Here is a 115343-nt window from a genome sequence, read left to right on the forward strand (position 1 = left end):
CCGTTCCTGTTCGATTTCAAAATAATAGTTGGTGCAGTCATAATACAGAATATGTGTGTTCCTCGGATGAAGAAAATTAGAATTCCGGTATAATTCAGCCTGAATATAATCACATTCCTGTGCCAGGACACTCAAAGCTCTGTATAAATCATGAAGTTGATAGTTCGGCTTTTCCAGGAGAGTCTGACAGTATTGAAAGGAGCTTAATTTACTTGAAGGATTTAAAAACCTTGAATAAATCAAATCTGACAGAATGGCATTCAAGTCAAATTGATAATCGTGCCGGTTTTTAATATTTCTGCAAATGTTTTGAATATGAAGAGAGTAATAAATACTCTGCAGAAACAGATACCCGCAGTTAAAGGTGCTTTCCCGGTTCTTTTGAACAGGGACATTGGGATTGAGAGCAATCGAAATAGATTCATGTTCTTTATTATATTTTTCGGTTTCGATTCTGGCCTGCTCTTTGGCCCAGGCCATGACACCATCACGATCGGTATTTAATTTTTTGGATAAATCGGAGAGCTTACCCAGTTTTTTATAGATTCTGGAAGTACTTTTTCCGGAATCATTGATATAAGCAAGATTGATATAGAAAGATTCATCATTTTTAGATTTCGTTGTCGTCACGCGCATAATACCATCACCATAGAAATTATATCACAAAATACAATAAAATACGATATATAAAATCAAATAATTTGACAAAAAAAGTAAAAGAAAAGCGCCTGTTTAAGCGCTGAAATGAAGTTCATTGATAAAAATAGCTGTCAAACTCCCGGCTCTTATCATAATCGTGTCCTCATTTCTTAGTTATTGTAACATAGGTAAATGAGTCACTTTCAAGAGCTGCCATAAAAAAATTCTTCTTACAAGATTTAATTAAGAAGGAAAACGCTAATAGAAGATGACGTAAAACTTTATGTAAAGAATTATCAGTCAATACCACTTGGCCTGTTAATCAGCGATTATCCTTGCACAATTCTTATCGATCTGATATATTATGTTCAAGGAGTGAGTTTAGCGTTTCGCTCTTTTTTATTTTGTAATCTCAATGATTATTTCAATCAGTCGCCTAATTACATGAATCAGGCGTTTAATTCTTCTTAAAAGAAATAGAATGTTTATAGGTATAAAGATTGATTCATACATATGACAATATCTTTTTGGTTATCCTTGCACAATTCTTATCAATCTGATATATTATGTTCAAGGAGTGAGTTTAGCGGTTCACTCTTTTTATTTTGTCATTTCTAAAATGATTTCGATTAAACGTCTAATCGCATGAATCAGAAGTCTAATCTCTTTCAAAAGGTTTATCGCTTTATCCATCATAAGCAACCCCTTTCTAATTCCATTCCGCACGAGGCCCAACGGCTTTATACTAAGGATTTCTTTTAGAATGTTTCACTCCCTGAATAAGGGACTTACGTGAATTTTCAATGCCCAAATTGACTGAATCTGTAATATAGGTCATTATATAGATATAAAGAAACGAACCATTTATGAAGAATAAATATTTACTCATAAATAGTTCGTAATAATAACGATGGTGCCATAATAGCTGATTCTAACGAACCAACCTTCGGACATTGAAATTACACTTATAAAATAAATTATTTATCTGCTACCTATATTCTACACCTGTTTTATAGGATAAGCAACTATTTTATTAGTTTTTATGTCATAGAATATTGTACATCCACTACAGATTTTAATTTCAAATCTACTACAATTTTTGAAATATTTTCTGAAATCAACACTGCTTTTGATTTTGCAGTTAATATATCACCCTTTCTCACATTTTCTGCTTCACTTTTATATTTCTCAATTTTACATTTTAAAATATTTGATTGTTTTTCAATCATTTTTAATTTCTCCATATAATTTTCAAAAGTGATTTGTTCAGCACTATATAAGAAAAATAACTTCTTCTTTTCTTCAGTTTGCTTATCCAATTTCTTTTTAGCAGCCAAAATATCTGGTGTGACTTTTTCTGTTAATAAAACACCATGTTTTGAAATATAATCAATTAAAATCTGCTCATTGATTCTATTTTTATTTTCATCTTCATAATACTTATAAACTCTGATATCACCATTTGATAAAGTTTTATTAGAAGCCGTATGCTTTAACAAAGTACCTGATAAATCATACACCTTACTTTTGAATATATACTGATTTACTCGTTCTGGCATATGCCAAGATGAATTTTTAATTGCCAATTCCTGTTGTTCTTTGGTCAACAATGTTTCACAATCCAATTCAAAGTATTCATTCCGAAAAAAGATTTCTCCATGATAAATAGGATTCTTTATAATTCGTTTTATGGCATCCTCGGAGATTGTTATTTTTGCTTCCACAAAGTCTTTATCTTTTCTAATAGTATTTCTAATCTTTAAAGCAGAATATCCTTGAATAGCCCAATCAAAAATTTTACGAACCAAAGGGAAAGTGATTTCATCTGGCTCAATTCCGCTTTTCTTTACTTCTCGTACATTTCCATGAATTTCTTTTTCTTCATATTTTGAAATTCTTTTATAACCGAATGGAGGAGTACCACCAAATATATAATTTCCTAATTTTGCACCACCAATCATTCCATTGATTGTACGTTCTGAAATTGTGTCTTCTTCCCATTCAGCGATTGAACCTATGATATGCACAAAAAATCTTCCAATAGCCGTGGACAAATCAATTTTATCTTTGATACTGATTAAATCCACGTCATTTTCTATAAACAGTCGTAATAAGTAATCTAAATCACCCAAGCGCCTTGTGAGCCTATCCAAAGAATAAATGATGATATATTCAACTTTTTTAGATTTCACTAAATCAATCAACTCATTCATTTTTGGACGATTCAAGGTCTTTGCACTTTGTCCATCCTCATTTAAAACTTTTATCGGATTCTTAAATTCTTCAAATTCAATATAAGCACGTGCCTTATTTTCCTGTTCAATCAGATTATAACCATCTTGTGCCTGTTGCTGTGTTGACTCTCTATTATATATCACCAATAATTTTTCACTACTCATACTTCTATTTTTAGAAGTTCCATACCTACAAAAAATGTTATGAAATGATGTTAATCAAATCATAACATTTTAATCCTTTATTTCCTAGTAACCATCAATCATGATTGAAATTTTATCATCCAGTGTACTGAATACTTTTATTTCAACATCCTCTGATTCATTTCTTTCGCATAGAGATATCGCAACTAATCGATTTCTAAATTTTTCAGATTCGATTTTGAATTTTTTAATGCTTGTTGCAAATCATTTGTTTCCGTTTTAATAACCTGTTGTTCTGATACCTCGAAATAGTACCCATGTGCTAATTCATATAATACTGTCTGTACATAATATTTATTTTTCATTTTCTTTTTCTCCTTCTACTCAAACCAATCAACTGGTTTACGTTTAAATTTGCTTTGCAATTCTACTGTTGGTTGCATATCCCACAGTTTATCTAAATGAGCATTGATATTATCATAATTGATATATTCATTGAACCAGAAGCGACCGATATATTCGTTCGCACCTTCAAAATTGCACCGACATTCTCCCAAATCATCAAATAGTAATATATCTTCTAATTGTTCATCTGATATAAAGATGATTTCTGGTCTTTTTAATCCTTTTGATGACATATAAAACTTTGTACCTTTCGTGATGTATTCTTCTTCCAAGGTCTTTTCCACATACTTTAGCAAGTAGTTTATCGTTTCATCATAGGTTTTTACTTTCTCTATATCTACTATGCCATTACCCCAAATGTCCTGTAATTCTCTTTTTGGGATATAGGGCATACCATAAGCGATTAAGTGTATATGCCAACGTTTTGTAAATTGTGTACCTCTTTCCAATACAGCGATATGTTCAAAAGATTTTCCTTTTTTTCGCTTATACTGTTTTTTGAATTGTTTAAATTTATAAATCACCTGTTCTCGTGTCGGTGGTTTCCTATCGATATCACGAAAGGTCAAAGTAATGAATTTATCTTCTGTGTCATATTGACAGATATTTGACCATATCAGTCTTTTCAATTCACGTTTACATCTTGAAATTGTTTGCGGCGCTCTTTGATAAGGTTCATTTGATTTAACTTTACTTTGCAGACGAGCTTCTCTTTTTTCCGCTTTTCTTTGTTTTTCTTCTTCTGTTAATTTATCATACAATTCACCCTCAACAATATATTCACAATCATCACTTCCTAACTCTCCAATCCGCACCTTGGAAAATCCATGGGGAACTGCATTTTCAAAAGTATAAATCTGAATCAAATTACCACATTTTACTATTTTTTTATTGTAATTTCCCAACTCAATTTCACCTCCAAAATACTTTAGTGTTCTTAAGTTTGGTTCTAATGTGTGCGTATATATAACAAGGGAAATATACGCACGACACCCGCAAGCGGGTGTCGGTGGGGCTGTGCTTCGATATACAAGCACATCACGCACAGCCCCATCCGAACTACTTTTTGTTTCTGGTTTAGAAACTTTTATATTCCTCATTTTCGTACAATCAATCACAAATCATTCTGTCGTTTCATCTCGTGAGAAATAACAACAAAGAATAGTCAATGTGTCATTTATTCATTTCTCTATGAAAAAACCATTCATAGAATCCCGTATGAACGTCAGAATGCATCTGTATTCAACAAAATAAGAAAAAATGAACTCATATACATATAATCATTAAAAGCGCTTAGAACGCTTTTAAAAGGCTTATAAACGTATTTAGCCAAAAAGAGATGGTGTATTTTCCATATCCCACCCACAAAGAAAGAAAAGGGAAGCATCATAAATCCGTAATTGTATTTATTTAAACGATCACCATTCATCAAAGCCCATTACATATCATAGTTTTTGCCATACCAGTCTTTTTGATCCACTGCAGCCTTTTTCATTTTTCCTGAATACACCATCCTATTCTTCTTTTTTTTTATGTCATATATCCTCTGCTTCTTTTGGCTATGTTCATAGCACAGCCACTCATAAATACAAAAGTTTTCTCGAAAATTTTTTAAAAAATTCCTTTCAATAATTTTGTTAAAATATTTTTCAATTTCCTTTTGCATTTCTTCATTCGCCTGTGCCATTCCGTAGCTGTCAAAAGAAAGTGAGGATATTTAAAATGACATTTGACGAAAAAGAAGAATTTTTGAAAGACATGGTGGAACAGGAAAAAATCGATGAAAAAGTTTGGCAGTTTGCTACAAGAACTTATGGATTTAACAATAAAACATTTGATGATATTTCTGTTTGGTACTTTGGAACGGACGTTGAAAACGCATTTGAAGATTACAACAATGGGTATCTATGATACCCCCTTTTCTTTTTTTATCCACCCTTGGGAAAATCCAAAGCAACCTGAAGGTTGCTATCCTAAAAAACGACATACAAAACGCTCTGCGTTTCTAGTCGTTTTTCAGGACTTGCAGGGTGGCATAATAGGGAATAGCGTTCACTTCAATTCTGTCACCTTGACCAATCCAAGCCTTGCCGACTTCCAGTGATTTCAATGGTTCATCAAACATCATTCTGCTGGATGTATCACTGAAAGAACCTAATAAAACTCTGCACATAAAGTTATCTCTCATAGCCCCCTTTATATAGGCGGTATCGCCACGTTGCATAGTTACCAAGAGGTCATACCCCATAGCACGACCTAATAATAGTATTGCTCTGATATCTTCTTCAAATACCTCACGTTGCTTTTTTGTCATGCAATCCAGAAGCACAATGTATTCTTCCAGTACAAGGATTTTGCTGTTCATAGATTCATCATCAACAAAATTTGTCAGCCCCATTGATTTTAACTCTCGCTGTCTTTCCAGCATTTCCAGACGAAACGCATGAACAAAATCTATCACCTGTTCGATATTTGATACTTCATTGGATATATACCTTGTGAACAAATCTCTGTAGCTGTAGTAATCTACCATTTTTCCATCTACGAGCCATACATCCGTATTGGAAGTAAACAGTCCATTTAAAACATATCGCACAAATACCGATTTTCCTTGTCCTGTTTCTGCAACAATCAGACAATGCGGATATTGCACCCAATCCCAGAACGTCAGACCATCAAAACCAGTACCTACAGATACAGTTGTTCTGGTAGCCTGTACTTCCTTTTTAGGGTGCAGAGATACCAGAACATCAAAATATAAATAGCCTTTATCTTTTTGTAAAACTGTGGTTACACTCGTATGTAATTCCACAGTTTCCTTGAAATGCTGGTATTCTGTTTCCGTTGCTTTTTTGTTAAATCGCACACGAACACGAACCGCATTTTCAAGCTGGGCAGTCCAGCATTTCAAAGTTTGTCTGTCCTGATTGTCTTTTTCAGAATAATCTCTACAGGTTTTTCTAACCTCATTGATAATTCTTTTTCTGGTCATATAATCTGAAAAGTTCTTTTTCATAATTTTTGAAAATATAAAGGCAGAAAAAATACTGAATCCATTTATAAACCAGTACACAATATCAGAAGAATTTATCATTACTGTTCTGTGATAATGAATACGTTTCTTCTTTTTCATCATTCATTCTCTTTCGATTCATCAGACTTCTTTTCTTCCTGTTTTTCATCTTTCTTTTCATCTGATGAATCATTATCCTTTTTCTTTGCTTTTTCTTTTAATTCCTCAGACTGTTGTTCAATCAGATAATTTTCACCTTTTTCAGATAAAGTATCATTTTTAAACAGTCGATAATCAAATTTCATTTCCTGTGTTTCTAAATCTTTTTGCGATACTTTTACAGTGACATAATAAACATTTTCAGGAAGTCCAATTTGTAGAATGGATTTTCTCTTTGTTGTGATTGTATCTTTTGTCATGAATATTTTTTCGCGTATCAGTTCAAAAGGGAGTTCATTTCCTTTATCATCCAATACCTCAAAAGAAGTTTCATATTTCTTTTGATAATTTAAAAAGGTTTCTTCCAATGACAATTCACCTAAATTCTTTTCTTTATCCATGATAAATTGTTCAGTAGTCAACGTATCGTTATTCAAAGACAATTCATATGTTTCACTGTTACTTGCCATTGGTCTATCATCTGGAAACCACATTTTACTTGTTGCCAATGCACCCACTATTAATATTAAACAAAATAAACCCAATAACAGTTTTTTGTTGTAGCCATCTTTTAGTATGATATATTTTTTTTCACTTTCTGATTTGAACATATATTCACCCCTCACATTAGACGAGAAGCAAAGCCTGTTTTAAACGCTTCGCTTCTTTAATCGCTATCAAATCTTTTTCATCAAATACTGCATATGTGCCATCTTTAAAATGACAGTACAATTTTTTACGTTTACTTTTTCGATATCTAAATGTTTTATCAAAAAATACTGTTACAGGGAAACCATTATCACCTCTGCAATAAATCAAATCTCCCTGAACTAAAATATCTGGCAATGTTTTTCCATGTAAAATCAAATCTTGTATTCTTACAATCTTTTCTTTTCTGGAAAAGTAATCTGTTATATAGACCATAGTATGTGTACCAGATGGACTATTGAGCAAACGTATTTCGGAAAATATAAAAACACTATCCATAGTTCTGACATAATCTCCCAGAACTACTTTTTTCATATCCAATAAATGGTATGGATGAAAGAAGCTGTATAAATCTTCGAACTTCTTTTTCTTTGATTCTTTGGACTTTTCCAGACCAAACAAAGGTACTTGTTCAAAATCTGTCATATTATCTTGATACAGGATTGGCAAAAGTTACTTCACCATAAAATTCTTTTAACTGTGACAAAGTTAATTCTCTTTGCCACCAGTCACCATTTGCTTTTTCTCCTGTTTCTCCGTTTGTACATTCCTTAATAGCGAAAGTCCAGTCATCTGTAGCATTGTTCAAATTCGCTTCCTGCACTATCAAAGTATCGCCCTTAATGTCAACGATAATACCAACATGATTATGACCATTTTTATTGTCACTTGAAAAAATAGAACCCTTTACAGGTTTATCTGCCTTTTTATATCGGTCTTTATTCAGTTTAGTTAGATTATCCACCCAATCATAGCCCATAGCCGACCACGAAGGCGCCCATCCATAAACTTCCTTTAATCTACCCCAGACAAACCAAGTACATTGACCTTCTAAACCTAAATATGGATTATCTGAAGATTTCCATATCTTTAAATCAAATTTAGGTTTTCCATTCAATTTTGAATCTCCACCAATCGAATAATTGGCACAGGCTACGTGTTTTGCTGTAGAGGTGCCACGAGAACGGACAATATCATATATCTTTTCATAGGTTGTCTTATCGTAATGCACACCATCATCACTGGCCATGCCATCTTTGATTTGTAAATAGGTGTTTAGATATTCAATACCACCAATCAGTTTACTAGATATCGTTTCATTGAACTTTTCAATCTGTTCATTCTTCACATTACTCGATTTTTCATCATTTACAGGATTTACCGATAAAACGATAACCTTATAGGGCTTCCATTCATTCTTTTTCAGTTCATTTAATTTATCGGCGTATTTATCTACATTATCCAAATCATTGACACCTAATCCAAAAACGATTGTATCGCCTTTTTTCACTTTGTCATTGACCTGTGCTATAGCAGTATCTGTAAACCAATCATAGCCTTGACTTTCTTTAGCAATATAAATGTCTTTATCTGTTTTCTTTGCATTTTCCATGCCTACAAAGCGAGAATCTCCCACCCAAATCACACGACCATCATTTAACTTTCTTGAAATAGTAACCTGTGAAACATTTACTGATTTCATATCCTTTAAAATCTGTTCAGAATGAGAAATTCTCCCCTGTACTGCCTGTGGGGATTGGTCTTTCGGTCTTTCGTATTCCAGCATGACAGCCTTTGTCACATTGGCAACACTGTTACTTCCTTTCAATTCATCCAGAGATGAAAAATAATTACCCCAGTTCCATTTCATAAATTCCTGATTATACAAAAAGTCTAACTGCATTCCCAAGTCTTCACGTTTTTTATTTTGTGATTTAGCATAATCAAATAAAGCCTGTTGTCTGCCAGCTGTTGTCCATTGTGCAATTCCAAAACCTGTCGAACCCAATTTAAACTCTTGACCCGCTTCTATGATAGCTGGATCAAAGTGACTTTCTACATAAAGATTTCCCATAATGCCAGCTGTAGCTTCTGGAGAAAACCCAACTGTACGAAAGAAAGACCAGATCGCTTTTTTATTACCTTCCTGTGTTCCGTCAGAATCCAAATTATACGTAAATTTGTTGAACGTATCACAATAGTTCTTTTGCCTTCGTTGATTTTCACCAGCCATTGCCCCCAATAGGCAAATAAACACAAGGGAAGGTAAGGACAAGATAATCAATGCTTTCTTTAGCATTAAGCACCACCCTTAAAGTATTCACGCTGGGCACGTGTGATTTCAGAAGTAAACTTGATTTTTCGTTTTTTATTATCAATAGCGAAAAACTGACGTTCTCCGTGCAATCCTTTTTCAAATCGTGAAATAACCGCTACATCTTGTGCAGTGATATCTGGTATATATTCATGTAATCGATTCAAAGTTTCCTCACCACACTTGCCAATATATTTATTAGTACAAAGGCTGAATACTTCACGAATCAATTTATTACCGCCTGAATCTGTATTTCTTCCAAATTCTTTTTCTAAATCTTGCACATCATGAAATACATAACCCAATCCAACATATGCCTTTCTTGCGAATTTCAGGAATCGAAGATTTGTTTCGAAGAAATAGATATCTCCATATTCCATAGTTTCATCCACCAATATACGCATAGTATAGATTGGTCGTTCCAAATCATAGGCATTTAATCCTCTGGCTTGCATAGCTTTTTCGTTTCTTTCTTTATTAAGGTACATACCATACGATATGTAATTCAAAAGCAGAGACATATAAGAAGATTTCACCCTTTTATCATCATTAGAACGGAGAAAGGAAACATCAAATCGAATGCTTTTTGTAAGGTCAAAATCAACATTTGTTTTTCTGTTGAACAGATATCCATAAATATCTATCATGCGTTCCAATCCTAAACGCAACTTATAGATATCCTGTAAGGCTTCTGATTCATACATATTTTGTTTATATTTTCTATTCGCTTCCTCAAGCACTTCTTCCAGAAGAAACCATTCTTCATTGTTGATTTGTTTAATGGAGCGTCCGATAAAAGGTCTGTAGAAATCCTTTAGTAACAATTCTAAATGTGTTATTACTTCTGGCTTGTCAATTCCTGTAGCACTTTGGAATCTTCCTGAAACTAAAGCAATCTGTGTACTGATATCATTTTCCGAAATCCTGTCTATATGTTCTTCGTTGGAAACATGAAAAATCTGCATTAGATTTACATTGTTCTTTTCGTCAATGGAAATAGTTTGAATACCCAGTTTCTTTGCATATTCTTCATATTCTCCGTGAATGTCAAATACATATAAAACGTGATTTCCGAAACTAAGCAGTTCTTCTTCAAAGAGTTTTCGCAGTGCGGATTTACCAGCACCCATACCAGCCATATCAAGGGTATTGTAGCTGTAATTATCAGCAAATTTAAAAATATCAGGAGCGTATAAGCCTGTGTCTGTGTAACCTATCAATCCCATATTTTTATCGATTCTGTTAATCTCTGAATGATTTAAGAATTGGGATATAGTTCTGCTGGCTACCATCTTTTTTATTGGATTGGAAAAGCTGGTCAACGCTTTATAATCCTCTACCAGATTGTTCGTCTGGATGAATCCATTCATTTTTTTAAAACTCAATTTATCAATCAGCTTATTAACTTTGTTTTGTAGTTTTTCCAAATCTTCCGCAAATACATAAACTCTCAAAGATATCTGAAATACACTGTCCTTCAGATTATCGACATAATCTGAAAATTCCTGTAATTCCTGTTTTGACTGTAAAGCACGTCTAAAGGCAGTAAATCGCTTGGCATCATATTGCTTGTCCTGATGTTTTTCAATCATTTTATCAATTTTATCATTTGATTCAGCTGGTGATAAACAATGGCAATCCATAGTAACCAGTACATCCTGATAGCCAATTACATCATTGAAAAATCCTGTATAAGTATATTTATCAAAATCGAAAATCTGTAAACATGTGCAGTATTTATTACCGTTGATATAGTATGTTTCATGAAAACTGATTCCTGATTTAGAACATACATTTCTTAGAAAATCCATGTTCTTTTTATTCACTTTAAAATCTTTATGCCTGATAATTTTCAAAATTCATCACCTGTTCACTTTCTTCTATATCTTTTAATTGAAGTATTTTTAAAAAGTCATTGTGTTTATCATCGTAAAAGTGAATATGTGTTCCATAATCATTCATTTCTGATACTGTAAGAGGAGATAAGAAATAAAAGCTATGTTTCATCTTAAAAGGTTTTAAATCTTCATCATATCTTGCGATTGCGACATATCCATCTTTACACCTGAAAATCAGAACCAGTGTAAAATCATGCACATTGAAATAAAATTCAATATTGTTTTCCACTTCTTTAATTCGTTTTTCATTTTTCAGTTCTTCTGGTTTTAATCGTTGAAACCATTCAATCATCTTTCCTGATTTTACAAGTCGTACCCTGTAATCACGTGGTTTTAATTCCAAACTTTCACCTCATTTCTTACATAATGTTATTGTTTAGTTCCATCATCAAATTTTGCAGTTGTCCACCCTTTATTCTTTTAATTCTTAAAAAGGAAGGTGCAAATTTTTCAAAGTTTGACATCAAATCTTCTGAAATATAGAAATACATTGTTGTATAGCGAATCCGATTATGAAATTTCATCACTTCGATTCTCTCCAGCATACGTTCTTTTAATCCTTCATTACTTTCTTCTTTTACACGTTTCTCAAAAAAATCAATGTTTTCATCCAGATTATTCTTTTTCTGTGACACAAACTGAATTTTGATATCACCCTGTAAAGTCTTAATCAATTCATTCATGCGATTTTCATTTCGTTCATCCATTGAATAATCCAGTCCGTTTGCTTCAATGTAACTACATTCAAATACTCCATATAGTTTATTTTCCTGTGTCTGTATCATGTCATTTTGAATGTCAATTACACCGCTGGAACGTACACTTTCTGCCAATAAGTAATCTTGCTTTTCTTTTGCCTTAGTCTTTTTAACTTTGACCTCTGGTTTGTGTTTTAAAGGGTTTCTCATTTCACATTCCACAGCCTTTCTTTATCGTGCTTTTCTTTTGTGTATTGCATGGCATATATAAGGCGCATATACCCAATCGAACCATGATTGATTCTGGATGGTAAGATGGCATAGGCTGTACACAATACATATAAAGCAGTCAATACAGGAGATAGCCAACTGTGTACATGACTTGAAATCACTTTATCTCCCAGTAATACAACAACCATAACCATCATGATTGCCTGAAAAGGAACTGCACTATCTTTAAAATTGTTTGTCTTTGCTGAACTTGGAACAGGTACTCTCATTTTCTTTTTTCTCACTTTCTATTTTTGTTTCCGAAATAACATGACCGACTAAAGCTACTAAAATTGCAAATAACATTATCAGGAAAACGTATAAAACAATGATGATCCATGCTGGTACATTCATTGTTCTTCACATCCCATTTCTTTCTTATGTTCTAAATAATATTGTTTCCATTTCTGCATATTGTTACCTACTCAAAAGAGAGTTCTTCATAATCCTCTGTAAATTTTTCACAAATCTTTTCATACTCTTTTTCGTCAATTTCTAATTCCGTTCCGCAGTATGGGCAAGTAATGAAGGGATTTGTATTTACGTTACTATAGTAATATTCTCGTAATTCCATTTTTAATCCACACTTTGGACATCCACCAAAAAATGGAGAATATTCTTCTTTTAATATCACTTTCATTCTTTCTTATCCTTTCTGTCTTTCTTCAAATATGGATATAATTCAATGTTTTCATCCGTTGTCTTTGGATGATTTTTTTCAGATGGATTGTGCTGGTTGTGATTTTCATATCCTTTGTTTTCCTCATGATTCTGTTTCTGTTCTTCCAGATAATCATTCATTTCATTTTGCTGGTCATTGTCTGATAAACTTTTCTTTTCATCCAAATTCTGTATGTTGTCAAAGGAATGATTTGATTCATCCTGATGGCTTTCATCATAAATTCTTTTTTCATTATCCTCTGATGAATTTTCAAATCTTGGTTTTTCCTGACTTTCATCTTTATCAAATTGACTGTTACCTGTATTCTGTGACTTTGATTCATCAAAGGTTTTTGGTTTATCATCCTTTACAGAGCGTTCTTCATTCTGTACCGACTCATAACTTTGTTTATCCATAGATGGGGCTGGTAAAGCAAGCCTATTTTTTGTTTCTTCATTTGCACGTTTGTCCGCACTGTTTTCTTTAAATTCTTTATAAGTCGACTTAGCGTCTTTATAAGCAGTTTTTCCTCTGTCTTTGATAAAATGACCGCCGGATTTTGCGCCTGAGCCTACCACTCTTCCAAGCTGACGAGCCATAAACATATTTTTCAAAGCGCTCATTGAACCATCATCAATACCCAAAAAGTCATTGATAAAGCCAGAACCTGTAATAATTGACATTCCGACTGAAAGAATTAAAATCCCTTGTACCAATACATTCTTTTCAAAACTATTCATTATACCCGTTGAAATCAGGGTGAATAATTGCATACTTGCATAAAGAACCACAAATCCTAATGCTGTGGAAACACCTTCTTTTAATGCTTTACCGATATGCGATACATCCATAAATCCTTTTCCCAGTGCAAATTGACCGAATACATAGAAACTCAACCAGTTATACAGCAGATAGCCGATTTTAAAGACTGCCAACAAATAGATAAAGAAAGTAATAAAACAAAGCATATTGATATAAACCCAGTTAGGTTTAAAGCGATAATAGCTGATTTCAAACATTCCCAGAAAGCCACCATCTAAATCTTTTTCAACTTTATTCCAGTTACTTTTACCCTCGGCTACATCCATTTCAATCGTGTAAAATTGATTCAATCCACCTTCACCATCTTTTTCCAAAAGAACATCCGTATTCAGATATTTCAGCTTTTCTTTCGGTACATCCTCCGCACTTAATGTAGTCAGCTTATCTTTTTTCAAAGATTGCTCAAAATCATACGTATTATCCAAAAATATCTTTTCGGATGTCAGAAAATCCTTCTTATTGAATACATCACCAGTTATTGACATCAGGTCATTCTTGGCAGTATTCATCAGAGAAAACAATGTTGAGAACATAGCCACAGCCATCAGTACCAGAAATCCGTTGTACAGTGTCTTTAAATTGTTTTCGAGTTTGAAAAGACGAATTACAACCACTATCACAAAGCAGATAAATAAAATTGAATACAATACAGTTTGAATGTTTGTCATGACACCAGATAATAGAGAAGATAAACCATTTGTTTTTCCTTCGCTGTCCACTGCCATGAAATCAAATTTTGCAACATCATTGAATCCTGTTTCTGCAATGTCCAAAAACCATTTCATCAGACCATACAGCCAATTTCCTATTCCTCGTAATGTACTAGTCAGAAAATTGTTTGTTTCCATCTGTTCATAAACTCCGTCTGGTACTTCGTTTATGTCCTTGGCATAGACAGAAATCGTTGAAAGAATCGGAATACAGAACACAGATAATGTGATTGCCCATGATTTCCATTTTGTTTTTCTCAATTTTTCACCTCATTTCTTCCGCAAAAAGAAGAAAAGCACACCAGTTTTTCCTGATGTGCTTATTCTGATTAGATACCGCTTTTGAATGCATTCCAAATCGGACTCGCATATTTCAAAATAAAATATCCAATCGCCACATATACAATGACTTGTTTTGCAAGGTCTTTTTTACCAATGGCGTACATCGCACCACAAATAACGACTGCCACCAATCCCAGAACATCAATCAATCCCAGTGCCTGTTGTTCTGCTGTGTTTGCCAAATTCTGTGCCTTTTCCCCTAAACTTTCTGCATGGGCAGTCAATGTTTCCTGAAGAAGCATTGTTCCCCCAGCAAACAGGGAAGTGAAACCATAAACGAATTTGTTTTTCCATGTTTTTAATTTATGCACGTTTATTTCCTCTCTTTTCTATCATGTGTCAATCTATAAATCATCATTCCAAACCCTACTAATGCAGAACTCATCAATAAAGCTTTCATGGAAGTTTCAGCCATATTTGTTGCCGTATCTACAGGTGGTGTAGTAGGTGGAAAATTGATAGTTACAGTCTGTCCTTCATCTTCCAAATCTTCATGACTTGTCAAAAGGTTTCCTTCCATGTCATAGACTTTTTCAAAAACCACTAAGTCTTTCCCAGCCAATTTGTCAGAATCCACTGTGAAGGTGATTTCTACAGAACCAGAGCGTTCCGTCAATTCAATTTCTTTTTCAACTGTCAAACCTTCGATTTCCTTACCTGTCATTTTGTCTATAATTGTTCCTACAAACTTATAGGTTGCTGGCGGGAAGTTCTCGTATTCGACAACATCCTTTAATTCAACTTCACCTTTCGGTACAATTTCTTTTTCGCCATCAATAGAAGCGGTTGTTCCAATTTTGTAATCATGCGGTTTCACTGTAACCGTTTGGTTTTCATCTTCTAAGTCCTCATGGCTTACATATAGGTTTCCATCTTTATCAAAAACCTTTTCAAAAACAACTAAATCCTTTCCAGCGATTTTGTCAGAATTTACTTTCATTTCTACTACAAATTCACCGTCTATTTTCTGAATGTCCACCTTTGTAGTTTGCTTCAACCCCTCAATCGCTTCACCAGTTTCTTTGTCCATGATAGTTGTTTCGACTTTATAAGTTCCTTTTTTAAAGTTCTTATATGAGATTTCATCTTTCAATGTTATTTCACCTTTCGGTGCAATTTCTTTTTCACCATCAATAGAAGCCGTTGTTCCAATGGATGGCATTTCATTTTCATCCACCATCTTTACAATCTGGATTTCTTGATTTCCTTTTACTGTGAAATGTACATCCCTTGCCAGTTCAACACCATTTGGAGCATGAATTTCCTGTAAGATATATTCATGTCCTACTTTTAATCCACGAACTTCTAATGGCTTTCCGTCTGTTACCCAGACTTTTTGATCATCAGAATCCGTTTCGTTATAGTTGAACTTCACCTTTTTATTTGTTTCACCATCCAATAATTGAAGCGTTGCTCCCTTAACAGGATTTCCTTTTGAATCCACTTTGTTTAATTGAATTTTTGAAACACTATCTTCACCAGTAACTGTTAAATGAACAATTCCATTTTCATCCGCATTATTTGAATCAAATCCAAAAGGTATATTTCCATCTAAAGTTCCTTCAGTAAAATTGCCTAAATGGTATCCTGTTGGTGCTTTTGTTTCTTTCAGTGTATAGGTAATAGGGGTTTTACCATCTGGAAGTCTTGTATAAAGTCCTGAAATTTCATTTGAACCTTTTCCAGCTTCCCATGTCAAAGTTCCCATATTTTCACCTGTATCATCTCGAATGACATCATAGCTTGCAGAATCTAAAGAACCTAAGCCTTGTGCCTGTTCTTTGGTTTCTTTATCCTGTTTTTCTACTTTGATAGAACCTGTGATAACTTTTGTACGAACTCTTATTGTTCGAGGGTCTTTACCTTTTAGCATTGCTACATTTTGAGAAGTAGGAGAAACATAAGCTAAACTAGTTCCTGAATTATCGAATCCGTAAAGTTTAAACATTAAGCCTCCATTAGCAGAATCACCATTTTCAGCCCATATTTTTAATGTATTACCATTCTGTTCACAGTGAATTCCCTGAACGTCATTTAATTTATAATTTTCAAAAACTCCATTTACATCAGTTAAAGTTTGTGCATATTCTTTTCCGTATCCATATAGAATAACATTTGATTTATGAAATGAAACAGCTGTATCATAAACTCTCAATCTTTCATTAATTTGATTGATTTTTTCTTGAATATCAGGATGAATATGTGTTACTAATCCTGGTCTTACTTCTTGCCAAATGCGAATTTGTGTTGCGTAGTCCATTTCATCCGAAATATCACCATTAAATCCATAACCTAAAGCAGAAATCCAAGCTAATCTTTTAGCTTGTTCTGGACTTCCTGTGTATGTTCCTAAATCCTGTGCGGAATAATCACCAGCACCATGGATAGCTGCTCTTAAAGGGTCAATACAATATACTTTTTGTCCGTTGATTGAAAATTTAGCATACACATCTGAATCGTAGCCATCATTTACAGGTTGAGTAAATCCAGTAGCCCATTTATAAGATTTATTTGTTGTCAATCCATAAGGCACTTGCACATTTAAAGTATATTTATCCTGTGCATGAACTGTAGCAGTAAATATAGAAAATATTGTTAGTACCGAAGCGAAAACCTTTAATCCTGTTTTGCACCTTTTCTTGATGTTCATAAATACTCCTTTCTCTTAAAAGAAAAAGCACATCAATTTATTTTTCTGATGTGCTTATCTATAGAAAGTGAGGTTTAATTTTATGAATATTATTGATATAAAGAAACAATATAATACCAAGTTCCAGCTTCTGTTGTTTGTCCTAAAACACTGTATCTATCATATTTAGAATCCCAACCACTAATCATTGATTCTCCATATGCTGTTGCTTCTGCTTCTGTTCTAAAAGCCCCAGCTGGGATTGTATCATCCAATGGCTTAGATGGTTGTATTGGTTGTGTAGTGCTTCCAGAATTACCATTACCTGTATTATTGTTTACAGGTGTAGATGGTTGTGTTGGTTGTGTAGTATTTCCAGAATTACCATTACCTGTATTATTCGTTGAAGCCTGTTGTTTCTGTACTTCCTGTTGTTTTACTTCTTTAGTTTCCTTAGTTTTCTTAGACATTGGAGTTTCACCCTTTTCAGGTTTTGTTAACTCTTCTATCTTTTCCTTCGCTTCTTCCGTAGAAACAACTGTAACTTTTGATTCTTTTTCCTCTTTGTTATCGTACTTGTCGGTTGCAATAACATTGATTTCATAAGAACCTACTTTGGAAACATCCAGCCCCTTATCTTCAACTTTAATTGTAGTTTCGCTCAAATCATCTGCTTTGAAATAATCTTCCAATTTTACATTTTCTGCATTTTGTTCAATCTTGATTTCTTCTTTGAAATCCTTGAATTTTGGTGGGGAAGTATCTTTGACTTCCAGATTCACAGTTTCTTTTTCTTTATCTAATGACAATTCCACTTCATACTTGCCAACATCCAAGAAATCCTTGTCCTTGGATGTAACTGTTTCTTTCTCCTTGTCATAAGTATATTTCTCTGAATCTGTCTTTAAATCGCTTTTTACAGATACTTCCTTTAATACTTTCTTTGGAGTATCCTTTTTCAAAAACTCTTTAGCGCTTAAAGATACAGTATCACCTAATTCAATTACTTTTTCTTTTGACTGAACGTGCAATTTTGCTTGATTGAATTGTGTTAATCCGAAAATACCAATCAATACTGCAATTCCTACACCAGAACCTATTACAATGTTTCTTGTTTTCTTATTCATAAAATTTCACTCACTTTCTCTTTTATTGTTTTACCTATTTATTCACTTGAGGTTGTTTGTTTCTAACCAGTTTTGTTGCGATAAAACGTCTGGAAATTGGATATCTTTCAAAATCTCCTGAACCTGATTTTCCAGCGGATTCAGTCATTAAACAATTCTCAAAATCCACTTCATCCATATCAGCCAATCCCAAAGGCAATTCATCTGCAACTGTTACCTCGATTGTATCTTTCAATGCTAATGACATAACTCGCACACGATACCCTGAAATATCATTTGTCCGTCTGCCATTCACATAAGCTGTAACTACTTCTGAATCCAAATACAAGAACTTTCCATTAAATAAATCAGATAATTTCTTAACTCCTTTTGTCAAATATCCGTTCTTATTCAGTTCTACAATATTGGAAACATCAATCGCACCATTTTTTAATTCTGTAACTTGAATACTAGCCATAATTCTTTTAATTTCTCCTTCTGTTTTTCTTTTTAGCTTTTTCTATATAGAGATTCTTACTAACCTAGTTTCAAGTATCTGTAACTAGGTATAGTTTAGCATTTTTTTTTTGCTGATTCCATATTGTTCATATTTTTATGATAGGAATTACAACAGTAACAGTTCTATTTCTTCCTTTTTTTCTAAGGGGGCAATATCATATAATGCTTTTTTTTCAATTTACATCATCCTTTCTGTAGAATGAGTTTCCCAAAGTCTTATATAAGATATTCAAATCTTTTATAGAAACATTCAGACAAGCCATAAGTGTTAAAATATCCTCAAATCCAACCATACTGTTATCAGTTTCTATAGACATGATTTTTGATTCAGAAAGTCCACTTTGTTCAGAACATTCTTTCAAAGTAAGATTTCTGCTTAAACGATAGCTTCTTAAAAGTTTGCCCAGTGAATCTGGAACAATTTCGTTGTAATACCATTCAATACCCATTTCATCTTTAAAATTTGAATATTCAATCTTTGCATTTTCGAATAATTCTGTATCCTGTATCTCATCCAAAGGAATCCGTAAGATACGTGCAAATATCAATGCATTCTTTTTTGTTATTTCATATCGCGGTTTTCCGTTCAAATAACAATACACTGTATTGTCACTTACATTTAAAACGCTCACCATCTTTTTTATGAAATCTGGTTTATGTGTGTATCGAATTGATACATAGTCATTTAATAATTCATGAATTGCTTTCATTTGTTTCTATCACACCTTTCTGTCTATACATCATCATCTCATCTCGTTTTTTTTTTTGTTGCAGTATGTACTTCTTTTCCTCACTTTCTTCTTTAATAGGGGTCTTACATGAAGAGAGATATTAAGTGAGTCAGAACTTCAAAGCCCCTGATTTTTTTCTTCTCACTTTCTTCTTTTTTTTTGAAAGGATAAAGGGTCTTACATGGAATCTAATATTTCTAGAGGTATGAAGCTTTTTTTTGTACAAATTTTTGATTCCAATGCCCTTGTGATTATCCTTGAATATTTCTTAACAATCTGATATATTGTGTTCAGGGAGTGAATTGGGTATCACTCTTTTTTTTATTTTATAATTTCAATAATTATTTCAATCAAACGTCTGATTGCATGAATCAAAAGTCTGACTTCTCTTAAAAAGATTGTCACCTTTTCCATCAGCAACCCCTTTCTAATTCCGTTCCGCACGAAGCCCTTAACGTCTTTATACTAAGGATTTTTAGAATGTTTCACTCCCTGAACAGGGGACTTACATGATTTCTCAATGCCCCAAATTTTTAACCATGTTTTCTTTCGCTTACTCTTTTATCAATTTCCTTTCTGTATCTCTGTTTTTCTGATTCATAACACTTTAAGTGTCCAGCGCAATAAATCCAGTCATTATCTGAATGTGAATAGTGTTCTTTGACACTATCAAGCATTTCACGAATTTCTTTATATGAATAACCTATTTGATGTAATAACCTTTCTGTTTCAGAAAGACCATTTTTATCAATCAGCTTTATTACTTCTTCTAATTTCATCTTCTTTTCTCACTTTTCTCTTTTTTTCTCAATATCAGCATTTCCTAAAAAGAAAAGGCACACCAGATATTTCTAATGTGCCTATACAAAATTCTATGTTTCAGATAAGCACCTATTCACTTGTCAAAGAACGAGTGAAACTATTATGATTCGCTTATCTTTAGATTTTTAATATTTATATAAAAGAAAAACGAACCACTTACTGACAAATAAATAATTCATCAATAAGCGGTTCGTATTAACTACGATGGTGCCTGCACGCGGAATTGAACCACGAGTTCATCCTTACCATGGATGTGTATTACCATTATACTATGCAGGCATTTGAGGCCTCTCTATTGTGCCATTGATTTCAAAAAAAATCAACTGAAATCATAAAAAGGCTACAAACTTTACCAAACGAAAAAACATGAACCGTAGTGAAGATCTCAAAAAAATAAAATTGTACTGTTAATAAAAGATAAGCGATTAAGAAAGTCTTAATTATTTATTTGTAAAAGATGTCATTTCTGAAACAAGCGTAGTTTCTTCTTGGCTTGCCTCATGAGTTGGGTTGCTAAGAGTAGTGTCTTCTAAAGAATTTTTAAGTTTTAAACAACATGGTTTAAAGGAAATGTAAGTTATTCCACCTCCAATTACACCTCCAACTACCGGAATGGCCTTTTTAAAAAAGCCAGAGAATACTTGTTTAGTCATATTTACGCCAAACCATTTTGAAATACTTTTAACTATCGGATATATGGTGCCTTTTGTAAGAGCGGCTTTCATCATCTTTTTTTGAACACCATCAGCAAAAGCTTTTGCTAATGCTTTTATAGCGGTATTGGCACCTTGGACACCATACATTGTTCCTAAACATAAGATTAATATATTCAATGTTTCGGAATCAAACTTTTGATTATTTTCATTAGTGTCAATTTCAGGGAAACCGTAAAGATACATCAGTTTTTGAGCAGCACGTAACATATATCCATAATATTGCACGATATCAGCAGGAATAGTTGCGACCATAGAAATACCTCCTGGCATACCTAATGCAGCTGAAATACCAGAAACACAATTCCGTTCGTATTGAATGACTTGATCAGCAATTCTATTTATATCTTCTATAGAAATTCCAGCTTGAGCCGGTGTTAAGGAAATGGCTTTCTCTATGATATCTTTAGGAAACTTTTTCATAAACTCAGCACGTAAGAATTCTTCACGTTGAATACGAACACCCGGTGTTTTCAAGCCCAGAATAATAAAGTCTTCAATATCTACTTGTCCATTTCCATTGGTATCAATTGCCTTTACAACGGATTGCTGCGCATCGTTGACCTTATCTTTAGTATAGGATGCGATAGATGAGACTGTTGAATGTGTTGAATCAATAGCTTTTTTAGCATTATTTTTTAATGTATTTATTTGAATTTTGTTTTTCATGATTTCTAATCTCCGTTCTCTTTAATATAACAAAATAATAGCAAAATTACTGTGTAAAGATAGATTGGATTAAGTTTTTGATTTTATACAGAATCATCTATAAAAATACTCTTGTCTAAAGTCCGCTAGAGACTATATACTGATTTTGTTAAGTAGGAGGAATAGATTATGGATAAAAGGATTGAAGAAGGAAAAAGGAGCAAGCATAGTAAGACATCTAAAGTTTTAAAATTTCTTACCTCCAAGGGAATTATCATATTTATTTTGATCATTTGTGTTTTTGGGACAGGGATAGGATTAGGGAAAAGCTTTTTTACAGATTCTAAGACTACAAAACTAGGCTTTGAGGATATAGGAGAATTAGCAACGCAAAATGCGTACAGTTCTAATGTTAGCGTAATTGATCAGTCGCGAGATTTATTTGGGTTTGAAATTCCATTTACACAAAGTAAGTATGTATTTAGTTATGATACTGTCATTAAAGCAGGAATTAACTTTAGTGATATCACATGGAAAGTGGACGAAGATAACAAGAAAATTCAAATAAATTTGCCGGAGGCTAAAGTTTTAAGTAACGAAATTGATGAGCATTCACTGAAGGTATATTACGAGTCAGAAAGTATTTTTACGAATATTGAATTAGAAGAAACAAATAAAGCTTTGTCAAATTTAAAAGAGACAGCGCAAAAGGATGCTATAGAGAATGGTTTGCTTGATAATGCAATTGCAAATGCAAAAACTCTTGTTAAAAATTTTGTTGGGCAAGTATATGATTTAAATACATATCAAATTGAATTTGAATAGGAGAATAGTGATTATGAAGAAAAAAATAATGACTTTTATTATAGGCGTTATTATTATAGTTGTTTTGTTTTATATGTATCTTGCATTTACACGTTAAATTATGATTTTTAAGAATAAGCTGTTATCTTCACCATATGATTTAGATCAAAATAAAGTGGAGACTTTTTCGCTAACTTCGTTGTCAAAAGAAATTTATAATATAACACAAACGATATATGGGTTATATAAATCTGGGGAAGTTATCAAAGTAGAAAATGGAAGTAAAGAATTATATCTGGATGCTGGTGCCATAGACGATACAGTGTGGTTTAGAAGTGTTCCGGAAATTAGAGAAATCTTATATCGAAATCGCAAGAGCGATGGTTTATATCCTATACAGTTTTCTTTGAATAAATTTTTGTTTCAACTTGGATTGAAAGAGCCGATAGATTCGAAAAACAATACAGAGTATCTCAAACTTTTATATCTCTTTTACATAATGCATTACTTTATTTTTCCTCATCAGAATTTATTTAAAAATTGGAAGCATCAAAATTTCGACTTTGAACAAGGATATGATGATGGAGCATTGGATGCAGAGCCATTGCATTTTTTGATGAATCAACTTTTATCAAATTTTGATGCACTGGAATCTTATTGCCTTCATCATATAGCTATTGATTCCATGATGAATTCTTTGAATGGTTTTATAGTAGAAAATCAAAGGATGCCTATAAGTATAAGGGATTATGAAGTACCTCATACTTTGATAATTCAAATGTTGTATTTGTGTGATCGTTATAATATCTGCGCTTATTGCCAAGATTTACGAAAAACACTTACATCCATTGTTTTAGAGGAAATCATTCCTACACCTAATGTTCCGCCTTTTCCAAATTGGAAATATCAATATTTACGCATGGAAGAATTAGATGCTTTTTTTATGAGCAATGCTTTTTATTGGTTTTGTACACAATCTACAAAAAATGTCGCATCAAGGGAACGAATAAAGTTTGCACAGAATAACGCTGTAAAGAATTTAAAGCAGATGATTAAAAATGATCGAATATGGATGGAGAACAATCAGTCAGGATTATTGATCGAAGTCATTGATAAAGAAGAAGTGATTTATGCCTTACGGGCTGCCAGCGCAGTGAAAACGTATTGGGATATTGCTAAAAATAGCAAATTACGGTTGTTAATAGGGAAATATAAAAGATCATTATCTACTTTATTACTTCATCCACAACGTAAAGTTTATCACTCATTAAGTGAAAGATTCTTTATCTTAATGTGTCACATTGAATATGACTTGGTGACGAAAGATATAGAAAATTATGATGTTTTTTATGAACGAATTACCAAAGAAACCATCTTTTTAAATTTAATCTTTGCCGCGTATCAGCAGCCATCATATGAGGATTGCGAGAATTTTCTAAGAGATATATTATTTAATCTTTCATAAACAGGATAGTAACAATTCCTGTTTTTTTGTCCAAAACTTTTGTAACTTTTGCCTTTATAGATATAAATTGCCATGTGATACAGTGACAGTGACCTCAAGGAGCAAAGTATCAGGCCTGTTTGTACTCTTTACTCTCGAGTTGGGTCGAGTGGTACATTGTTACAAAAGAAAGAAATGGGATATTCAATGTTAAAAATCAAAGAATTTGCTCAGCTATGTGGCTGTAGTATTTATACGTTACGTTATTATGATGAAATTGATGTATTGAAACCGGCATATGTTGATGCAAAGTCAGGGTATCGATTTTATGAAGAAGAACAAATCAAAGAGTTTAATCAAATCAAACGATTTCAGGAGATTGGGTTTTCCATTGGTGAATTTAAAGCACTGCAGGGAAAGGAGGAAGAGGATATACTTAGGGAAATACAATCAAAAATTGAGCATATGAAAAAAAATGCATATAAGGCAAATGAATTAATGAAAATGTATAAGGGTAAAAGAGAGGTTTAAAATGAAAAAAAGAAGTGTATTAGCTTTGGTATTGGCATTTGTTTTGGCTGGATGTTCGAGCGCAGATATAGAGACTCAACTATCATCAGAAAATAACAAAAACGGAGATGTATCAATAGAAGACATTGACTGGAATATTGAAGAACAAATCCGAGATAATGATCGTTTTGTTTTAATGGATTATACCAATAATTCAGATGTTGTTCTTGTCGGATTTAAACTGGATTTTAAAGAAAAAAAGGATGTGAAAGAAGAAGTAAAAACAAGTCTTCTTGAACAAATTCAACAAGATGTTGGACTTAGTGATGAACAGATGGAACATTTTTATGATCGTCCGCTAGAAATGTATGCCAAATCTGAAAAAATTGTAAATCCCGAGGAAAGCGTGACAGGACAAAATTGTTATTATTATCAAGGATATGTGTATTTAAAAAATCCAGATTTATATGAACTCGTGGAGCCTGATATTGCAACGATTCAATATCTAAAAGATGATGAAATCTATACAGAATACTACGATTTTCACAAGAAAAAATATTCGTTAGAGGAGAAAACAGAAGAAGCTGATTATTGGACAGATTCAGAACTTGGAAAATTAATCACTAGACCAAAGGATAAAATAGTTCGTAGTGATTTAGATATAGAAAACGCATTTTCGTTTAAAATAGAGGGTTCATCCCAAGAAGATTTTGAATCCTATGTAGAAGATTGCATTGGAAAGGGATTCACAGTAGATAGTTTAAGATCAGATATGAATTATTCGGCAAATAATGAAGATGGATATGATTTATATATATCGCATGATGCAGATCAAGAGGTAATTGACGTTAATATTTCATCTCCGCAATAAAATGATTGCAGAATTGCTTTTTCGCAAATAGGTATCTACCAGATAAATATCATTTTCACAGACACAAAATTTATATAACGTAAAAACTTATCTTTTAACTTTGACTAAGTTAAAATACAAAAAAATAAGTTAAAAGAAGATGAAGAACTATTTATTAACGAATTTGTAATTTTTGTTAAATATAAATTGAGGGTTACAAAATACTTTTTATTGGAACAAAATTATGCGTTCCCGTTGATAAAATATTGCAATAAGTTATGGATAATGATATGATTTCCACCGTAGTAAAAAAAGGAGGACATTTTCATGTCAGAAGTAGTAAGTAAAAAAGACTTAGTTGAAAAAATGGCTGAAGAATGTGGGGTATCTAAAAAAGATGCAACTGCATACGTTAAATTCTTGCTTGACGAAATTACAAACACACTTGTTCAAAAAGGAACAGTAGATTTGAACGGATTTGGAAAATTTACGGTAACAGAAAGAGCTGCTCGTAAAGGAATCAATCCTTTGACAAAAGAATCTATTGAAATTCCGGCATCTAATGCAGTGAAGTTCAAGCCAAGCAAAGCTTTAAAAGATGCAGTAAAATAAGGGTTATCCTACCACATAATTATTGTTTGAGAGATAGATGAAGTTAAGGCAGACACAAAATTGTCTGCTTTTTTCTTTGGTCAATTATTGGTATAATGAGATGTAGTTGAAAAGGAGATGTATCATGACTTCACCGGTTTATATTGTAGGTCATAAAAATCCGGATACGGATTCTATTTGTTCTGCTATGGCGTTAGCCGAGCTCAAGCAGAAAATGGGAATGCATGCGGTTGCTGCTCGTATCGGACACTTAAATCCGGAAACCAGTTTTATTATAAAAAAATTAGAGCTGGATCCACCTTTGTATATGACGACAGCCAAAAATACGTTGGCTGAAATAGAGATTGACGAGGCAATCACGATTCCTCGCCATGAAACTCTGCGCCATGGATGGGATTTGTGTCTGGATAAGGCAAAAGCACTCTATGTAGTGGATGACAATGATAATTATATTGGTATGGCTACCATTGGTGATGTTTCTAAAGTGCAAATGCAGGATCTAAATATCACGAAGGATCTGTTAAAGGAAACACCGTTAGAAAATATCGTAAAATGTTTGAAGGGAAGTTTCATCTTAAAAGGAACTTTGCCGATGAGTGGAGAAGTTCGCATTTCGGACAAAAAGCTCATGGAGCGTGATCTGGAAGGTGCTATCATGGTTTTAAGCGACCATGAGGATGATATGATCAAGAGTATGGCTAAAGGTTGTGCTGTGATCGTGATCGCGGAAAGCTTTGTTCCTAACGATTATATTATTGAAATGGCTAGAAAGTATGGGGTAACTCTTATTTCGACCAACTATAATACAATGAAGATCATTCAGATGATCTATCGAAGCATCCCGATCGAATTGATCATGACACCGGCCAGTGCGATCACATCCTTTAATCGCGGAGAGTTTTTGGAGGATGTGGAACGGGAAATGTTGAAGTCTCGTCATTCCAGCTATCCGGTATTGGAAAAAGGGAAAATCGTTGGTTCCGTGGCACGTTATCATATTTTAAAAGCAGAGAAGAAAAAGTTTATTTTGGTGGATCATAACGAAAAGAAACAAGCAATCAACGACATTGACAGTGCTTATATCTTGGAAATTGTCGATCATCATCGTATTGGTGATATCGAGACGGATCATCCGATTCAGTTCAGAAATATGATCGTAGGCAGTTCTTGTACGATCGTTGGTTTGATGTATCATGAAATGAATATCAAAATGTCGGATACGGCAGCGCGTTTGATTGCCTATGGCATTATTAGTGATACGATGAATTTTAATTCGCCGACATGTACGCAGATCGATAAAGATTTGGCAAAACGTATTGAAAAAGAACATGGTATCGATTTTGATGCGATGGCTAAAGAACTATTTGCCAATACCGCTACGATTCAAGATAAAAGTTTTGATACGATTTTACATAGAGATTCTAAAGAATATACTTTATCGGGAAAACGTGTGGCGATCTCACAGGTATTTATTTTTGATTTAGATGTAGTGGATCAGATCCGAGATGACTTTTTGAAGTACATGGAAGAAGAAAATAAAATGCGTCATTTAGATTTGTTACTGATGGTATTTACCAATGTGGAAGGCAAGGGAAGTCGCTTCCTTTATGTCGGAGAGCTTTCTCATGCGATAAAAGGATTAGTGGATTCTTTTACCAAAATGGGATATGTATCGCGTAAAAAACAAATCGTGCCAAGATTGGCTCAGGAGTTAGCATAATTATGAGTGTTACAGAAAAATTTTTACATTATGTATCGTTTGATACCCAATCCGATCCGGAAAGTACAACAGCGCCAAGTACAGAAAAACAGCTGGTGCTGGCAAAAGAGTTGGAAAAAGAATGCAAAACTTTAGGATTTCAAAAGGTGATGGTGGATCCACATGGGATCGTATATGCGACATTGGAGGCAAATGATGAAAGTCTTCCTTCCTTTGGCTTTTGTGCGCATATGGATACGGCTACGGAATTAAGCGGAAAAGACATTCATCCTCGAATCATTGAAAACTATGATGGTTCCACGATCGTTTTAAACGATCAATATCAAATGGATTGTAAAAAGTATCCGGCTTTATCCAACTGTATCGGTGATGATTTAATTGTGACCGATGGAAATACTTTGCTTGGTGGCGATGATAAAGCGGGTATTGCGATCATCATGCAGGCTGTAGATGAAATGATCAAAGAAAATCTGCCACATGGAAAGATCATCGTGGCCTTTACCCCTGATGAAGAAGTGGGACGGGGAACAGAGAATTTTGATTTAGAACAATTCCAGGTTGATTTTGCCTATACCGTTGATGGGGGCCGAATTGATGCCATTGATTATGAAAACTTTAATGCCGCTCAGGCTAAAATCACGATTACCGGCAATACGATCCATCCGGGCTATGCCAAAGATAAAATGATCAATGCTTGTCTTTTAGCACACGAGTTGATCGAAGCATTCCCAAAACAGGAAACACCGGCGCATACAGAAAACAGAGAGGGTTTCTATCATTTGTTGGAGATGGAAGGAACTTGCGAAAGTGTCAGTCTGGCGTATATTATTCGTGATCATGACTTTGAAAAATTTACGGCCAGAAAGCAGTTTGTTCAAGATGTAATCAATTCTTTGAATCAGAAGTATGGCGATCGTTTCCAGTTGGAAATGCAGGATCAGTATTACAATATGGTACAATTTATGCATGGTGACATGCGTTCTGTGACAAGGGCAAAGGAAGCCTTGGCAGCCTGTGGTCTTGATCCGGTTTCCATACCAACACGTGGCGGAACCGATGGAGCTATGTTGACGGAAAAAGGATGCATTTGCCCGAATTTTGGTACAGGATCTTATAATCATCATGGTCGATATGAATTCTGCAGTATCAATCAGATGGAAACCATGGTTCAGGTTTTAAAAACATTGATGCAAAAGCCTTAGAAATTCTGAGGCTTTTTGTACTTTTTAATGCTTTAGAATCTAAAATATCACCTTTTATTTACAAACACTCTTTTTTAGTTTATTCTGTAAACAGACAATTTAGTAAGGGTGAAAATTATGTATTATGTCGTAGCAACCGTATTGTTAGTATTATGCTTACTGGGAATTCCCTATCTTATGCGCAGGAAAGTATGGAAAAATTTAAATTTGGAAATCATGAACAATGATTTTGATACCTATTATTTTACGATTGATTCACTCAAAGCACAGCTAAGTATGAGTGCATTTGAAAGAGAAAACATGCGTTTGAGCGGTTATATTGCGCAGGATCGTAAAGATGATGTGGAACAGCAATTGTCTATGATGATGAATATGCGTATCAAAAAAAATCAGAAATTGGCGGTCTATGAACGTGCGTTTTATTATTATCTGCAGTTAGGACGAGCCAAAAAAACCAAAGACATGATGGAATTGGTACGATCTATTGATGCAGAAAGGGCCGAAGATTTAGATATACAGTATAGTATTTTGATCAAAAAAGAAAGTAAGTATATTCCTGAAGTTGTGGCTAAGATTGATCACTTATGGGATGGAAAAAGTGAAATGGAACCGCAAAAGGAACTGGCGGTGGGAACACTAGAGTATTTATTGGGCTTACAGTATTCCTATAAAAATGATACCGAAAACATGAAAAAGGTGTTTGCATCGGCTTTGAAGCATTGCGCCGGTACACCTTATGAAGATTCAATAAAACAGATCATGGAGCAAAAAGCATAGAGTAGTCTATGTTTTTTCTGTTTGAGAGGAGAGAGTTTATGGATTACGCAAAAGAAGCTTTACGTTTACACAAAGAATGGCAGGGGAAACTGGAAACGGTTGCCAAGATGAAGATTGAAACCAAAGATGATCTTTCTTTGGCCTATACACCCGGTGTTGCGGCACCGTGTCTGGAAATTGAAAAAGATAAAAGTCAATCTTATATCTACACGGGTAGAGGACATACGATTGCGGTCATAAGTGATGGAAGTGCGGTACTGGGGCTTGGAAATATTGGACCAGAAGCCGGTATGCCGGTCATGGAAGGAAAATGCGTTTTATTCAAAGCTTTAGGTGGTCTAGATGCTGTTCCACTTTGTTTAAATACACAGGATACGGATGAACTGGTCAATATTATTGCAGCTTTGGAGCCAAGCTTTGGCGGTATCAATTTAGAGGATATCGCGGCCCCTCGTTGTTTTGAAATTGAAAAACGCTTACAGGAGCGTATGAATATTCCGGTCTTCCATGATGACCAACATGGAACAGCCATTGTGGTTTGTTCTGCTTTGGTCAACGCTTTGCGCTTAGTAAAAAAAGAGAATCCGACCATTGTGATCAATGGTGCCGGCAGTGCCGGTTGTGCGATTGCCCGTTTGATCTTAGATTTAGAGCTTGGCAATGTGGTCTTAGTCGATCGACAAGGCATTCTTGTGGAAGGAATGAATCTGACAAGTGGACAAGAAGCACTTCTTTCAAGATTGAACAAGGAACATAAAAAAGGCGATTTAAGTGAGGCTTTAAAAGGAGCTGATGTCTTTATTGGTGTCAGTGCCGGCCACATTGTTTCTAAAGAGATGATTGCCAGTATGAATGAAAAGGCTATTGTTTTACCAATGGCCAATCCGATTCCGGAAATCGAGCCGGAGGATGCCAAAGAAGCCGGAGCTTATATTGTAGGAACCGGACGAAGCGATCATCCAAATCAGATCAACAACGTATTAGCCTTTCCGGGCATCTTTAAAGGCGCATTGGATGCTCAGGCAACACAGATCAACGGTGCGATGAAAAAGGCTGCTGTGTATGCGATTGCCTCTATGGTGGATGAAAAGGAACTGTGTCCTGAACATATCATTGTTTCGGCTTTGAATAAAAGAGTAGTGCCGGTCGTGGCTAAGACCGTCAAGCAAGCCGCTATGGATTCCGGTGTCATTAGAAAGTGGGACAAAGAATGATTCAGGCAGGGCTGGTCTGCGAAGGAGGAGGCACGAAAGCCGCCTATTCGGCCGGTGCTTTAAAATGCTTTCTGGAACATAAGATTTATGTACCTTATTGTGTCGGTATTTCGGCAGGAAGCGAAATTTTGTTGAGCTATACTTCTCGACAGATGTATCGCATGGAGGTAACCGGTATCGAAGCACCTTGTCAAAAAGGTGTAGTTGGTCTTCGCCCTTTTCTAAAAGAAAGAAATATCTTTGGTATTGAAGCTACAAATGATTTTATCGAAAGTAAGGCGCCTTTAGATTTTAAGGCTTTAAAAGAAAGCACAACGACCATGGAGATCGGTTTATACAATATGGAAACGCATCAGGTGGAATATTATGATCAAAGTTATGTCGATCCCAGTCAGACATTGATCAAAGCCAGCTGTGCTTTGTTGATATTGTGTAGGCCTTACATGTTTCGAGGTATTCAATATATGGATGCCGGCTTGATAGATATGATCAGTATCCATCAGAGCATTCGCCATGGCAATCAAAAACATATCATTGTTTCCACCAAAGAAGAAGGATATGTAAGAAAACCAGCTCCTTCGTATCAATTAAAACTGGCAAAATGGTTATACAAGGATGAGCGGATCGTAGAAGATCTAAAAAAGCGTCATGAACGATATAACGAACAATGGAACACGATTCACGCATTGGAACAAGAAGGGAAGGCCCTTGTTCTTCGACCCCATAAGGATCTGGGAGTGACTCGTTATACAACAGATCCCAAAAAGCTTCGACCGTGGTTTCAACTAGGCTATGATGAGACACTGGAGCGACTGGATCAAATTAAAGAATTTTTAGAAATCGAGTGAATTCTCGATTTTTTTAATTATAATGTAAGTATGAGTACAGGATATTTTTTTGATTTAGACGGAACTTTGTATTCTAATCATACACATTCCGTCAGCAATCATACGATAGAAGCTTTATCAAAACTACAAAACAAGGGAAATAAAGTCTTTTTGGCGACAAGTCGTACCCTTAGAGAATTGGATCATTTACCGCAAGCCATGCGAGATTTTCCTTTTGATGCCCGTATTATGGATGGAGGAAGTCGGATCATGGATGCCGATCAAAATGATTTACGGTGTGTATTTCTATCATCAAAAACGATGCATTCGATCGATGCGTTCTGTAAAGAAAACCATTTGATCTATCGCTATAGCACATGTTCAGAAAATCTTTGGGGCACTAAGCCAAATCTGTATGCACATCGCGCTTATTTTGATCTCTATCTTTGTGCGCCATCCTATAAACCATATCAAAAGGACAAGGTATTAAATGTACTTGTCTTTTTAAAGGCAGAGGATCAAAAGAAACTGCAGCCTTTATTAAAAGATTGTGGTATTGTACATTTTGATCATGCGATGGAGATACGAGCCAATCATGTTGATAAAATTGAAGCCATTCAATGGTGTAAAGAAAGATTTGATTTAGATACGCTGATCTGTTTTGGAGATGGACAAAATGACATTGAGATGATACGACAGGCCGATTTAGGTATCTGTATGCAGAACGGACATCCGAATTTAAAAAAGGTGGCTGATCTTGTGATTGGGGATGTCAGTGAAGATGGAATTTATCAGTTTCTAAAAGAAAGTCATAGAATATAGGAGGCGAGCGATATGGCATACGTATTAGAAAATGAACAATGTAGAGTGGAATGTATAGAAAGAGCCGGACAGATTCAGCATTTCCTGGATAAAGATCGTCAGGTGGAAATCATGTATCAGGGAGATCAAGGCTGGTCCGGATTAAATCCGACATTATTTCCCATCGTAGGAAATACATGGGCAAAAGACTATAAAATCAATGGACAAACATATGCGATGAAAAACCATGGTTTGATTCGCTATGCCGATCTTGTCGGAAAACAGGAAAAAGATGCCATCGTCTTCACCTATGATTCCAATGAAGAAACGCGCAAACAATATCCTTTTGATTTTCATTATGATATGAAATATCGTCTGGAAGGTAAAAAATTATATATTGATTATACGATCACAAATACAGGAAACGAAATCATGCCTTTTACCTTTGGTCTGCATCCAGCTTTCCGTATCCCGCAAGAAAAAGGAGAAGCGTTTGAAGACTATGCTTTTGTGTTTGAAAAAGAAGAACATGCCAAGCAATTTGTGATGGATCCAACCGGACAAACACCGTATTCTTTAAAGGATGTGGCTTTTAAAGAATGGAAATGCAGTCGTCAAGATATTGAAGAAGCAGCAACGATCATTTATCAAGATTTACAGTCCAAGTATTTAACAGTTTGTTGGAAGAAAGAACCACGTCTTCGCTTTGATTTCGAGCAATTCCCATACCTTGCGATCTGGACACATCCAACCACATCGGATTTTATCTGTATCGAACCATGGTATGGTCATGCCGACTTTGAACCCGGACATGATGATTTCTATCAAAGAGAAGGCACAATGTTGTTGAAGCCACAGGAAACATTTACGACTGGATACTCTTTTGAAGCTCTATAAATAAAAAGAAAGCGAGATTTAATTTCTCGCTTTCTGACGTTTTTTCACTTTCAATAAAACCAATAATTGAAATACGGCATAAACCAGACATACACCTAATACTGCCCAGGAAGCCAAAGTATACATTCCTGTATATCCGGAATAATAGCTGTTATAGACAATCAGTACGCCAATTGCCACATATAGAACTGTTTTGAGGAGTACTTTGTTTGTTCCCTGCATTTCAAAATTATCGTAATAACCACTATATTCCTGCGGTGTAAAGTGTTTTACGGGCTGTTCATTTTGCAGGAATTTATAAAATTTAAATTCCATGAAGATCCAGATCAACAACGAAATGAATATAGTAACCCACCAGGGAATGCTAAACCAGTCACTTAATAGGGTAAATAATACAACAAATACCGAAATAACCAAAATATACCTTTTTCTGTATAAGTCAAACGTTTTAAAATCATAGACAGGTATATAAACAGCCTTCTTTAAAAAAGGGTGCTTATAGATTGTTCTGCTCTTTTTATCTTGATAGATATTAAAACCTACGGGAGGTGTGATTTCTTGTTGAATGTTTGTTTTTTTTGCCATAATTCACGCTCTCTTTCCTTTGGTAATTATAAGAGAAATTGAAAGGGAATACAAATGGAATAGAAAAAATACAACAAATTTGTACATTTTAATAATAATCATTTTATATTATTTAAAAAGTTAAAAAATAGTTTATAATGAAATCAGTACAAAACAGTCGAGAAAGAGGAGGCAAAATGATGTTTGGAAAAGAAAAAAAAGCTTGGGAAGAACTGACAGGAATTTATACAGCACAGGAAATCTACCAGCAGCCTGCAACTTGGGCAAAAACAATTGCACAGATCAAAAATGAAAAAGAAGCATTGAAGAATTTCTTGGAACCAGTATTGACTGGGGGAGATGTAGAAATCATCTTTACCGGTGCCGGGACGAGTGAATACGTTGGAAATGCGGTATATTCTTATGTAAACCGTTATACCGACTTCCATGTCAGCAGCTATGCTTCAACTGATATTGTAGAAACACCGGAAAATTATTTATCAAGAGATAAGAAAACGCTATTGATCAACTTTGCGCGTTCTGGAAATTCTCCGGAAAGTGTAGGAAGTGTACAGATGGCTGAAGAAGTCTGCAAAGAAAATGTATCTCATTTGTTTATCACTTGTAATGAAAATGGTGCTTTATCAAAAATGGCAAAAGAAATGGATAATGCCTACTGCATCAATTTGACACCGGAAACACACGATCAAAGCTTTGCGATGACTTCCAGCTTCTCCAATATGTATTTGGCAAGCGTATTGTGCTTCCGTTTGGATGCTTTAGATGAAATGGAAAGCGAAATGCAGACCGTCATTGAACAAGGACAGAAATTCCTGGATGAAGGATATGCTACATTAGTGGATTTAATCAATGATTTTGATTATCGTCGTTTGATTTATTTAGGAGCCAACTGCTTAAAAGGGGTAGCGCAGGAAAGCCAGTTAAAGACATGTGAATTGACGGCTGGACAGGTTGCGACTTTCTTTGATAGCCCATTAGGATTCCGTCATGGACCAAAATCAGTGATCAATGATGAAGCATTGACAGTTGTCTATGTATCGGATGATGCGTATCAAAGACAATATGAATATGATTTGATCCAAGAAATGAGCGGGCAGAGAAAGAAAAACCGTATTTTGGCTGTAGCTGCGCATGAATATTCGGAAATTCGTGAATTGGTCGATACGTATGTTAATTTTGATCTGAATGCAGATAAAGACAATATCTTCTTAGGTTTGGACTATATCTTGGCAGCGCAGGTTCTGGGATTGTTTAAATCGATCTCTATGGGATGCACACCAGATAATCCATGTCCAACCGGAGAAGTAAACCGTGTTGTTCAGGGTGTAACAATCTATAAATATACAGCAGAATAAGAAGGAGGAACAAAAGAGTGATTGGTTTAATCGTAACAGGACATGGGCACTTTGCTTCCGGATTGACAAGCAGTCTGAAACTGATTGCCGGTGAACCCAAAAACTATGCAGCAGTCGATTTTGAAGAAACAGATTCTACGGAGGATTTAGCTAAAAAATTGACAGATGCCATGGATTCGCTAAAAGAATGCGAAGAAATCATCGTGTTGAGTGATTTGGCCGGAGGCTCTCCGTTCAAAACCGCTGTGGAAATCGGATATCCACGTCAGAATGTAGAAGTGATTGCCGGAACCAACTTAGGTATGTTGGTAGAAATCAATTTAACACGTACTTTTGCGGAAAGTGTAAAAGATCTGGCAGAATCCGCTGTGAATGTAGGAAAAGAACAAGTAATGCGCTTTGTCTATAAGCCAGTGGAACAAGTAGAACCTACAGACGGAATTTAATCAAAAAATGCGTACTTTGAAGTGAACCCAGAAAGTTGGGCAACCAACTGGAGGGTTCACTTCAGTACGCATCTTTTTTATTGGTTGATCGATTTCGCATAGTCGGTAGGTGATAATCCATATTGAAGTTTAAACTTTCGAGAGAAGTAATGAATCGAAGTAAACCCTAACATATCCGATATTTCGGAGATGGTATATTTATGCTCCTGAATTAAGAGTTTTGCCTGATTGAGCTTTAAATTTGAAATATAATGCTTTGGCGTAATATGAATATTGGTTCGAAATAAGCTTTGCAGGCTGCTTCTGGAAATGGAGAATTTCTGGCAGAGATCTTCTACGGTAAAAGCGGTAAAGATATTATTGTGAATAAAGACCAGAATTTCATTTAACAAGGTGTTTTCATAATGTTCCTGCATCGGATTGACATTAGATTCTTCATCGGTTTTCGTATCAAACTGATAGAGTAGGATCAATGCTTCTTTTAAATAAGCCATGGCCATTTCTTCGTTTAAATACTCTTTGGATTGAATGGCTTTCATAAAAGCCGAGAGAACGTTATAAATATCTTTTCTTGTCTTAAAGACACGATTCATTAAAGAAACATCCATTTTGGTTTCCATATCAAACATGATGGTCAAATAGGAACATGTGCTTTCATTATCGGTACTTTGTGTATGAAATTGTCCGGGATAATAGATAATCAAATCATATTTGTTTAGATGATATTCCTTACCATCCAGGGTCATATCTAATTTTCCGTGATCAATATAGGTCAATTCATAATAATCGTGGCTTTCACCAGGAAATACATAGTTTGATTTACGCACCTGATAAAAACAAGTTAAAATTTCTTTTAAATTGATCTTGGAAACCATGCGTTGATAGATAAAAGGTTCCTTCATTTTCTTCTGGTTTAAACCAGAGGGAGAATAGACGACTTGCACTTTACTGTCATTGGAGATGGATACAAAATTAAAATAAATACCCGGTTGCAGACAAATAGCCCGATGAATGACAAATTCATCGTATTGAACACCATCTTTACTGACAACTAATAAGACGATTCCTTTTTCACAGGTAATATAGACCGGTGCATGGGAATAGTAGAAAGAATCAAATTCCTTATTGGACAAATATAGTGAATTAGAGACGGTAGATTCACCTTGAATGGCTGATTTCATGTCATAGAATACACTTCCAAATGTTTGAAAGAGATAATTAGTGGTTCTTTTTAACATAGTTTTTACAACCTTTCCGTTAATTAAAGATAATTTGTGATATTTTGCTCTTAAAAGAGTTAATGTTTATGGCTTTTAATTATAAATTACATTTCTTTAATAAAAAGTATAAACTTATAAATAAAATGTGTAAAGTAAAAATGAAAGGTTGTATTATAATAATATCAGATAGATTTTCGTGGAAAGAAAGCGCTATCATGAAAGGAGAGAGAATATGCCAAACATTTTATTAACTCGAATCGACAATCGTTTGATTCATGGTCAGGTTGCGACACAGTGGTCTGGTGTTTTAGGGGCCAACTTACTGTTAGTTGCCAATGACGCAGTTGCAGGTGATGAATTCCGTCAGGGATTGATGAACATGGCTGCTCCGGCTTATGCTCAGACTCGTTTCTTCTCTATTCAGAAGACGATCGACATTATCGGAAAAGCAAGTCCTGCGCAGAAAATCTTTATCATCTGTGAAACTCCACAAGATGTTTTGAAACTTGTGGAAGGCGGCGTTCCAATTAAAAAAGTAAATATTGGAAACATGCACATGGCCGAAGGTAAACGTCAGGTAGCTACTTCTGTAGCTGTAAACGATGATGATGTTGCCTGCTTTAAAAAATTGCAGGAACTGGGTGTTGAATTAGAAATTCAGCGTGTACCTGATATCGCACCGGAAAGCCTAGATAAGCTTTGGAAATAATCTAAAGTGTTTAAGGAGAAAAGAATATGGACATTAATGTTATCGAGTTAGTGTTGTTGGCCATCGTTACTTTTATCTTTGCGATTGACCAGTTCTCACTGACAGAAATTATTTACCGTCCTATTATCGCTTGTCCAATCATGGGTATCATCTTGGGTGATGTTCAGACTGGTCTTGTAGTAGGCGGTACTTACGAGCTAATGATGATTGGTAATATGCCAGTCGGTGGAGCACAGCCTCCGAACGCTGTATTAGGTAGTGTTGTTGCCATGGTATTTGCTGTAAAAGCAAACTTGGACGTAAACGCTGCATTAGGTGCATGTATGATCTTTGCTACATTTGGTCAGTACATTGTTACTTTATTGTTCTCAGCTGCTTCTGGTTTAATGTCAACTTGTGATAAAGCGGCTGCTGAAGCAAATCCAAAAGGAATTACTCGTGCCTTGAATATCCATATGGTATGTTTAGGTGGATTGTTCGCTGTTATCGCTATCATCGCTTATGTTGGTGGTACAGCAATGTCTGAACCTTTACAGTCTTTGGCAGAAAAGGCATCCTGGTTTATGGGTGGTTTAAGTGCTGCTGGTGGAATGATGCGTTTCGTAGGTTTCGGTATCCTGTTAAAGATTATGATGTCTAATGATTTGTGGGGATGGTTGTTGGCCGGTTTCGTGTTTGCATTGGTAATCGGAAATATCGCACCTCTTGCAAGCGCAACATTAATCTTAGTTGCATTTGTAGGTATCTGTTTCGCATTATTAGACTTCAAACTAACAACTATTGAAAAGAACGCTCAACAAGGAGGTGTAAGTGATGGAATCTAATGTAATGACTTCTTATAAAGATACAACTCCAGCTCCTAGACTTGACAATAAAACGTTAAATAAAATGGTTTGGCGTTCTTGCCAGTTGCAGGCATGCTTCAACTATGAGCGTATGCAATCTGCTGGTTGGTTGTGGTCCTTGTTACCAGGTCTTCAGAAAATTCATACTAATAAAGATGACTTGGCTGCTTCAATGACACACAATATGGACTTTATCAATACACATCCATTTGCCGTAACATTTGTTATGGGTATCGTTCTTTCAATGGAACAGATGAAGACGGATATTCAGACGATTCGTTCTGTACGTATTTCTGTTGCTGCTCCATTAGGAGGAATTGGTGATGCATTGTTCTGGTATACTTTGATTCCTATTACTGCTGGTTTGACTGCTAATATGGCAATTGAAGGAAGCTTCTTAGGACCAGTTCTGTATTTCATCATTGCCTTTGGTGTTGAAATGGCTTTGCGTTATGGACTGATGTATTGGTCTTATAACTTAGGTATGAAGGCTGTTCAGATGATGACAGCTAACGCAAAAGCATTTACACATGCTGCTAGTGTATTAGGTGTATTCGTTGTAGGTGCTTTGATTTCTAACTACGGTGCTGGAACTAAATTAGGTATTTCCATTCCTAATGGTCAAACAGTAGCTGAAGATGGAGAAACAATGGTAGATGTATTCATCAATATTCAGGATTACTTGAATATGATCCTTCCTTGTTTGATTCCATTACTGTTCACTTTGATGTGCTACTTCTTGATTTCTAAAAAAGGATGGACACCGGTTAAGTGTATCGGATTGTTCTTATTGATTGGTATCATTGGTGGTGTCTTCGGTATTTGGGCAGGAAGCTATACTCCATTAGTACCAGTTCCTTGGAAAGTAGTTGCTTAATAAAAAAATTTAATTCTCTCGAATTTCAGAAGAGCTCTAAAGAGCTCTTCATTTTTTTTGTAAAAAAGAGATATATTAAATTATGTTAGGGTTTCAAAAATGGCGTTACTCTCTTGATAAAATCAGTATGTTTGATTCTATCAAAAAGCAAGGTAGGAATAGAAATAAATATAAAGAAAACCAAGAGAAAAATATACAAAATCCAACTAAAAATTGTCTGGATATGAAAAGATAGGATCAAACCTTTAAAATCAAAGCGGGGTGATTTTACCCCACTTTGATTGAAATAGAATTTGTGGAAACCCCAACAGAATTTAAAGCACCAAAAAAGAGTGATAATGCATAGATTACCACTCTACAATTTCATCATCATCAACTTTTTCTTTTTCTACTTTCAAAATCTCATATTCTTTAAAAGAAGTTACAATACCAGAGTCGATCTTTTCATGGGAGCCTTCCAATATTTCTATATTGTTTTTGAATCCAGGACTTTGTGTCAATTTTTCTCCAATATTATTTTTTCGTAACATTGTTGGAGTTTTATTGATTTCTACAAAAATAGTTTCAGTTTCATAATACTTGGCTTTTGGATCAATACCTGTAGATGCATAAAGTTCATCTAAAATGGCCTTACAGAACAAACGAATCGTTGAGAAATCAGCATTACTTTTAAAAATCACAAAAGGAATTCTATCGTTTGTCACCTTCAATGGTTGTGAAGTGATGAATTTGTGAACCAAAGCATCATAGCATTCTTGTTGAATATAATTCATATATTCTTTGTATTCAGAATTTTTCAATGCTTCTTCTTCATTCATGAGCAATTCAAAATAAATCGTTTTGTTTATGCTGCAATGTTTAAAAAATGTGCCTTTGGTACTCGTAGTATATAAGGCAGGATATTTTTTTGACATAGTTTCCTCCTAATCTGTTCCTATTTTACTATGTTTGAGCTCAGTAAGAAAGTATAGATTCATAAGGATTCCTGGGCTTTTATAATTGAACTCGGTAATAAAAAGTCAGCTACTTTAGTCCTGGAAGATGTGTTTTCTATGATAGTTCATATAGAGCTTTCTATTTTCACTCATATATTTAGAATTCAAATCTTTTAGATTGTAATGTTCCGGATGTTTTAAATGTTTAGAGATGATCAATGTTCCATTGTCCTGGTAACTGATGTAGCCTTGGTCAAATAAGAAATCGTGGTTTCGACAAAGCAATAGTCCATTATTATGATCAGCGGCTTCAAAGATATGGGCGCAATCTCTAAATGGTTTGATATGACTGGCTATCAACATATGAGGCATATGAATACCACAAATTGGGCAAGTGCGATCAAATTCGTGCATTAAAGTGTCTTTGAAATAGACTTGCAGATCTTTTGAAATGTCTCGGTTGGTAGGAATTCCTTTTTTTGGCATAACGTTGTATAAAAAGTCTCTATTCTTTAAAGGCACGATTGTTTGGTCTTCATTTTTATAAGGAATGTATTTACTTTTATGGATGATGGAATCGGTATATAAGATTGATAATGTATCACTGACAATCTTTTCTGGGTCTTCTTTTTCCATTTGTTCGATATAATACAATATTTTTTTATCTTTGATCTCAAAACCATTGTTTCTCCAGAAGGATGCATCTGTATGAAACATTTGCCAATAGGACAAGATTTCGGTAATACTGTTAGGTTTAGAACGCGCAAAAATAACAGCACAAGGGAATAGGTCCACTTCTTCCTGCAGCCATTCTAAAGCTTTGTGTTGATATAATATATCAATAGCTTGTAAAATAGTCGTTCTTGCTAATTGTGTTTTTTCTTTGACTCTGTGAATCAATTCTTCTCTTGATTGACTTTCTAAACTAGATTCATTGATGGCTAATATAATCTGTTTTAAAGTATTCTTGTTCATATCCTCATTTTAGCATAAGAAAAGGCTGAAATGTATCAGCCTTATTCGTTTACTAATTGTTCCTGTTTTGTCGCGAATGTATATTCTTCGATTGTATATGATACACGTGCTTTGATCAATGCTTCCGGTGTGTTTTCCAGCTTGCCTTCACGAACCAGTGTATATTGGATTGGCATATATTGTGACAACAATGGAAGTGATACCGGATGTTCTTTTAAGTTATTCAGCAATTTGTTTAAAGCATCTTGTACTTTTGGATTTGGCATATAGTAGCGAGAACGATCGGAGAAAGAATATTTTCTCTTAAAGGCAATTTCTTTTTCGGTGCCATGATAATATGGTGCCCATTTACCTGGATTTTCTAACATGACTTCATCTAAGACTTCTTTGAAGTGACTGGTTTCAAAATCGTAAACCTGCGCTAGTTCTTCTTCGATGCAGCAAAGGCTAAAGATGCCTTCACGAGCTGCATATGTAAGACCTGGTCCTACTTTTAAGATGCCTACACCATCTTCAATCAGTTCTTTTAATTTGTATTTTGTCTGATAGTCTGTGGAATGACCTTCAAATACCAAGTTATCGAATTCTTTGATGCTGGCCATAAGATCTTTGGCTCTTTCTCTGTCATATTCTTCGCAACCAGCATCTTTTTCCTCTACACCGGGTTGTACAACCGCTGCCATAACGTATTGCCATGCATTCTGAATACCCATATCTTCAAAGGCTTTTTCAAAGGTTTGTACGGTTGACTTGAAGTCCTCCGGCTTTGTCACCTGCATGCCGGCATCTTCTTCTACAGCTCCGCCTGGAATCGGTACTTCACTTCCTACGATATACACCGGATGGATCGCATCAGGATTTTCCTGTAAAAGTTCCTGATAAGCTTCTTCACAAACTTTTGCCAGTGTTGCACCACGACGGGCAATCGTCTCATCACTTAAACGTGTATTTGGATCATCATCGGCCACTTTCATGCTGGTGTCGATATGAATCTTTGTGAATCCGGCACGAACATAATCATGAACCAGTGTTTTGGCATAATCCATGGCTTCGGCTTCTGGTTTGTTGCTGACGGTGAGTGGCCCTAAGTGATCGCCACCTAAGAAAATGCAATCTTTGTCCAGTCCTACTTTACCGGCGACATCCAGACAGTATTTATAGAAATCTTTAGGAGTTATTCCTGAATAACCGCCGTTTTGATCCACCTGGTTGGCCGTTGATTCAATCAATACACATGAATTTTGTTTTTTTGCGGTTTCAATAGCCGCTTCAATGACAAAGCTGTTACTGGAACAACAAGAATAAATTCCGACAGCTTCTCCTTGTTTTTGGCGTTTTATGATGTTTAATAATGGATTTTGTTTTGGCATAATGTAACCTCCTGTTCAAAATCATTATACTATTCTATTTGCACAAGTTCATCTTTTTCACAAAATATACAAATAAAAAAGACAAAAAGATAAAACTTGTTGAAAAAGATAAAACGTTTACGAAAAAAGATACGAGAAGAGGGGTAGGCTATGTTATAATTTGAGTAACATATGGAGGTATTATATGAAGGTAGTTGTTTGTAAAGATTATGATGAAATGTCGCAGAAGGCATTTGAAGTCATGAAAGAAGTTGTCACTAGCAAGCCAGGTGTTGTATTAGGGCTTGCCACAGGAAGTTCCCCTGTAGGATTGTACAAATGTATGATCAAAGATCATGAAGAAAATGGAACAAGCTATAAGGATGTCATAACATATAACTTGGATGAATATGTTGGTATCGATAGAAGCAATCCACAGTCTTATTACACATTCATGAAAGAAAATTTGTTTGATCATATTGATATCGATCCAAATAATACACACGTTCCTTATGGATCTACAAAAGAAGACTGCGAAGGCTATGAAAAAGAACTGGAAAAGGTTTCCATCGATCTGCAGTTGTTAGGAATCGGTCGTAATGGTCATATTGGATTCAATGAACCAGGTACACCATTTGATGAAATGACACACATCGTAGATTTAACACAAAGTACGATCGAAGCCAATGCTCGTTTCTTTGACAATGATATGAACAAAGTGCCAAAACAAGCTATCACTATGGGAATTGGTACGATCATGAAATCCAAGAAAGTATTGATGGTTGTTTCCGGACCGGAAAAAGCAGAAGCTGTTAAGGCAACTGTAGAAGGTCCTGTCACAACAGATATGCCGGCTTCAGTTCTACAAAATCATCCGGATGTTACTTTGGTTGTTGATGAAGCAGCTGCAAGCTTATTAAGTAAGTAAAGTGTTAAGAGCGGATTCGTTTGAATCTGCTTTTTTTCATGCAGGGAGTAGAATCATTTGCTCTGTATGAAAGAATAGTTTAATATAAAGCTATGAAAAAATGGATTTATCGAATATTAATGATTATTTGTATTGGCGTATTTGCATTTAGTGCCTATCAGCTTTGGACGATCTATAACACACAGGATACTGTAAAGAAAGAAACGGAAGAATTGGAAAAGTTGGTTGTTTCATCGGATGATGCCAATTTGTTAGAACCAGATTGGGATCAGCTGTTGGCGCAAAATCCGGATATTGTCGGTTGGATCTATATTCCGGGGTGTGAAATATCGTATCCGGTCGTACAGGGAAGCGATAACAGCTTTTATCTGGATCATACGATCAGTGGGGAATACAATCGTATGGGATCGATTTTTCTAGATGCACAGGCTTCAAGTGATTTTAGTCAGGATAATTCGATTGTCTATGGGCACTCCGTAGATATCGGTGGGATGTTTACTAATCTGGCCAATTTTGATGATCAAAGCTTTTTTAACGAGCATTCGGTATTTTATTTACTGACACCTACGCAAAACTATAAGTGCTCGATCGTGTGTTTTGCCAAGACGACCGATGGTTCGGTTTATTACACGACTTCCTTTGGCAGCTATCGCAATGAGCGTTTATCGGAAATGATGGCTTCGGCACAATATGCCAATGAGGTTGATACATCAAATGGTTCCTTCATTACTTTATCAACTTGTGATCTGGATTATGGATTTGACAGTGATCAGCGGTTAGTGTTGATGGGCAAACTGGAACCTACGCAGGAATCTATTGAAATCGTGGACTAAAAGTCCACTTTTTTTATGATTTTATGTTATACTTTCTAAGATATGAAAATAGTTTGTGTAACAGGCGGAACGGGAGGACATATTTACCCCGCATTAGCCTTATTGGATAAATTTAAAGAACAGGATCCATCTTGTGAAATTTGTTGCATTGGAAATGATGATCGTATGGAAGCGCAGTTGATTCCGGAAAAGGGATATCCTTTTCAATCTTTGCATACATCGGGTTTAGTCGGATCACCATTAAAAAAGATGAAAGCCATACTTCAGCTTTTTATCGCTTATCAGAAAAGTAAAAAGATCTTAAAGAATTTTGGCCCTGATTTTGTTATTGGCTTTGGTGGTTATGTCAGTGCGCCGGTCATTTTGGCAGCGCATCATTTGCACATTCCGACTTTGATCCATGAACAGAATTCCATTGTCGGAAAGGCCAATCAGCTGGTCATGAATAAAGTGGATCGTATCATTACATGTTATGAAAAGTGCGAAGAAGTTTTTCCTAAAGAAAAAACATTCTTACTGGGAAATCCAAGAGCGACAACGGCTAAAGAATCAGAATTTGATCAAGCTTATTATGATACATTCCAATTAGATTCGAAAAAAAAGACGATCTTGATCATGATGGGCTCGCTTGGCTCCAGCAGTGTCAATCAGTTAATGAAAGAGGCTTTGAAAGGCATTGAGGACAACATACAGTTTATTTATGTTTGTGGAAAAGATAATCTGCAGGATGCGACTTTGTTTAAAGAATTAAAGAATGTTCATGTCACCGGTTATGTGGATACTTTGAAAATTTATAAAAAAATAGATGGTATGATCTGTCGTGCGGGTGCGACAACACTTGCGGAAGTTACGGCTTTAGGAATTCCATCGATTTTGATTCCCAGTCCTTATGTGGCGAATAATCATCAGTTTTATAATGCCAATGTCTTAGTAGAAAAAGGGGCTGCTTTGATGATAGAGGAAAAGGATCTTAATGCTAATACGTTGAATAAAAGTATCATAGAATTGTTTATGGATCCAAAAAAGATGGAGAGTGTTCATGAACAGGCGTTAAAATTGGGGCGTCCTAATGCCGCATACGATATCATTGATCTATGCCGATCATGTATCCAACAGGGGGAAAGAAAATGAGTGTACAGGAAAAACTGGCTGTTTATGGCCGGGTGCTATGTAACGAATCTATGAAAAAACATACAACGTATCGCATTGGTGGTACGGTGGATTATTTTATATATCCGAAAAATGAGTTGGCTTTGACAAGAATTCTTCAGATTTTAAAGGAAGAAAACATACCTTACCATGTTTTGGGAAGAGGTTCTAATATTTTATGCAGCGATGCCCATTTTCATGGTGCGATCATCAATTTAGATCGAACGTTAAATGACTTTTTCTTTGAAGAAGATGGGGTGTTGCTTGCGCAGGCAGGTTGTTCTATCATCAATCTTTCGGTAGAAGCAATGAAACGTTCCATGAGTGGTTTGGAGTTTGCTTCCGGAATACCAGGGTCTATCGGCGGTGCACTTTATATGAATGCCGGTGCCTACAAAGCTAACATTGCTTCCTTATTAGAGGGTGTCTATGTATGGAAAGACGGATGTATAGAATGGATGGATCCAAAAGATTTAGATTATGACTATCGACATTCGATCTTTCAGAAGCATAAAGACTGGCTGATCTTAGGGGCTTGTTTTCAGCTGAACAAAGGCGATCGAAAAGAAATTGAGGCTTTGATGGATTCACGTCGTCAAAGAAGAATGGATGCACAGCCTTTAAATATGCCATGTGCCGGCAGTGTATTTCGCAATCCGGAGTCGATTCCGGCATGGAAACTGATCGAACAGTTGGGCTTGAGAGGGTATGAAATCGGTGGCGCGCAGGTTTCCTTGAAGCATGCCAACTTTATTGTCAATAAGAACGGAGAAGCTAAGGCAAAAGATGTACTGGATCTGATTTCATTGATCCAGGAAAAGGCAAAAGAAGAATATGGGATCGATTTGATCACAGAAGTGGAGCATTTGGTTTGGTAAAGAAAACAAAAAAGTTTCAATTTCAGTTTGGGTTAAAAGCTTGTTACGTATTAAGTGCGATCATCTTTCTTCTTTCCAGCTTCTTAGTTTATTTTTTTTCCAATGATTCAAAGGTCAAGGTTATTGCCTGTACCGGAAATTATTACTATTCGGATCAGGAGATCTTGCGCACAGCGCATGTAGGTACACAGACGCGTTTGTGGCTTACACCAATGTTCATGGTTTCCGATGCCGTAGAAACACTTCCATTGATAGATTCTGTACAGATTCATCGATCGGGTGGAAAACTGGAAATCGATGTACAGGAAAAAACGGTGATCGGCTATTATGTGCAGGATGATTCAAACTATGTGTTGACGTCTAAGGGAGAGTCCCTCAAGATCAATGAAGAGGATCTGATGCAGATCGTGCATTTTCCTTTGTTGAGTGGATTTGATGAGAAACAGCGAAAAAATATTGCCAGGCAGTTTCAGGAGCATAAAAAGGAACTGTCTCGTGATGTGATTGAAAAGATGGCGGAAATCATCCCCTATGAATCAAGCTATGATAAAAATATGTTACAGATTACGATGCAGGATGGAAATAAAGTTTATACGACCCTGGAATCGTTATATATGATCACCAATTATTTCAGCATGTTAAATCAGCTGGAAGGAAAAAATGTATGTCTGGTTCTGGATAAGGATAACTCTGCGATTGAAAAGATCAACTGTGATCAGTTAAGCGGAAATAAACCAAAAGAAGAAACAGAAAAAGAAAGTGAAGAAGAGCAGGAGAAACAAGATACTTCACAAAAAGAAGATACCGAAGAGACAACATCGCAGCAGGAAGAACAGCCGGAAACAGAAACCGGAAATTATATCGACAAGGCATCGGACTGGCAGACCGATCCAAATTTTGGCCTGCAGTATAGCGCCTCTTTGAGTCTATACTATGATCCGGGTACAGGAACTTATTATCAATGGAATGATACGACACTATCGTTTGATGTGGTAAATTAGCTTTGAATGCGGTATAATTAACAATACGAACAGGAGGTATTTGTATGCCTATTAATAAATCAACTGAATACGGACAAATTTCAATTTCACTGGATGCGATTGCCAGCCTGGCCGGTGGTGCCATTACCGAAAGCTATGGTGTGATCGGTATGACAAGCCAGAAAGCGATTCGTGATGGATGGGCTGAACTTTTAAAGAAAGAAAACTATGCCCGTGGTGTCATCGTGACGCAGAAAGAAGAAGGTCTGGTCTTGGATCTTTATATCATTGCCCTGCAGGGAATCAAATTAAGTGAAGTTGTCAACGAAGCACAAAAACGTGTAAAATACGTCCTGGAAAAAACATTGGAAGTTAAATGCCTTGAGGTAAATATTTACGTTCAGGGTGTTCGTTTGGAGAAGTAGGTGTGAAGATGGAAAGAATCAACAGTCAGCTATTAAAAGACATGTTGACCTCCGGTATGAATAATCTGGCTAACCATTCTGCCGAGATCGACGCTTTGAATGTCTTCCCTGTACCGGATGGGGATACAGGAACCAATATGAATCTGACCTTTTCAAACGGGGTCAAAGAAGCTTTAAAGGAAGATGCCGATACGGTAGGAAAAATCTGTAAGACGCTTTCTCGCGGTTTGTTGATGGGAGCCCGTGGAAACTCAGGTGTTATCACATCACAGATTTTTCGAGGTTTTTATCAGGCTGTAGAAGATTTAGATGAAATCGATGCGATGCAGTTGGCCAATGCTTTGGTCAATGGATCTCGTGTTGCTTATCGTGCGGTCATGCGTCCGGTTGAAGGAACGATTTTGACCGTTGTACGTGAGGCGGCCGATTATACGTATGCTTATACCGTGACCGAAGAAATTGAGGATTGCGTTCAGGTTCTTCAAAAAATGGTAGATGAAGCAAATGCATCTTTAGAGAGAACACCAGAGCTTTTACCGGTTTTGGAGGAAGTCGGTGTTGTCGATAGTGGTGGAAAAGGTCTTTGTGTCATTTTAGAAGGTTTTCTTTCCGCTTTGCAGGGGAATGTCATTGCGGCAAGTGATTCGGCCGAAGTGAATGAGCATGCGCAGACAAAAGTACAGGGCGGCGAAGAAGAGTTTGGATTCTGTACCGAGTTTATTTTGCGCTTGAATGAAAATGGAATTCGTCATTTCTCAGAAGAACAGTTTAAGGAAGAATTGGCAACGATCGGTAATTCTATTGTCTGTGTACAGGATGACGATCTTGTAAAAGTTCATGTACATACATTAGAACCTAAAACGGCTATTAAAATGGGAAAACGCCAGGGTCGTTTTGTCAAACTGAAAGTAGAAAACATGCAGGAGCAGCATGACAACATTCTTGAAAACGAAGAAGCTGCACCAGTTGTTTCGAAACGTGAACACCAAAAATATGCGATCATCACAGTAGCACCGGGTGCCGGTGTAGACCAGATGTTCAAAGAGTTAAGAGCAGATGTCGTGATCGGCGGTGGACAGACAATGAATCCAAGTACGGAGGATTTCGTCAGTGCTGTAAATCAGCTGGATGCTGAACATATTTTGATCTTACCGAATAATTCCAACATCGTTTTGGCAGCACAACAGGCACAGAGTGTTTGCGAAGATCAGGATATTCACGTCTTGCCGACAAAGACGATTCCACAGGGGTTGAGCGCTTGTGTTATGTTTAATCCGGAAGTTGAACTCGAAGAAAATCTGGCAGAAATGCAGGAAGCCATTGATCATGTGAAATCCGGTGAGGTTACCTATGCGATCAAGGATACGACTTATGAAGGCTTGGAAATCAAGAAAGATGAATATATGGGTATCTTTGGCAAAGATATCGTTGTATCTTGTCCGGATTGTCTGGAAGCTTCCAAAGCGCTTGTGGATAAAATGGTCGATGAAGACAGTGAACTTGTCACTTTGATTTATGGTAAAGAAGCTACCAAAGAACAGGCGCAGGCTTTAGCCGATTATATTGAAGAAACAAGTGATGCCGAAGTTGAGATATATGATGGCAAACAGCCAGTATATTCCTTTATCTTAGGAGTCGAGTAAATGTATGCCTGAGCAATCAGGCATTTTGTTTTTTTAGGAGATTTAGAGATTTATGATTTATTTGACAAGTGATACACATCGGGAAATTGATATTCATAAGATCAATCCAGATGAATTTGTGGAAGGCTTAAAATTAAACCGTGATGATTTTTTGATCATCTGCGGTGATTTTGGCTGTATCTGGGATGGTGGCAGTGGAGATCGTTTCTGGTTGAACTGGATTGAATCTTTGCCATGGACAACATTGTTTATTGATGGAAATCATGAGAACTTTGATGTATTACAACAATATCCGGAAGAAATGTGGCATGGCGGAAGAATTCATCGGATTCGTTCCAACATCTATCATCTGATGCGTGGAGAAATCTATACTCTCAAAAACAAGACTTTCTTTGCGTTTGGTGGTGGTTTTTCTCATGATCGCATGTATCGAAAAGAACACGAAACATGGTGGCAGGAAGAAATCCCTACGCTTAAGGAATGTGAAAATGCCATGAAGAATTTGGCCGCCCATAACTGGAAGGTGGATTATATTTTAACGCATGATGTCTTTTCTTCTCATCCGTTATCTAAGAAATATGAAACTACATTAGATGGATACGGAAAAGATCGACAAAATCTACATGAATTTTTAGAACAGGTAGAAAAGAAAGTGGATTATAAAGTCTGGTTCCATGGTCATTATCATACGGATCAATTGTATAGAACAAAGGAAGATCGACCGGTACTTTGTCTGTTTGATCAAGTCATCTGTTTAAATGACTTTATGAATGAGCTTACTGAATCCTAGTACCATCTTATCTTTACTTTTGACTTTATTCTTTTTCATCCTATCACTTGTATTTGGGGCGTTGAAAGAGAAAAGCGTTTTCTTGATCAGTGGCTTCAACATTCTTTCAAAAGAAGAGAGAATGAGCTATGATTGAGTCAAATTGATAAAAGATCAAAGAAAAATTTTTATCTGATGCACCATTCTATGGTTTGTATCGACAATTGAAAAATATAAAAAATGAGAGGATCGAATTTTGATATGATCTTCTCAATTTTTTTTAAAGTTAGTATTGTTCTTCAGGCAGAAATATCTGAGTTACATAAATTAGCTCTGATAAAGGGATTTTTATACTAAATGAATTTGCAGCGAATTCTAATCCATGTTCTATAACATGAATCATATAAGAATTTTCTTTCATAAATAAGTGGGATTTTTGATAATCCCATGTTTCATTACGAATGATTCTTTCTAACATATTTGTACAATGACACAGATATTTAATGGCTAGAACATCTGTATATTCCATATGCAATTCTTTCAATGTATTCTTCAGGCAAGTTTCTAGTATGCTGGTTGATTTGTTAACGTCGATAAAAGATACAGTTTTAGATATTACTCTTTCTTTGATTTGCTCTATAAATTCAGATTGTGTTTCTTTTCTTATTTTCTTTTGCTCATGATCCGGTTTTATTCGTATCTGATCTAAATCGTTTAGGGGGGATGTGGTTTGATTCGTTAAATTCAATAGATCCATTAGGTTAATATTGTTAACAGATTTTGTTGGGATATTGGTTTGTTTGTGAATATATTCAGAAACTGATGTCAGAGGTTCCATGTCACACGTAATTAAGACACCCGCACCTTGATTTAAATCATTAGCTTTGATGCAAGCTAGCTCTAATAAATCGTTAAGTTGCATATCCTCGTTAAAGTCTATTGAATCTATAAAAAATGTCCCTTGTACTGATTTTTTTACATAATCAACCATTTCCGAAGCAATATGTTTTCCATGACAAATAACTAAAATGGCAACATTAATATGATTAATCCATTGGTTTGCTATTGCTAAATATGATGCTAAAAAATCTATTTCTCTTTCAGAAGGAGTAAAGCTATATAAACTCGAGAATTCTTGGTAAATATCTTTAGCGCACAAATATTCATTATGATAAACGTATTTTGTCATTGATTTAGAGGTATCAATTCCTGTTTGTCCGTGTTCGATACGTGATATATAGTTTGTAATATGTAATAAAATGCCATATAAAAGTTGTGGATGCTCGCTTAATTTTTTTAGAAGTTGGCGTTCATTTATTTTTTGCATCGTTACTTGATAAACATATGGGTTTATATTTTTATGTAGTCCTTCTAGTTGAGGGGAAGGACAATCTTTTAACACATTGATATTTTCTTTGACATAATGGTTAATATCTTTCAGCTCTTCTACATTGACATTAAATTCATCAATGAATTGACGCATTCTATGCTCTTTAAACATATTTGGTGCATTTTTGAAAATAGTTGCAGCATTAGATGTGCCATCTTGATTAAACTGTAAATAATCAGATGGAATACAAGATAATAGACTAAAAATATTAGAATTTAAGTTTTGAGTATTTTCGGTCTGACTAAGTAATTCTAAAGAGAGACTTTGAAATGATACATATACTATTTGCTTTTTTGGATCATTAATTTCCATATACGCTTTGCTGCATGAAATCTGGATTTCATTTCTCATTTGTATAATATTGTTAGGAAATTTTTTGGAAGCTAACCAGGCTATAATATCTTTGTGTACACGAATTGTAGTATGAGTATGAATCGCTTCTTCTGAGAATAGATCCATTATAAGTTCTATTTTCTCGTAAATTCCTCTTTTATCTATATCTTCCATCTTTAATTGTATCGGCATAAACTTAGCAAGAGTTTCTATTTTACAATCGTCATTATTTTTTGAGGTAGTAGCTATAATCATACTTTGTAATTGCTGTTCATCTTGTTGATATATAGTATGATACCTTTTACGGCTCAGAATAGAAGCTAATTGTGTTTGACAGGAAAAAGGGAGGCGGTCAATTTGTTCTAGTACAATGATTCCATTCTTACAAGTTTCAAAAATGCTTGGAGAGTAGCGAGAATTATTTTTAGTTTTGCTTCCAAATAATGCTTCTGAAAATAACTGAGGATTTTCTTGATAGTTTTGGCAGGATAGAGTCATAAAAGGAATGGAATCCGCTTTTCTTACTTGACATGCAAAGTTATACATCCGTTGCGTTAATAATGTTTTTCCTACACCTGCATTTCCTAAAATAAGACAGTGAATGCCATAAGGTGGATAAGAAATAGCTGATTTGGCATTAATGATTACTTCTGATAATGATCCTTTGGCGCCAATCATATCATCTAGAGTATTATTAAAATAATTGTTCTCTGTATGCACTTTTTTATATGGTTGCATTGATAAAAAGTCAGTTAAATTTTCATTTTTTGAGATTATAGAAGGTATATATTGATTCGGAAAATGCCTAGATAAAACAGTATAATCTAGATAATATACAGGTTTACCTTGAACCTTTACTGCTCTACCTTCTTTCCACAAACGGTTCAGGTCCTTTGATACATTTGCTCTATCTAAGTGTAAATCTAGGGCACATAACAAAGCATCAATCCCTGGTTCATTATTTAGACCATCTTGTAAAATTGCATCAGTTTGTTCTTTTAAATAACTGCTTATTCTTTCGATTCGAGTAGTCATGGAAAATCACCTCACAAAATTGTGTCCCTTTCTTTGAAAATTGTGTTGTACTATTTTGCAGATAAAAAAATGTGTGTTATTTATACTATGATGATAGGTTTATAATAACACACATTCTAAAAAATGAAAACGCTTACTTTACTATTGGATGGAAAATTAGTTATTATAGGATGAAAATATAAGAATTAAAAACAACACAGGTATCAATCTGTGTTGTTTTTTTACGAATTTTGTGTTTCGGGATAGGGTTGTTACAATTGGAAACGTAAAGGAGGTAGACGAATGAATGTGTAGGTTATTATTATTAAGCCATTCTGAGTTATCAAAATCTTTCTACCAAACAATGGAGCTAATTATGGGTAAGCCAAGTCCGAAAATATCATATCTTACTCTCCCATACGGGCAAGATATGGATATGTATCAACAAATGGTAGAAGAGCAAGTGTTGGAATCAGAAGACGAAGGGATTTTGATTTTAACCGATCTATTTGGAGGTAGTCCTTTTATGATTTCTACAAGAGTATATGAAAAGTACTGCAAAAAAATTTCCATAGAAATCATATGCGGTATGAATTTATCTATGGTTGTAGAAGTTGCTTCTGCTTTAAAACAAAATTTATCTTTAGATGTGATGAAGCAAATTGCGCTAGATTCAGGTCATAAAGGGATTATTGATTTTTCAGAATTACTATCAAACACATTACCAAAAAGAAAGGAGAATGAAAAATGAGTATTAAAATGATTCGTATCGATGATCGATTAATTCATGGCCAAATCGTGACAGCGTGGGCAAAAAATCTACAAATTGATAAAATTTGGATTGTGGATGATGGAGTGGCAAAAGATGATTTTATTAAAGGAATAATGCAAATGGTTGCTCCATCAGATAGGGAATTAATAATTACTGGTTTGGATGATATTCGAAGATTGGTTGAGAAATTCGATAGTGAACCAGATAATGTTTTAATCCTGATTAAGTTTCCTTATGTAGCTAAGGAATTATTTCAAGCTGGCGTAAAGCTCAAAGAACTAAATATAGGTGGTATGGGAGCCGGTTCCGATAGGCAAAAATTATTCAAAAATATATCAGCAAGTCAGAGTGAAAAAGATACATTAAAGAGCATTCAAGATATGGGGGTGAATGTTTATTTCCAAGTTACACCTGATGAAAAACGTTCACAATTTGTATATTAATTGTTTTTAGAAGGGAGATCATAATGTTAGTACAAGGTTTAATGGTTGGATTACTTGCCACAATTTGTGGAAATGTCTTTGTCGAATATTTGGTATGGATTATTCGTAACCCTATTATTGAGGGAGCGCTCACAGGTCTAATTTTAGGGGATTGGATGACAGGTGCTACTATTGGTGCTACAATTCAGCTCATTTATATGGGGCAGATTACAGTTGGAGGAGTTTCCTCATTTGATAAATGCTATGCTGGCGTAATTGCTACAGCAGTTACTATGTTGTCTCATCAAACTCCAGAAGTTGGAGTAACGATTGCTGTAACATTAGGAACTTTGGGCTTACTCGCGACTAATGCTTTAATGACTGTCAATGTAGCATTTGTTCATATGGCTGATAAGTATATTGAATCGGGAGAAACTAAACATTTATGGATTTATAACTGGCTATTACCACAGTTTGTATGCATGGTTGTATATGGTCTGCCTGCTTTCATTTGTGTTTATTTTGGAGCTGATGTTTTTGAAACATTTATGAATGCTTTACCTGAACAAATTTCACATGCATTGAATGTAGTTGGTGCTGTATTACCAGCTTTAGGAATAGGAATGATGTTTAAAGCGGTATATAAGAAAAAATTTGTTGCATTTGCAATAATTGGTTTTGTACTAATTGCTTATTTAAAACTAGATATTATTGCATGTACGCTAATTGGTATAGCTGGAGCAATTTTATATTGGTCATTAGGATTGGATAAATTGACAGAAGGAGGCACCGAAAATGAATGAAACACTTAATGAGGCAACAGTTAAAAAACAGTTAACCAAAAAAGACTTAATTCGTTGTTTTCTTATTTGGGAGACTACTTCTGAATCATGTTTATCATATGAGCGATTAATGTCTATGGGATTCTGCCATGCCATGACACCTATTATAAATCGATTATATGCAGATAATAAGGAAGAAAGAATTAAAGCGTTAAGACGTCATATGATGTTCTTTAATACAGAAAATAACTGGGGTGCTTTTATACCAGGTCTTGTGGCTTCAATGGAAGAAGATATGGCTAATGGTGGAAACATTGATGAAGATATGATTAAAAATATCAAAGTTGGTCTTATGGGACCTTTAGCAGGAATTGGAGATACAATTACACAAGGATTGGTTAAAACAGTTGCGTTAGCTATTGGTGTCGATATGACATTAAAAGGAAGTGCCTTAGGGCCTATTATCTTCTGCTTGCTTTATGGTATTTATTTAATGGCTATGGGTATCTTCACATTTAGTAAAGGTTATACACTGGGAAGAAGTATCTTAAGTAAAATCACAGACAAGCGAATTATGAATAAGATTACTGATATTTTAAGTATCATTGGTCTTACAATTGCAGGTGCTATGATTGCTAATAATGTAAATATTACAACACCTCTACAATTTACTATCAGTGATTCTACAATAGTCATTCAGGATTTGTTAAATTCAATTTTACCTGGATTATTAAGCGTTGTAGCAGTAGTAGGTGTATTCATGAGCCTTCGGAAAAATACCAGTGTATTTAAGATAATGATTATAATGTTTGTGATTGCTGTTGTATGTAGTTTAATTGGAATTTTGTAAAAGGAGTATTAAAAAATGATGAGAAAAACATGGTTGAGTGAAGTGGTAGGTACAGAAAAAGCAGCTATTGGTGTAGTTCATTTCAAAGCATTTCCAAGTGATCCTCTATTTAATAGCGAAAAAGGCATGTCTGATGTAATTGAAAGTGCACGTAAAGATTTATTGGCTCTGCAGAATGGCGGAATTGACGCAGTTTTATTTTCTAACGAATTCAGTTTTCCTTATGAAGCTGAACCATCTTCAGAAATTATTGCGGGAATGGCTTATGTAATTGGGGTTTTAAAAGAGGACATTAAAGTACCTTATGGTGCAAATGTGATCTCAAATACTCATGATTCAATTGCACTAAATGCAGTTATAGGAGGACAGCTAATGCGAGGAACTTTCGCCGGGGCGTTTTCAGGAAATATGGGATTAACAAATGCTCATCCGGGTGAATTCTTGCGGCATAGAAATAATTTAGGATTATCTCAGAAGCTAAAAATGGTTCATTATGTGATTCCAGAATCCAGTTGTGAAATTGGAGGACGTGATAAGCATTCTATTGTTAATGGAGAATTATTTGGTAACCTTCCAGATGCGATTGGAATTTGTGGGGCTAATGCAGGCAAGAAAATTGATATGGAATTCATGAGAGAAATTCGAGAGGATTATCCAGATACTGTGCTTTTTGCAACAACAGGAGTAAATTATGATACAATCGAAGAAGTATATGAGGTAGCAGATGCAGCATTTATAGCAACACATTTTAAAAAAGATGGAATTTTTGAAAATGAAGTTGATGAGAAACGAGTAAAACGATTTATGGATAGATTAAAGCAATATAGAAGTTCTTTTTAATGAGGATAAAAGGTATATTATTTGATTGTGATGGAGTTTTACTCGATAGTGAAGCTATATACATAAATTCTTTGATGGATTATCTTTCTACTCTTGGCATAGAAACGAATTTGGAAGATGTTGTAAATGTATTAGGACAGAAAATGCCATGTATCATTAAAACATTGAGAGTCAAATTTTCTTTAGAGAACTATACTGATGAAGAGTTGATTACGGGACAAAGGGAAATTTTCGATCAGAAATTTAACCAAATGAATTTACAACCAATGCCTTATCTATTGGAATTTCTTAAATGGTGTAAATTAAAACAATTAAAGACAGCAATTGTATCTTCTTCAAATATGAATTATTTAAAAAATGTTGTAAATCGTTTACAAATTCATAATTATTTTGATGAAGTATTTAGCGGTGAAATGGTTAAAAATAGTAAGCCTGCACCGGATATTTACTTATTTGCTGCCAAAGAAATGAACATTCCTCGGAAAAATCTATTGATTATTGAAGATTCTATAAATGGAATCAAAGCTGGCAAAAATTCTAAAATTTTTACAGTTGGCTACAAAGGTTCCATTATTGAACAGGATACAAGTGATGCGGATTTAGAAGTAAGGAGTTTTGAGGATATCAAACATTTTTTAGAGTTAGATATTTTATAGAATAAGCATAATAAAAATCAAAGATAGTTGTATTTGAGTTTTTTTTGCAGGAGAATTGGGAGGATAAGATATGGATACGATATATGTATTTATTGTGATAATTATTTTATCTGTGTCATTTAGTATTATTAAGAGGTTAATTAGAAGTTATCGACTATAACAATTGTTATTTGCATTACAAGAGAAGAATATTGGTCTATTTCAAAAGTTAGTAAATTCAAAAATCAATTTAATACTATTTCCAAAATATAATTTAGAATATCTTAGGCTAAATGGTTATATTTTGGAAAAAAATTCAGAAATGATTGAAGAACAATTTAAAGTGCTAAATCAATATGTACTTTCTAAGGAACAAAGAAAAGATTTACTTTTGAAAAAATTAACTTACTATACTACTATTAAAAGTGAAAAAGCCATGGAAACTTTAAAGATGATTTCTGATTTTAAAGATACTGATTTTCTAAACAAAGCACAGGAAATATATGCAAAATTAAACTCATAACAGATATAAAAAATGAGAGGACTAGATCCTCTCAAATTTTTTTATAAGATATCACTTAAATTTTCGTCGATTGTCTTTTTCAATGTATCAAACGAATGATTGAAACGCTGCTGATCATTTTCGTTTAATGGAAGGCTAATGACTTGTTCAATACCATTTGATCCAACAACAGTTGGTGTACCGATGAAGTAACCTTCGCGACCATATTCACCATTTTGATAACTGGATACCGGTAAGATGGCCTTTTCATTATTTAAGATGGCAGAAACGATACGTTTTAATGCCAAACCAATACCATAGTAAGTAGCTTTTTTAAGTTCGATGATCTTGTAAGCTTTATCACGAACACTGATATAAATATCCTGCAGCTCGCTTAGTTCGATATCGTTTTCATCCAGGTATTCCAACAAATGTTTTGCACCAATATATGTATGGATCCAAGGAACGAAGCTGGAATCACCATGTTCACCCATGATATAGGCATGGATATTTGAAGAGGCAAAGCCTAAACGTTCGCTCAATGCGTGACGCAAACGAGCGGAGTCAAGTACTGTACCGGAACCAATGACATGATTCTTTGGCAGGCCGCTTGTTTTCCAAGCCACATAAGTCATGATATCGACAGGGTTATTGGCAACAACCAGTAAACCATCAAAATTATTTTTCTTTAATTCTTCACAGACACCTTTTGTGATATTCGCATTGATCTTTACAAGTTCCAAACGAGATTGGCCAGGTTTTTGAGCAGCACCGGCTGTTAAAACAACGATGTTTGTGTCCGCTGCATCGGCATAGCTTCCGGCTGTAATCTTCATTTTCGAGTTGGCATACAACAAGCCGTCACTCAAATCCATTTGTTCACCCTTTGCTTTATCTGCATTGACATCGACTAAAACAAGTTCATCAATACCTTTTTCGGAGAGTAATGAGTAGGCAAAGCTCATTCCGACAAAACCGGTTCCGACAAGCATGATTTTTCTTTTTTGGATCTTTTCACTATTCATAATATGATCTCCTCCTATTGTTTATCACTTTAATCACATTATAGTTCATTTAGTTAGCACTGACAAATAAAACACTTCTAAAAACATATAAAAACAGGGGATTTCCCCTGTTAGCTGGATTGCTGCTGCAGTGTAATCTGTACATCAATCGTTTTTCCATCTCTGGAAACGCTCATAGAAACGGTATCGCCGATTTTATGATCACGTAATATGGCTTTGACTTCAGCAGATGTATTGACTTCCTTGCCATCAAAACTGATGATACGATCGCCTTGTTGTAAGCCGGCCTTATCGGCAGCTCCACCTTGTACAACTTGTACGATATAAACACCATCTTCCATATCGGAACGTCTTAAACTGTTGGAAGAACTATAATCGTATAGAGATACATTCAGTGCAGGGCGACTGGTTACAGAACCATTCTCAATCAGTTCATTGATGATGTCCATCGCACCATCGATCGGGATCGCAAAGCCTAAACCTTCTACACCGGTTGAGCTTTCTTTGGCGTTTACGATACCAATCAGGTTACCGTTGGCATCAAAGAGTCCACCACCAGAGTTGCCGGGGTTGATGGCTGCATCGGTCTGCAGTAAGGTCATAGTTTCATCTTCTACGGTAATTTCACGATCCAAAGCTGAAATGATACCGGTTGTGACCGTACCACCTAATTCACCTAATGGGTTACCAATCGCAATGGCCGCATCACCTACCTGCAGCGAACTGCTTTCACCAATGGTTGCCGGAGTAAGTCCGGATGCATCGATTTTGATCACGGCAAGGTCTGTCTGTGCATCGGTACCAACTAATTGGGCTTTGTATTCCGTACCATCCTGAGTACGTACTGCAATGGAAGTAGCGCCTTCAATGACATGGTTATTTGTGATGATATATCCATCTTCTGAGAAAATAACCCCACTTCCGGCCCCTTGTTGCACATATTGTCCGAAAATACTGTTTCCGCTGGTCACAGCTTCTGTCGTGATTTCGACAACACTGGGCCCACACTTGGCGGCAATATCGCTGACATCTTCAATTTGGTTTCCACTTCCGGCATTACCGGATTGTTTGTTGACTGTAATGCCACTTCCAGAATGAATATTTGTTGCTATTAAAGCACCTCCAAAACCAGCCAAAGCACAGAGAACAACCAAACAAATTCCAAAGATGATCATCTTGTTGGAAATAGCTTTTGATCTGCGCGGCTCGAATTGCGGTGGCGTTTGATTTTGATCCATCATATCGATTCCTCCTTTTTACAGTTGGTAGTATATACTAAAATTATGTCATAAAACAAACAGTAATATGTGAAATGATAGTAATTTTTAACTTGATTTTCAAAAAAATGTGAAATTTTTTGGAGTACTTTTTTCATGAAATGTTTGCACAAATCAAAGAAAAAATCCATTTATGAGAATAAAGATACGATAAGGTAACAAATAAGAGGAAATTTGCCTTTAAGACTATTAAATTTAAAGAAAAAAGCGGTAAAAATAAGGGAAATGACAGGGGAATTTACGAATTCTAATTTCCGTATGTGTGTAAAAGTGCTATACTAAAAAAGTAAATATAAGGAGGATCTGAATATGCCTGCAAAGAAAACTGAAACGAAAGATACAGTGACAAAGAAAGGAACGAAGCCAGTTGAAACCAAAGCAACGAAAACAACGGCTCGAACAAAGACAACAAAAAAAGCTGAGCCGAAAGCAAAAGAAACGGTTAAAAAGGCAGCGAAAACTAAACAGACAGTTAAGAAAACAGAAACTCTCAAAAACGATAAAGCTAGCGTGGAAGCTGTTGCAGATGACAAAGTAAAAGAAACAAAGAAGACAACTGCCAAAAAAGCACCTGCCAAGAAGACTACAACAAAGAAAACGACAACGAAAAAGACAACAGCTGCCAAAAAAACAACAAAGAAGGCAGTAACAAAAAAAGAGGACACAAAACAGAAAATGGAACAGTATAATCAGTTCTCATTGGATACATGCATAGATATGGCTAAGGCTATGGGTATTGACATGGGGTATGATCAATATGCACAGCTTTTAATGGATCAATCCGATATGAAAGAAATCGTAAAGACGATTTTAGAGCAATATCCAATCAAAGCCGATGCCTTTAGTTATGAAGAAGATGGTTATGATCTAGATTTACTGGAAGTTTTGGTTGGTAAGGTAGCACAGACCGTAACAATCAAAGCCAGTGATTATGCAGCCATGGGTAAAGAAATCGAAGCACATGAAGGTTATGTGATCAGTGAAGAAAGTCTGAACAATAACGATGAATACAATGCCGATTTTGATCTTGTTCGTCGTTTATTGATGATTGCCCAAAGAAAAGACATTCATACTATGGCTGATTTACAGACAATCGTTACAGTTGATGCGACAAAATTGATCGAAAAATTCATGGATGTTGCTTATACCGTATTAAAAAATTGGCAGTACGATGATGTGAAGTATTATGAAAACTTTATTTATGCCGTATTAAGTCAGTTTAACGATCTCTATCAGGCATATGAGAATAAAGCTATGATGGATGTGGCAGACCTGTATATCGAACATGGTGATTATGGTTTGGGCGATGCCAACTATGCTTACATTCTTCGTGAAAACCAAATCAAAGATTACATCTATTATCGATATGCCAAGGCTTATGAACACATTGATTATGAGAAATCCAGAGCGATTGCCAATGAAGCCCTGCAGTTTGTCAATGATCGATATACGTATTATCCTAATATACGTCAATTACTGGAGAACTAAGTTTCTTCAGTTTTTTTTCTTGATTTCTTGAAAAAAATTGGTATCATATACGAGATGTTAAGAGAGGTGTAAGGAATGGCAGCACAGACTAAGATACCGGAATGGGTCTTACAATGTTTAGATCAGTATGGCAATTGTGCTTGTGGAAGAAACATCACGAAGAAGATGGGAAAGGATAAACTTTTGGATGAATTGGAGGCATTAGGTTATCCTTGTGAATTGGAAATCTTATCCGATCAAAAAGAAAAAAGTGCATATCCAAAAGAAGCAACGTATATCCTGACATTAAAATCGCATGAAATACTGCAAGATGAAGAAGATGAAGACTAATTTTAGCCTTCATCTTTTTTTAAGTGATCTATGATTGATTGTACAAACCGTTTTGTGCTGGCATTCCCGCCTAAATCGGGTGTCAGACAAGTTTTATCGGCAAATACTTTATCTACGGCTTTTCGGATCGCAATAGCCGTTTTTTGTTGGCCGAGGTCTTCTAACATCATACAGCTGCTTAAAAGTAAGGCTGTAGGATTGGCGATGCCTTTGCCGGCAATATCAGGAGCGCTGCCGTGAACGGCTTCATACATGGCATGCGTATCTCCTTTATTACAGCTTGGTAAAAGGCCTAAGCCACCAATCAAGCCACTGGTTAAATCACTGATGATATCACCATACAGATTTGGCATGACCATCACATCGAATTGCTGCGGATGCATGACTAACTGCATACATGTGTTATCAACAATCAAAGCATTGGCTTCAATTTGTGGATAGTCCTTGGCAATTTCTTCAAAAATAGAAAGGAACAGACCATCTGTCTTTTTTAAAATATTGGCTTTATGCACACAGGTTACTTTTTTACGGTTATGTGTAATGGCATATTCAAAGGCAGATTTGATGATTCGCTTGCTTGCCTTTTTTGTGATGATTTTAAAGGCAATGACCGTATTATCATCGATGACCTCTTCCTTTCCCACATAAAGATCTTCGGTGTTTTCACGGAATGTGACGATATCGATATCTTTAAACAAGGTATCCAGACATGGGTTGGACTTGGCAGGGCGAATATTAGCCCATAGATCATATTTGTTTCGAAGAGTCACGTTTAAAGAACGAAATCCTTTGCCAATCGGTGTAGTGATCGGTGATTTCAACAATACCTTCGTTTTATCAAAAGAATCAAGACCTTTTTGAGGAATGAATTCACCGGTTTTTTGATATACGGCTTCTCCTACATCAAAGATCTCGTAATTAAATTGGGCGCCGGCGGCATCCAATATCTCTAAGACAGCATCGGTGATTTCCGGTCCGATTCCGTCACCTCTAAAAACAGTAATTGTCTGCATCTAATCTTCCTTTCTTTTTCCGACATAGACATTTGCCGGACGAATCAATTTTCGATTGTTTTGTCGATTTTCCAGGTGGTGGGCCACCCAGCCGGCCGTTCTGGCCATACCAAATAAAGGAGTGTATAAGGCTTTATCAATTCCTAACATGGAATAGGCAAAACCGGAATAAAAGTCGACATTGGCACACGTTTCAATATGTTTTTGTTTACGCATTTGATAAAGAGCGGCTTTTTCAAAGGCACATAAGCAGTTGTATTTTTCTAACTCTCCTTTTTCCTGTGCCAATTCTTTACAAGCTTTTTTGATGACCTGGCAACGAGGATCACTCTTGGTATAGATCGCATGTCCGATGCCGTAGATTAAACCGGCATTGTCAAAAAAATCATGGTCTAGAAGTCTTTTGGCGATCTTACGAAGAACCTTTTGATTGGTCGTCGTGCCAATTTCATCAAAGATAGCATCAAACATGGCACTGGTTTTTATGTTAGCTCCACCATGACGTGGGCCTTTTAAAGATCCTAAGGCGGCGCTGATACAGGAGTAGATATCGGTACCGGTACTGGACATGACCACATTGGTAAAAGTAGAGTTGTTTCCACCACCGTGATCGGCATGTAACATAAAGAGAATGTCTAAAAGAGAAGCTTCCTTTTGTGTGTAATGTGTATTTTGTCGGATGATACAAAGTACATTTTCCGCTATGCCTTTATCGGGTAAAGGATAGTGCGTGATCCTTTTCTTTTTATAATGGCTCAACATCAATAAAGGCATACTGGCAAGGATATACATTCCTTTTAACATTCTTTCTTCCAATGTATCGGAATCTGGATCTACATCTTCCCCATAGAGCTTTAGAACTTCAATTTGAATGGCATTGAGCAGATTGGATGTCTGATAGTGAATATCGACATTGTGTGCATCGGCCATTTTAATCAGTTCTTTATGAAAGTCCAAAAGCTGTCGATGGGTAGGCAGTTTTCCAAATATCAGCAGGAAGGCGCTAAGTTCAAATCCGAACGGTGTATCTTTTCGAATAGCAACCAGATCATCGATATCATAGCCTCGATAGATCAGGCGACCATCGATATGGATCTTGTTTCCGTTGCTGTATTCGTAACCGACAACATCACTGATCTTGGTTAGTCCGACTTTGACACCGGTTCCGTTTTCATTACGAAGACCGGACTTGACTCGATACTTGGCATAAAGAGAAGAATCAATATGGTTGTCGTCTTCATATTCTTTATACAGTGCTTGTAAATTGATCATATACAATTCCTTTCATTTATTTTCATGTATTATAGCATATTCTTTCATTTATTTTCATAATTTGTTATAATAATCACTAAATGAGGAGAATGTTATGGAAAATCTAACACAAAAGCTATTAAAAACGCATTTGGTTTCTGGGAAGATGGTCAAAGGAGAGCCGATTTCCATCAAGATCGATCAGACTTTGACACAGGATGCGACCGGAACGATGGCTTATATGCAGTTTGAGGCCATGGGTGTCAAGCAGGTCAAGACAGAGCTTTCGGTCAGTTATGTTGACCACAATACCCTGCAAAGTGGTTATATGAATGCCGATGATCATGCCTATCTGCAATCGGCAGCCAGTAAATATGGCATTTATTTTTCCAAGGCAGGAAATGGAATTTGTCACCAGGTTCATTTAGAGCGTTTTGCCAAACCGGGCAAAACACTGATCGGAAGTGATTCACATACACCGACCAGTTCCGCTATTGGCTGTCTGGCGATTGGAGCCGGTGGTCTGGATGTTGCCAAAGCAATGGCAGGCATTCCTTATCGATTAACGATGCCTGAAATCGTCGAGGTTCGTCTGCATGGGCGTTTGAATCATGGTGTTTCCAGTAAAGATATTATTTTGGAGCTGCTACGCAAGTTAAGTGTAAAAGGTGGTGTCGGACGTATCTTTGAATATACCGGGGATGCCCTGGAGCATTTAAGTGTCTATCAAAGAGCTACGATTACCAATATGGGCGCAGAATTAGGAGCCACGACTTCTATTTTTCCAAGCGATGAGATCACACGCGAATTCTTAAAGCGTCAGGGAAGGGAAAAAGATTATGTCGAACTCAAGGCGGATCCGGGAGCTACCTATGATGAAGTGGTGGAAATCCATTTAGATACTTTGGTTCCCTTGGCAGCCTGTCCGAATTCTCCGGATGCGATCAAAACGATTCAGGAGTTAGAAGGAACGAAAGTTGATCAGGTAGCCATCGGTTCTTGTACAAACTCTGGTTATGAGGATATGATGAAAGCTGCTGCCATTTTAAAAGGGAAAACCATTGCCCCTAATGTTTCGTTAGTCGTATCACCTGGTTCTCGTCAGGTTTTATTGAAGCTGATCGAAAGTGGTGCTTTGGCCACATTTATTCATGCCGGCGCACGTATTCTGGAGAGTGCCTGCGGGCCTTGTATCGGTATGGGACAAAGTCCAAAAAGCGATGGAATCTCGCTACGTACTTTCAATCGTAACTTTTACGGTCGATCCGGTACGTTATCGGCCGGTATTTATTTAGTATCCCCGGAAGTGGCGGCTGCCAGCGCCATCCAGGGTGTCATCAGTGATCCTTCCAAGCTGGAATATGAGGATCAGTTTGAAAAAGAACCGGTCATTATCGATGATTCTTTGATCTATGCACCAAGCAAGGATCTGGAGTCGGTTGAAATCGTACGCGGGCCGAATATCAAACCGATCCCGGTCAATACACCGATGCCGGATCAACTTGAAAAGAAAGTTGTCATCAAACTGGGAAACAATATCACGACTGATCATATTGCACCGGCAGGTGCCAAGGTATTACCATATCGTTCGAATATTGAAAAGCTTTCCACTTTTGTCTTTGAAAACAACAAAGAACACTTTGATCAAGTCTGCAAAGAAAATCATGGCGGTATTATCGTTGCCAAAGAAAATTATGGGCAGGGATCCAGTCGGGAACACGCCGCTTTAGCACCGATGTATTTAGGTATCAAAGCGGTGATTTGTTGTTCATTTGCCCGTATTCATAAGGCGAATCTGATCAATTTTGGAATTCTTCCACTCACATTTGAAGATCCAGAAGATTATGAATCGATCGAAGATATGGATGATTTGATCCTGGATCACATTCATGATTTATATCAGGATCGAACTCTTGAGGTTTATGATGTGACACAGGATAAACGCTTTAAAGTACATTGTGATTGTACCAATGAGGACTTAGATATGATCATGGCCGGTGGAGCGTTGAACTATATTCGAAATCAACAGGGGACTTTCTAGAAAAGTCTCTTTTTTGTGCAAAAAGTTTCTTAAAAAGTATAAGGCGTTACAGAGGAAAATCAGGGGGTTACAAGGTATAATAAGCATATAGAAAAGAGGGATTGTTCTATGATCATACAAAGTAAAAGAGTCTGGGTATTGAATAACTGGATCGATGCACAGATCGAAGTAGAGGATGGAAAAATCGCGAATATCTATCCTTATGAAACCAAACCAGTCGATAAAGATTACGGAGACAAACGAATTGTACCGGGATTTATTGATGTACATACACATGGTGCCTATGGTTTTGATACCAACGATGCTGAAGAAGAAGGCTTGCGAAACTGGATGAAAAACATCGTCAAAGAAGGTGTGACCGGTATCTTGCCGACAACGATCACACAGAGCGAAGAAGTCTTGACAAAGGCTGTCAAAAATGTTGCCAAGGTCGTTAAAGAAGGCTATGAAGGTGCAGAAATTTTAGGTATCCACTTTGAAGGACCGTATTTGGATCAGGTCTATAAGGGAGCACAGCCGGAACAATATTGTGTAAAACCGGATGTGGAACAGTTCAAACGGTATTATGAAGCCAGTGATCATTTGATCAAGATCATCACTATGGCTTGTGAACACGATGAAAACTATGTATTGACTAAATTCTGTGTGGATCATGACATTGTTGTTAGTCAGGGCCATTCAGGAGCCACTTACAAACAGGCTCGTATGGCCATCGCTCATGGTGCCAAAAGTATGACGCATGTATATAACGGTATGACCAAGTTCCATCATCGTGATCCAGGACTGGTAGGAGCTGCCTTTAGATTCCGTGATGTATATGGTGAAATTATCTGTGATGGCAATCATTCCACCTATGATGCGTTAAATGATTTCTTTACAGCGAAAGGAGCCAATTATTCCGTTATGATCACCGATTCACTGATGGTCAAAGGTTTACCAGCCGGAACAAAAACATTGTTTGGTGGTAATGAAATTGAATTGTATGAAGATGGAAGTGCGCACTTGACATCGACAAAAGGATTGGCCGGTTCTACCTTGAACGTAAACAAAGGATTGGGTATCCTTGTGGAAAAGGCATTGGTTCCATGGCAAACCGCCATTAATTCTTGTACGATCAACCCGGCTCGCATGTTAGGTGTGGATGATCGTAAAGGAAGCATTCAGGCTGGAAAAGATGCCGACTTAGTTGTTTTAAATGATGATTACAGTGTAGAAATGACATACACTAAAGGAAAAGAAGCTTTCTAAACAAATAGAGTGATCAAAAGACAGATTTTAAAAAAGTCTGTCTTTTTTATAAACAATAAAAAACAATAAAAAATTATAGACAATCAATAAAAATATTGGTATATTAAATATGCTTGAGGAGGCTTATTATGGAACTAATTATTGATTCGGCAGATGTGGCACAAATTAAAGCGCTAAAAGAACTATGCACAATAGCAGGAGTAACGACAAATCCTACTATTTTGACAAAATCAGGAAGAGAAGCAACGGAAGTCATTCAAGATTTGATCGGTATTTTGGATGAAGATCAGAAATTGTTTATCCAGGTCGTAAAGACGGATTATGAAGGTATCATGGAAGAAGCCAAGAAAATTTCCCAGCTTCGTCCTAAGAATATGTATGTAAAGATTCCGGTTACACATGATGGTTTAAAAGCTATCAAGGAATGTAAAAAGTTAGGTATTCACACTTTGGCAACAGCCATTTATACGGCAGAGCAGGCTTTCATTGCGGCTGCCAACGGTGCGGATTATCTGGCACCTTATGTCAATCGTATGTGTAACTATGGTGATGGTGTAGAAACGACAAAAGATTTAATCGAGATGTTGCGCATTCATAATATGCCGGCAAAGGTTGTTGCGGCAAGCTTTAAAAATACGTATCAGGTTCATGAATTGATCAAAGCGGGAATTCCGGCTGTAACTGTACCATGTGATGTATTGTTCAATATGATCAATCATCCGGCTACAACGATTGCCGTAGGTGAATTTACAATGAACTGGCAGAAAGCCTATAATCGCAAAGAATTATTTAAATAAGATAACGTTTGGGAGTCATTTTGATATATCCCCAGTCAAGTAGACATGGGATATACCATTTTGACTCCCTTTTTTTTATGAATTTTGTTTGGAGGCTTTTAAAAGCGAAAGAAGTACAAGAATCATCGAAATACCTAAACCTGTATGGCTGATACCACTTCCAATCACTAAAAGCATCGGTATGGAAGAACCACTGACTTGTAGAATGCCTTTGATAAGCAACATAAGAGCCATAAAGAGCAAAAAGACATTATAGACAAGAAAACTGGTCGTATAGAGTTTGTTTTGTTTCAAATCCAGTTTGTCACGATATAAGCCAATCAGTAATACAAAGATCATGCCTAGTGCAAATAAGTGAACGTGAACCGTAGATAAAGTTGTGTATTGTGTAAAATGAAAGAACTTCGTAAATTCTCGATAGAAGATACCGGCAGCCATAGCCAATACTGCATAGAGAATTGATAATGTAATGTACTTTTTCATAAAAACCTCCTATTTAGTTGTGTGTAAAAATGATGGATAAACTGTAAACCGGCCAGGCATAATGCCAAACCTAATCCGGTATAAAAAACCGCAATGAATTCAAAGGAGACAAGGTGAAAAACACGAAGGATGATCCCCATGCTCATCATAAAGGCCATCATGATAAAAGATGGTCGATCAAAGAAGAAATAAAAGGGTTGTTTAGATGTATATCCTTGAATTCTAAGTGAATGTTTCTGTACGATTTTGGAAAACATCCACAAAAAGAAAACAAAAACAAGGCTCGATCCCAGAAGATGAAGAATGTTCAGATTGTCTGCATAGCTTTGGATTCCGATCCAAGTCACATTTCCACCGGCAATACACCATACGATACCTGCTAAAAGAAGCAGTGTTTTTGGTAAGACTTTCATGTGCTTTTCTCCTTTTAAAAATTCTTATAGATTATAGAAAGAATAGAATAGAACGTCAATGTATTTGCCTCCTATACATCTATTTTATTTTATGGTATAGTAGGCAGGAACATGGTACCCCATACCATGAATCCACTTTGTATAAAACATTGGAAACTATCGAAGTGACAAGGACCCCGGGGGTCCTTTTTTAAGTGCTTGGAGGGATTTTAATGGAAAATAAAATGGGAACTATGCCGATGCCAAAGCTGATGATCACGATGTCCTTGCCAATTATGATCTCTATGCTGGTGCAGGCTTTATACAACATCGTTGACAGTATGTTTGTGGCTCGTTTATCGCAGGATGCCTTAGCAGCCGTATCCTTGTGTTATCCGGTTCAGGCGATCATGATTGCGATTGCCTGTGGAACCGGTGTTGGATTTAATACCTTATTATCAAGATGTCTGGGTGAAAGAAATACAGATAAAGCCAATCAGGTTGTTTTACATGGTTTGATGATTGCCCTTGTCAACTGGCTTCTATTTGTTGTGCTGGGATTTTTATTGGCTCGTCCGTTTTTAATGTTGTTTTCCGGACAGGAAAATGTGATCGACATGGGTGTTGTATATTTGCAGATTTGTACTACGCTTTCTTTTGGTATTTTTATTCAGATTACGTATGAGCGCATTCTACAGGCCAGCGGTCAACCTGTATATAATATGATCATGCAGGGAATTGGTGCTATAGTGAATATCGTTCTTGATCCAATCTTTATCTTCGGCTATTTCGGTATTCCGACCATGGGTGTTGCCGGTGCCGCTCTTGCGACAGTCTTGGGACAGATCATTGCGATGCTGTTAGGGATTTGGATCGTTCAAAAAAAGACGCGATCCATCCAAATTCATATCCGATCCTTTTCTCTGGATTTTTCTATATTAAAACAAATTTATAAAATTGGATTTCCAGCCATTCTGATGCAGTCTATCATGAGCTTTATGACCGTCTTTATGAATCAGATCTTAGTTTCTTTTTCCTTATTGGCCGTCAATGTATTCAGTATTTACTACAAGCTTCAGCAGTTTATCTTTATGGCGGTTTTAGGAATGACCAATGCGCTGGTACCGATTTTAGCGTACAACTATGGTGCCAGATCATATACACGAATTCAACAGGCCATCCGTGTTTCTTTGGGATTAAGCATTGTGATCATGGCTGTGGGAACATTGATTTTTCAGATGTTTCCATCGCAGCTTTTATTACTTTTTGATGCCAATGTGTCGATGATGGAAATGGGGATACCGGCCTTACGCATCATATCGTTTAGTTTTGTGTTTGCGGGGATCTCCATGGTGCTTGGCTCCGTGTTTCAGGCTTTGGGCCATCCGAATACTTCCTTGTGGATCACTTTACTAAGACAACTTGTTGTTCTGGTTCCTCTTACCTATGTTTTCGCATCTATATTTGGCTTGAATATCTGTTGGCTTTCCTTTGTGATTACAGAGATATTGTGTGCCTTTTTAAGTCTGGTTGCACTACGTTATGTAGATCAAAAAACGATTCAACCTTTAAAGACTTTTGAGGTATAATAGGAACGATGAAAAAGGGAATGATATTATCGATTATCAGCGCTATCTGTTTTGGATTGGTGCCTTTATTTACGAAGATCGTCCTCTCTATGAATTACGATGTGATTGCCATTGGCTTCTTCCGGTTCTTAGGCTTGGGGATTTTTTCGGCATGTATGATCAAGATTAAAAAAGTTCCATTAAAACTTGATGTTTCTATACTGCCATCGATTGCGTTGGACAGCTTTTTTCAAGTTCTAACACTGATTTTATTAAGCACGTCATATCTATTTATTCCGACCGGGAATGCGACCTCTCTGCATTTTATGTATCCGATCTTTGTATTTTTGATTCTATACTTTTACTATAAGAATCATTTTTCAAAGATTCAGTGGATTGCCTTGATTCTATCCATTTTAGGCATTTTGTTCTTTATTGATTTTGGCAATATGAACAATGGAATCGGAATGTTGATCGCCATTGTTTCCGGTTTGACTTATGCCATCTATATGGTGATTCTGGATAAGCAGGGCCTGGCAGCTTTAAATCCTTTTATGTTGGCTTTTTATGCCTGTATTATGGAAGTGATCGTTTTAGGCATAATCGGAATTGTGCTAGGAAGCTTTTCTGTCACTGTGAACGGATTAGCTATCGTTTCTTTGATTGCGTTAAGTGCTTTATCGATTGGGGGCACTTTATTGTTGCAGGTAGGTACACGCTTGATTGGTTCTGGCATGGCTTCTTTGTTTTGTCTGTTTGAACCATTGACATCACTATTCTGCGGCTGGTTTCTTTTAAAGGATCCGATTTTGGCAACGAATATTTTAGGATGTATTTTGATTTTTGCCGGCATATTTTTGATCATGAAACCAAAGAAGAGGAGAAGATAACATGGATCGACGTACACTGTATGAACAAAGCAAGGAGCCTTATCGCTTTTCTAAAAACAAACTTTTATTTCTTTCGGTTCGAGGAAGTCTTTTTGTTTGCCTTTTGATGATCTTTGTGTTTGGTGTCATTCTGTATGTTTTTCAAAAGGATCGCTGGCAGACCACGATCTTTCTTCCTGCCGGCATCGTGTGCTTGACTTTTGTTTTAAGTGTAGTTTTTCCCTGGATTCGTTCAGTTCGTTTTTTAAGACAGCAGGAAAGAATAAGCCAGAGAAAATTTGATGAACGAAAGGACATGAATAAACCGGAGAATCAAAGAGAATGGCTGCTTTGTTTCTTTAAGCCCGGGATACTGATCTTTAACCGCAATGCCATCGATTCCTTAATTGGCTTTACTACATCAAAAGTTTCCATGACTCATGATGGAAGTACCAGAATTCATCTGGAATATATAGATAGAAATCAGAAAAAACAAGTCATAGATTTTCGACACTCTAAAGAGAATCAGGCAAAATTTGAAGCATGGTTTTATAAAAGATAATCATAGAAATAGTGATCGTTGGGGATTTTCGAAATCACTATTTTTTTAAGACATTAAACTTTACATTTGTATTACTATGCATCATAAAATGTGGATAAATGTAAAATAGAGCAAGAATAGAACAAATAGTCAGGCATTTTATAGAGTTATTAGGAAGATAAAAAAAAGGATTTAAATTACGTTACGCCCAATGAATTGTTGTCGGGGAAATGGAAATATGTCAATCAGTCCGAAAAAGAAGTCTGTCAGTTTTTAAGAACAGAAGAACGTCTAAATGCAGAATTAAAACATGGACATTATGACAACTTCTTTGACAGCGAGGAAGAATGGCTGGAATATGAATTAGAAAAGTTACGGGAATATATTACCGACTACATCAATGGAACAAACATTGAAGCGTCCGACCTTTACCCAATCAAAGAATTTATCCAGCATTTGAAGTTTCAAAAACTGTTAGACCGCTATGATGATTTATACAGCATGGATATGTTTATTTATACAGCATGGATATGTTTGGGGAAAGCATAGAGGGACATAAATATAGGACACCTTATCAAGTGGTAAAAATGATAAACCCTAATTCAAAAGAAGATATGGAATTATTACGGGAAGTATTAAGGAATAACCATTTTGATGATGAGGACGAATAATCTTTTTCCTCTTGCATGGAAGATACAGCAAACAAAAAGCCCAGTAAAGAGTGCAAAGCACCACCAATGGTGGCAAGCTCTTGACAGGGCTTTTCCTTTTCTGTAGTGGGTAATCAAGAGGAAGAAAGAATAATACATCAAAATATTTTGATGTAACATGTTGATAAATCATGTTGTAAGCCTTATGATAAATATATCAAAATTATTTGATGTGAGGAGTGATAATAATGAATGATTTTTCTAAAGACGCAAAAATTTTTAAGGCTCTTTGTGATACAAAAAGGCTTACTATTTTAGACTACTTAAAGAGTGGGGAAAAATGTGCGTGTGTTCTGATTGAAAACATGAACATAGGACAATCAGCTTTATCTTATCACATGAAAATACTTTGCGACTCTGGTATTGTTAATGCAAGACAAGAGGGAAAATGGACGCATTATAGTTTAAGTAAAAAAGGAAGTGAATATGCGTCAAAACGATTGTTAGAATTAACAACACCAAATACTGAAAATCAATCACATTGTTGCAAATAAAGGTCATCGAAAGGTGGCTTTTATAAAACTTTATCACATCAAAAAAAATTGATATGTCATGTAAAGGAGGGACTTTATTGGAAGTAGTAAATTCAATATGGCTATTTTTTCAAGACCAAATATTAGGTATGAAATGGTTGAATGGCTTAATTGGTAATGGGCTATCATTGCTAGGGCTAGACATTAACAGTCGTTTAGGTGGAAGTATTCAATTCTTTTTATACGATGTAATCAAAATCACAATCTTGTTATGTTTACTGATTTTCTTTATATCGTATATTCAAAGTTATTTTCCACCCGAACGAAGTAAAAAAATTTTAGGGCGATTTCATGGTATCGGTGCAAATATCATATCCGCATTGTTAGGAACAGTTACACCATTTTGCTCGTGTTCTTCTATCCCGTTGTTTATAGGTTTTACAAGTGCAGGATTACCGTTAGGAGTAACTTTTTCCTTTTTGATTTCTTCGCCTATGGTTGACTTAGGAAGTCTTGTATTGCTAATGAGTATTTTCGGGGCTAAAGTTGCTTTTGCTTATGTGATTGTAGGCTTGATAATCGCTGTAATTGGCGGTACTTTAATTGAAAAAATGCACATGGAAAAATATGTGGAAGATTTCGTGAAAAATGCAAGTAATGTCGATATTAGTTCTCCTACTTTAACCAAAAAGGATAGAGTTCAATATGCAAAAGAACAAGTTGTAGGAACATTCAAGAAAGTATTTCCATACATTTTGATTGGTGTGGGTATCGGAGCATTTATCCATAACTGGATACCTGAAACATGGATTGAAAGTATCTTGGGCAGTAATAACCCGTTTGGTGTTATTTTAGCCACTCTTGTCGGAGTTCCTATGTATGCTGATATTTTTGGAACAATTCCAGTAGCAGAAGCATTACTTTCAAAGGGTGCACAATTAGGTACAATTTTATCATTTATGATGGCTGTAACAACATTGAGTTTGCCGTCTTTAATCATGCTGAAAAAGGCAGTAAAGCCTAAACTATTGACCCTTTTTATTGCCATTTGTACGTTTGGCATTATTATTGTAGGTTATCTCTTTAATATTTTTAGTACATTATTTATTTAAAAGGAGCGAATAAGAAATGAAATTATTTGGAAAGAAAAAAGAAACAAAATCATGTTGTTGTGGTGGAAATTGCACATCAGAAACAATGCAAAATGCAGAAAAAAAGAAAGAAGAGCAAGGCATTAAAATATTAGGTTCGGGCTGTGCAAAATGTATGGAATTGGAAAAAGCAACTAGAACAGCAATATCAGACCTTCAATTAGATTATGAGATTGAACACATTACAGATTTTGCAGAAATCGCTAGTTATGGAGTAATGTCTACACCTGCATTGGTGTTTAATGGCGAAGTAATATCCTATGGAAAAGTATTGACCGTAGACGAAGTAAAAGCATTATTGAGCAAATAATAAAACAAAGAAAGGTTGGTAATTCATTTATGAAAAAACCTAAAGTAGCCTTTGTCTGTGTTCATAATTCTTGTCGCAGTCAAATTGCGGAGGCATTGGGCAAGTATCTTTCTTCAAATGTTTTTGATAGTTATTCCGCAGGCACGGAAACAAAGCCACAAATCAATCAAGATGCAGTTCGTCTAATGAAAGAAATGTATCAGATAGATATGGAGAAAACACAATATTCTAAATTGTTATCTGAAATACCACAGGTAGATATTGTGATTACAATGGGGTGCAATGTGAATTGTCCTACAATACCATGCAAATATAGAGAGGATTGGGGGTTGAATGACCCTACAGGGAAAAATGATGATGAATTTTCAAAGACAATCCATTCAATCCATGCAAAAATACTTGAATTGACAGAAAAAATAAAAATAATGCGTTGATTTCAAGGAGAAACTAAATGAAAATTTGAATACCCACATTCCACAGGTAATTGTCAAAATAAGAAATGACAGTTTCAATTTTCTTGGTATTTATGTGAAAAAATAATTTCATTAATTGGATTCGCCTGTTCATTATGGGTAATTAATAATGAAAATATTAACGAAGAATATTGTCATAAATTGTTTTAAGCACACTATTAAACAGTCTAATATGGCAATTATCAACATCTGAATATAAGGAAATTTTGAAGGCTCGTGCAGACTATATGTTTTGTGCGGGCTTTTTTCTTGCTTTCTTTTTTACATTACCAAAAGGTATAGGCGGTATTCCCGTTTATATATTTCGGCGTATGCAGAAAGGGGGTGAGATTATGAACACATCTTCTTTCGAGCATATCGTAAGAATACAGTTTAATACTTTGATGATAACTGTTATTAAATGCACAGTAAAAAGCAGAAATAGACAGTTTGCAAGACGTTCCAAGCGTGAGGTTTTATTCTATGAACTATCAGATACGAAAAATCTTGAATGTGTAACTGAGGATAAATATTCTTGTGATTATATTTCTTTTGAAGTCTTGAATTTCACAATTCAAATATCAAACGAGAAACTTGCTGTTGCTTTATATAAGTTATCAAGCAAAGAGCGTGATGTAATTCTATTACGCTATTTTCAAAGCATGAGCGACCAAGAAATTGCAGAATTATATCATGTATCACGTTCTGCTATTTATCGCAGAAGAAGTAACGGATTGAAGAAATTAAAAACATTATTGAAAGAAAGGAATTGAAACAATGAAAAAAGAATATGGCTACCCTACATTAAAAGTAATATGTAAAGCGTCTGCTGGAAATGAAACTGCCATAAGAGAGATTTTGAAGTTTTATGACGCTTATATTTGTAAATTATGCTTGCGTCCGTTTTACCACTCTGAAAGTGGTAAAATTACTATGCAGGTTGATGAAGAATTAAAAGGTCAAATTCATACAGAAATGATGAAAGCAATCTTGAAATTTGAAATCAGAGTAAAGTAATCATATTACATGAATGAAAAACGGGAGATACACAGATATTTGTGCTATCTCCCATGTTGTTTTTTGTGTCATATCAAGGCTCATTCAATCGTGGTAAAATGAGTGTTTTTCTATACCTTAAAATACTTGAATGTATAGTATTTATGCGGATAATTGAAAATTAGATATAAAATTTCTTTAACATAATAACTTTATAAAAAGTGATATTAGAATTCTGATGCAAGCATCAGTTTTCTTTTCTAAAATTTTTAGCACTTAACTCTTTACAGTGCTAAAAATTGTGCTATAATACACTTAGCACAGATAGATAGAGAGTGCTAAAAGGAGGGTTGCTCTATGGTAAACTTTGAACAAATGTCAGAACGTCTGCAGAAGATTTTAATGGAATCGGTAAACCTGGCAAAATCATATCAACATGCCAGTGTCGATACGATTGATGTATTGGAAGCCATCTTTAAAGATGATGTGTTGGATGGCTTATATGATCGACTGCAGGTGGATAAAAATAAAGCATTACAAATTATTACGCAGGAAAACAGTCGGATTGCGAAATCCTCAACCGCTAATTTAAACTTCTCCAATGAAGTACAACAGTCGATGGAAAAGGCCAGTCAATGGGCTGCACAACATGATGAAACGTATTTAAGTGTTGCCAGTCTTTGGATTGCCCTGATGTTTAATCGTTCCTATGTTTCAAAACAATTAGTCAAATCATTTGGCTTAAAGGAAGAACAAGTTAAGGAAGCAGAATTGGAAAGAAGAAACGGCAAGAAATTTGATACACCGAATTCGGAAGAAAATGTAGAAGCTTTAAAGAAATATGGTCGAGATCTGGTACAGGATGTCAAGGATGGAAAGATTGATCCAATCATTGGACGTGATGATGAAATTCGTCGTGTGATGCAGATCTTATCACGTAAAACAAAGAACAATCCTGTTTTGATTGGTGAACCAGGTGTTGGTAAGACCGCTGTTGTAGAGGGTATTGCCTGGCGTATCATGAAAAAGGATGTGCCGGAATCGTTGAAAGAAAAACGATTGATCGAGTTGGATATGGGATCGTTGATTGCCGGTGCCAAATATCGTGGTGAATTTGAAGAGCGTTTAAAGGCAATTTTGGACGAGGTCAAAAAATCAAACGGACAGATCATCCTATTCATTGATGAGATTCATAATCTGGTTGGTGCCGGTAAAACGGAAGGCAGCATGGATGCCGCTAACTTGTTGAAGCCTATGTTGGCGCGTGGGGAGTTACATTGTATCGGTGCCACTACGTTTAATGAATATCGTAAATACATTGAAAAAGATGCGGCTTTGGAAAGACGTTTTCAAAGGGTCAATGTACAGGAACCAAGCGTTGAAGATACTATCAGTATCTTGCGTGGTTTAAAGGATCGCTTTGAATCGTATCATGGTGTTCGAATTCTGGATGAAAGCTTGATTGCGGCTGCGACGTTATCCGATCGATATATTACGGATCGTTTCCTGCCGGATAAAGCTATTGATTTAGTGGATGAAGCTTGTGCAACCTTAAAAGTGGAGATGGAAAGCATGCCGCAGGAATTGGATGAGCTGCAGCGGGAGATCTTACAGTTGCAGATTGAAAAGACATCATTAGCCAAAGAAGAAGATAAAAAGGCAATCGAACGTCGTCAGGAAATCGAAGAAAAGTTAGGTAAGCTGCAAAGTAAGCGAGATGAAATGTACACACGCTGGGAAGATGAAAAAGCGGTATTGGCCCATGCCAAAGAAGACAAACAAGCACTAGAGAAAGCTCGATTAGATTTAGAACAGGCACAAAATGACGCTCGTTATGAAGAAGCCGCTCGTTTGCAGTATTCAGTAATTCCGGAACTGGAAGCACGTATCAAAAAACAACAGACTCTGCAGAAAGAGGATGCTTTGATTCAGGAAACTGTGGATGAAGAAATGATTGCCAAAGTTGTTTCTAAATGGACAGGTGTAGAAGTAACTCGTTTGGTTGAAAGTGAACGAGAAAAGTTGTTGCACTTAAAAGATAACCTTGAAAAACGTGTCGTAGGTCAGGATCAGGCTTTGGAGCTTGTAACGGATGCAATCTTACGTAGTAAAGCGCAGATTCAGGATGAAAACAGACCGATCGGTTCCTTTATGTTCTTGGGACCAACAGGTGTTGGTAAAACGGAAGTTGCCAAAGCTTTGGCTCAACAGCTTTTTGATGATGAAAGACACATCGTTCGTATCGATATGTCTGAATACATGGAAAAGCACAGTGTGGCTCGTTTGATCGGTGCTCCTCCGGGATATGTTGGTTATGATGAGGGTGGCCAGCTGACCGAAGCAGTACGAAGAAATCCATACAGTATTGTCTTGTTTGATGAGATTGAAAAAGCGCATCCAGATGTCTTTAATGTCTTATTACAGATCCTGGATGATGGACGAATTACGGATTCCAAAGGTGTGACCGTAGATTTCAAAAATACGATCATTATCCTCACCAGCAACTTAGGTTCACAATATGCCTTTGAGGCAAATAATCATGATAAATATATGGAAGAAGTTAAACGTCACTTTAAACCGGAGTTTATCAACCGTATTGATGAGATCATTGTCTTCAATGCCTTAGATGACAGTGCTTTTATCAAGATTGCCCATAAATTTATGGATCAGCTAAAAGAGCGTTTGGAAAAGAGAGATATTCATCTTCATGTCAAAGATGCGGTTTATGCCCAGATTGCCAAGATGGGTGTCGATCCGGTTTATGGAGCAAGACCTATGAAACGATATATCCAACGTCAGATTGAAACCAACATTGCGAAAAAGATCATTGAAGTCGGTGTTTTTAAAGAATCGGATTTAACGGTTGACTATGTGGATGGTGCTTACACATTTGACATTCAGGAAAGACAAACAGTCTAAAAAGAACAGTCAGGAAATCCTGACTGTTTTTTTGTAAAGAGAGATTCTCTATAGTGATACCGTCTATACTGTTGCATAAAAATAATGTAGTATAAAGATAGAAGGAAAGATTTTTTAGGGTAAATCATATGAAAAAATTGAGTATTTGTGCATTGTTTTTGTTGGCGTGTTTAGGTTGTCAGAATAAGGAAGTCAGTATGGTACGTATGGATGCAAATACAGTTGATGCATCTATGTTTGATGATATTGGATTCTATATGATCAATTCATCCAAAGAACAAATGATTGTCATGAATCACATGCATGTTGATCCAAAAACTGTGAAGGCTGAGCAGAATGGAAATACGATCACGATTCATTTTCAAAAACAAGCTTCCGTACAGGAAGATGTATTGATTTTCAGCCTGGATACTTCCACCTTGGAGGATCCAACAATTCGCATCATGGATGAAAAGGGAAGAGAATACGCATTTGAAACGGTATTTGTCGGCATGTAGAAAGAAATTTGGAGTATAATAAGTACAGGAGCGTGACAATATGGATTTAAAAGAGAGAATCGAACAGGCAAAGAACATTGTGTTTTTTGGTGGCGCAGGTGTCAGTACGGAGAGTGGTATTCCTGATTTTCGAAGTGATAATGGCCTATATAAAAAGAAATATCGATACTCGGCAGAACGTATGGTATCGCATAGCTTCTTTATGCAGAATCCTAAGGAGTTTTATGAGTTTTACTTTAATCAGATGATTTATCCGGATGCCAAACCAAACAAGGCACATTTGGCACTGGCACATCTTGAAAAAATAGGAAAGTGCAAGGCTGTCATTACGCAAAATATTGATGGCTTGCATCAAATGGCTGGTTCAAAACGTGTTTTTGAGCTACATGGAAGTGTCCACAAAAATACATGTATGCACTGCCATGCACATTATGATCTGCATCAAACAATTGAAGCACGAGATGAAAATGGCATTCCACGCTGTCCAAAGTGTGGCGGTATCATTAAACCCGATGTTGTTTTATATGAAGAAGGTTTGGATCAAAATGTGTTATATGGTGCCATTCAGGCCATTGAGCAAGCAGATATGTTGATTGTGGGAGGAACAAGTCTTGTGGTCTATCCGGCCGCTGGTTTGCTGGATTATTTTCATGGGAAGGATCTTGTATTGATCAATAAGTCCAGTACCGATAGAGATGGTATGGCTGATCTTGTGATTCATGATGCCATAGGAGAAGTTCTCTCAAAGGCTGTTTTCTAAAGATTGAAAAGATTATGAATTTAGACACACGTTTACTTCAGGGACCGGTCACACGGTCCTTGATTCTGTTTGCCCTTCCCATGATCTTAGGCAATATGCTTCAGCAACTTTACAATGTGGCAGATACTATGATCGTCGGTAAATGCATTGGTGCGGATGCTTTGGCAGCTGTAGGCTCTGCTTTTACTCTGATGACATTTTTGAATTCCATCATTCTTGGTTTATGTATGGGAAGCGGCGTATTATTTTCGATGTTGTATGGTGCTAAAGACTTTGATCGTATGAAAATTGCCTTTTTTCTTTCCTTTGCGGGCATTGGTATTTTAAGCCTGCTTTTGGAAATAGGCTGTATTGTAGGAATGGATCCCATTTTACGATTTATGAATATTCCACCGGAAATTTATGCTTCTACGAAAGCATATTTGTTTTACATCTTTTTAGGTATTTTCTTTACATTTTTATATAACTATTTTGCCTCGGTACTTCGCGCCTTATCAGATTCGAAAACACCTTTGTATTTTTTAGGGGTTGCCGCTGTGACAAATATTGTATTAGATTTATATTTTATCTTAGGCTTGCACATGTCTGTGGATGGCGCTGCCATTGCGACACTTATATCACAGGCTTTTAGTGGATTGGGAATACTGATTTATGTCTTTATCAAACAAAGAAGCATTTTACCTTCTAGAAAACATATGCATTATGATGAAGACATCTGTCGGCGAATTACCAGTTATTCTTTATTGACATGTATTCAACAAAGTGTCATGAACTTTGGTATCCTGTTGATACAGGGGCTAGTCAACACCTTTGGCGTTGTAACGATGTCCGCTTTTGCGGCAGCCGTAAAGATCGATTCCTTTGCCTATATGCCGGTACAGGATTTTGGGAATGCGTTTTCAACCTATATTGCCCAAAACAAAGGAGCCGGTCTGATCGATCGAATGCAAAAAGGACTGCGCAGTGCGATTGGTATCGCGTTTTTATTCTGTGTTTTCATTTCAGTTCTGGTATTTGTCTTTGCGCCCCAATTGATGAGTTTATTTATTGATTCTCAACAAACCCAGATTATTAGCGAGGGTGTCACATATCTGCATGTAGAAGGGGCTTGTTACGTGGGAATCGGTTGTTTGTTTTTGTTGTATGGATACTACAGAGGTATCGGAAAAGCCGGCATATCTGTTGTTTTGACCGTAATCTCTTTAGGAACCCGTGTTGTTTTATCCTATATGCTTGCTTCAACGTTTGGAACACTGGCCATTTGGTGGTCGATCCCGATTGGATGGTTTTTGGCAGATGCGGTTGGTCTGGCTTATGGAAAGTGGAAAGAGAAAGCGTTTTAGTGGGTATAGTGCCCCACTTTCCTGGAAAAAAGCTTGGGATTTAACACTTTCTTAACGGAAATCCATTGAACTTAGAAACATAGCAGATTAGTCCGTTTTGACCTAAACTGTCTGTTTTCTTTTCAAGTAATATATAATTATTATGAAATAGAGTTAGAGGATTCACTATGAAGCTGAAGAGGATAAGAGATTTAAGAGAAGACAACGATCTGACGCAAGCCGAAATCGCTAAGTATCTTAACGTCACGCAAAGAACCTACTCTAGGTACGAAAATGATGACCGCGCGATTCCCCTGGAACAGCTTGTAAAACTGGCAGATTACTACAATACCAGTGTTGACTATCTTTTAAATCGAACGGACAAAAAAGAGCCATATTAAAAAAGTACAAGTTTTTGCTTGTGCCTTTTGGCTTTATACTTTTTCAAACCATCCTTGTTTCAAACAGATATTATAAATTCCATCATCGATATTGGCATCTGTGACAAAAGATGCCTTTTCTTTTAGTTCATCTACGGCATTTCCCATGGCAACGCTGGTCCATTGTGGATCAAACATCACTAAATCGTTGGTATCATCTCCAAATACAACGACATCTTTTAAATCTCCGTGGATTTGTTTCATCATATCTAGAATCCCTTGATGTTTGGCATCGTATTGAAAGATATAATATTCCGGAACAAAGCGTAAATGCCCGATCGTATCGAGTAATGTGACTTGTTTTTCCTGCTCAGGACTAACAGACATATAAATTTTATAAATGACTTTTAGGGCATCGTAGTCTAAATCTGGATCGATAAAATAACGGGTCGGCTCCTGTCGGGGACCTGCTTGTTGGCGAAATAAATCATTTTTGGCATAAACATCGATTGAATCGTTTAGCTGTAATAATAAGCCGATTCCTAATGCATCGGCTTCCTTGATCAAAGCTTTTGCCTTTTCTAGATCAAGAGGGATATTTCGCACGAGAACATCGTTGATGACAAGACCTCCACCGCCGCAGCATACCATGTTGTGCAGACCGACTTCTTTCATGAAGTTGATGCATTTATAATGTGCTCTTCCGGTTGCGATAGCAACAAAATGGCCGGCTTCTTGTAACAGATTCAACGCTTTTTGCGCACTGCTAACGATTTTATTTGTCTTTCGATCGGTGAGCGTTCCATCAATATCAAAGAAAAAATACTTTTTTGGCATAGAATTTCTCCTTTTTTCTATCATAGCATAAACCTCTGCTTTAGATGTACTTAACTTTGTTTCTAAAAAGGATGTGTATTGTTCAACTTAGTTACATTTTATCATCAAAAAAAGAAGCCGCAGCTTCTTTTAGATTTCATGAATGTAAATATTATTGACACGATCCGGTCCAACAGAAACCATCGACATACGAACACCGGTAAACTCTTCGATAAAGCGAATATAGGCTTTACAATTTTCCGGTAATTCATCGAAGCTTTCCATTTTGGAAATATCTTCTTTCCAGCCATCAAATTCTTTATAGATTGGTTTTGCCTTTGCGACCATGGACTGATCACTTGGTATATAATCATAGACCTTGCCATCGATTTCATAACCGGTGCATACATACAGCTTATCTAATCCGCTTAATACATCGATCTTTGTCAGGACGATATCTGTTAAACCATTCATCATTTTCGCATGTTTGACGACAAGAAGATCTAACCAGCCACATCGTCTTGGACGACCGGTCGTAGCACCATATTCAAAGCCTTTTTCACGAATCCATTGTCCTGTTTCATCATTCAGCTCCGTTACAAACGGTCCTTCTCCAACACGTGTAGAATACGCTTTGACAACACCAACGACGGTTTGGATGCGGTTTGGTGCTACACAAGCGCCCGTCGTAACACCGGCACTGGTTGGGGAAGAAGATGTTACATAGGGATATGTACCATAGTTAATATCCAACATGGCTGCCTGTGCCCCTTCAAACAATACGATTTTATCTTCGTCCAATGCTTCATTCACAATATGTGTCGTTTCTTTGATCATCGGTACGATTTGATCGTAAATGGCTTCAAAGTCTTTAACCATTTGATTGTAGTCCATGGCTTTGCCATTATAGACTTTAGTGAACAGTTTATTTTTAAAGTCCAGACATTCTTTCAAACGAACTTTAAAGCTTTCAAAATCAATGAATTCATGAAAACGAATACCACGTCTGGCGTATTTGTCAGCGTAACAAGGACCAATTCCTTTTTTCGTGGTTCCGATCTTATGACTGGCGCTTTGTTCTTCCAGTTCATCCTGATAACAGTGATATGGCATCAACATTTGAGCACGGTCACTGATAATGATATGATCACAAGTCAAACCGCCTTGTTTTAAGGTTTCCATCTCTTTTAATAATACAAAGGGATTACATACAACACCCGGTCCGATGACACAAAGTGCATTTGGATTTAAAACACCGCTTGGCAGCAGGTGAAGCACATGTTTTTCTCCTTGCACGATGACCGTATGACCGGCATTGTCGCCTCCTTGAAAACGAACGATCATGTCTGCTTTCTGGGCTAATACATCAACAATTTTTCCTTTTCCCTCATCGCCCCATTGAGTTCCAACGATTACCTGGCTTGGCATAGGTTAAAGCCTCCTTAAACAATACAGAAAAATTATATCAAAACTGATGATATAGTCAAATTCAGTTTCATTTGAAAGTGGGTTAAACATTATAATTTTTCGATTTTTATGCAAAAATAAATACTATTTTACATAAATAATGTATAATGTTTACAGTAAAAATGATTAGACAGGTGGTGATAAGGAATGAAAGAAAGATTATCAAAAAGAGAATTAGATATTATGGAGGTTTTGTGGGATGCCAATGAGCCATTATCCGCAAATGATATTTTGAATCTGATACCTGATATTACCATGAATACGATTCAACCAAACTTGAAGAAATTGATGAAGAAGGGATTTATCGAAGTCAGTGGAGTGGGTTATACAAAAAACTCAATTACCCGACAGTTTGTTCCTTTGGTTTCTCAGTCAAAATATATTTCTAAATACTTAAATCAAAGTGCGTTAAAGGACTTTGCGATGATGTTTGTAGAGTCCAGCTCGTCTAAAGAAGAACTACAGGAGCTTCGTGATTTGATCAACGAAAAACGTAAAGAATTAGATCAATAAAGAAGATGCGGCGCATCTTCTTTTAATATAGGCAATAAATATAATGATAGAAAATTCGTTTCCAGAACGGCAGCTTTGATAGAATTGCATCCTGACAACATTTTTCCAGACGTTTTAGGTCTTTACGCTCTACGATATAAGGTGAATAATAAATCAACTGCGCTTTTTGTTGAAGAAGACAAATTGTATCAAGGCTCAAAGCAGGCACAGTATGGAGGATCACATCTATATTTTTTTCGTCCAGAAGATCGATGTCCTTTAGACTTGGATAGATACTGAAAAGATGAAGAATATGATCCATATATTCCTTTGTCGAGAAGGCTTCTTTCTTACGTTTTTTATAGAAGTAATGGATCAACAAGAGTATCACTGTGATGCTGATACCACCCACAAATAAAAGGATAAAGGCACGATCAAAAATTCTGAATACTGAAGAAAAGCCATAGTTGAGATTTCGGTTATTTTGCAAGCTGGAAAAATCAGATGTATCTTGTGCTATGAGCTGTTGAAGTTCTTCTTCATCTAGACCGGGATATTCTACATGAATTTTTTGATGAGCATCGGGTGTCATATCAATGGGAATCCATCCGTAGCGTGCAAAATAAAGTTCGATCCATGCGTGAGAATGATTTTCCGGAACTTCTGCCATAAAGGAGCCTTGTTTATACGTAAAGTCCTGTGGATAGATTACATACCCAGTTACATAGCGACTGGAAATACCGTACATGCGATATAAAAGAGCCGCAGCCGATGCGTAATGGACACAATACCCTTTTCTGGTGGAAAACAAAAAGGATTCTACGGCATCCTCCTGTGAGGACATATAACCAGGTGTTCATGTATATTCTGTGTAGTTTTCTAAAAGCTTTACAATAAAAACTGTAATTTCATTCAAATCTGTTTTTGGATTATCTTCTACCAGCTTTGCCAGCCTTGGTAAAGCATCCATATCAACGCTTTGATAGAGACGTTGTGCCGCACTTTGATCGTATTGTATGAATTGCTCCAATTCTTCTTCCAGATCCAATGAATCTAAGTTTTGTACATGATCCAATTCCGGATAAAAGGAATAAGTCGTACTCTGGTTATGATTCCATTGTGTGAGTAGATCACAAGGTGTTAATGTCGTATCCCATTCAGTTTTTTGTTCCGGCAGGATCGTTATCGTTTGTGATTCCATATCCAGTTGATCGGTCAATGCATTTCGAATTCTTGCCTGATAGTTACGATACTGATAGGGAGATAAATAGGATGAATATAAGTCTCCAACTTTATCAATCTGGCGTGTCGCATCATCCTGACTCCACTGATTCTCTTCGTATAAAAAGCCGGTAAAGTTTTTTAAATAAATGTTGGATTCAGGTTTTGTTTCCATCTGTGCGGTAAACACGATTTCATCACTGGCATAGTTGTTGCCTAAAGATACCATACCGGAAGAAAGTATGCGATCATCTCCGCTTTGATCTTGGAAGGTTTCATGAAGAAAGTGCTCCAGACGGTTTGCCTGATCCGATAAAGGCTTTTGTATATAATTTGATGTGAATAGACCAACAGGAAGGATCAAAATACAAAGCACAAGCAAAGAGAGTATATTTTGTTTAGAAGGATACTTTCTAACTAAAAGAAGGAATGTAAAAATGAAGAAAGACAAAAGCATCAAGAAAGAGATATTTACACCCGTTACGGTTAAAAATCCCATCTGGATGCAGAATAAAAAACGGACTAGTCAAAAAGAGAAATCTGCAAACAATGGTACAATGTCATAGAGAATAAAAAGTAAGGAGGAAATAACACTCTATGGCAAATAAACAAAAACAGTTTGATATTCAGTTTAAAAAGGATGCCGTTAAATTTTGTGAAGATCATCCAGATATGATACATGCAGAATGTGCAGCCAAACTTGGTGTTGGAAACAGCACGCTTGCTCGGTGGAAGCGGGAATACAAAAACAACAATAATGAAGTACAGTTTCGCGGTTCCGGTAACTTCAGCAGTGATCTTGAAAAAGAAAATGCCCGACTGCGAAGAGAATTGAAAAACACACAAGATGCTCTTGAAATATTAAAAAAAGCCATCAGCATTCTGGGAGACTAACTCAAATACGATACCGGCTGGTTTTTGAAGCTTCACAGTCCAATCCAGAATTTGAAGTTACTGGAGTGCTGAAACAACTAAAGGTATCAAAATCGGACTACTATGCATGGCTGAAGCGAAAAAAGAGTCCACAACAGCTGCATAAGGAAATGGTCATGGAAAAGATACAGCAGATCCATAAAGAAAGACACGGGATATATGGGGCACCCAAAATAACAGAATGTCTTAAAAAGGAAGGTCATACCATATCACAGCGAACGGTCAGCCTATATATGAAGGAACTAGGGATTCGAGCATGCTGGGTAAGGCCGTATACGATTACAACATTGAATAGTGATTTTAACAGTAGGCTAACAAATGTATTAGACAGAAATTTTAATCCAGAGAGACCAAATGAGGTATGGTGTACAGATATAACATATATATGGACAATAGCGGATGGATTTGTATATTTGACAAGCATTATGGATCTATATTCAAGAAAGATCATAGCATGGACATTGAGCAAAACACTGGAAGTAGAAGAAATATTAAAATGCGTTGAGATTGCAAAACAACGCAGGGAAATAAAAGTCCCATTGATTATACATAGTGATCGTGGAATTCATTTTACTTGTAGAAAATATAGTGAATTGAAAAACGGTATGAAACGAAGCTATTCAGAAAAAGGGGTACCCTATGATAATGCATGTATTGAATCCTTTCATTCACTGATCAAAAAAGAATGGCTGAATCGCAAGGTGATATTGGACTACGATCATGTGTATGATCTATGTTTTGAATATATAGAAACATTTTATAATACAGCGAGAATACATAGTCATTGCGATTATATGTCGCCTAAACAATATGAAGATTTATGGAACAAGGTTAACTAGATGGACAAACTCTCTATTTAACTTGTCCATTTTCTTGACATAGTACCACGTGTCATTCTGTTCAAACAGTGGAAGAAACCAAAACGTATCTATATAAATCTACAGAAGCCAAATAAGGTATTACCTTATAATTTCTCAGATGAGCAGATTTATTCGGTGGCGAACACACGGCTTGGGTTATATCGACAGACAGGGATGAGAGTGGCCAATTTTCTTCTCAACCCAGAAGTGCTGGCAATTGGAAAAGAGGACCGACCGGGATTGGTCAATCCTCTGACATACTATCTAAGATAAGTTGTACATCAACATATAAATGTAGCGCCGTATACGAGACCCGTACGTACGGTGCAATGAGAGGGCGAAGATTAATTTCTTCCCTCTACTCTATTGATTTTGATAAAGCATCTCTAAATTTCAATCTTTTTGGTGAATTTATAGCCATTCGGATAAATTTTAATACCTTGTCATATTTATCTTTAGGATCATTCATGATAAACCAGAACCGCCAAGTCCTCTTAATGATTATTCATCTCCTGAAACTCTTTAAGAGCTTCCTTTCTACAAGTTCCTAAATTATATCGTGATTCCCTAATTTCATCGCCTATTTGCAAATGACAAGCTTTTTTAAATTTTCTTTTGACGTTAAATGTGGTCTAAATCATCCAATCAAGGCTATATCAGTTTTATTCCTTCAAAGTTTGTTGTTTTGGACAAATACCATTACAAAATGAAAAAGGAAATCGGTGTTTTCGTTCTTTTTATGGATGTCAAGTTTTCAAATATTTTTTTGACCGGTTTCATTGAAAATTATTTCATATCTTTTACAATAGTATCAGGAGGTTTTTATATGAAAGTGAACCAGGATCGTTTATGGGAACATCTTCAGACTCTGGCTGCTATTGGACGCAATCCAGATGGAAGTATTACAAGGCTGCCTTTTACCAAACAAGATCAAGAAGCACAAGATTTAATTCGGACGTATATGCAACAAGCTGGTTTATCTGTGGAAATCGATCCTGTCGGCAATGTGATCGGCAAGTGGATGGATCAGACAATGACAGGAAAGCCAGTTGTAACAGGCTCACATTATGATAGTGTGATCCAGGGAGGTATGTTTGATGGCTGCTTGGGAATTTTGGGAGCCATTGAAGCTATAACCGTTTTAAAAGAAAGTGGTTATAAACCCAATCGTCCTATTTACTGTATCGGTTTTAAGGATGAGGAAGGAAATCGCTTTGGATATGGAATGATCGGCAGCAAAGCTATCAATGGTCTTGTATCGGATGAAGATTTATTAAGTAAGGATGAAAAAGGAATCTCTTTACAACAGGCCATGGTTGATTTTCAGTTAGAACCTTCACTGTATAAGCAATGTCAAAAAACGGATTTTTTGGCTATGATCGAACTTCATATCGAACAGGGAAAGGTATTGGAACAAAACCACAAACAAATCGGTATTGTTACAGGAATCGCCGGTCTATCCCGGTATACTATTACTATTTACGGGGAAAGCGGACATGCCGGAGCCACACCGATGAAGGGCCGTATGGATCCCATGATACCGGCTTGTGAACTGGTCTTACGAATTCAGAAAAAGGCGTCCATGCTTAAGGATTGTGTGGCAACCGTAGGAAAGCTGGAAACAAGTCCCGGTGCATGTAATATTATTTGTGATCATGTGATGCTTTCATTGGATGTACGAAGCATAGATCCTGCAAATATTGATTGTATCGTAGACGATGTAAAGGCATTTTTAAACCAGATTCCCTTTCAAAGTACCTTGGAACATGAGCAATCTTTAAACTGTGCGCCCTGTTCACAGTCCATTCAGGAGCAGATCAAAGAAGTTTGCCAGTCTAATGATCTTAGTTTTATGTCATTGATGAGTGGTGCTGGTCACGATGCCATGAATTTCTATGAATACTGTCCCATTGGAATGATCTTTGTCGAAAGCCACAAAGGATATTCACATCGGAAGGAAGAGTACACATCTCCAATTTCTTGTGCACAAGGGACACTTGTCCTGGCACAGATGCTTCAAAGATTAGGGCAGTGATTCGAATACTTACAAGTGTTTGGAGGGAACGATGAAAGATACTTTGAAACGTTTTTTTAAGATTGATGAACGACATTCAAACTTAAAAACGGAAATGATTGCCGGAATTACTACTTTTATGACAATGGCATACATCCTTGTTGTACAGCCGGCATTAATGGTTGGCAATGCGCCGAGTCTAATTGATGTAAACGGAATCTTGATTACCAAGGAAGCCATTGTGGTTACTTGTGCTGTGGTCAGTGGTTTGATTACATTATTGATGGCTTGTTATGCCAATTTGCCTTTTGCTCTGGCTACAGGCATGGGAAGTAATGCTTTATTTGGTGGAATGCTTGTCAATGGGGAAATTTCTTTTGGCGGTATCATGTCAATGACATTGATTTCCGGATCGATCTTTTTACTGCTGACCCTGTTTGGAATACGTGATCTGATCGTAAAAACGATTCCAAGCAATTTAAAGATTGCGATTGGTACAGCCATTGGTTTTTATGTCGCATACCTGGGCTTTAAAAACAGTGGTATCGGTACTTTTGTCAACGGTATATCACGCGGTGACTTTACCCAGCCTTCGGTCTATCTGGCGCTTTTGGGCTTGATCATTATTGCCGTGCTGACGGCTAAAAAAGTGACAGGAGCCATTTTGATCGGTATTTTGGTTGTGACGGTCCTTGGAATTCCACTTGGCGTGACAACGGTTCCTGAATCTTTATTTAAGGTTCCTTCGTTTGAAGGCCTTTCAAATGTCGTTTTCCAGTTTGATTGGAAATCCGTTCTTACCTGGTCAGCCGTTCCTTTGATTTTTACGGCATTCTGTGGTGACTTTTTCTCCACTTTAGGTACGATCCTGGGTGTAGGTGCCAAAGCCGGTATGTTGGATGAAAAGGGAAACTTCCCGGACATTCAAAAACCATTTTTGGTTGATGCGATTGGTACTTGTGTGGGCGCCTGCACGGGAAATACAGTCATTACAACCTTTGTGGAATCCAGTGCCGGTGTCGAAGCTGGAGGGCGAACCGGCTTTGCCAGTGTAATTACGGCTTTTATCTTTTTTGCCATGGTTCTGTTCTCACCACTTGTACTGATGATTCCCAATGCGGCAACCGGACCCGCTTTGATCTTTGTCGGATTTTTAATGGTGCAAGGTATAAAAAATATTGATTTTTCTGATTTTACCGAAGCTTTTGGACCTTTTGCGATGATCATGTTTACCATCTTTACCGGATCGATTGCCGGTGGTATTTCCAGTGGAATTATCGCGCATGTTTTGATCAAAACATTGACAGGGCATTATAAAGAGGTACATCCTTTCTTATATATTTTATGTATTCCCCTTGTTTGTTATTTTATTTTCTAGTAAAGGCAAAAAAGAAGTAAGCATAGATACAAATTTAGAGTGCAGGAATTGGAGGAGCCATGAAAATACAACCTAAAAATAAGAGAAATTTATTAAAAGCGGCTTTGGGTGAAATTCCCAGTGATCTTTGTATTCAAAATGTAAAATTAGTGAATGTCATTACCGGAGAGATCTATCCGGCCAATGTCTTTGTGTACGAAGGGATGATTGCCCACGTGGAATATCAAGATTTGACAAAAGATCTGGATAAGGCTAAAGAAGTATTGGATGCAAAAGGAAAATACATGATTCCGGGGTTGATCGACGCGCATGAACATATTGAAAGTTCAATGATGACGCCAAGAAATTTTGCCCGATGCGTGATTCCACATGGAACAACGACTGTTATTACCGATCCGCATGAAATTGCCAATGTGGTTGGAAAAAGAGGGGTATACTATATGCATGAGGCAAGTGAGGGCTTGCCGATGCGCCAGTTGATCGATATCCCAAGCTGTGTCCCCTCGGTTCCCGGTCTGGAAAATGCCGGTGCCAGTTTTTTTGCGGAGGATATTGCCGAATTGGCAGAACTGGATCGTGCTGTCGGGCTTGCGGAAGTGATGGACTTTTTGGCTGTGATCCATGGTGAAGATCGCATGATGCACATTATCGATGCCATGGATAAAAAGGGATACTACCTGCAGGGACATGCACCATATTTAAGTGGAAGAATGTTATCGGCTTATTTGTGTGGTGGTCCTAAAACTTGTCATGAATCTCGTACCGGACAGGAAGGACTGGAAAAGTTAAGAGATGGAATGTTTGTCGATGCCAGAGAGTCTTCCATCACTAAAAATATTGAAGATATATGGAAGGGCATCAAAGACGTACGTTTTTTTGATCATCTCTGCCTGTGTACGGATGATAGAGAAGCCGATGATATCTTACATAAGGGGCATATGAACGATGTAGTCCGATGTGCCATTGCCTATGGGATGGATCCGGTTCTGGCCATAAAGAGCGCTACTTTTAACACCGCAAGAGAAATTAATATAGAAAATTTAGGCGCGATTGCTCCGGGATATGTCGCCGATATGCTTTTAGTGGATGATTTAACGGAATTAAAGCCCAGCCATGTATTCTTCGGTGGACAGCTGGTTGCCAAAGATGGAAAGCTGGAAGTTCCAGTAGAAGAAAAGACGTATCCTTTAGAAAAAGAAAATACAGTGGTTGTCAAACCTTTAACGATTCAGGACTTTACGATCCAGGCACCGATTGACAACGAAACTTGTAAAGTGAATGTGATGGTCTATAAAGATTTAAAGTTGTCCAGCACTTTATTGGAGACCATAGAGTTGCCGGTCAAAGACGGAGTGGTGCAGCTTCAGGATACCAGTCTAAAATATGTGGCAGTCATCAATCGCCATAAGGGGCATGATACCATTGGATTAGGCATTGTAAAAGGATTTGGTACAACGACAGGTGCTTTAGCTTCAACCGTCAGTCATGATTGTCATAATTTAACCGTCGTTTATGATACACCGGAAAATGCTTTGCTGGCAGCAAATGCTTTGATTCGATGTGGTGGTGGAATGAGCGCTGTCAAAGAAAATGAATTATTATACGTGCTTGAATTACCACTGGCCGGGTTAATGTCATTAAAGCCGGCGGAAGAATTGGCAAAAGACAATCAAAAAATGAAGGAAGCCAATCGTATTTTAGGACTCACGGAAATGGAAAATCCTTTATTGCGCATTGTCACCTTAGCTTTACCGGTCATTCCAAATGTCAAAATGTCCGATCTGGGATTAGTGGACGTCAACGCAAAACAATTGATTCCTTTATTTGCATAAAACGACATTTTAAAACATCTGAGAAGTTGAAAAAGGGAGATAGAGTGTAGACACTTTGATCTCCCTTTTTATTGAGTCGATTACAGGATGTTTTTGGTGCAGGATTGCCAATACGATGTTGGCTTCTGTAGCTTTGATGCTTAATGGATTTGGGCATCTTTGTATCCAGAGAAATATACAGCTCACAAAGTAATAGATGTGATCGTTCCTATAAAATGGAACGATTAATACTATTTTTAACGCTTATCGTACTTATAGTCCTTTACCAGAAGTCAATTTTACAATACAATATATATATGAGATATATGTGTTGTAAGCACATTCTTTAAGGGAGGGAACTATGAAGAACAGAAAAAGAATGGCACATTTTGTCATGAGCTTTCTTCTCTCGTTTGTTATGGTTGTAAACTACTCAGCACCTTATGTTGTCCTGGCACAGGATGAATTAGCTGATGTACCGCAACCAGATTCTGCCACGGATACAAGCGATGAGACAGAACCTGTACTGAGTGAGCCTGCTGTTGCCGCAGACGAAGAATCAGAGTCAAATGCTCTCGATTCATCGAATGCAGATTTGGAAGAAGATCCCACAGCTTTGATGCCGCCAGAGGCTACGGCTTCAACAGAAACCGCAAAACCTCTGGAAGAGGATGCACAACAACTGACACGTGTGTATGTCAGCGCAACTTCCGGGGATGATCAAAATGATGGTAGAACACCGGAAAGTGCTGTAAAGAGTTTAGAGCAGGGATTGAAACTTTTAACTAGTGGTGGCGAAGTGTATATCACAGGCGCCTTCGATTTAAGTCAGCCCGTATCGATTCCTGCCAATGTTCATGTGGTGGCATATGAAAATACGACAATGAGCACTACATCAAACATCAATGGTTTGACTTTGAGCAGCGGGTCTACTTTAAGTACCATCAATGGAGCCACTTTAACGATGACCGGTTTCAAGTATGCAATCGTGGTCAATGAAGGCGCAATCCTACAGGATGGAAACTATGTGATGAGCGATGTCACACGAGGCATTTATTTGCTGGGAAGCATTCAAGGATCCTCAAGAAATGCATTGAATATTCAGATTACGGCCGCCAGTGGACAGGAAGGGTTTCTTGCTGAAAATAATTCAAGGATCCAGTCAGCTACTTTAGTGGTTCATGCCGATCAGGCCTATTCCCATCCCAGCGTAAGAGGATATACACCATTGGCAAACACTTCACTGAATGCCAGTGATGCCAGTCTTTCGTTCTATAACTACAATTTAGGAATTTATGTGGGAAGAAGCATGAATTTAGATGGTTGTGATTTCTATATCAACAATCTATTCCAAGACCCGGAATCATCATGGGATATTGCGATGAAGATACAGGTTGCAGCTTCTGTCAACATCAATAATTCCAATATGACAGTTGAAGGCGGGCGCTTGAATATCACTTCAACGAATCTGGTCAACTTTAATAATTCAACGATAACCATTAAAAATGCCAATGCCGGCTATCGGGATTCCGGCGGTATTAATATCAACTGGGGAACGGCCGTTAACTTTAATAATACGGTATTACGCTCGAACGTTGCTTATGGACAATTTATGGTCATTGGTAAAGATGGTACTAATCCGGTAACCTTTAGAGGATCCAGCCGTATTGAAACCTCACAGGGACAATATGACCATGTCGGTAAAATGGGCGGTGGAGCAGAGTATGTTGTTTTGGGCGGTTCTTATAAATTGCCTAACATCATTGATTCCCGCGAGCTTCCAACCAATGGGAACGACAATGGAAATGAAACATTAACACTGTTTACATTGACCGATCCAAGTCGTACGGAATTACAGCCTATCAATAAAAATGGAGCGGCCTATACCTATCCGGTGGCCAATGCCAATGATGATGGTCAAAAGCGCGTCTTTGTACCGGCCTCCAGTGTCACTTTCCGTCTTAATAACAATTCGGCCACATTCTCTGATGGTACGACACAGGATAAAACGCTGAAAACAATTCGCGGTTATTCGATTCAAGACGTGGTCGGCAATGATATTCCGCAATCTCCCAAAGGAGATGCTGAATTTTTAGGCTGGTACTATTTGGATGATGATGGAAAAGAACAACCGTTTACCAATACGACCATCGCCAAGCATGATTTAGTTGTGTTTGCGAAATGGAAAGGCAATATCGTTCGTTATCATGGAAGTGATGGAGCGGTTGCAGACTTTATTTATGATAATACGAAAACGTCTGCCACAGTCCAAAGCTATGAGGATGTTACAAGTACTTATGCCTCCTTTGCCAATGACTCACAGAACTTTTCCTACTGGTCATTAGATGCGCAGGGAAATGACAAGATTGAAGCCGGCGATACGCTAACGTTTGGAGACAAAGACATCATTGATATTTATGGTCAGTTCAATGAGAAAAAAGTGAGCGTTTCTTTTTTGGCCAATGGAGGATATTTTGCCGATGACAGTTACTTTAAGACAAGTGGGAAGTTTGATATTACAACGGATGCCAATGGCAGTGAGATTGCTACACTTAAAGAAAAAGTAAAATATGATACGTCATTGGAAGAAGCAGTTGGAGCCGGCGTGGACCAGCTTGTGCCAACCAGGGATCGCATCAAACGGCCAGGCTATGTTTTAGAATCGGAAAGATACTGGTATGGACTGAATGGTCTAAAAAATCTCGATACGACCGGTACCGTGTTCTTCGGATACAGATTAACCGATCCTGATAATCCAGTTTTGAAAACGGATGCCCAATATATCGTTGAATGGAAGGTGGATTCAAATGCTGTATTGAAATTGTCCGATGCGTCTATGGATGCCGATCTTCAACAGTCTGCAGGCGATTGGCAAACCTCTAACAAGGCACCTGTCGTAGCTCATGGATCCAAAGTCAATATCAACGGCTATTTAGATTTTACCAAGGTACAAAAGGCAATCGATGAACTGGCAGCCAAATATGAAGATACAGCCTCCACTCGAAGCGCAGCAGTTTTAGAGAATGTAGAACTGAAAAATGTGGATTTCACAGTACAATGGAAATTAACACTTCCTGAAGGAGCTTCAGCAGATACTAAGAATATCACCATTGATGATTCTATTTTTGAAGTAGAAAGCATCAACCAGGATGGACAGATACTGACCGTTGTCTTAAAACCTAAAACTAATTTTACCAACCTGCAGCAGCTTGCGGATGCCGTACATACACATAAGGACTCTCTGGATGTGACATTTGCTTCCATTCAATTAGGTCAGAAAAAGGATACGGCAGCCAAGAATTATACTTTTGTCGGTACTCCTTCCATCTCCTTAAATGCCGATGTATTCAATGGAGACCAAGTGAATGTAGTACAATACAATTGGAATCCGACACAAAAGGCCGATGCAGCCGATCCTGAAAATGGAAGTGCCATCAGCTATACATACAAAACACCAACTCGTACTGTGCTTTTAGGGGATTTACGAATTGGTGAAGATACTCAACATGAGGCCATTACAGAAATTGATCCACAAGATACCCATGCCATCTATGGTGATTTAAATGTGGAACCAATTCAGCATGCCGTGGAAAGCATGAACACCAGTCATGGCGGAAGTGTCGGGAATCCTGTGGATGATGTTGCTTTAGAAAATATGGACTCTTCCTTTACAGCCGAATTATCTTTCCCGGATCAAATGCGTCTAGCCTCTAATTTAGAATCTTCGATTTCTTTGGAAGGAGCCAATGGTGTATTTGAAATCAAAAATGTAGAAAAGTTGGCAGACCGTAATGCAATCACTGTATCGATTGCTTTAAAAGATGCAAGGAATTATGACAACTTTGCCGATCTATATAAGCAAGTGATGTCGGTAGCACCAAAGTTAACTGTTAAAGTGGATGGTGTTGAAGTAGATGCAGGTTCCGTCAGCAAAGGCGATTTATTACACATGGAAGGAACTTTAGAAGGTACTTTCTATGCCAAAGCAACAAGAAATTCTAAAACAGAAGAATATGCTTATCAGTGGGTCGCAATACAAGATCCACTGGGTACGGATGCGAACCAAGATTCTTCGGATACTCAGACAATCGGATTGACACTTAAAGTCAAACAAGCAACTCCGGAAAAGATCGAACAGGAATTCACATTAAACGGAGATTTACTGCTCGATGACAATACGGAACATGAAGCCGTTGCCAAAATGGAAACGGACAAAGACTATACAGTAACCGGACGATTACAAGTCACACCGATCAAGGACAGACTGGAAGCATTAAATACGATGTATGGTGGAGAACCGGGTAAACCGGTGGAAGAAATCACCTTAAAAGATACGACATGCATCTTTAATGCCACGATCATCTATCCGGAAACCGTGATTCTGCCGGGTAATCTAAAAGCCAGTACGACATTGACCGGAGCAGACAGCCTGTTCCAGATTGAGAAGATCACAAAGGATGAAGCTATGCATACGGTAACAGTGACCATGTCACTGAAAGAGTCATATAACGACTTTACAAAACTGTATAACGATGTCAAAGCAATAGAGGATACACTGGATCTGAATATTGCGGATGTACAGGTTGCAAGGGACAAGGTGTCCAATGGTGACAGGATCCATTTTGTAGGCGAGGTAAACGGAAGTTTCCATGGTATAGCCACCAAGAATAAAACGACAAAAGAGTTCAGCTTTGGATTTACAGCGGTTCAGGATCCGGAGGGTAGAGACTTTACCCAGAGTCAGGAAGATACGGCAACGATTGCCTTAACGGCCGAAGTTGCCGGAATACCGGAAAAGATCGAACAGGAATTCACATTAAACGGAGATTTACTGCTCGATGACAATACGGAACATGAAGCCGTTGCCAAAATGGAAACGGACAAAGACTATACGGTAACCGGACGATTGCAAGTCACACCGATCAAGGACAGACTGGAAGCATTAAATACGATGTATGGCGGAGAACCGGGTAAACCGGTGGAAGACATCACCTTAAAAGATATGACATGCATCTTTAATGCCACGATTAGCTATCCTAAAACCGTGATCCTGCCGGGTGATCTAAAAGCCAGTACGACATTGACCGGAGCAGACAGCCTGTTCCAGATTGAGAAGATCACAAAGGATGAAGCTATGCATACGGTAACAGTGACCATGTCACTGAAAGAGTCATATAACGACTTTACAAAACTGTATAACGATGTCAAAGCGATAGAGGATACACTGGATCTGAATATTGCGGGTGTACAGATTGCAAGGGACAAGGTGTCCAATGGCGACAGGATCCATTTTGTAGGCGAGGTAAACGGAAGTTTCCATGGTATAGCCACCAAGAATGAAACGACAAAAGAGTTCAGCTTTGGATTTACAGCGGTTCAGGATCCGGAGGGTAGAGACTTTACCCAGGGTCAGGAAGATACCGCAACGATTGCCTTAACGGCCGAAGTAGAAGAAAAAGAAACACCAACGAATCCGGATGAACCAGAACCTCATAATGAAGAGCCTGGAAAGCCGGATGTAAACAAACCTTCCAAGGATGGAACTAAGTCTACAAATAAGCCGTCTTCTAACACAAAATCGACAAATACAGGCTTACAGATCTTTACCGCATCGTGGGTAGTGCTCAATGTTGCGGCATTGACAGCCATCATTAACTTGAAAAGAAGGCAAAAGAGAAACCATACAAAATAATTAGACCTTTATATAAGGAAAATAGTAATAGCTAGATGAAAAGCCTTTGGATCATGCTTATTTTCCAAAGGCTTTTCTCTTTAAAGAGATTAAAATGGAAAAAGATGCTCTTATATACAAAAACCATGATTTCAGTTTATAAGAGTTGATATAAATAAGAGAGGGTATATATGCGAAGTTTTACGAAACGAATATTTACTTTAGTTCTTGCGACGTGCATGGTTTGTGGCAGTACTACGTTCTCGGGATTACAACCTGTCTTTGCACAGGAAGAAACTCCTGTGACAACGGAAAGTGATCCGGAACCATCCACAACCGATGAAACATCGATTCCCGAAGAAACAGAGAATAGCTCCAGTGATAAAGAAGCGATTCCGGAAGAAGAAATGCCGGCTGCACCTTTCGCATCCAGTGATGAACCGGCAACGGTTCCGGAAACCGCTGCACCTTTACGAGTAGCCGGTGCACCGGATATCAATAATACCATCACCATGGACATGCGTGATTTATTGGAAGATAATACATTAAGTCCCTATGATGGAACCATATTGGGTCAGGGAACCGATTATGGTGTGGATACGATTATTCCAGGTGCGACAACCATTCAGGTATCCAACAGTGGTGGACCATCCTTGATAGAGCCATGGTTACTGATTTCCATTCCTAAAGCGCATTTACCCAATAAACCATCGTTTGGTGGAAGCAGTGATGCGTATGAAACTTTGGATTTAGAAGATGAAGAGAATTATTATGAACTTTATAAATTCCATAATATCAATGGAGGATTTGTCGGAACCTACTCCTTTAGTTTCTCCTTTGATCGTGAAAAGACTTTTGATGGGGATACCATCATTGCCACTTCTAAACTACTTGATGCATCAACTCTAGAAAATCCAGAAGATGTAAAGGATTTGGAAACCGTTAAGACCTTAAAAGCCGATGGTGAGGGAAGAAGTGTACAGCGTTATTATCGTGCCATTAAGAAAAGTGCCTATATCGATAAGCAAATAGTAAAAACTTATACACCGGTAAATAAAGATGGTATATATTACCAAAATATTCCTGTGCTGGAAAACCAGAATACTTTACCGAATTCATGGCACAGTGAACCTTGGTTTATGGTGGCCCCGGTTATCGATGGTACCAAAGAGGGATTAAATGGACGTTTTGCGGAAAAAGTAAAGACTATGGATATCACAGTGCATTTACCGGCAGGCTTTCATTTGACCAAACGAGAATATGCAGATACTAAAAATTGGAAGGAACTCGATCCTTCCACGATTACTCGTCATATTGAAAATCGATATCCGGATCAAGATTTAAAAGAAGTTTATCCAAACCGTGAGGGCAATTATGGCTTTAAGTTTTTATTAGGTATTGATATAGATAATCTGGAAGATGAAGAAGTCCCTTTGGATACAATCTTGCCCATGACATTTGATACAGTCATTACGTATCAAGGCCAAGAAAAGCCGGTTCACTTAAGTACGACTCTCAATTTTATATTGAATAAAATCACTTTTAAACCAGGTGGTAATTATGCGATATGGGAAGATAATATCCATTCTAGCAACCAATTATTCACATATAATTTAAGTGATGTCGGTACAATCAGTAATCGTAACACTTTTAATGAAGGTGCCTACGTGCTTGATCAAAATCAACTCGTGGATCGTGCCGGAGTTGATCATGGTCAAGAGGGTATGATGAATCAATTTCATATATCGGAGACCAATAATGGTGGTAGCCCTGATGATATAACCGGAGGCATGGTTGCTGCTGTTAAAGAATTGACACATCAGCTCTTTTATGGAAATAACGATAACGGCGATAAACAACAAAATAATGAACCTTTATATTATAATTACTTTGGACTGGATTCTATCGTTCTGTTAAACGAATCGAAATATACAAAAGAACAAAATGAAGAACGTACACAAAAGGCAAAAGAAGCCTTAAGTCAAAATACACTCATTGGTGTGGATTTTAATGGTAATGAACATGTGATTGCCAAAGATGTACCTTTTGGTACCTTACAGGCGATTCATGATACAAAACAAATGTATCAAAAAGTCATTATGCGTTTTGATAAACCGTTTAAATTAGAGAATATGCGCGTTCATGGTTGGGCCTCCGGGCTTCCAACACAGGAAGAAATCAATCGTATTTCCCATGGAGGGCAATCTTATCTTTATTATCCAAGAATCAGTTCTACATGGCAACTGGTAAAGGCAGATCAGGATCCAGTGGAACAAGATTATCAGGAAAGTTATGCGGATGCCCGATTTAATCCGTATACCTCATTGTCAAGAATTGATCCTCTGATGGATATGACGGCTCCTTTGGATAGTTCGTTAACGTACAAAGAAGGAGAAAGTGACAGCTTCGAATATAATCCTTATATTACGTTTTCATCTACGGCAGTTGGTCAATGGGGGCGTTATGGAGATCAACCTTTAGAAAATGTAAAAGTGATTACTTTGTTACCGGATGGAATTACGTATGAAAAGCATGTATCTGTATGGCCTTATACCACAATTGTAGGTGGCAAGGTTGAGGCCCCGGAGATTATAGAGAACTATCATGGATCCGGAAGAACCGCTGTGATTTATACGTATCCTAAAATTATTCCAAACGACCCGCGTATTAATACCTCATCTCTTAAAATGAACTTAAAAGTCTCACCCAATACACCTATGGGGGCCAGTACGATTGAGACTTATGTGGTGTATCCAAACAATGATAAGATTGGTCCAAATATCTATAAAGAAGCCAATTCTCGTAATGTACAGGCATATACCGATGCTTTGGATTTAGATGGGGATGGCGATCGTAATGAGACCTTTGCCATGGTTTCCAGTAAGTTTATCTTTAGACCGCCACTGGAACTAATCGCATCGGATTATGTGGGGTTGGATGAGCAGGCGACTTCATTTACAACGACAGCCGATTTAGGACAAGATACCTACTATCGAATCAATATGACCAATAATGCGGTAGTTCCTGTCTCTTCTGCCTATTTACTGGATGTACTGCCAAGTACAGGGGATCATTCCATTACGACGGATACGGAAGGAAATTATACCGATCGTGGCTCACAGTTTGATATTCGTTTAACCGATTCCATTGAATCGATGGCACAGAATGCAGAAGTACTCAAACGTTTTGATGTATTTTATTCTACCGTAGAACCGGATACACTGGAATCAGTACGAGATGGTGCCTGGGTTACGGCCGATAAGATTACAGACTTTGGTACGGTTCGCTCCATCAAGGTACAGCTCAAAGAAGGAAATCAGATGCAGCCGGGAGAACAGGTGAATCTGCTTTTGCCGATTCGGGTACCAGTTGAAAAAACATTGATTGATAAAAAAGCAATCAATTCGATTGCCTTATCCACAGACGGCAAACGATATAATGAATCGAATCAAACAGCACTGCATGTGACAAAATACAATGTCAAGGGAACTTTCTTTATTGACAAGAATCAAAATGGAACGATGGATGAGCAGGAACCAAAGGTTTCCGGTGCCAACGTTGTTTTGATGAAAGAGGAAAACGGACAGTGGGTTGCGGCCAAAGATTTAGATGGAAAAGTCATTGAAGCGAAAACGACCAGTGATGGAACGTATGATTTTGACGTATATCAGCGTGGAAACTATCGTATAGACTTTACCAAAAAGACAGTCTATACCTTCCCACAAAAGGGAAACGCCAATGATATTCATGCAGACAATATTGAATCCGAAAATCAAAATGTGGGAAGTACCTATGCCTTTATTCTGGAGCCTTCCAGAAACAGTGCAATTCGCAACGGTGCCATTTATTCAGATGGTCGTACGATAACGATAGAAAAGGTGGATGCCAAGGATGTGAATAAAAAACTGGCCGGTGCGACCTTCACATTACAGAATACAGTGGATTCAGATGTTTCCTATACCGTTACAACCGGTGAAAAAGGTACAGCTGTTATTGACAATGTACCATTTGGAACGTATACATTGACCGAAACCAGAGCACCTGATAAATATACAAAAGCGGCTTCCAGTACGATTGAAGTCACGGATTCCGAGACTTTCAACAGTGTCTTCACTGTAAAGGATTCCCTAATCCAGGGCTCCATCACTTTAAAGAAAATCGATGCCTCGACAAAAGAGGCTCTATCAGGCGTTTCCTTCTCCCTGTATAAAAAAGGGGAAGAGCAGCCAATACAGACCCAAACAACCGGTGCAGATGGTGTGGTGACCTTCGAGAAGGTGGAATATGGAGACTACGTTGTTAAAGAAACGGGGGCTCTGGAGGGCTATGCAGCCAATAACTGGAGCAAAGAGGCTTCCATCCTTGAAGAGAACCAGGTCATCGATCTGGGAACGGTGGAAAATAAGAAGATTGAAGGCACGGTCACAGTCAAGAAGACCGATGAGAAAGATCAACCACTTCAGGGTGTGGAATTCAGTCTTCTGCAGGAAGATCGAGTTGTCGCCACAGCCGTAAGTGATGCTTCAGGTGTGGCAACCTTTAAGGGTGTAAAATACGGAACCTATACGCTGAAAGAAACCAAAGGTCTGGCTGCCTACAATGTAGTAACAGATGTACAGACGGTCACAATCGATACCGACGGTCAGATGGTAGAAGCTAAAACGATGGTCAATCCGATCAAAAAGGGATCGATTACTTTGACTAAGGTAGATACCGATACGAAGAAACCTCTGGAGGGTGTTACATTTACTCTGTATAAAGAAGACGGCAAAACAGAAGTGGCGTCAAAATCTACAGATGATAAAGGTCAATTGACATTTGAAGGTGTTGAATATGGTCGATATGTCTTGAAAGAAACTTCGACACTACCTAGTCATAACTTGTTAAAAGATGGTATGGATATCGTCATGGATGAACAAGGAAAAGAAATTAAACTGGGGCAGATTACCAATACCATTAAACGTGGAAGTGTTAAACTGATAAAGGTGGATAGTGAATCCAAGAAGCCATTATCTAATGTTCAGTTTGGCCTATTTAAAGATGGAGCCGATCCAATCTATACCGCCACAAGTAATGAAAAAGGTGAAGTTGTCTTTAGTGGTGTGAAATATGGTACTTATACTTTAAAAGAAATCAGTACACATGATGCTTATGTATTAAGCGATAAAACTAAAGAAGTAACTATATCTAGTCAAGATCAAGTTTTCGATGCCGGAACATGGACTAATACGATGAAAAAAGGCACGGTCACAGTCAAGAAGACCGATGAGAAAGATCAACCACTTCAGGGTGTGGAATTCAGTCTTCTGCAGGAAGATCAAGTTGTCGCCACAGCCGTAAGTGATGATTCAGGTGTGGCAACCTTTAAGAATGTAAAATACGGAACCTATACGCTGAAAGAGACCAAAGGTCTGGCTGCCTACAATGTAGTAACAGATGTACAGACGGTCACAATCGATACCGACGGTCAGACGGTAGAAGCTAAAACGATGGTCAATCCTATCAAAAAGGGATCGGTGACCTTGACGAAAGTGGATGCGGATACAAGGCAGCCACTGGAAGGTGTTACCTTTGGATTGTTTACGAATGCATCAGATGAACCGGTTCTTCAGGAAACAACAGACGAAAAGGGTACATTGACATTTAAAGATGTAGAATATGGAGACTATGTCTTAAAAGAGATTACAACCCTGGACTCACATAATCTGTGGACAGGATCCATGGAAATCCACATGGATGAAGAAGGAAAGCGTATTGATCTGGGAACGATTCAAAATGAGATCAAGAAAGGATACGCAACGCTGAAGAAGGTGGATGCCGATACCCATCAGCCATTATCGGATGTTGTCTTTGGTTTATTCCTTAAAGAAGGAGAAACACCTTATCAAACGGCTAAAACCGATGAAGAGGGTATAGTCACATTTGACAAGATTCCTTACGGAAGCTACACCGTAAAAGAAATGGAAGCACCGGAAGGCTATCAGTTTAATGAGGCGACATGGGATGTCGATATTGAGCAGCAGGATCAAGTCATTGATCTTGGCACCATTGTCAATACAAAGATCAAGGCAGACGTCGTCTTTAAAAAAGTGGATGTGAAGACGAAGAAGGGATTGGAAGGTGTTGTCTTCGGATTATATCAAAACGATGAATGTGTCTATACATCCACAAGTGACAAAGACGGTCAGGTTGTATTTAAAGATGTGGTTTACGGCGATTATACATTAAAGGAAATGCAGACGATTGCAGGCTATACAAAATCCAGCCTGACAAGAGAAGTTCGAATCCGAACAACATCAGAACTGGCCCTGCCTGATTTCGGCAATGAACCGATCCCGTCTAAGAAAGACAAGGGAAGAAAGACATCGGTTTCCATGCCGTTGTTTGGAAGTGCGGCTGCCTTACTGGCATCGGGCACAGGACTTTTCGCTGGATGGCGCAGAAAGAAAACAAAGAAATAGACAACATCAAGAGTTGTAGCTAGATTCAATAAATTTAACAAGCTATTGTTAAATGAGTCTGTAACTCAGAATAATGAAACCTCTATAGGAAATGAGGTGAACCCAATTATTTGGACACTCTTTGAATAAGTAATTCATCCTTATTTGTTGTCCTATTAGTTCAATACATAAAAAAGAGATGGATATGTGATCACATGTTATACATCTCTTTTCTTTTATCTGTGGCAAGATCAATATTCGTGAAAGGTATATCCCTAATGAGATGATACGATTTTGCCATCTTGAATATTAATAGGATTTTAAAACATTTTATGCGGATTTTGTTACAACTCATCCCTATCGATTTTTGGATTTGAAAACGGATGGGCATAGAATCTTTGCACTGTGTCCGAACATTGATTCTAAAAAGATTTCGGTGATTCAGCAGGAGTGTTGGCATCAAATTATGCAACATTCTGAAAAAAACATAGAAGAGGAATTGAGCCGATTGATCAAAAAGAAACAGAGGCGATACCGGGTGATGAAAGCTGAAAGGAAGTGATTGCAAGGAAGATTTGAAAAAGTAGCTACAAAAACCGGCGTATGATTTTTTGCGGAATGATCCTCGTTAGAACCATCAAATCATTTTGTTGCCCCTGAGGGCAGCCATGTCTATGGAACACAAGGCCGACACAGCGATTTATAGTTTTTTTAAATTTATTGCTCTCCTTCGTAACACGAATCCCAATATGTTTAAGATCTAAGGATGCCGTCCCTGTGATACATTGGCTTTTCATCCGGTGGGACAGGAACTCATAAATCATGTGGATACGTTTCTTTCCAAGCGGGTAGATGCTCTTTTGCAGGCTATGTTTCCATGCAGTTGATACGGTTATTCAACAAATTGTCTCATCTAAGATCTCAGGAAGAGAAAGAAAATCGAATTCTGCAATCAATGAATCGAGATATGCAACTTATACAGTTAGTTGGGAATGGATGGTAACCAATTCCATTTTTATATCGATATAGCCAATATAAATGTCAATATAATAATGCACAAAAATATATATTATCAAATAATTCATTATCTTCATATAATTCTGATTACTGAATACAAGTAACCAGCTAAGAAAAATGATTGAAAATACAATTTAAAATAAAAAGTTTGTGAAAAAAGTCGCCAGGAAAGAATCGATAAAAATAAAAGGTGTCTAACATACTTTATATAAAGCATATCTGACACCTTTATGTTCTAACTGGCAGGGGTAGCAGGAGTTGAACCCACATCAGCGGTTTTGGAGACCGTTATTCTACCATTGAACTATACCCCTAAGTGCCTGTATATAGTATCATAATTCTGGGGAAGTTTCAAATTTTTTTTAAAGAATAGAGAGACAAGGTTTTCCTTGCCTCTCTATGTTATGCAATATAATCTAAGAATGCTTTAACTTGTCGTTTTAATTGATTCAGTGGATAACTTTCAATCTCCAATTGACCTGTTTGGAAAGCAGTCATTGGAATTTGAATACCTGTATTTGGCATACTCATTGTGTCCATCATCATTTGATTCAACAACAACATCATAAAATCTCTGACACTGGCACCACCGCTTCCTCCACCGGCTGCGGCAAAGGTGACTTTTTTATCCTTCAGAACGCTGGGAGCACCTCTGGATAGCCAGTCTAACAGATTCTTTAAAGGGCCGGGAATCTGGTGATTGTATTCTGGTGTAAAGATCCATAGTGCATCGCTTTCACGAACTTTATCTTTGACTTCTTGCACTTCAACAGGAAGATTGGCTTCCAAATCCTGATTAAAGAAAGGAACTTTAGACCAGTCTAAATATTCGACTTGAGCATCATCTCCGATTAGTTCCTCTGTTTTTTTTGCCAGCTGTTCATTAAAACCATTTTTGCGTAAGGAACCAACAATAAAGAGTATTTTTTTCAATGGATTCACCCTCTTTCTTTATCCTCATTATAACAACACCCACTTTAAAATAAAACGAATTTGCTTTTAAAGTCAAAGAAGGTTCGATACAATAAAGATAAGTTAAATATTTAGGAGGATTGCATATGAATTACAGTATCTTTGGCGATTCAGATTGCCCAATCGTGCAGGCATCACTCAAAAGGGGTGAAACAATTAAGGTAGAACGTGGTTCCATGGTCTATATTTCTAATGTAGAATTGGAAGGTAAAATGAACAGTGGAAAGAAAGGTATTGGCGGTGTTTTAGGCGCTATTGGCCGCAGTATGACAAGTGGAGAAAGCATGTTTATTACGATGGCAACGGGTACAGCGGACGATGGCTTTATTGGCATTGCTCCTCCCATTCCTGGTAAGATCCATTGTTTAAGTGTAGAGGGAAATAAACAATATCGTTTAAATACCGGTGTATTTTTGGCCTGTGATCAAAGTGTTGAATATCTGATGAAAAAACAAGATTTAGGTAAAGCTGTCTTTGCGGGCACCGGTGGATTATTTGTGATGGAAACACAGGGTGAAGGCGATATTTTAGTGTCGGCTTTTGGGGATTTATTAGCCTTAAATATTACTGATGACCATCCGATTACGATCGATAACGAGCATGTTGTGGCATGGGATGCTAATCTGCAATATGATATTCATGTAGCCTCGGGAACCTTCGGATTTAAAACGGGTGAAGGTCTGGTCAATGAATTTCATGGCAATGGTACAGTATTGATCCAAACCCGTAACCTACATAATTTTGCGGATTCAATTCGTCCATTCTTACCATCTTCTACAAGCAATTAGAGTTGTGATTGAATGATAGAGTAAAAATACCGGGATAAACGCTCGGTATTTTTTTATGTAAATAGGACTAATCATAAAATACTATTTGACACATTATACTATGCAATATATAGTATTATGTGTAAGGAGGTATAAGATGGATGCACAATTAAAAAAAGGTTTTTTGGAATTTTGTGTTTTGGCTTCCTTAAAAAATAAAGATTCCTATGGATATCAAATCGTTAAGGATGTATCGCGTTATATTGAAATATCGGAATCCACTTTATATCCGATCTTAAAACGCCTGGAAGTCAGTGGATGTGTAATTACTTATACAGAACAACATAAAAATCGGTTACGGAAATACTACAGAATCACAGATAAGGGAATAGAGTCGATTCGATGTTTCCTGGGAGAATGGAAAGAGATTCAATCCATTTATGAATATATCAAAGGAGAGATGGAACATGAATAAGCATGAATTTTTAGATCATTTAGAGCGATTATTAAAAAGTCTGCCACGTCAGGAAAGACAGAAGATGTTGGCTTATTATGCAGAGATGATCGATGATCGTATGGAAGAAGGCATGAGTGAACAAGAAGCAGTGCAAGACTTAGGGGATGCAGGAATGTTAGCCGAACAGATTTTATCTGCACAGCCATCTAAGGAAAAGAAACTTTCTAATCCAATGAAAGTGTTGATCATTGTTTTGATCGTCCTGGGCAGTCCTTTATGGGCATGTTTGTTGTTGGCGTTGCTTGCTTTGATCTGTACTGGCATATTACTGATTTTGACAGGATATATCATGATTTGGCTTATCCCTGTATTGTCAGCGGCTATTATGGTTGCCAGTCTGATTCTTTGTATCATCAGCTTGATCGGATCTCCATTTTTGATGGTTTCCAGTTTTATGACAGGTCTATTACAGCTAGGTGTTGGTTTGATTGCGGCCGGACTTTCTATCTTATTAGGTTTGTTTACGATTTATGCTTCTCGCTACTTTATCAAGGCAACCATGTCTTTTAGCCACTGGTTAAAAGAACATTTGTTTTATCGCTTGAAGGAGGTTCATGTATGGCAAAGTTAAAAGTATTGGTTTTAGGTGCTTGCAGTTGTATTGTTTTAGGCTTATTATTTTGTGCATTTGTGTCTTCCTCGCATCAAGATACAGATTTTGAAAGCAATCAATGGTATCAAAGTGTACATACGGATGAAAACGGAGATCTCTTTGTTCGTATTCAGCTTGGCGATATTATAATCACACAGCTAGGTTAAACACACAACTTTATCTTGCATCCATCATCATTTTTGATTACAATGCAAGGGTAGAGTTCGGATGACGAATGCTAGAGAGAGTCGAAAGACCACCGAAGAATTTATTATTTCAGGTCAAAGGATAGTATTCTGACGAGCCTCTGGAGAGTTCCTTAAATGGACGCCGAAGGAGCAAGCCCGAAAGGGTGAAACTCTCAGGCAAAAGGACAGGGGATTAGGATTATTTTTACTATTTTCTAATTCCTCTTTTGGTATAAAGGAGGATTTTTTTATGGCAACTCTTTCAAACGTATTAACACAGATCAATGAATGGATATGGGGATTACCCTTGATTTTCCTATTGTTGGGAACCGGGTTGTATTTTACATGTCGGTTAGGCTTATTACAGTTTTTCAGATTACCGCTTGCGTTTGGTCTGATGTTTAAAAAAGATGATCAAAAGGAAGGGGACGTATCCAGCTTTCAAGCTTTATGTACGGCCTTATCTTCAACGATTGGAACGGGAAATATCGTAGGTGTGGCTACCGCCATTATTGCCGGTGGGCCGGGCGCTTTATTTTGGATGTGGATCTCCGCATTTTTAGGAATGGCAACTAAATATTCAGAAGGTTTATTGGCCATTGTATATCGCCAGCGCGATGAAAAAGGGCAGATGTCCGGAGGTCCGATGTATTATCTGGAAAAAGGATTGAAACATAAAACACTGGGTAAGATACTGGCACGTTGTTTTGCGGTTTTTGGTGTAGGGGTTGCCCTATTAGGAATAGGAACATTTACACAAGTTCGTTCCATATCTGATGCCGCCAGTTTAACACTACATATTCCACCCTTTGTCACAGGGATCTTTTTGGTGATTACAGTTGGTTTTATTACCATCGGGGGAATTAAAAGAATCGCTTCCGTATCAGAAGTCATTGTTCCATTCATGAGCGTAGCTTATATTGTAAGCGTTATTTTGATCATGATCACGCATTATCAGGATATTCTTCCAACACTAGGTTTAGTGGTGCAGTCTGCTTTTACACCTTCTGCAGCGTTTGGAGGAAGTGTGGGAATTACCATGCAGATGGCTATGCGCAGTGGCATCAGTCGGGGGATCTTCAGTAATGAATCTGGTCTTGGAAGTGCGCCGATTGCGGCCGCTGCTGCCAAAACAGATTCTTGTGTAGAACAGGGATTAGTATCGATGACAGGTACCTTTATCGATACAATCTGCGTTTGCACGATGACCGGATTTTCAATCATTATTACGCAATCTTATCTTTTAGGTGTAGAAGGATCCGCCATGACAACATTGGCATTTCAGAATGGCTTTCCTATTGGTGAAATTGGAATCTATGTTGTAAATATCGGTTTATTGTTCTTTGCGTTTACTACCATTATCGGCTGGAATTATTATGGCGAAAAATGTATTCAATACTTGTTGGGTGAAAAAGCAATCTTACCTTACAAAATTTTGTTCATCGTTTTAATTGGAATTGGTCCTTTTATGTCTTTGGACTTTGTATTTACATTAGCGGATATTGTGAATGGATGTATGGCATTTCCTAACTTGATCGGTTTAATCGCATTGCGAAAGGTCGTAGTCAATGAAACCAGAGCTTATTTTAAAACGGCTTTATCGAAAGAGAAAACAGAAGATGACATTAAAGTGAACCATAGTTTGGTAAGTAATTCACAAGTCAGCATAGAATGATATGAAGAATTATTTGACAAGTTTCTAAAACCTTAGTATTATAAGTAGGCATTGGAGACTTGTCCGAGCGGCTTAAGGTGCAGTCTTGGAAAGGCTGTGTGGTTAACGCCACCAAGGGTTCGAATCCCTTAGTCTCCGCCATGAGTCAATGAGTCCTTTATCAAAAGGACTTTTTTATTTGAATTGATTATAAAAAAAGATACGGAAGTCGAATTTTCCGTATCCATGAACTTCATCGGATCTCTATATTAACGATGCAGAATAGGTGAGATCCTTTTATATAAAATGCCTACGACCAAACTCACAACTACACCTTTTAAAAGGTTGAACGGCAATGTCATTAACACTACAAAGGTGAAAGTATTTTTTACTAAAGGCAGAATAGAGCTTCCCATGCTTACGATCACATCCATTGGCATACCATAGAAATAAGAATAAGCTGGTAGTGCGATAAAATAATTGGCAAAACATCCAATTATACCCATGGAAATGACACCGATGAGCATTGCTATAAATGCTCCTTTCATCGTCTTATGTTTTTTATAATAAATGGCACTTGGTAAAACCAAAGATAAACCAATTAAAAGATTGGAAATCTCCCCGACAAATGCTGTATCGGTTCCCTGAAACACAAGATTTAAAATAATTTTTAAGGTTTCTACCGTAGCTCCGGCAAGAGGCCCTAAAGCAAAGCCGCTGATCATTACGGCCACTTCATCAAAGCCTAACTTATAAAAAGGTGGAAAGAAAGGCAATGGAATTTCGAACAACATCAAGACGAAGGCAATGGCGGCCAAAATAGATACCTTGGCAATCCACTGTACACGAGATGTTTTCGAATTGACAAATGATTGTGCTGACATATATATTCCTCCTTATCATCAGCACCTCTTTCCTCAAAAGAAAAAGAGGTTTGTCACAAAAACCTCTCAGGATATACGATAAAAAAGGATTTCAAAAAATCTTCTTCCATCCAGACTTTAACTGTCGCTACCGGAATTGCACCGGTTCGTGCCCGAAGGCTCGCGGAGTGTACCGCCGATTGGGAATTTCACCCGACCCTGAAGTTTTTTGTACATCCCTATCGTATTCTTTCTCTGTTTCTTTGTCAACTGCTTTGTGAATTATTTACCAAATTAATGAATTTCAAGAAAAATAAAGAATCAGTGTGTTATCTTTTCTTTGGTATTGGGCATTCATCTACCATGAATTGAAACAAGCCGATCAAAAATTCTTTATTATCGACTTCATCTACTAACAGCATCTTTTTAGCGCCTTTGTATGGGGATTCGTATCGTGCATTTGGCATATATTTTATGGCAGATGGTACAGGCTTAACCAGTAAGCGATCATCATAAATACCACCAATGATTTTGCCTTGATAGTAAAGAATGTATTCATTCATCATAGCTCGATAGGTGATTTCATCAAGTTTCGATAATTGTTGTAGGATATATTCCAAATAGTTTTTGGATGATGGCATATTATTCTCCTGTTCTTGTTTGTCAAACCTTTTATAATTGTAAACTAAAGGTGATCTATTCGCACTATAACATGGAAGGCGTTAGAATTATATGAAAATATGTGAAAATGCAAATTTTGAATGATTTTTTTGACAAAAATGTTAGAATAGCAGGGTATATATAGGATGGAGGATGTTTACCGAACTATGAGAGATCCTTATGAAGTATTAGGCGTATCCAGAAGTGCCTCTCCGGATGAGATCAAATCAGCGTATCGTAAATTGGCAAAAAAATACCATCCGGATCTGCATCCGGGCGATGAAGAATGTGCAAAGAAGATGCAGGAAGTCAATGCGGCTTATGATCAGATCACCAATCCGGAAAAATATAGAAATACGGCCTATCAACAACAATCCAATCCGTATGGAAACATGTATCAGGATCCTTTTTCCTATTTCTATAACCAGCAGTCGCAGCAGAATTCGGACTTTAATTCGAATTTCTTCTTTTATGGGCCATTTGGCTTTGGGGGTACACAGTTTCAGAGAACACAAAGAAGCAATGGCTCCTTCCTTAGAAATTTTATTTTATTGATACTGATCATGAATCTTTTGACGTATTGTTCCCGAATGTATTTTGCATCGAACTACTATGGTTCGCGTTATGATAATAGCGAAAGAATTCAGGAGGAACAAAGAGGATGGAATACAGATGAAGGCGTGAGAGTTTAATTTCCCACGCCTTTTTTAATTTGTTGATGAAGATAATCCTTGTTGCAATCTTTCTTTTTCGGAATGAAATTTTGAAGGAAGGTAAAGCGCTCTTTATTTCGTGCATAAAAATAACTGAATAAAGAGAAGGTTGTTGCACCGACAAAATTCACAAATAAATCTTCCATCGTATCAATCAGACCGATATCAATATAGCCCTGATCGGAAATAACTTCGCCGTTCACGGTGACTTCATGAATATCATTTTCCTCAAACGGAGGAAGAATTTCATCTACACCGGCTGAATGAATAGAAGTGATCAAAGTATCTTTTTGGGTATCCATCGCAAAAAGTTGATCCATTGAAAATTCAAAGAACTCCCACAGCACCCCGATCGTCATGGAGAAGGTAAAAGAGACGATCGCAAGAAAGAGAGGAGAAACAAAAAATTGAATTTTTTCACTTTTGTTTAATAAGCTGACCATAGAGAAACCGACGGCAGCACAAACAAAGCCGTTAATGGTATGAAGTATGGTATCCCAATAAGGAATCGAGAAATAATAATTATCGATCTCACCCAATATCTCTGCAGCATAGATAAAGACAAGGATCAAAATTTCCAGAAATATAGGAAGCTCTACTTTAAAGGTAAGCTGTACAAAGCTGGGCACCAGAAGTAATAAAAGAGTTAAAAGGCATACAAAGATATTTTCGTAATTCTGCATCATGATCTGGCGAACTAAGACCAGAATGACTAAGGTACGCAAAATCAAATAAACCACAAGGGAAGAGCGATGTTCTCTAACTTCCAGTTCCAGAGCCTTTTTTAGACTGATCATATAATGTTTCAAACGATTCATTTTCTTATCCTTTGTTTCTGTCAAACTCGTACATCAAGATGCCACCGGCAATCGCAACATTCAAACTTTCAAAGGCATGCATCTCGATTTTCACAATCACGTCACAGGCATCAATCAATTCACGATGCACTCCATTGCCTTCGTTTCCTAAAACGATCCCATACGAAGTCTTCTTTTCCACTTTCGATAAGGGTAGCGATCTTTCGTGCAGGCTGGTTCCATAGATTGTCAGTCCCTCTGCCTGTTTTATATGGATCAAAGATTTTAGATCGGTATAGCACACCGGAATGTGAAAAATTGCGCCCTGCGATGCCTGAATCGTTTTGGGGTTATAAATATCGGCACACATCATAGAACAATAAACCTGATCGATACCAAACGCACAGGCTGTGCGCAATAATGTCCCTATATTTCCCGGGTCCTGAACAGAATCTAAAAGAAGAATCTGCTTTTCTTCTTTTTCATCCCATTCTTTTTTACGACATAAACCAATGATCTTTGCCTGTGAGCTTTGAACGGAAAGCTTGTTTAATACGGCATCGGAACAAAGCGTACTGGGAATTGATTCCTTCCATGAAGTATCTTTATTGATGAAAACTTCCTGCAGGCATCCGGCACTAAAAGCCTCCTTGACTAAATGTTCTCCTTCGACTAAAAAACAGCTGGTTTTATCGCGCTCTTTTTTTGTATGCAGGCGCGTTAATTCTTTGATTCGTTTATTTTGAACAGATTCTATAAAATTCATGCACTTATTTTATCATGATTACCAGAAAATACCAGCTGATATAAAGTGATGTTGACAAGTAGAGAAAACGAGGTTTGTGCAGCTGATGTGATATGACCGGGCACAAACAGTAAAAAGGTGCAGAATACAAAGACCAGCACAAGAATCTTTTCATAAGAAATTAGAAGCATTTGTTTATAAAAATAATAGAGCCATTCTACGATGAATCCACCGACACAGCCAATCGCAAGCCAGATATGCAGATCATTTAACCATCCTGCATTTTGTAACTGATAAGGAATCAGACAGGATACAGGCATACCGATACAAAGAAACCGATGAAGGATGGATACATAGGAAAATTTTCTTTTTTGCCAATACAAGATAGACAGTTTAT

The 115343-nt window shown here is 37.0% G+C and carries 111 protein-coding genes, 3 tRNA genes, 2 pseudogenes and 2 riboswitches (1 of these 118 running past the window's edge); of the genes and pseudogenes, 70 read left to right on the forward strand and 46 right to left on the reverse strand.

Annotated features, from left to right (window positions below; all coding sequences use genetic code 11):
• The 5 genes and pseudogenes from ACTQX6_RS01700 to ACTQX6_RS01720 form a co-directional block, all read right to left on the reverse strand.
• A pseudogene (locus tag ACTQX6_RS01700) lies at positions 1-636 on the reverse strand (IS1634 family transposase); the annotation flags it as partial.
• Positions 637-1679: 1043 nt separating this feature from the next.
• Positions 1680-3038, reverse strand: a complete 1359-nt coding sequence (locus tag ACTQX6_RS01705) for a recombinase family protein (protein ID WP_441657326.1) — start codon at positions 3036-3038, stop codon at positions 1680-1682.
• 185 nt (positions 3039-3223) lie between these two features.
• Positions 3224-3382: a hypothetical protein gene (locus ACTQX6_RS01710; protein WP_441657325.1), complete on the reverse strand. Its 159-nt coding sequence runs from the start codon at positions 3380-3382 to the stop codon at positions 3224-3226.
• Between the two features lie 15 nt (positions 3383-3397).
• A complete protein-coding gene (locus ACTQX6_RS01715) occupies positions 3398-4522 on the reverse strand; it encodes a rolling circle replication-associated protein (protein WP_441657698.1) in 1125 nt (374 codons plus the stop codon).
• Positions 4523-4860: 338 nt separating this feature from the next.
• On the reverse strand, positions 4861-5109 hold the full coding sequence (locus ACTQX6_RS01720; protein WP_441657699.1) for a hypothetical protein: 249 nt from the start codon (positions 5107-5109) through the stop codon (positions 4861-4863).
• A 35-nt stretch (positions 5110-5144) separates the two neighbouring features.
• Between ACTQX6_RS01720 and ACTQX6_RS01725 the strand changes: the two genes are divergently transcribed.
• On the forward strand, positions 5145-5333 hold the full coding sequence (locus ACTQX6_RS01725; RefSeq protein ID WP_441657322.1) for a hypothetical protein: 189 nt from the start codon (positions 5145-5147) through the stop codon (positions 5331-5333).
• A 94-nt stretch (positions 5334-5427) separates the two neighbouring features.
• Here the strand turns inward: ACTQX6_RS01725 and ACTQX6_RS01730 are convergent, their stop codons facing one another.
• The 18 genes from ACTQX6_RS01730 to ACTQX6_RS01815 form a co-directional block, all read right to left on the reverse strand.
• The gene (locus tag ACTQX6_RS01730) at positions 5428-6438 is read right to left on the reverse strand and encodes an FtsK/SpoIIIE domain-containing protein (RefSeq protein ID WP_441657700.1); all 1011 of its coding nucleotides are present in this window, start codon (positions 6436-6438) and stop codon (positions 5428-5430) included.
• 116 nt (positions 6439-6554) lie between these two features.
• Positions 6555-7205 (reverse strand): hypothetical protein, encoded by a 651-nt coding sequence (locus ACTQX6_RS01735; RefSeq protein ID WP_441657320.1) that lies wholly within the window; start codon positions 7203-7205, stop codon positions 6555-6557.
• A 16-nt stretch (positions 7206-7221) separates the two neighbouring features.
• Positions 7222-7728: a hypothetical protein gene (locus ACTQX6_RS01740; RefSeq protein ID WP_441657319.1), complete on the reverse strand. Its 507-nt coding sequence runs from the start codon at positions 7726-7728 to the stop codon at positions 7222-7224.
• A gap of 1 nt (position 7729) precedes the next feature.
• Complete coding sequence (locus ACTQX6_RS01745) at positions 7730-9382, reverse strand: phage tail tip lysozyme (protein ID WP_441657318.1); 1653 nt, start codon at positions 9380-9382, stop codon at positions 7730-7732.
• Entirely contained in the window at positions 9382-11253 is a 1872-nt protein-coding gene (locus ACTQX6_RS01750; protein WP_441657317.1) for a helicase HerA domain-containing protein, read from the reverse strand. The genes ACTQX6_RS01745 and ACTQX6_RS01750 overlap by 1 nt, the downstream gene beginning before the upstream one ends.
• Positions 11234-11638: a hypothetical protein gene (locus ACTQX6_RS01755; protein ID WP_441657316.1), complete on the reverse strand. Its 405-nt coding sequence runs from the start codon at positions 11636-11638 to the stop codon at positions 11234-11236. The genes ACTQX6_RS01750 and ACTQX6_RS01755 overlap by 20 nt, the downstream gene beginning before the upstream one ends.
• Positions 11639-11654: 16 nt before the next feature.
• Positions 11655-12203, reverse strand: a complete 549-nt coding sequence (locus tag ACTQX6_RS01760) for a hypothetical protein (RefSeq protein ID WP_441657315.1) — start codon at positions 12201-12203, stop codon at positions 11655-11657.
• On the reverse strand, positions 12200-12493 hold the full coding sequence (locus ACTQX6_RS01765) for a hypothetical protein (RefSeq protein ID WP_441657314.1): 294 nt from the start codon (positions 12491-12493) through the stop codon (positions 12200-12202). The genes ACTQX6_RS01760 and ACTQX6_RS01765 overlap by 4 nt, the downstream gene beginning before the upstream one ends.
• A gap of 191 nt (positions 12494-12684) precedes the next feature.
• Complete coding sequence (locus ACTQX6_RS01770; RefSeq protein WP_441657313.1) at positions 12685-12903, reverse strand: hypothetical protein; 219 nt, start codon at positions 12901-12903, stop codon at positions 12685-12687.
• Positions 12900-14717: a hypothetical protein gene (locus ACTQX6_RS01775; protein WP_441657312.1), complete on the reverse strand. Its 1818-nt coding sequence runs from the start codon at positions 14715-14717 to the stop codon at positions 12900-12902. Before ACTQX6_RS01775 ends, ACTQX6_RS01770 begins: the two co-directional genes overlap by 4 nt.
• A gap of 68 nt (positions 14718-14785) precedes the next feature.
• Positions 14786-15109, reverse strand: a complete 324-nt coding sequence (locus ACTQX6_RS01780) for a TrbC/VirB2 family protein (RefSeq protein ID WP_441657311.1) — start codon at positions 15107-15109, stop codon at positions 14786-14788.
• Between the two features lie 2 nt (positions 15110-15111).
• Complete coding sequence (locus tag ACTQX6_RS01785) at positions 15112-17448, reverse strand: VaFE repeat-containing surface-anchored protein (RefSeq protein ID WP_441657310.1); 2337 nt, start codon at positions 17446-17448, stop codon at positions 15112-15114.
• Positions 17449-17537: 89 nt separating this feature from the next.
• Positions 17538-18554, reverse strand: coding sequence for a hypothetical protein (locus ACTQX6_RS01790; RefSeq protein ID WP_441657309.1), 1017 nt, complete (start codon positions 18552-18554; stop codon positions 17538-17540).
• A gap of 34 nt (positions 18555-18588) precedes the next feature.
• A complete protein-coding gene (locus ACTQX6_RS01795) occupies positions 18589-19011 on the reverse strand; it encodes a hypothetical protein (RefSeq protein WP_441657308.1) in 423 nt (140 codons plus the stop codon).
• 214 nt (positions 19012-19225) lie between these two features.
• Positions 19226-19762, reverse strand: coding sequence for a helix-turn-helix domain-containing protein (locus tag ACTQX6_RS01800; RefSeq protein WP_441657307.1), 537 nt, complete (start codon positions 19760-19762; stop codon positions 19226-19228).
• Positions 19763-20316: 554 nt separating this feature from the next.
• Positions 20317-20562, reverse strand: a complete 246-nt coding sequence (locus ACTQX6_RS01805; RefSeq protein WP_441657306.1) for a hypothetical protein — start codon at positions 20560-20562, stop codon at positions 20317-20319.
• Positions 20563-20810: 248 nt separating this feature from the next.
• Positions 20811-20884 (reverse strand) — tRNA-Thr (locus ACTQX6_RS01810).
• A 161-nt stretch (positions 20885-21045) separates the two neighbouring features.
• Complete coding sequence (locus ACTQX6_RS01815; protein ID WP_195222974.1) at positions 21046-21987, reverse strand: EcsC family protein; 942 nt, start codon at positions 21985-21987, stop codon at positions 21046-21048.
• A 168-nt stretch (positions 21988-22155) separates the two neighbouring features.
• Between ACTQX6_RS01815 and ACTQX6_RS01820 the strand changes: the two genes are divergently transcribed.
• The 12 genes from ACTQX6_RS01820 (at position 22156) to ACTQX6_RS01875 (ending at position 33624) form a co-directional block, all read left to right on the forward strand.
• A complete protein-coding gene (locus ACTQX6_RS01820) occupies positions 22156-22791 on the forward strand; it encodes a DUF4230 domain-containing protein (protein ID WP_195222975.1) in 636 nt (211 codons plus the stop codon).
• Positions 22792-22891: 100 nt separating this feature from the next.
• Entirely contained in the window at positions 22892-24235 is a 1344-nt protein-coding gene (locus ACTQX6_RS01825; protein ID WP_441657305.1) for a hypothetical protein, read from the forward strand.
• 174 nt (positions 24236-24409) lie between these two features.
• Positions 24410-24745 (forward strand): MerR family transcriptional regulator, encoded by a 336-nt coding sequence (locus ACTQX6_RS01830; protein WP_303971482.1) that lies wholly within the window; start codon positions 24410-24412, stop codon positions 24743-24745.
• Between the two features lies 1 nt (position 24746).
• Positions 24747-25595: a DUF6591 domain-containing protein gene (locus ACTQX6_RS01835; RefSeq protein ID WP_294686831.1), complete on the forward strand. Its 849-nt coding sequence runs from the start codon at positions 24747-24749 to the stop codon at positions 25593-25595.
• Between the two features lie 306 nt (positions 25596-25901).
• Positions 25902-26186 carry an HU family DNA-binding protein gene (locus tag ACTQX6_RS01840; RefSeq protein WP_022790277.1) on the forward strand — a complete coding sequence of 95 codons (285 nt, stop codon included), beginning with the start codon at positions 25902-25904 and terminating at the stop codon, positions 26184-26186.
• A 124-nt stretch (positions 26187-26310) separates the two neighbouring features.
• On the forward strand, positions 26311-27906 hold the full coding sequence (locus tag ACTQX6_RS01845) for a putative manganese-dependent inorganic diphosphatase (RefSeq protein WP_294686835.1): 1596 nt from the start codon (positions 26311-26313) through the stop codon (positions 27904-27906).
• A 2-nt stretch (positions 27907-27908) separates the two neighbouring features.
• Positions 27909-29108, forward strand: a complete 1200-nt coding sequence (pepT, locus tag ACTQX6_RS01850) for a peptidase T (RefSeq protein ID WP_441657304.1) — start codon at positions 27909-27911, stop codon at positions 29106-29108.
• 117 nt (positions 29109-29225) lie between these two features.
• The gene (locus ACTQX6_RS01855) at positions 29226-29885 is read left to right on the forward strand and encodes a hypothetical protein (RefSeq protein WP_117446410.1); all 660 of its coding nucleotides are present in this window, start codon (positions 29226-29228) and stop codon (positions 29883-29885) included.
• A gap of 38 nt (positions 29886-29923) precedes the next feature.
• The gene (locus tag ACTQX6_RS01860; RefSeq protein WP_441657303.1) at positions 29924-31099 is read left to right on the forward strand and encodes an NAD(P)-dependent malic enzyme; all 1176 of its coding nucleotides are present in this window, start codon (positions 29924-29926) and stop codon (positions 31097-31099) included.
• Positions 31096-31947 (forward strand): patatin-like phospholipase family protein, encoded by an 852-nt coding sequence (locus ACTQX6_RS01865; RefSeq protein ID WP_294686841.1) that lies wholly within the window; start codon positions 31096-31098, stop codon positions 31945-31947. The genes ACTQX6_RS01860 and ACTQX6_RS01865 overlap by 4 nt, the downstream gene beginning before the upstream one ends.
• A 30-nt stretch (positions 31948-31977) precedes the next feature.
• Entirely contained in the window at positions 31978-32748 is a 771-nt protein-coding gene (locus ACTQX6_RS01870; RefSeq protein ID WP_294686842.1) for a Cof-type HAD-IIB family hydrolase, read from the forward strand.
• A 12-nt stretch (positions 32749-32760) separates the two neighbouring features.
• Positions 32761-33624, forward strand: a complete 864-nt coding sequence (locus ACTQX6_RS01875; RefSeq protein WP_320863255.1) for an aldose epimerase family protein — start codon at positions 32761-32763, stop codon at positions 33622-33624.
• A gap of 18 nt (positions 33625-33642) precedes the next feature.
• Here ACTQX6_RS01875 and ACTQX6_RS01880 read toward each other — a convergent pair whose 3' ends face one another.
• The gene (locus ACTQX6_RS01880) at positions 33643-34209 is read right to left on the reverse strand and encodes a hypothetical protein (RefSeq protein ID WP_168964828.1); all 567 of its coding nucleotides are present in this window, start codon (positions 34207-34209) and stop codon (positions 33643-33645) included.
• Positions 34210-34385: 176 nt separating this feature from the next.
• On the opposite strand from ACTQX6_RS01880, the gene ACTQX6_RS01885 reads away from it, so the two are divergent.
• Together ACTQX6_RS01885 and agaF are read left to right on the forward strand one after the other, a co-directional pair.
• Entirely contained in the window at positions 34386-35564 is a 1179-nt protein-coding gene (locus ACTQX6_RS01885) for an SIS domain-containing protein (RefSeq protein WP_441657302.1), read from the forward strand.
• A gap of 17 nt (positions 35565-35581) precedes the next feature.
• The gene (agaF, locus tag ACTQX6_RS01890; protein WP_022790266.1) at positions 35582-36010 is read left to right on the forward strand and encodes a PTS galactosamine/N-acetylgalactosamine transporter subunit IIA; all 429 of its coding nucleotides are present in this window, start codon (positions 35582-35584) and stop codon (positions 36008-36010) included.
• 77 nt (positions 36011-36087) lie between these two features.
• Here the strand turns inward: agaF and ACTQX6_RS01895 are convergent, their stop codons facing one another.
• A complete protein-coding gene (locus ACTQX6_RS01895) occupies positions 36088-37248 on the reverse strand; it encodes an AraC family transcriptional regulator (protein ID WP_294688794.1) in 1161 nt (386 codons plus the stop codon).
• Between the two features lie 214 nt (positions 37249-37462).
• On the opposite strand from ACTQX6_RS01895, the gene agaB reads away from it, so the two are divergent.
• From agaB to ACTQX6_RS01915, 4 genes are all read left to right on the forward strand, one after another.
• Positions 37463-37939 carry a PTS galactosamine transporter subunit IIB gene (gene agaB / locus ACTQX6_RS01900; protein WP_117446402.1) on the forward strand — a complete coding sequence of 159 codons (477 nt, stop codon included), beginning with the start codon at positions 37463-37465 and terminating at the stop codon, positions 37937-37939.
• Between the two features lie 26 nt (positions 37940-37965).
• A complete protein-coding gene (locus tag ACTQX6_RS01905) occupies positions 37966-38763 on the forward strand; it encodes a PTS mannose/fructose/sorbose/N-acetylgalactosamine transporter subunit IIC (RefSeq protein ID WP_117446401.1) in 798 nt (265 codons plus the stop codon).
• Positions 38753-39661 (forward strand): PTS system mannose/fructose/sorbose family transporter subunit IID, encoded by a 909-nt coding sequence (locus tag ACTQX6_RS01910; protein WP_117446400.1) that lies wholly within the window; start codon positions 38753-38755, stop codon positions 39659-39661. The genes ACTQX6_RS01905 and ACTQX6_RS01910 overlap by 11 nt, the downstream gene beginning before the upstream one ends.
• Before the next feature lie 82 nt (positions 39662-39743).
• Positions 39744-39896 (forward strand): hypothetical protein, encoded by a 153-nt coding sequence (locus tag ACTQX6_RS01915; protein ID WP_181965614.1) that lies wholly within the window; start codon positions 39744-39746, stop codon positions 39894-39896.
• Between the two features lie 112 nt (positions 39897-40008).
• Here the strand turns inward: ACTQX6_RS01915 and ACTQX6_RS01920 are convergent, their stop codons facing one another.
• The 3 genes from ACTQX6_RS01920 to ACTQX6_RS01930 form a co-directional block, all read right to left on the reverse strand.
• A complete protein-coding gene (locus tag ACTQX6_RS01920) occupies positions 40009-40575 on the reverse strand; it encodes a hypothetical protein (protein ID WP_441657301.1) in 567 nt (188 codons plus the stop codon).
• A 114-nt stretch (positions 40576-40689) separates the two neighbouring features.
• Positions 40690-41571: an HNH endonuclease gene (locus ACTQX6_RS01925; protein WP_294688799.1), complete on the reverse strand. Its 882-nt coding sequence runs from the start codon at positions 41569-41571 to the stop codon at positions 40690-40692.
• A 41-nt stretch (positions 41572-41612) separates the two neighbouring features.
• A complete protein-coding gene (locus tag ACTQX6_RS01930) occupies positions 41613-42941 on the reverse strand; it encodes a class II D-tagatose-bisphosphate aldolase, non-catalytic subunit (protein ID WP_441657300.1) in 1329 nt (442 codons plus the stop codon).
• Positions 42942-43125: 184 nt separating this feature from the next.
• Here ACTQX6_RS01930 and nagB point away from each other — a divergent pair, with 184 nt between their 5' ends.
• The 9 genes from nagB (at position 43126) to ACTQX6_RS01975 (ending at position 50682) form a co-directional block, all read left to right on the forward strand.
• Entirely contained in the window at positions 43126-43848 is a 723-nt protein-coding gene (nagB, locus tag ACTQX6_RS01935) for a glucosamine-6-phosphate deaminase (RefSeq protein WP_294688801.1), read from the forward strand.
• A 92-nt stretch (positions 43849-43940) separates the two neighbouring features.
• On the forward strand, positions 43941-44681 hold the full coding sequence (srtB, locus tag ACTQX6_RS01940; RefSeq protein ID WP_294688802.1) for a class B sortase: 741 nt from the start codon (positions 43941-43943) through the stop codon (positions 44679-44681).
• 42 nt (positions 44682-44723) lie between these two features.
• Positions 44724-45812: an undecaprenyldiphospho-muramoylpentapeptide beta-N-acetylglucosaminyltransferase gene (gene murG / locus ACTQX6_RS01945; RefSeq protein ID WP_294688803.1), complete on the forward strand. Its 1089-nt coding sequence runs from the start codon at positions 44724-44726 to the stop codon at positions 45810-45812.
• Positions 45809-46708, forward strand: a complete 900-nt coding sequence (gene murB / locus ACTQX6_RS01950) for a UDP-N-acetylmuramate dehydrogenase (protein WP_294688804.1) — start codon at positions 45809-45811, stop codon at positions 46706-46708. The genes murG and murB overlap by 4 nt, the downstream gene beginning before the upstream one ends.
• Positions 46702-47709, forward strand: coding sequence for an FtsQ-type POTRA domain-containing protein (locus ACTQX6_RS01955; protein ID WP_294688805.1), 1008 nt, complete (start codon positions 46702-46704; stop codon positions 47707-47709). Before murB ends, ACTQX6_RS01955 begins: the two co-directional genes overlap by 7 nt.
• Positions 47710-47753: 44 nt before the next feature.
• Positions 47754-48113: an Asp23/Gls24 family envelope stress response protein gene (locus ACTQX6_RS01960; RefSeq protein ID WP_022790251.1), complete on the forward strand. Its 360-nt coding sequence runs from the start codon at positions 47754-47756 to the stop codon at positions 48111-48113.
• 8 nt (positions 48114-48121) lie between these two features.
• Entirely contained in the window at positions 48122-49756 is a 1635-nt protein-coding gene (locus tag ACTQX6_RS01965) for a DAK2 domain-containing protein (protein WP_205142071.1), read from the forward strand.
• A gap of 52 nt (positions 49757-49808) precedes the next feature.
• Positions 49809-50546 carry a metallophosphoesterase family protein gene (locus ACTQX6_RS01970; protein ID WP_117446392.1) on the forward strand — a complete coding sequence of 246 codons (738 nt, stop codon included), beginning with the start codon at positions 49809-49811 and terminating at the stop codon, positions 50544-50546.
• Positions 50527-50682, forward strand: a complete 156-nt coding sequence (locus ACTQX6_RS01975; protein WP_117446391.1) for a DUF3784 domain-containing protein — start codon at positions 50527-50529, stop codon at positions 50680-50682. The genes ACTQX6_RS01970 and ACTQX6_RS01975 overlap by 20 nt, the downstream gene beginning before the upstream one ends.
• 129 nt (positions 50683-50811) lie before the next feature.
• On the opposite strand, the gene ACTQX6_RS01980 is transcribed toward ACTQX6_RS01975, so the two are convergent.
• Positions 50812-53283, reverse strand: coding sequence for a sigma 54-interacting transcriptional regulator (locus ACTQX6_RS01980; RefSeq protein ID WP_117446390.1), 2472 nt, complete (start codon positions 53281-53283; stop codon positions 50812-50814).
• Positions 53284-53569: 286 nt separating this feature from the next.
• Between ACTQX6_RS01980 and ACTQX6_RS01985 the strand changes: the two genes are divergently transcribed.
• From ACTQX6_RS01985 to ACTQX6_RS02015, 7 genes are all read left to right on the forward strand, one after another.
• The gene (locus tag ACTQX6_RS01985; protein ID WP_117446389.1) at positions 53570-54013 is read left to right on the forward strand and encodes a PTS sugar transporter subunit IIA; all 444 of its coding nucleotides are present in this window, start codon (positions 53570-53572) and stop codon (positions 54011-54013) included.
• A complete protein-coding gene (locus tag ACTQX6_RS01990) occupies positions 54010-54477 on the forward strand; it encodes a PTS sugar transporter subunit IIB (protein WP_117446388.1) in 468 nt (155 codons plus the stop codon). Before ACTQX6_RS01985 ends, ACTQX6_RS01990 begins: the two co-directional genes overlap by 4 nt.
• Before the next feature lie 23 nt (positions 54478-54500).
• The gene (locus ACTQX6_RS01995) at positions 54501-55259 is read left to right on the forward strand and encodes a PTS mannose/fructose/sorbose/N-acetylgalactosamine transporter subunit IIC (RefSeq protein WP_027969115.1); all 759 of its coding nucleotides are present in this window, start codon (positions 54501-54503) and stop codon (positions 55257-55259) included.
• Complete coding sequence (locus ACTQX6_RS02000) at positions 55252-56088, forward strand: PTS system mannose/fructose/sorbose family transporter subunit IID (protein ID WP_117446387.1); 837 nt, start codon at positions 55252-55254, stop codon at positions 56086-56088. Before ACTQX6_RS01995 ends, ACTQX6_RS02000 begins: the two co-directional genes overlap by 8 nt.
• A 15-nt stretch (positions 56089-56103) precedes the next feature.
• On the forward strand, positions 56104-56928 hold the full coding sequence (locus ACTQX6_RS02005) for a BtpA/SgcQ family protein (protein WP_022790244.1): 825 nt from the start codon (positions 56104-56106) through the stop codon (positions 56926-56928).
• Positions 56928-57584: an HAD family hydrolase gene (locus ACTQX6_RS02010; RefSeq protein WP_117446386.1), complete on the forward strand. Its 657-nt coding sequence runs from the start codon at positions 56928-56930 to the stop codon at positions 57582-57584. Before ACTQX6_RS02005 ends, ACTQX6_RS02010 begins: the two co-directional genes overlap by 1 nt.
• A gap of 163 nt (positions 57585-57747) precedes the next feature.
• Positions 57748-58086, forward strand: a complete 339-nt coding sequence (locus tag ACTQX6_RS02015) for a hypothetical protein (RefSeq protein WP_320863341.1) — start codon at positions 57748-57750, stop codon at positions 58084-58086.
• Positions 58087-58127: 41 nt separating this feature from the next.
• Here the strand turns inward: ACTQX6_RS02015 and ACTQX6_RS02020 are convergent, their stop codons facing one another.
• Positions 58128-59090 (reverse strand): L-lactate dehydrogenase, encoded by a 963-nt coding sequence (locus tag ACTQX6_RS02020; protein ID WP_117446385.1) that lies wholly within the window; start codon positions 59088-59090, stop codon positions 58128-58130.
• A 110-nt stretch (positions 59091-59200) separates the two neighbouring features.
• Entirely contained in the window at positions 59201-60331 is a 1131-nt protein-coding gene (locus tag ACTQX6_RS02025; protein WP_229035717.1) for a S1C family serine protease, read from the reverse strand.
• 345 nt (positions 60332-60676) lie between these two features.
• Between ACTQX6_RS02025 and ACTQX6_RS02030 the strand changes: the two genes are divergently transcribed.
• Positions 60677-61855: a neurofilament protein gene (locus ACTQX6_RS02030; protein ID WP_294688888.1), complete on the forward strand. Its 1179-nt coding sequence runs from the start codon at positions 60677-60679 to the stop codon at positions 61853-61855.
• 75 nt (positions 61856-61930) lie between these two features.
• Positions 61931-62185, forward strand: a complete 255-nt coding sequence (locus ACTQX6_RS02035; protein ID WP_022790642.1) for a hypothetical protein — start codon at positions 61931-61933, stop codon at positions 62183-62185.
• A gap of 2 nt (positions 62186-62187) precedes the next feature.
• On the opposite strand, the gene ACTQX6_RS02040 is transcribed toward ACTQX6_RS02035, so the two are convergent.
• The gene (locus ACTQX6_RS02040) at positions 62188-63198 is read right to left on the reverse strand and encodes an isocitrate/isopropylmalate dehydrogenase family protein (RefSeq protein ID WP_294688885.1); all 1011 of its coding nucleotides are present in this window, start codon (positions 63196-63198) and stop codon (positions 62188-62190) included.
• Complete coding sequence (locus ACTQX6_RS02045; protein ID WP_294688884.1) at positions 63199-64470, reverse strand: citrate synthase; 1272 nt, start codon at positions 64468-64470, stop codon at positions 63199-63201.
• A 94-nt stretch (positions 64471-64564) separates the two neighbouring features.
• Here ACTQX6_RS02045 and ACTQX6_RS02050 point away from each other — a divergent pair, with 94 nt between their 5' ends.
• From ACTQX6_RS02050 to ACTQX6_RS02060, 3 genes are all read left to right on the forward strand, one after another.
• Entirely contained in the window at positions 64565-66490 is a 1926-nt protein-coding gene (locus ACTQX6_RS02050; RefSeq protein WP_294688883.1) for an aconitate hydratase, read from the forward strand.
• Between the two features lie 108 nt (positions 66491-66598).
• Positions 66599-67738 (forward strand): N-acetylglucosamine-6-phosphate deacetylase, encoded by a 1140-nt coding sequence (gene nagA / locus ACTQX6_RS02055; RefSeq protein ID WP_022790646.1) that lies wholly within the window; start codon positions 66599-66601, stop codon positions 67736-67738.
• Positions 67739-67866: 128 nt separating this feature from the next.
• Positions 67867-68535: a transaldolase family protein gene (locus tag ACTQX6_RS02060; protein ID WP_294688882.1), complete on the forward strand. Its 669-nt coding sequence runs from the start codon at positions 67867-67869 to the stop codon at positions 68533-68535.
• 75 nt (positions 68536-68610) lie between these two features.
• Here ACTQX6_RS02060 and ACTQX6_RS02065 read toward each other — a convergent pair whose 3' ends face one another.
• Both ACTQX6_RS02065 and ACTQX6_RS02070 read right to left on the reverse strand, forming a co-directional pair.
• The gene (locus tag ACTQX6_RS02065) at positions 68611-69018 is read right to left on the reverse strand and encodes a DUF2871 family protein (protein WP_117446379.1); all 408 of its coding nucleotides are present in this window, start codon (positions 69016-69018) and stop codon (positions 68611-68613) included.
• A complete protein-coding gene (locus tag ACTQX6_RS02070; RefSeq protein WP_294688881.1) occupies positions 69015-69431 on the reverse strand; it encodes a hypothetical protein in 417 nt (138 codons plus the stop codon). Before ACTQX6_RS02070 ends, ACTQX6_RS02065 begins: the two co-directional genes overlap by 4 nt.
• 212 nt (positions 69432-69643) lie before the next feature.
• Here ACTQX6_RS02070 and ACTQX6_RS02075 point away from each other — a divergent pair, with 212 nt between their 5' ends.
• From ACTQX6_RS02075 to ACTQX6_RS02145, 15 genes and pseudogenes are all read left to right on the forward strand, one after another.
• Positions 69644-70999, forward strand: coding sequence for an MATE family efflux transporter (locus ACTQX6_RS02075; protein WP_441657298.1), 1356 nt, complete (start codon positions 69644-69646; stop codon positions 70997-70999).
• 8 nt (positions 71000-71007) lie between these two features.
• On the forward strand, positions 71008-71868 hold the full coding sequence (locus ACTQX6_RS02080; protein WP_320863339.1) for a DMT family transporter: 861 nt from the start codon (positions 71008-71010) through the stop codon (positions 71866-71868).
• A 1-nt stretch (position 71869) separates the two neighbouring features.
• Complete coding sequence (locus ACTQX6_RS02085) at positions 71870-72409, forward strand: hypothetical protein (RefSeq protein ID WP_294688877.1); 540 nt, start codon at positions 71870-71872, stop codon at positions 72407-72409.
• A gap of 180 nt (positions 72410-72589) precedes the next feature.
• Positions 72590-73059, forward strand: a pseudogene (locus tag ACTQX6_RS02090) (helix-turn-helix domain-containing protein); the annotation flags it as partial.
• Between the two features lie 227 nt (positions 73060-73286).
• Positions 73287-73592: an ArsR/SmtB family transcription factor gene (locus ACTQX6_RS02095; protein WP_167697730.1), complete on the forward strand. Its 306-nt coding sequence runs from the start codon at positions 73287-73289 to the stop codon at positions 73590-73592.
• Between the two features lie 53 nt (positions 73593-73645).
• Complete coding sequence (locus tag ACTQX6_RS02100) at positions 73646-74683, forward strand: permease (RefSeq protein WP_167697729.1); 1038 nt, start codon at positions 73646-73648, stop codon at positions 74681-74683.
• A gap of 16 nt (positions 74684-74699) precedes the next feature.
• Positions 74700-75032: a thioredoxin family protein gene (locus tag ACTQX6_RS02105; RefSeq protein WP_294686987.1), complete on the forward strand. Its 333-nt coding sequence runs from the start codon at positions 74700-74702 to the stop codon at positions 75030-75032.
• Between the two features lie 29 nt (positions 75033-75061).
• On the forward strand, positions 75062-75466 hold the full coding sequence (locus ACTQX6_RS02110) for an arsenate reductase ArsC (RefSeq protein WP_093989385.1): 405 nt from the start codon (positions 75062-75064) through the stop codon (positions 75464-75466).
• A 245-nt stretch (positions 75467-75711) separates the two neighbouring features.
• A complete protein-coding gene (locus tag ACTQX6_RS02115) occupies positions 75712-76257 on the forward strand; it encodes a sigma-70 family RNA polymerase sigma factor (RefSeq protein ID WP_441657297.1) in 546 nt (181 codons plus the stop codon).
• Between the two features lie 4 nt (positions 76258-76261).
• The gene (locus ACTQX6_RS02120) at positions 76262-76501 is read left to right on the forward strand and encodes a helix-turn-helix domain-containing protein (protein WP_002405676.1); all 240 of its coding nucleotides are present in this window, start codon (positions 76262-76264) and stop codon (positions 76499-76501) included.
• A 336-nt stretch (positions 76502-76837) separates the two neighbouring features.
• On the forward strand, positions 76838-79399 hold the full coding sequence (locus ACTQX6_RS02125; RefSeq protein ID WP_294686991.1) for an ATP-dependent Clp protease ATP-binding subunit: 2562 nt from the start codon (positions 76838-76840) through the stop codon (positions 79397-79399).
• Between the two features lie 128 nt (positions 79400-79527).
• Positions 79528-79896, forward strand: coding sequence for a hypothetical protein (locus ACTQX6_RS02130; RefSeq protein WP_294686993.1), 369 nt, complete (start codon positions 79528-79530; stop codon positions 79894-79896).
• Positions 79897-79936: 40 nt separating this feature from the next.
• Positions 79937-80656: an NAD-dependent protein deacylase gene (locus ACTQX6_RS02135; protein WP_117446372.1), complete on the forward strand. Its 720-nt coding sequence runs from the start codon at positions 79937-79939 to the stop codon at positions 80654-80656.
• 14 nt (positions 80657-80670) lie between these two features.
• Positions 80671-81999 carry an MATE family efflux transporter gene (locus tag ACTQX6_RS02140; protein ID WP_294686995.1) on the forward strand — a complete coding sequence of 443 codons (1329 nt, stop codon included), beginning with the start codon at positions 80671-80673 and terminating at the stop codon, positions 81997-81999.
• Between the two features lie 167 nt (positions 82000-82166).
• The gene (locus tag ACTQX6_RS02145; protein ID WP_022790655.1) at positions 82167-82379 is read left to right on the forward strand and encodes a helix-turn-helix domain-containing protein; all 213 of its coding nucleotides are present in this window, start codon (positions 82167-82169) and stop codon (positions 82377-82379) included.
• Positions 82380-82412: 33 nt separating this feature from the next.
• On the opposite strand, the gene ACTQX6_RS02150 is transcribed toward ACTQX6_RS02145, so the two are convergent.
• Both ACTQX6_RS02150 and ACTQX6_RS02155 read right to left on the reverse strand, forming a co-directional pair.
• Positions 82413-83195, reverse strand: a complete 783-nt coding sequence (locus tag ACTQX6_RS02150; RefSeq protein WP_294686997.1) for an HAD hydrolase family protein — start codon at positions 83193-83195, stop codon at positions 82413-82415.
• A gap of 129 nt (positions 83196-83324) precedes the next feature.
• Positions 83325-84602 carry an adenylosuccinate synthase gene (locus tag ACTQX6_RS02155; RefSeq protein WP_294686999.1) on the reverse strand — a complete coding sequence of 426 codons (1278 nt, stop codon included), beginning with the start codon at positions 84600-84602 and terminating at the stop codon, positions 83325-83327.
• A gap of 186 nt (positions 84603-84788) precedes the next feature.
• Between ACTQX6_RS02155 and ACTQX6_RS02160 the strand changes: the two genes are divergently transcribed.
• A complete protein-coding gene (locus ACTQX6_RS02160; protein WP_167697723.1) occupies positions 84789-85154 on the forward strand; it encodes a BlaI/MecI/CopY family transcriptional regulator in 366 nt (121 codons plus the stop codon).
• Positions 85155-85176: 22 nt separating this feature from the next.
• Here the strand turns inward: ACTQX6_RS02160 and ACTQX6_RS02165 are convergent, their stop codons facing one another.
• Positions 85177-85977: a transglutaminase-like domain-containing protein gene (locus tag ACTQX6_RS02165; RefSeq protein WP_294687003.1), complete on the reverse strand. Its 801-nt coding sequence runs from the start codon at positions 85975-85977 to the stop codon at positions 85177-85179.
• 12 nt (positions 85978-85989) lie between these two features.
• On the reverse strand, positions 85990-86853 hold the full coding sequence (locus ACTQX6_RS02170; protein WP_441657701.1) for a hypothetical protein: 864 nt from the start codon (positions 86851-86853) through the stop codon (positions 85990-85992).
• Positions 86854-86951: 98 nt separating this feature from the next.
• Between ACTQX6_RS02170 and ACTQX6_RS02175 the strand changes: the two genes are divergently transcribed.
• The 7 genes from ACTQX6_RS02175 to ACTQX6_RS02205 all read left to right on the forward strand — a co-directional run bounded on the left by ACTQX6_RS02175 (position 86952) and on the right by ACTQX6_RS02205 (position 105482).
• Positions 86952-87248, forward strand: coding sequence for a transposase (locus tag ACTQX6_RS02175; RefSeq protein ID WP_195223082.1), 297 nt, complete (start codon positions 86952-86954; stop codon positions 87246-87248).
• A gap of 17 nt (positions 87249-87265) precedes the next feature.
• Complete coding sequence (locus ACTQX6_RS02180; RefSeq protein ID WP_229035756.1) at positions 87266-88126, forward strand: IS3 family transposase; 861 nt, start codon at positions 87266-87268, stop codon at positions 88124-88126.
• A gap of 847 nt (positions 88127-88973) precedes the next feature.
• A complete protein-coding gene (locus ACTQX6_RS02185; protein WP_294687007.1) occupies positions 88974-90182 on the forward strand; it encodes a M20 family metallo-hydrolase in 1209 nt (402 codons plus the stop codon).
• Positions 90183-90213: 31 nt separating this feature from the next.
• On the forward strand, positions 90214-91539 hold the full coding sequence (locus tag ACTQX6_RS02190; protein WP_272001291.1) for an NCS2 family permease: 1326 nt from the start codon (positions 90214-90216) through the stop codon (positions 91537-91539).
• A 59-nt stretch (positions 91540-91598) separates the two neighbouring features.
• Complete coding sequence (ade, locus tag ACTQX6_RS02195; RefSeq protein WP_294687161.1) at positions 91599-93371, forward strand: adenine deaminase; 1773 nt, start codon at positions 91599-91601, stop codon at positions 93369-93371.
• Positions 93372-93711: 340 nt separating this feature from the next.
• Complete coding sequence (locus tag ACTQX6_RS02200) at positions 93712-99042, forward strand: hypothetical protein (RefSeq protein WP_441657296.1); 5331 nt, start codon at positions 93712-93714, stop codon at positions 99040-99042.
• Between the two features lie 170 nt (positions 99043-99212).
• Positions 99213-105482, forward strand: a complete 6270-nt coding sequence (locus tag ACTQX6_RS02205) for a SpaA isopeptide-forming pilin-related protein (RefSeq protein ID WP_441657295.1) — start codon at positions 99213-99215, stop codon at positions 105480-105482.
• A 1236-nt stretch (positions 105483-106718) separates the two neighbouring features.
• On the opposite strand, the gene ACTQX6_RS02210 is transcribed toward ACTQX6_RS02205, so the two are convergent.
• Positions 106719-106792 (reverse strand) — tRNA-Trp (locus tag ACTQX6_RS02210).
• An 88-nt stretch (positions 106793-106880) separates the two neighbouring features.
• Positions 106881-107411 (reverse strand): NADPH-dependent FMN reductase, encoded by a 531-nt coding sequence (locus ACTQX6_RS02215; RefSeq protein ID WP_181965682.1) that lies wholly within the window; start codon positions 107409-107411, stop codon positions 106881-106883.
• A 125-nt stretch (positions 107412-107536) separates the two neighbouring features.
• On the opposite strand from ACTQX6_RS02215, the gene ACTQX6_RS02220 reads away from it, so the two are divergent.
• The 6 genes from ACTQX6_RS02220 (at position 107537) to ACTQX6_RS02245 (ending at position 111330) form a co-directional block, all read left to right on the forward strand.
• Positions 107537-108238, forward strand: coding sequence for a TIGR00266 family protein (locus tag ACTQX6_RS02220; protein ID WP_195222522.1), 702 nt, complete (start codon positions 107537-107539; stop codon positions 108236-108238).
• 136 nt (positions 108239-108374) lie between these two features.
• On the forward strand, positions 108375-108692 hold the full coding sequence (locus ACTQX6_RS02225) for a PadR family transcriptional regulator (RefSeq protein ID WP_195222521.1): 318 nt from the start codon (positions 108375-108377) through the stop codon (positions 108690-108692).
• Entirely contained in the window at positions 108685-109305 is a 621-nt protein-coding gene (locus ACTQX6_RS02230; protein ID WP_195222520.1) for a DUF1700 domain-containing protein, read from the forward strand. Before ACTQX6_RS02225 ends, ACTQX6_RS02230 begins: the two co-directional genes overlap by 8 nt.
• Entirely contained in the window at positions 109293-109493 is a 201-nt protein-coding gene (locus ACTQX6_RS02235) for a hypothetical protein (protein WP_117447208.1), read from the forward strand. Before ACTQX6_RS02230 ends, ACTQX6_RS02235 begins: the two co-directional genes overlap by 13 nt.
• Before the next feature lie 130 nt (positions 109494-109623).
• Positions 109624-109713: riboswitch (glycine riboswitch) on the forward strand.
• A 51-nt stretch (positions 109714-109764) separates the two neighbouring features.
• Positions 109765-111189 carry an alanine/glycine:cation symporter family protein gene (locus ACTQX6_RS02240; RefSeq protein WP_320863286.1) on the forward strand — a complete coding sequence of 475 codons (1425 nt, stop codon included), beginning with the start codon at positions 109765-109767 and terminating at the stop codon, positions 111187-111189.
• Between the two features lie 53 nt (positions 111190-111242).
• Positions 111243-111330: transfer RNA gene (locus ACTQX6_RS02245), tRNA-Ser, on the forward strand.
• Between the two features lie 107 nt (positions 111331-111437).
• On the opposite strand, the gene ACTQX6_RS02250 is transcribed toward ACTQX6_RS02245, so the two are convergent.
• Positions 111438-112052, reverse strand: a complete 615-nt coding sequence (locus ACTQX6_RS02250; protein ID WP_294688147.1) for an ECF transporter S component — start codon at positions 112050-112052, stop codon at positions 111438-111440.
• Positions 112053-112146: 94 nt separating this feature from the next.
• Positions 112147-112262, reverse strand: a riboswitch (FMN riboswitch).
• A 98-nt stretch (positions 112263-112360) separates the two neighbouring features.
• Positions 112361-112672: a TfoX/Sxy family protein gene (locus ACTQX6_RS02255; RefSeq protein WP_294688150.1), complete on the reverse strand. Its 312-nt coding sequence runs from the start codon at positions 112670-112672 to the stop codon at positions 112361-112363.
• Positions 112673-112858: 186 nt separating this feature from the next.
• Between ACTQX6_RS02255 and ACTQX6_RS02260 the strand changes: the two genes are divergently transcribed.
• Positions 112859-113383, forward strand: coding sequence for a J domain-containing protein (locus tag ACTQX6_RS02260; protein ID WP_272001274.1), 525 nt, complete (start codon positions 112859-112861; stop codon positions 113381-113383).
• Here ACTQX6_RS02260 and ACTQX6_RS02265 read toward each other — a convergent pair.
• The 3 genes in view from ACTQX6_RS02265 to ACTQX6_RS02275 are tightly spaced (at most 4 nt apart) and all read right to left on the reverse strand, a layout consistent with a single transcriptional unit that may run on beyond the window.
• A complete protein-coding gene (locus ACTQX6_RS02265; protein ID WP_117446812.1) occupies positions 113380-114222 on the reverse strand; it encodes a hypothetical protein in 843 nt (280 codons plus the stop codon). The two genes, ACTQX6_RS02260 and ACTQX6_RS02265, sit on opposite strands and share 4 nt — an antisense overlap.
• A 4-nt stretch (positions 114223-114226) precedes the next feature.
• Entirely contained in the window at positions 114227-114967 is a 741-nt protein-coding gene (locus tag ACTQX6_RS02270) for a TrmH family RNA methyltransferase (RefSeq protein ID WP_294688152.1), read from the reverse strand.
• A protein-coding gene (locus tag ACTQX6_RS02275) for a hypothetical protein (protein ID WP_195222517.1) crosses the window boundary here: on the reverse strand, positions 114964-115343 show its 3' portion. 175 nt of this gene lie beyond the right edge of the window; only the last 380 of its 555 coding nucleotides appear in the window; its start codon lies beyond the right edge, outside the window; its stop codon occupies positions 114964-114966. The genes ACTQX6_RS02270 and ACTQX6_RS02275 overlap by 4 nt, the downstream gene beginning before the upstream one ends.

The sequence above is a fragment of the Faecalicoccus sp. LCP19S3_E2 genome (assembly GCF_052121255.1).
Classification (GTDB): Bacteria; Bacillota_I; Bacilli_A; order Erysipelotrichales; family Erysipelotrichaceae; genus Faecalicoccus.

What these genes read in the sequence shown, in the direction of transcription:
- ACTQX6_RS02105 (WP_294686987.1), top strand. Translation starts at nt 74,700, where the DNA reads ATGAAATTATTTGGAAAGAAAAAAGAAACAAAATCATGTTGTTGTGGT.
- agaB (WP_117446402.1), top strand. Translation starts at nt 37,463, where the DNA reads ATGCCAAACATTTTATTAACTCGAATCGACAATCGTTTGATTCATGGT.
- ACTQX6_RS01920 (WP_441657301.1), bottom strand. Translation starts at nt 40,575, where the DNA reads ATGTCAAAAAAATATCCTGCCTTATATACTACGAGTACCAAAGGCACA.
- ACTQX6_RS01715 (WP_441657698.1), bottom strand. Translation starts at nt 4,522, where the DNA reads ATGAGGAATATAAAAGTTTCTAAACCAGAAACAAAAAGTAGTTCGGAT.
- ACTQX6_RS01835 (WP_294686831.1), top strand. Translation starts at nt 24,747, where the DNA reads ATGAAAAAAAGAAGTGTATTAGCTTTGGTATTGGCATTTGTTTTGGCT.
- ACTQX6_RS02065 (WP_117446379.1), bottom strand. Translation starts at nt 69,018, where the DNA reads ATGAAAAAGTACATTACATTATCAATTCTCTATGCAGTATTGGCTATG.
- ACTQX6_RS01840 (WP_022790277.1), top strand. Translation starts at nt 25,902, where the DNA reads ATGTCAGAAGTAGTAAGTAAAAAAGACTTAGTTGAAAAAATGGCTGAA.
- ACTQX6_RS02225 (WP_195222521.1), top strand. Translation starts at nt 108,375, where the DNA reads ATGGATGCACAATTAAAAAAAGGTTTTTTGGAATTTTGTGTTTTGGCT.
- ACTQX6_RS02005 (WP_022790244.1), top strand. Translation starts at nt 56,104, where the DNA reads ATGATGAGAAAAACATGGTTGAGTGAAGTGGTAGGTACAGAAAAAGCA.
- ACTQX6_RS02020 (WP_117446385.1), bottom strand. Translation starts at nt 59,090, where the DNA reads ATGAATAGTGAAAAGATCCAAAAAAGAAAAATCATGCTTGTCGGAACC.
- ACTQX6_RS02095 (WP_167697730.1), top strand. Translation starts at nt 73,287, where the DNA reads ATGAATGATTTTTCTAAAGACGCAAAAATTTTTAAGGCTCTTTGTGAT.
- murG (WP_294688803.1), top strand. Translation starts at nt 44,724, where the DNA reads ATGAAAATAGTTTGTGTAACAGGCGGAACGGGAGGACATATTTACCCC.
- ACTQX6_RS01740 (WP_441657319.1), bottom strand. Translation starts at nt 7,728, where the DNA reads ATGACAGATTTTGAACAAGTACCTTTGTTTGGTCTGGAAAAGTCCAAA.
- ACTQX6_RS01995 (WP_027969115.1), top strand. Translation starts at nt 54,501, where the DNA reads ATGTTAGTACAAGGTTTAATGGTTGGATTACTTGCCACAATTTGTGGA.
- nagB (WP_294688801.1), top strand. Translation starts at nt 43,126, where the DNA reads ATGAAGGTAGTTGTTTGTAAAGATTATGATGAAATGTCGCAGAAGGCA.
- ACTQX6_RS02170 (WP_441657701.1), bottom strand. Translation starts at nt 86,853, where the DNA reads ATGGGATTTTTAACCGTAACGGGTGTAAATATCTCTTTCTTGATGCTT.
- ACTQX6_RS01970 (WP_117446392.1), top strand. Translation starts at nt 49,809, where the DNA reads ATGATTTATTTGACAAGTGATACACATCGGGAAATTGATATTCATAAG.
- ACTQX6_RS02265 (WP_117446812.1), bottom strand. Translation starts at nt 114,222, where the DNA reads ATGAATCGTTTGAAACATTATATGATCAGTCTAAAAAAGGCTCTGGAA.
- ACTQX6_RS02175 (WP_195223082.1), top strand. Translation starts at nt 86,952, where the DNA reads ATGGCAAATAAACAAAAACAGTTTGATATTCAGTTTAAAAAGGATGCC.
- ACTQX6_RS02190 (WP_272001291.1), top strand. Translation starts at nt 90,214, where the DNA reads ATGAAAGATACTTTGAAACGTTTTTTTAAGATTGATGAACGACATTCA.
- ACTQX6_RS02155 (WP_294686999.1), bottom strand. Translation starts at nt 84,602, where the DNA reads ATGCCAAGCCAGGTAATCGTTGGAACTCAATGGGGCGATGAGGGAAAA.
- ACTQX6_RS02050 (WP_294688883.1), top strand. Translation starts at nt 64,565, where the DNA reads ATGGAAAATCTAACACAAAAGCTATTAAAAACGCATTTGGTTTCTGGG.
- ACTQX6_RS01980 (WP_117446390.1), bottom strand. Translation starts at nt 53,283, where the DNA reads ATGACTACTCGAATCGAAAGAATAAGCAGTTATTTAAAAGAACAAACT.
- ACTQX6_RS02145 (WP_022790655.1), top strand. Translation starts at nt 82,167, where the DNA reads ATGAAGCTGAAGAGGATAAGAGATTTAAGAGAAGACAACGATCTGACG.
- ACTQX6_RS02070 (WP_294688881.1), bottom strand. Translation starts at nt 69,431, where the DNA reads ATGAAAGTCTTACCAAAAACACTGCTTCTTTTAGCAGGTATCGTATGG.
- ACTQX6_RS02140 (WP_294686995.1), top strand. Translation starts at nt 80,671, where the DNA reads ATGAATTTAGACACACGTTTACTTCAGGGACCGGTCACACGGTCCTTG.
- ACTQX6_RS02200 (WP_441657296.1), top strand. Translation starts at nt 93,712, where the DNA reads ATGAAGAACAGAAAAAGAATGGCACATTTTGTCATGAGCTTTCTTCTC.
- ACTQX6_RS02045 (WP_294688884.1), bottom strand. Translation starts at nt 64,470, where the DNA reads ATGATCAATTTACAAGCACTGTATAAAGAATATGAAGACGACAACCAT.
- ade (WP_294687161.1), top strand. Translation starts at nt 91,599, where the DNA reads ATGAAAATACAACCTAAAAATAAGAGAAATTTATTAAAAGCGGCTTTG.
- ACTQX6_RS01905 (WP_117446401.1), top strand. Translation starts at nt 37,966, where the DNA reads ATGGACATTAATGTTATCGAGTTAGTGTTGTTGGCCATCGTTACTTTT.
- ACTQX6_RS01730 (WP_441657700.1), bottom strand. Translation starts at nt 6,438, where the DNA reads ATGAAAAAGAACTTTTCAGATTATATGACCAGAAAAAGAATTATCAAT.
- ACTQX6_RS02150 (WP_294686997.1), bottom strand. Translation starts at nt 83,195, where the DNA reads ATGCCAAAAAAGTATTTTTTCTTTGATATTGATGGAACGCTCACCGAT.
- srtB (WP_294688802.1), top strand. Translation starts at nt 43,941, where the DNA reads ATGAAAAAATGGATTTATCGAATATTAATGATTATTTGTATTGGCGTA.
- ACTQX6_RS02075 (WP_441657298.1), top strand. Translation starts at nt 69,644, where the DNA reads ATGGAAAATAAAATGGGAACTATGCCGATGCCAAAGCTGATGATCACG.
- ACTQX6_RS01975 (WP_117446391.1), top strand. Translation starts at nt 50,527, where the DNA reads ATGAGCTTACTGAATCCTAGTACCATCTTATCTTTACTTTTGACTTTA.
- ACTQX6_RS02185 (WP_294687007.1), top strand. Translation starts at nt 88,974, where the DNA reads ATGAAAGTGAACCAGGATCGTTTATGGGAACATCTTCAGACTCTGGCT.
- ACTQX6_RS01860 (WP_441657303.1), top strand. Translation starts at nt 29,924, where the DNA reads ATGGATTACGCAAAAGAAGCTTTACGTTTACACAAAGAATGGCAGGGG.
- nagA (WP_022790646.1), top strand. Translation starts at nt 66,599, where the DNA reads ATGATCATACAAAGTAAAAGAGTCTGGGTATTGAATAACTGGATCGAT.
- murB (WP_294688804.1), top strand. Translation starts at nt 45,809, where the DNA reads ATGAGTGTACAGGAAAAACTGGCTGTTTATGGCCGGGTGCTATGTAAC.
- ACTQX6_RS02030 (WP_294688888.1), top strand. Translation starts at nt 60,677, where the DNA reads ATGCCTGCAAAGAAAACTGAAACGAAAGATACAGTGACAAAGAAAGGA.
- ACTQX6_RS01965 (WP_205142071.1), top strand. Translation starts at nt 48,122, where the DNA reads ATGGAAAGAATCAACAGTCAGCTATTAAAAGACATGTTGACCTCCGGT.
- ACTQX6_RS02025 (WP_229035717.1), bottom strand. Translation starts at nt 60,331, where the DNA reads ATGATGGATCAAAATCAAACGCCACCGCAATTCGAGCCGCGCAGATCA.
- ACTQX6_RS01765 (WP_441657314.1), bottom strand. Translation starts at nt 12,493, where the DNA reads ATGAGAGTACCTGTTCCAAGTTCAGCAAAGACAAACAATTTTAAAGAT.
- ACTQX6_RS02250 (WP_294688147.1), bottom strand. Translation starts at nt 112,052, where the DNA reads ATGTCAGCACAATCATTTGTCAATTCGAAAACATCTCGTGTACAGTGG.
- ACTQX6_RS02125 (WP_294686991.1), top strand. Translation starts at nt 76,838, where the DNA reads ATGGTAAACTTTGAACAAATGTCAGAACGTCTGCAGAAGATTTTAATG.
- ACTQX6_RS01760 (WP_441657315.1), bottom strand. Translation starts at nt 12,203, where the DNA reads ATGAGAAACCCTTTAAAACACAAACCAGAGGTCAAAGTTAAAAAGACT.
- ACTQX6_RS01925 (WP_294688799.1), bottom strand. Translation starts at nt 41,571, where the DNA reads ATGAACAAGAATACTTTAAAACAGATTATATTAGCCATCAATGAATCT.
- ACTQX6_RS02270 (WP_294688152.1), bottom strand. Translation starts at nt 114,967, where the DNA reads ATGAATTTTATAGAATCTGTTCAAAATAAACGAATCAAAGAATTAACG.
- ACTQX6_RS01800 (WP_441657307.1), bottom strand. Translation starts at nt 19,762, where the DNA reads ATGAAAGCAATTCATGAATTATTAAATGACTATGTATCAATTCGATAC.
- ACTQX6_RS01735 (WP_441657320.1), bottom strand. Translation starts at nt 7,205, where the DNA reads ATGTTCAAATCAGAAAGTGAAAAAAAATATATCATACTAAAAGATGGC.
- ACTQX6_RS01705 (WP_441657326.1), bottom strand. Translation starts at nt 3,038, where the DNA reads ATGAGTAGTGAAAAATTATTGGTGATATATAATAGAGAGTCAACACAG.
- ACTQX6_RS02040 (WP_294688885.1), bottom strand. Translation starts at nt 63,198, where the DNA reads ATGCAGACAATTACTGTTTTTAGAGGTGACGGAATCGGACCGGAAATC.
- ACTQX6_RS01815 (WP_195222974.1), bottom strand. Translation starts at nt 21,987, where the DNA reads ATGAAAAACAAAATTCAAATAAATACATTAAAAAATAATGCTAAAAAA.
- ACTQX6_RS01770 (WP_441657313.1), bottom strand. Translation starts at nt 12,903, where the DNA reads ATGAAAGTGATATTAAAAGAAGAATATTCTCCATTTTTTGGTGGATGT.
- ACTQX6_RS01990 (WP_117446388.1), top strand. Translation starts at nt 54,010, where the DNA reads ATGAGTATTAAAATGATTCGTATCGATGATCGATTAATTCATGGCCAA.
- ACTQX6_RS02240 (WP_320863286.1), top strand. Translation starts at nt 109,765, where the DNA reads ATGGCAACTCTTTCAAACGTATTAACACAGATCAATGAATGGATATGG.
- ACTQX6_RS01720 (WP_441657699.1), bottom strand. Translation starts at nt 5,109, where the DNA reads ATGGCACAGGCGAATGAAGAAATGCAAAAGGAAATTGAAAAATATTTT.
- ACTQX6_RS01880 (WP_168964828.1), bottom strand. Translation starts at nt 34,209, where the DNA reads ATGGCAAAAAAAACAAACATTCAACAAGAAATCACACCTCCCGTAGGT.
- ACTQX6_RS01930 (WP_441657300.1), bottom strand. Translation starts at nt 42,941, where the DNA reads ATGCCAAAACAAAATCCATTATTAAACATCATAAAACGCCAAAAACAA.
- ACTQX6_RS02235 (WP_117447208.1), top strand. Translation starts at nt 109,293, where the DNA reads ATGGCAAAGTTAAAAGTATTGGTTTTAGGTGCTTGCAGTTGTATTGTT.
- ACTQX6_RS02135 (WP_117446372.1), top strand. Translation starts at nt 79,937, where the DNA reads ATGGATTTAAAAGAGAGAATCGAACAGGCAAAGAACATTGTGTTTTTT.
- ACTQX6_RS01795 (WP_441657308.1), bottom strand. Translation starts at nt 19,011, where the DNA reads ATGGCTAGTATTCAAGTTACAGAATTAAAAAATGGTGCGATTGATGTT.
- ACTQX6_RS02035 (WP_022790642.1), top strand. Translation starts at nt 61,931, where the DNA reads ATGGCAGCACAGACTAAGATACCGGAATGGGTCTTACAATGTTTAGAT.
- ACTQX6_RS01785 (WP_441657310.1), bottom strand. Translation starts at nt 17,448, where the DNA reads ATGAACATCAAGAAAAGGTGCAAAACAGGATTAAAGGTTTTCGCTTCG.
- ACTQX6_RS01875 (WP_320863255.1), top strand. Translation starts at nt 32,761, where the DNA reads ATGGCATACGTATTAGAAAATGAACAATGTAGAGTGGAATGTATAGAA.
- ACTQX6_RS01865 (WP_294686841.1), top strand. Translation starts at nt 31,096, where the DNA reads ATGATTCAGGCAGGGCTGGTCTGCGAAGGAGGAGGCACGAAAGCCGCC.
- ACTQX6_RS01910 (WP_117446400.1), top strand. Translation starts at nt 38,753, where the DNA reads ATGGAATCTAATGTAATGACTTCTTATAAAGATACAACTCCAGCTCCT.
- ACTQX6_RS02165 (WP_294687003.1), bottom strand. Translation starts at nt 85,977, where the DNA reads ATGTCCTCACAGGAGGATGCCGTAGAATCCTTTTTGTTTTCCACCAGA.
- ACTQX6_RS01855 (WP_117446410.1), top strand. Translation starts at nt 29,226, where the DNA reads ATGTATTATGTCGTAGCAACCGTATTGTTAGTATTATGCTTACTGGGA.
- ACTQX6_RS01915 (WP_181965614.1), top strand. Translation starts at nt 39,744, where the DNA reads ATGTTAGGGTTTCAAAAATGGCGTTACTCTCTTGATAAAATCAGTATG.
- ACTQX6_RS01885 (WP_441657302.1), top strand. Translation starts at nt 34,386, where the DNA reads ATGATGTTTGGAAAAGAAAAAAAAGCTTGGGAAGAACTGACAGGAATT.
- ACTQX6_RS01745 (WP_441657318.1), bottom strand. Translation starts at nt 9,382, where the DNA reads ATGCTAAAGAAAGCATTGATTATCTTGTCCTTACCTTCCCTTGTGTTT.
- ACTQX6_RS01710 (WP_441657325.1), bottom strand. Translation starts at nt 3,382, where the DNA reads ATGAAAAATAAATATTATGTACAGACAGTATTATATGAATTAGCACAT.
- ACTQX6_RS02260 (WP_272001274.1), top strand. Translation starts at nt 112,859, where the DNA reads ATGAGAGATCCTTATGAAGTATTAGGCGTATCCAGAAGTGCCTCTCCG.
- ACTQX6_RS02085 (WP_294688877.1), top strand. Translation starts at nt 71,870, where the DNA reads ATGGATCGACGTACACTGTATGAACAAAGCAAGGAGCCTTATCGCTTT.
- ACTQX6_RS02205 (WP_441657295.1), top strand. Translation starts at nt 99,213, where the DNA reads ATGCGAAGTTTTACGAAACGAATATTTACTTTAGTTCTTGCGACGTGC.
- ACTQX6_RS01830 (WP_303971482.1), top strand. Translation starts at nt 24,410, where the DNA reads ATGGGATATTCAATGTTAAAAATCAAAGAATTTGCTCAGCTATGTGGC.
- ACTQX6_RS01805 (WP_441657306.1), bottom strand. Translation starts at nt 20,562, where the DNA reads ATGAAATTAGAAGAAGTAATAAAGCTGATTGATAAAAATGGTCTTTCT.
- ACTQX6_RS01985 (WP_117446389.1), top strand. Translation starts at nt 53,570, where the DNA reads ATGTGTAGGTTATTATTATTAAGCCATTCTGAGTTATCAAAATCTTTC.
- ACTQX6_RS01870 (WP_294686842.1), top strand. Translation starts at nt 31,978, where the DNA reads ATGAGTACAGGATATTTTTTTGATTTAGACGGAACTTTGTATTCTAAT.
- ACTQX6_RS02110 (WP_093989385.1), top strand. Translation starts at nt 75,062, where the DNA reads ATGAAAAAACCTAAAGTAGCCTTTGTCTGTGTTCATAATTCTTGTCGC.
- pepT (WP_441657304.1), top strand. Translation starts at nt 27,909, where the DNA reads ATGAGTGTTACAGAAAAATTTTTACATTATGTATCGTTTGATACCCAA.
- ACTQX6_RS02220 (WP_195222522.1), top strand. Translation starts at nt 107,537, where the DNA reads ATGAATTACAGTATCTTTGGCGATTCAGATTGCCCAATCGTGCAGGCA.
- ACTQX6_RS01825 (WP_441657305.1), top strand. Translation starts at nt 22,892, where the DNA reads ATGATTTTTAAGAATAAGCTGTTATCTTCACCATATGATTTAGATCAA.
- ACTQX6_RS02120 (WP_002405676.1), top strand. Translation starts at nt 76,262, where the DNA reads ATGAAAAAAGAATATGGCTACCCTACATTAAAAGTAATATGTAAAGCG.
- ACTQX6_RS02255 (WP_294688150.1), bottom strand. Translation starts at nt 112,672, where the DNA reads ATGCCATCATCCAAAAACTATTTGGAATATATCCTACAACAATTATCG.
- ACTQX6_RS02060 (WP_294688882.1), top strand. Translation starts at nt 67,867, where the DNA reads ATGGAACTAATTATTGATTCGGCAGATGTGGCACAAATTAAAGCGCTA.
- ACTQX6_RS02160 (WP_167697723.1), top strand. Translation starts at nt 84,789, where the DNA reads ATGAAAGAAAGATTATCAAAAAGAGAATTAGATATTATGGAGGTTTTG.
- ACTQX6_RS01725 (WP_441657322.1), top strand. Translation starts at nt 5,145, where the DNA reads ATGACATTTGACGAAAAAGAAGAATTTTTGAAAGACATGGTGGAACAG.
- ACTQX6_RS01820 (WP_195222975.1), top strand. Translation starts at nt 22,156, where the DNA reads ATGGATAAAAGGATTGAAGAAGGAAAAAGGAGCAAGCATAGTAAGACA.
- ACTQX6_RS02080 (WP_320863339.1), top strand. Translation starts at nt 71,008, where the DNA reads ATGAAAAAGGGAATGATATTATCGATTATCAGCGCTATCTGTTTTGGA.
- ACTQX6_RS02010 (WP_117446386.1), top strand. Translation starts at nt 56,928, where the DNA reads ATGAGGATAAAAGGTATATTATTTGATTGTGATGGAGTTTTACTCGAT.
- ACTQX6_RS01790 (WP_441657309.1), bottom strand. Translation starts at nt 18,554, where the DNA reads ATGAATAAGAAAACAAGAAACATTGTAATAGGTTCTGGTGTAGGAATT.
- ACTQX6_RS01845 (WP_294686835.1), top strand. Translation starts at nt 26,311, where the DNA reads ATGACTTCACCGGTTTATATTGTAGGTCATAAAAATCCGGATACGGAT.
- ACTQX6_RS01895 (WP_294688794.1), bottom strand. Translation starts at nt 37,248, where the DNA reads ATGTTAAAAAGAACCACTAATTATCTCTTTCAAACATTTGGAAGTGTA.
- ACTQX6_RS02000 (WP_117446387.1), top strand. Translation starts at nt 55,252, where the DNA reads ATGAATGAAACACTTAATGAGGCAACAGTTAAAAAACAGTTAACCAAA.
- ACTQX6_RS02100 (WP_167697729.1), top strand. Translation starts at nt 73,646, where the DNA reads ATGTCATGTAAAGGAGGGACTTTATTGGAAGTAGTAAATTCAATATGG.
- ACTQX6_RS01960 (WP_022790251.1), top strand. Translation starts at nt 47,754, where the DNA reads ATGCCTATTAATAAATCAACTGAATACGGACAAATTTCAATTTCACTG.
- ACTQX6_RS02230 (WP_195222520.1), top strand. Translation starts at nt 108,685, where the DNA reads ATGAATAAGCATGAATTTTTAGATCATTTAGAGCGATTATTAAAAAGT.
- ACTQX6_RS02130 (WP_294686993.1), top strand. Translation starts at nt 79,528, where the DNA reads ATGAAAAAATTGAGTATTTGTGCATTGTTTTTGTTGGCGTGTTTAGGT.